General features: G+C 66.1%; 111 protein-coding genes, 2 tRNA genes and 1 riboswitch (2 of these 114 only partly in view). Of the genes, 49 read left to right on the top strand and 64 right to left on the bottom strand.

Annotated features, from left to right (window positions below; genetic code table 11):
* The 3 genes from CQW49_RS03740 to CQW49_RS03730 all read right to left on the bottom strand — a co-directional run.
* A protein-coding gene (locus CQW49_RS03740) for a beta-ketoacyl-ACP synthase III (RefSeq protein WP_003610481.1) crosses the window boundary here: on the bottom strand, positions 1-593 show its 5' portion. The gene continues 397 nt to the left of window position 1, outside the view; the window shows 593 of its 990 coding nt (coding positions 1-593); its start codon is at positions 591-593; its stop codon lies beyond the left edge, outside the window.
* A complete protein-coding gene (gene plsX / locus CQW49_RS03735) occupies positions 590-1,678 on the bottom strand; it encodes a phosphate acyltransferase PlsX (RefSeq protein WP_003610483.1) in 1,089 nt (362 codons plus the stop codon). Before plsX ends, CQW49_RS03740 begins: the two co-directional genes overlap by 4 nt.
* Before the next feature lie 197 nt (positions 1,679-1,875).
* The gene (locus tag CQW49_RS03730) at positions 1,876-2,481 is read right to left on the bottom strand and encodes a YceD family protein (RefSeq protein WP_003610484.1); all 606 of its coding nucleotides are present in this window, start codon (positions 2,479-2,481) and stop codon (positions 1,876-1,878) included.
* Positions 2,482-2,703: 222 nt separating this feature from the next.
* Here CQW49_RS03730 and CQW49_RS03725 point away from each other — a divergent pair, with 222 nt between their 5' ends.
* Positions 2,704-3,177, top strand: a complete 474-nt coding sequence (locus tag CQW49_RS03725) for an outer membrane protein assembly factor BamE (RefSeq protein ID WP_003610485.1) — start codon at positions 2,704-2,706, stop codon at positions 3,175-3,177.
* 354 nt (positions 3,178-3,531) lie between these two features.
* Positions 3,532-4,464, top strand: coding sequence for a transglycosylase SLT domain-containing protein (locus CQW49_RS03720; protein WP_244441346.1), 933 nt, complete (start codon positions 3,532-3,534; stop codon positions 4,462-4,464).
* Between the two features lie 31 nt (positions 4,465-4,495).
* Here CQW49_RS03720 and CQW49_RS03715 read toward each other — a convergent pair whose 3' ends face one another.
* The 8 genes from CQW49_RS03715 to CQW49_RS03680 form a co-directional block, all read right to left on the bottom strand.
* Positions 4,496-4,951: a molybdenum cofactor biosynthesis protein MoaE gene (locus CQW49_RS03715; protein WP_003610487.1), complete on the bottom strand. Its 456-nt coding sequence runs from the start codon at positions 4,949-4,951 to the stop codon at positions 4,496-4,498.
* Between the two features lie 50 nt (positions 4,952-5,001).
* Positions 5,002-5,253: a molybdopterin converting factor subunit 1 gene (moaD, locus tag CQW49_RS03710; RefSeq protein ID WP_003610488.1), complete on the bottom strand. Its 252-nt coding sequence runs from the start codon at positions 5,251-5,253 to the stop codon at positions 5,002-5,004.
* The gene (gene pgsA, locus CQW49_RS03705) at positions 5,253-5,867 is read right to left on the bottom strand and encodes a CDP-diacylglycerol--glycerol-3-phosphate 3-phosphatidyltransferase (protein ID WP_003610489.1); all 615 of its coding nucleotides are present in this window, start codon (positions 5,865-5,867) and stop codon (positions 5,253-5,255) included. Before pgsA ends, moaD begins: the two co-directional genes overlap by 1 nt.
* A 177-nt stretch (positions 5,868-6,044) precedes the next feature.
* Complete coding sequence (gene uvrC, locus CQW49_RS03700) at positions 6,045-8,051, bottom strand: excinuclease ABC subunit UvrC (RefSeq protein ID WP_003610490.1); 2,007 nt, start codon at positions 8,049-8,051, stop codon at positions 6,045-6,047.
* Between the two features lie 95 nt (positions 8,052-8,146).
* Positions 8,147-10,693 carry a TonB-dependent receptor gene (locus tag CQW49_RS03695; RefSeq protein ID WP_003610492.1) on the bottom strand — a complete coding sequence of 849 codons (2,547 nt, stop codon included), beginning with the start codon at positions 10,691-10,693 and terminating at the stop codon, positions 8,147-8,149.
* A 157-nt stretch (positions 10,694-10,850) separates the two neighbouring features.
* Positions 10,851-11,783 (bottom strand): FecR family protein, encoded by a 933-nt coding sequence (locus CQW49_RS03690; RefSeq protein ID WP_024750016.1) that lies wholly within the window; start codon positions 11,781-11,783, stop codon positions 10,851-10,853.
* A gap of 79 nt (positions 11,784-11,862) precedes the next feature.
* Positions 11,863-12,360, bottom strand: a complete 498-nt coding sequence (locus CQW49_RS03685; protein WP_003612151.1) for an RNA polymerase sigma factor — start codon at positions 12,358-12,360, stop codon at positions 11,863-11,865.
* An 81-nt stretch (positions 12,361-12,441) separates the two neighbouring features.
* Positions 12,442-12,834, bottom strand: a complete 393-nt coding sequence (locus tag CQW49_RS03680; protein ID WP_003612152.1) for a hypothetical protein — start codon at positions 12,832-12,834, stop codon at positions 12,442-12,444.
* Between the two features lie 248 nt (positions 12,835-13,082).
* Between CQW49_RS03680 and CQW49_RS03675 the strand changes: the two genes are divergently transcribed.
* On the top strand, positions 13,083-13,550 hold the full coding sequence (locus tag CQW49_RS03675; protein WP_003612153.1) for an Hsp20 family protein: 468 nt from the start codon (positions 13,083-13,085) through the stop codon (positions 13,548-13,550).
* 57 nt (positions 13,551-13,607) lie between these two features.
* Here the strand turns inward: CQW49_RS03675 and CQW49_RS03670 are convergent, their stop codons facing one another.
* Positions 13,608-14,234: a MarC family protein gene (locus CQW49_RS03670; RefSeq protein ID WP_003612154.1), complete on the bottom strand. Its 627-nt coding sequence runs from the start codon at positions 14,232-14,234 to the stop codon at positions 13,608-13,610.
* A 222-nt stretch (positions 14,235-14,456) separates the two neighbouring features.
* On the opposite strand from CQW49_RS03670, the gene CQW49_RS03665 reads away from it, so the two are divergent.
* Positions 14,457-14,813, top strand: coding sequence for a hypothetical protein (locus tag CQW49_RS03665; RefSeq protein ID WP_003612155.1), 357 nt, complete (start codon positions 14,457-14,459; stop codon positions 14,811-14,813).
* Positions 14,814-15,326: 513 nt separating this feature from the next.
* Here the strand turns inward: CQW49_RS03665 and CQW49_RS24320 are convergent.
* The 6 genes from CQW49_RS24320 to CQW49_RS03635 all read right to left on the bottom strand — a co-directional run bounded on the left by CQW49_RS24320 (position 15,327) and on the right by CQW49_RS03635 (position 22,796).
* The gene (locus CQW49_RS24320; RefSeq protein ID WP_003612156.1) at positions 15,327-16,340 is read right to left on the bottom strand and encodes a hypothetical protein; all 1,014 of its coding nucleotides are present in this window, start codon (positions 16,338-16,340) and stop codon (positions 15,327-15,329) included.
* A 127-nt stretch (positions 16,341-16,467) separates the two neighbouring features.
* Positions 16,468-16,544 (bottom strand) — tRNA-Arg (locus tag CQW49_RS03655).
* Positions 16,545-16,640: 96 nt separating this feature from the next.
* Complete coding sequence (locus tag CQW49_RS03650) at positions 16,641-17,627, bottom strand: glycoside hydrolase family 5 protein (RefSeq protein ID WP_003612157.1); 987 nt, start codon at positions 17,625-17,627, stop codon at positions 16,641-16,643.
* Positions 17,624-19,294, bottom strand: a complete 1,671-nt coding sequence (locus CQW49_RS03645; RefSeq protein ID WP_024750018.1) for an alpha/beta fold hydrolase — start codon at positions 19,292-19,294, stop codon at positions 17,624-17,626. The genes CQW49_RS03650 and CQW49_RS03645 overlap by 4 nt, the downstream gene beginning before the upstream one ends.
* Positions 19,295-19,422: 128 nt before the next feature.
* Positions 19,423-20,670, bottom strand: coding sequence for a hypothetical protein (locus CQW49_RS03640; protein WP_003612159.1), 1,248 nt, complete (start codon positions 20,668-20,670; stop codon positions 19,423-19,425).
* On the bottom strand, positions 20,667-22,796 hold the full coding sequence (locus tag CQW49_RS03635; RefSeq protein WP_003612160.1) for a GumC family protein: 2,130 nt from the start codon (positions 22,794-22,796) through the stop codon (positions 20,667-20,669). The genes CQW49_RS03640 and CQW49_RS03635 overlap by 4 nt, the downstream gene beginning before the upstream one ends.
* 168 nt (positions 22,797-22,964) lie before the next feature.
* Here CQW49_RS03635 and CQW49_RS03630 point away from each other — a divergent pair, with 168 nt between their 5' ends.
* Together CQW49_RS03630 and CQW49_RS26265 are read left to right on the top strand one after the other, a co-directional pair.
* The gene (locus CQW49_RS03630) at positions 22,965-23,153 is read left to right on the top strand and encodes a hypothetical protein (RefSeq protein ID WP_003612162.1); all 189 of its coding nucleotides are present in this window, start codon (positions 22,965-22,967) and stop codon (positions 23,151-23,153) included.
* A gap of 236 nt (positions 23,154-23,389) precedes the next feature.
* A complete protein-coding gene (locus tag CQW49_RS26265; RefSeq protein ID WP_003612164.1) occupies positions 23,390-24,256 on the top strand; it encodes a WecB/TagA/CpsF family glycosyltransferase in 867 nt (288 codons plus the stop codon).
* Here the strand turns inward: CQW49_RS26265 and CQW49_RS03620 are convergent.
* Positions 24,198-25,115 (bottom strand): glycosyltransferase family 2 protein, encoded by a 918-nt coding sequence (locus tag CQW49_RS03620; RefSeq protein ID WP_003612166.1) that lies wholly within the window; start codon positions 25,113-25,115, stop codon positions 24,198-24,200. The genes CQW49_RS26265 and CQW49_RS03620 overlap by 59 nt on opposite strands.
* 105 nt (positions 25,116-25,220) lie before the next feature.
* On the opposite strand from CQW49_RS03620, the gene CQW49_RS03615 reads away from it, so the two are divergent.
* The gene (locus CQW49_RS03615) at positions 25,221-26,408 is read left to right on the top strand and encodes a glycosyltransferase family 4 protein (protein WP_003612167.1); all 1,188 of its coding nucleotides are present in this window, start codon (positions 25,221-25,223) and stop codon (positions 26,406-26,408) included.
* 4 nt (positions 26,409-26,412) lie between these two features.
* Positions 26,413-27,948: a lipopolysaccharide biosynthesis protein gene (locus CQW49_RS03610; protein WP_162150820.1), complete on the top strand. Its 1,536-nt coding sequence runs from the start codon at positions 26,413-26,415 to the stop codon at positions 27,946-27,948.
* A gap of 12 nt (positions 27,949-27,960) precedes the next feature.
* Here CQW49_RS03610 and CQW49_RS03605 read toward each other — a convergent pair whose 3' ends face one another.
* The 21 genes from CQW49_RS03605 to CQW49_RS03505 form a co-directional block, all read right to left on the bottom strand.
* A complete protein-coding gene (locus CQW49_RS03605; protein WP_003612169.1) occupies positions 27,961-29,325 on the bottom strand; it encodes a sensor histidine kinase in 1,365 nt (454 codons plus the stop codon).
* The gene (locus tag CQW49_RS03600; RefSeq protein WP_003612170.1) at positions 29,312-30,811 is read right to left on the bottom strand and encodes a sigma-54-dependent transcriptional regulator; all 1,500 of its coding nucleotides are present in this window, start codon (positions 30,809-30,811) and stop codon (positions 29,312-29,314) included. The genes CQW49_RS03605 and CQW49_RS03600 overlap by 14 nt, the downstream gene beginning before the upstream one ends.
* Before the next feature lie 9 nt (positions 30,812-30,820).
* Complete coding sequence (hypE, locus tag CQW49_RS03595) at positions 30,821-31,870, bottom strand: hydrogenase expression/formation protein HypE (protein WP_003612171.1); 1,050 nt, start codon at positions 31,868-31,870, stop codon at positions 30,821-30,823.
* The gene (gene hypD / locus CQW49_RS03590; protein ID WP_003612173.1) at positions 31,867-32,994 is read right to left on the bottom strand and encodes a hydrogenase formation protein HypD; all 1,128 of its coding nucleotides are present in this window, start codon (positions 32,992-32,994) and stop codon (positions 31,867-31,869) included. The genes hypE and hypD overlap by 4 nt, the downstream gene beginning before the upstream one ends.
* Positions 32,991-33,221 (bottom strand): HypC/HybG/HupF family hydrogenase formation chaperone, encoded by a 231-nt coding sequence (locus CQW49_RS03585; RefSeq protein ID WP_003612175.1) that lies wholly within the window; start codon positions 33,219-33,221, stop codon positions 32,991-32,993. The genes hypD and CQW49_RS03585 overlap by 4 nt, the downstream gene beginning before the upstream one ends.
* Positions 33,222-33,225: 4 nt before the next feature.
* The gene (gene hypF / locus CQW49_RS03580) at positions 33,226-35,529 is read right to left on the bottom strand and encodes a carbamoyltransferase HypF (protein ID WP_003612177.1); all 2,304 of its coding nucleotides are present in this window, start codon (positions 35,527-35,529) and stop codon (positions 33,226-33,228) included.
* A gap of 13 nt (positions 35,530-35,542) precedes the next feature.
* Positions 35,543-36,511, bottom strand: a complete 969-nt coding sequence (hypB, locus tag CQW49_RS03575; protein WP_003612179.1) for a hydrogenase nickel incorporation protein HypB — start codon at positions 36,509-36,511, stop codon at positions 35,543-35,545.
* Positions 36,511-36,852: a hydrogenase maturation nickel metallochaperone HypA gene (hypA, locus tag CQW49_RS03570; RefSeq protein WP_003612181.1), complete on the bottom strand. Its 342-nt coding sequence runs from the start codon at positions 36,850-36,852 to the stop codon at positions 36,511-36,513. Before hypA ends, hypB begins: the two co-directional genes overlap by 1 nt.
* Entirely contained in the window at positions 36,845-37,879 is a 1,035-nt protein-coding gene (locus tag CQW49_RS03565) for a nickel-dependent hydrogenase large subunit (RefSeq protein ID WP_003612183.1), read from the bottom strand. Before CQW49_RS03565 ends, hypA begins: the two co-directional genes overlap by 8 nt.
* Positions 37,876-38,367, bottom strand: a complete 492-nt coding sequence (gene hybE, locus CQW49_RS03560) for a [NiFe]-hydrogenase assembly chaperone HybE (protein WP_003612185.1) — start codon at positions 38,365-38,367, stop codon at positions 37,876-37,878. The genes CQW49_RS03565 and hybE overlap by 4 nt, the downstream gene beginning before the upstream one ends.
* The gene (locus CQW49_RS03555; RefSeq protein WP_003612187.1) at positions 38,364-38,555 is read right to left on the bottom strand and encodes a rubredoxin; all 192 of its coding nucleotides are present in this window, start codon (positions 38,553-38,555) and stop codon (positions 38,364-38,366) included. Before CQW49_RS03555 ends, hybE begins: the two co-directional genes overlap by 4 nt.
* Complete coding sequence (locus CQW49_RS03550; RefSeq protein ID WP_003612188.1) at positions 38,552-39,409, bottom strand: hydrogenase expression/formation protein; 858 nt, start codon at positions 39,407-39,409, stop codon at positions 38,552-38,554. The genes CQW49_RS03555 and CQW49_RS03550 overlap by 4 nt, the downstream gene beginning before the upstream one ends.
* Positions 39,406-39,843, bottom strand: coding sequence for a thioredoxin domain-containing protein (locus tag CQW49_RS03545; protein ID WP_003612190.1), 438 nt, complete (start codon positions 39,841-39,843; stop codon positions 39,406-39,408). Before CQW49_RS03545 ends, CQW49_RS03550 begins: the two co-directional genes overlap by 4 nt.
* A gap of 152 nt (positions 39,844-39,995) precedes the next feature.
* Positions 39,996-40,301: a HypC/HybG/HupF family hydrogenase formation chaperone gene (locus tag CQW49_RS03540; RefSeq protein ID WP_003612191.1), complete on the bottom strand. Its 306-nt coding sequence runs from the start codon at positions 40,299-40,301 to the stop codon at positions 39,996-39,998.
* 7 nt (positions 40,302-40,308) lie between these two features.
* Positions 40,309-40,530 carry a hypothetical protein gene (locus tag CQW49_RS03535; protein WP_003612192.1) on the bottom strand — a complete coding sequence of 74 codons (222 nt, stop codon included), beginning with the start codon at positions 40,528-40,530 and terminating at the stop codon, positions 40,309-40,311.
* A complete protein-coding gene (locus CQW49_RS03530) occupies positions 40,527-41,102 on the bottom strand; it encodes a HyaD/HybD family hydrogenase maturation endopeptidase (protein WP_003612195.1) in 576 nt (191 codons plus the stop codon). The genes CQW49_RS03535 and CQW49_RS03530 overlap by 4 nt, the downstream gene beginning before the upstream one ends.
* Before the next feature lie 181 nt (positions 41,103-41,283).
* Positions 41,284-42,009 (bottom strand): Ni/Fe-hydrogenase, b-type cytochrome subunit, encoded by a 726-nt coding sequence (gene cybH, locus CQW49_RS03525; protein WP_003612198.1) that lies wholly within the window; start codon positions 42,007-42,009, stop codon positions 41,284-41,286.
* A 13-nt stretch (positions 42,010-42,022) separates the two neighbouring features.
* Positions 42,023-43,813, bottom strand: a complete 1,791-nt coding sequence (locus CQW49_RS03520; protein WP_003612200.1) for a nickel-dependent hydrogenase large subunit — start codon at positions 43,811-43,813, stop codon at positions 42,023-42,025.
* A 144-nt stretch (positions 43,814-43,957) separates the two neighbouring features.
* The gene (locus tag CQW49_RS03515) at positions 43,958-45,022 is read right to left on the bottom strand and encodes a hydrogenase small subunit (protein ID WP_003612202.1); all 1,065 of its coding nucleotides are present in this window, start codon (positions 45,020-45,022) and stop codon (positions 43,958-43,960) included.
* A gap of 200 nt (positions 45,023-45,222) precedes the next feature.
* Positions 45,223-46,674 carry a nickel-dependent hydrogenase large subunit gene (locus CQW49_RS03510; RefSeq protein WP_003612204.1) on the bottom strand — a complete coding sequence of 484 codons (1,452 nt, stop codon included), beginning with the start codon at positions 46,672-46,674 and terminating at the stop codon, positions 45,223-45,225.
* Entirely contained in the window at positions 46,671-47,699 is a 1,029-nt protein-coding gene (locus tag CQW49_RS03505) for an NADH-quinone oxidoreductase subunit B family protein (protein ID WP_003612206.1), read from the bottom strand. Before CQW49_RS03505 ends, CQW49_RS03510 begins: the two co-directional genes overlap by 4 nt.
* Positions 47,700-47,887: 188 nt before the next feature.
* Between CQW49_RS03505 and CQW49_RS03500 the strand changes: the two genes are divergently transcribed.
* Positions 47,888-48,145, top strand: a complete 258-nt coding sequence (locus tag CQW49_RS03500; RefSeq protein ID WP_003612208.1) for a con-10 family general stress protein — start codon at positions 47,888-47,890, stop codon at positions 48,143-48,145.
* A gap of 153 nt (positions 48,146-48,298) precedes the next feature.
* Here CQW49_RS03500 and CQW49_RS03495 read toward each other — a convergent pair whose 3' ends face one another.
* Positions 48,299-49,489, bottom strand: a complete 1,191-nt coding sequence (locus tag CQW49_RS03495) for an NADH-quinone oxidoreductase subunit D (protein ID WP_003612210.1) — start codon at positions 49,487-49,489, stop codon at positions 48,299-48,301.
* 119 nt (positions 49,490-49,608) lie between these two features.
* Here CQW49_RS03495 and CQW49_RS03490 point away from each other — a divergent pair, with 119 nt between their 5' ends.
* Positions 49,609-49,791 (top strand): DUF1328 domain-containing protein, encoded by a 183-nt coding sequence (locus CQW49_RS03490; protein ID WP_003612212.1) that lies wholly within the window; start codon positions 49,609-49,611, stop codon positions 49,789-49,791.
* Positions 49,792-49,831: 40 nt separating this feature from the next.
* Here CQW49_RS03490 and CQW49_RS03485 read toward each other — a convergent pair whose 3' ends face one another.
* Together CQW49_RS03485 and CQW49_RS24315 are read right to left on the bottom strand one after the other, a co-directional pair.
* A complete protein-coding gene (locus CQW49_RS03485; protein WP_003612216.1) occupies positions 49,832-50,320 on the bottom strand; it encodes a phage holin family protein in 489 nt (162 codons plus the stop codon).
* Positions 50,321-50,339: 19 nt separating this feature from the next.
* Positions 50,340-50,663 carry an ElaB/YgaM/YqjD family protein gene (locus tag CQW49_RS24315; protein WP_003612217.1) on the bottom strand — a complete coding sequence of 108 codons (324 nt, stop codon included), beginning with the start codon at positions 50,661-50,663 and terminating at the stop codon, positions 50,340-50,342.
* Positions 50,664-50,997: 334 nt separating this feature from the next.
* Between CQW49_RS24315 and CQW49_RS03475 the strand changes: the two genes are divergently transcribed.
* From CQW49_RS03475 to CQW49_RS03450, 7 genes are all read left to right on the top strand, one after another.
* Complete coding sequence (locus CQW49_RS03475) at positions 50,998-51,819, top strand: YihY/virulence factor BrkB family protein (protein WP_003612219.1); 822 nt, start codon at positions 50,998-51,000, stop codon at positions 51,817-51,819.
* A 26-nt stretch (positions 51,820-51,845) separates the two neighbouring features.
* On the top strand, positions 51,846-52,742 hold the full coding sequence (ku, locus tag CQW49_RS03470) for a non-homologous end joining protein Ku (RefSeq protein ID WP_003612221.1): 897 nt from the start codon (positions 51,846-51,848) through the stop codon (positions 52,740-52,742).
* Positions 52,743-52,763: 21 nt separating this feature from the next.
* The gene (gene ligD, locus CQW49_RS25385) at positions 52,764-54,299 is read left to right on the top strand and encodes a non-homologous end-joining DNA ligase (RefSeq protein WP_003612223.1); all 1,536 of its coding nucleotides are present in this window, start codon (positions 52,764-52,766) and stop codon (positions 54,297-54,299) included.
* The gene (gene ligD / locus CQW49_RS25380; RefSeq protein ID WP_003612224.1) at positions 54,296-55,183 is read left to right on the top strand and encodes a non-homologous end-joining DNA ligase; all 888 of its coding nucleotides are present in this window, start codon (positions 54,296-54,298) and stop codon (positions 55,181-55,183) included. Before ligD (CQW49_RS25385) ends, ligD (CQW49_RS25380) begins: the two co-directional genes overlap by 4 nt.
* A gap of 30 nt (positions 55,184-55,213) precedes the next feature.
* On the top strand, positions 55,214-56,482 hold the full coding sequence (locus CQW49_RS03460; protein ID WP_003612226.1) for an MgtC/SapB family protein: 1,269 nt from the start codon (positions 55,214-55,216) through the stop codon (positions 56,480-56,482).
* Between the two features lie 63 nt (positions 56,483-56,545).
* Positions 56,546-56,989, top strand: coding sequence for a CBS domain-containing protein (locus CQW49_RS03455; RefSeq protein ID WP_003612228.1), 444 nt, complete (start codon positions 56,546-56,548; stop codon positions 56,987-56,989).
* Positions 56,986-57,282 (top strand): DUF3175 domain-containing protein, encoded by a 297-nt coding sequence (locus tag CQW49_RS03450; RefSeq protein WP_003612229.1) that lies wholly within the window; start codon positions 56,986-56,988, stop codon positions 57,280-57,282. The genes CQW49_RS03455 and CQW49_RS03450 overlap by 4 nt, the downstream gene beginning before the upstream one ends.
* A gap of 112 nt (positions 57,283-57,394) precedes the next feature.
* On the opposite strand, the gene CQW49_RS03445 is transcribed toward CQW49_RS03450, so the two are convergent.
* Complete coding sequence (locus CQW49_RS03445; protein ID WP_003612230.1) at positions 57,395-57,595, bottom strand: CsbD family protein; 201 nt, start codon at positions 57,593-57,595, stop codon at positions 57,395-57,397.
* 147 nt (positions 57,596-57,742) lie between these two features.
* Between CQW49_RS03445 and CQW49_RS03440 the strand changes: the two genes are divergently transcribed.
* The 7 genes from CQW49_RS03440 (at position 57,743) to CQW49_RS03410 (ending at position 65,516) form a co-directional block, all read left to right on the top strand.
* Complete coding sequence (locus CQW49_RS03440) at positions 57,743-59,245, top strand: S10 family peptidase (RefSeq protein WP_003612231.1); 1,503 nt, start codon at positions 57,743-57,745, stop codon at positions 59,243-59,245.
* Between the two features lie 270 nt (positions 59,246-59,515).
* Entirely contained in the window at positions 59,516-62,011 is a 2,496-nt protein-coding gene (locus CQW49_RS03435; protein ID WP_024750022.1) for a TonB-dependent receptor, read from the top strand.
* A 102-nt stretch (positions 62,012-62,113) separates the two neighbouring features.
* Positions 62,114-62,794: a Fe2+-dependent dioxygenase gene (locus CQW49_RS03430; protein WP_003612233.1), complete on the top strand. Its 681-nt coding sequence runs from the start codon at positions 62,114-62,116 to the stop codon at positions 62,792-62,794.
* A gap of 13 nt (positions 62,795-62,807) precedes the next feature.
* Positions 62,808-63,491: a Fe2+-dependent dioxygenase gene (locus CQW49_RS03425; RefSeq protein ID WP_003612235.1), complete on the top strand. Its 684-nt coding sequence runs from the start codon at positions 62,808-62,810 to the stop codon at positions 63,489-63,491.
* Positions 63,488-64,291, top strand: coding sequence for a tonB-system energizer ExbB (gene exbB / locus CQW49_RS03420; protein ID WP_003612238.1), 804 nt, complete (start codon positions 63,488-63,490; stop codon positions 64,289-64,291). The genes CQW49_RS03425 and exbB overlap by 4 nt, the downstream gene beginning before the upstream one ends.
* Before the next feature lie 5 nt (positions 64,292-64,296).
* A complete protein-coding gene (gene exbD / locus CQW49_RS03415; RefSeq protein WP_003612241.1) occupies positions 64,297-64,728 on the top strand; it encodes a TonB system transport protein ExbD in 432 nt (143 codons plus the stop codon).
* Positions 64,725-65,516, top strand: coding sequence for an energy transducer TonB (locus tag CQW49_RS03410; RefSeq protein WP_003612242.1), 792 nt, complete (start codon positions 64,725-64,727; stop codon positions 65,514-65,516). The genes exbD and CQW49_RS03410 overlap by 4 nt, the downstream gene beginning before the upstream one ends.
* Positions 65,517-65,541: 25 nt before the next feature.
* Here the strand turns inward: CQW49_RS03410 and CQW49_RS03405 are convergent, their stop codons facing one another.
* Positions 65,542-65,910, bottom strand: a complete 369-nt coding sequence (locus CQW49_RS03405) for a VOC family protein (protein ID WP_003612244.1) — start codon at positions 65,908-65,910, stop codon at positions 65,542-65,544.
* Positions 65,911-66,007: 97 nt separating this feature from the next.
* On the opposite strand from CQW49_RS03405, the gene CQW49_RS03400 reads away from it, so the two are divergent.
* Positions 66,008-67,444, top strand: coding sequence for an amino acid permease (locus CQW49_RS03400; RefSeq protein ID WP_051418940.1), 1,437 nt, complete (start codon positions 66,008-66,010; stop codon positions 67,442-67,444).
* Positions 67,445-67,465: 21 nt separating this feature from the next.
* Here the strand turns inward: CQW49_RS03400 and CQW49_RS03395 are convergent, their stop codons facing one another.
* A complete protein-coding gene (locus tag CQW49_RS03395; protein ID WP_003612246.1) occupies positions 67,466-68,362 on the bottom strand; it encodes a class I SAM-dependent methyltransferase in 897 nt (298 codons plus the stop codon).
* A gap of 200 nt (positions 68,363-68,562) precedes the next feature.
* Here CQW49_RS03395 and CQW49_RS03390 point away from each other — a divergent pair, with 200 nt between their 5' ends.
* The 4 genes from CQW49_RS03390 to CQW49_RS24310 all read left to right on the top strand — a co-directional run bounded on the left by CQW49_RS03390 (position 68,563) and on the right by CQW49_RS24310 (position 72,389).
* A complete protein-coding gene (locus CQW49_RS03390; protein WP_003612247.1) occupies positions 68,563-69,204 on the top strand; it encodes a S24 family peptidase in 642 nt (213 codons plus the stop codon).
* Between the two features lie 153 nt (positions 69,205-69,357).
* A complete protein-coding gene (locus CQW49_RS03385; protein WP_003612248.1) occupies positions 69,358-70,143 on the top strand; it encodes a 3-hydroxybutyrate dehydrogenase in 786 nt (261 codons plus the stop codon).
* Positions 70,143-71,150, top strand: coding sequence for a patatin-like phospholipase family protein (locus CQW49_RS03380; RefSeq protein ID WP_003612249.1), 1,008 nt, complete (start codon positions 70,143-70,145; stop codon positions 71,148-71,150). The genes CQW49_RS03385 and CQW49_RS03380 overlap by 1 nt, the downstream gene beginning before the upstream one ends.
* Before the next feature lie 204 nt (positions 71,151-71,354).
* Positions 71,355-72,389 carry a hypothetical protein gene (locus tag CQW49_RS24310; protein WP_024750026.1) on the top strand — a complete coding sequence of 345 codons (1,035 nt, stop codon included), beginning with the start codon at positions 71,355-71,357 and terminating at the stop codon, positions 72,387-72,389.
* Between the two features lie 182 nt (positions 72,390-72,571).
* On the opposite strand, the gene pqqE is transcribed toward CQW49_RS24310, so the two are convergent.
* Genes pqqE through pqqB form a run of 3 tightly spaced genes read right to left on the bottom strand, consistent with a single transcriptional unit; the run spans position 72,572 to position 75,736 of the window.
* Positions 72,572-74,038: a pyrroloquinoline quinone biosynthesis protein PqqE gene (pqqE, locus tag CQW49_RS03365; RefSeq protein WP_003610945.1), complete on the bottom strand. Its 1,467-nt coding sequence runs from the start codon at positions 74,036-74,038 to the stop codon at positions 72,572-72,574.
* Positions 74,039-74,051: 13 nt separating this feature from the next.
* Positions 74,052-74,810: a pyrroloquinoline-quinone synthase PqqC gene (gene pqqC / locus CQW49_RS03360; RefSeq protein WP_003610946.1), complete on the bottom strand. Its 759-nt coding sequence runs from the start codon at positions 74,808-74,810 to the stop codon at positions 74,052-74,054.
* Positions 74,807-75,736, bottom strand: a complete 930-nt coding sequence (gene pqqB, locus CQW49_RS03355; protein WP_003610947.1) for a pyrroloquinoline quinone biosynthesis protein PqqB — start codon at positions 75,734-75,736, stop codon at positions 74,807-74,809. The genes pqqC and pqqB overlap by 4 nt, the downstream gene beginning before the upstream one ends.
* Positions 75,737-76,209: 473 nt before the next feature.
* On the opposite strand from pqqB, the gene otsB reads away from it, so the two are divergent.
* Entirely contained in the window at positions 76,210-76,956 is a 747-nt protein-coding gene (otsB, locus tag CQW49_RS03350; protein WP_040567723.1) for a trehalose-phosphatase, read from the top strand.
* Between the two features lie 14 nt (positions 76,957-76,970).
* Positions 76,971-79,235 (top strand): alpha,alpha-trehalose-phosphate synthase (UDP-forming), encoded by a 2,265-nt coding sequence (locus tag CQW49_RS03345; RefSeq protein ID WP_003610949.1) that lies wholly within the window; start codon positions 76,971-76,973, stop codon positions 79,233-79,235.
* Between the two features lie 19 nt (positions 79,236-79,254).
* Here the strand turns inward: CQW49_RS03345 and pssA are convergent, their stop codons facing one another.
* A complete protein-coding gene (gene pssA / locus CQW49_RS03340; RefSeq protein WP_003610951.1) occupies positions 79,255-80,085 on the bottom strand; it encodes a CDP-diacylglycerol--serine O-phosphatidyltransferase in 831 nt (276 codons plus the stop codon).
* Between the two features lie 15 nt (positions 80,086-80,100).
* Entirely contained in the window at positions 80,101-80,799 is a 699-nt protein-coding gene (locus CQW49_RS03335) for a phosphatidylserine decarboxylase (protein ID WP_003610952.1), read from the bottom strand.
* 351 nt (positions 80,800-81,150) lie between these two features.
* On the opposite strand from CQW49_RS03335, the gene CQW49_RS03330 reads away from it, so the two are divergent.
* Positions 81,151-81,978, top strand: a complete 828-nt coding sequence (locus CQW49_RS03330; RefSeq protein ID WP_003610953.1) for an outer membrane protein — start codon at positions 81,151-81,153, stop codon at positions 81,976-81,978.
* 286 nt (positions 81,979-82,264) lie between these two features.
* Positions 82,265-83,143 (top strand): outer membrane protein, encoded by an 879-nt coding sequence (locus tag CQW49_RS03325; RefSeq protein ID WP_003610954.1) that lies wholly within the window; start codon positions 82,265-82,267, stop codon positions 83,141-83,143.
* A gap of 309 nt (positions 83,144-83,452) precedes the next feature.
* On the opposite strand, the gene CQW49_RS03320 is transcribed toward CQW49_RS03325, so the two are convergent.
* Together CQW49_RS03320 and CQW49_RS03315 are read right to left on the bottom strand one after the other, a co-directional pair.
* Positions 83,453-84,709, bottom strand: coding sequence for a glycosyltransferase (locus CQW49_RS03320; protein WP_003610955.1), 1,257 nt, complete (start codon positions 84,707-84,709; stop codon positions 83,453-83,455).
* Between the two features lie 5 nt (positions 84,710-84,714).
* The gene (locus tag CQW49_RS03315; protein WP_003610956.1) at positions 84,715-86,661 is read right to left on the bottom strand and encodes a glycosyltransferase family 2 protein; all 1,947 of its coding nucleotides are present in this window, start codon (positions 86,659-86,661) and stop codon (positions 84,715-84,717) included.
* Between the two features lie 220 nt (positions 86,662-86,881).
* Here CQW49_RS03315 and CQW49_RS03310 point away from each other — a divergent pair, with 220 nt between their 5' ends.
* The 3 genes from CQW49_RS03310 to CQW49_RS03300 are packed head-to-tail and all read left to right on the top strand — an operon-like array spanning position 86,882 to position 90,910.
* A complete protein-coding gene (locus CQW49_RS03310) occupies positions 86,882-89,494 on the top strand; it encodes a plasma-membrane proton-efflux P-type ATPase (protein ID WP_003610957.1) in 2,613 nt (870 codons plus the stop codon).
* 10 nt (positions 89,495-89,504) lie between these two features.
* The gene (locus tag CQW49_RS03305) at positions 89,505-90,353 is read left to right on the top strand and encodes a polyphosphate kinase 2 family protein (protein WP_003610958.1); all 849 of its coding nucleotides are present in this window, start codon (positions 89,505-89,507) and stop codon (positions 90,351-90,353) included.
* Between the two features lie 17 nt (positions 90,354-90,370).
* Positions 90,371-90,910, top strand: a complete 540-nt coding sequence (locus CQW49_RS03300; protein ID WP_003610959.1) for an AAA family ATPase — start codon at positions 90,371-90,373, stop codon at positions 90,908-90,910.
* Between the two features lie 16 nt (positions 90,911-90,926).
* Here CQW49_RS03300 and CQW49_RS03295 read toward each other — a convergent pair whose 3' ends face one another.
* Together CQW49_RS03295 and CQW49_RS03290 are read right to left on the bottom strand one after the other, a co-directional pair.
* A complete protein-coding gene (locus CQW49_RS03295; protein ID WP_003610960.1) occupies positions 90,927-91,205 on the bottom strand; it encodes a hypothetical protein in 279 nt (92 codons plus the stop codon).
* A gap of 94 nt (positions 91,206-91,299) precedes the next feature.
* Entirely contained in the window at positions 91,300-92,034 is a 735-nt protein-coding gene (locus tag CQW49_RS03290; protein ID WP_003610961.1) for a hypothetical protein, read from the bottom strand.
* 355 nt (positions 92,035-92,389) lie between these two features.
* Here CQW49_RS03290 and CQW49_RS03285 point away from each other — a divergent pair, with 355 nt between their 5' ends.
* Entirely contained in the window at positions 92,390-92,623 is a 234-nt protein-coding gene (locus CQW49_RS03285; protein WP_003610962.1) for a hypothetical protein, read from the top strand.
* Positions 92,624-92,625: 2 nt separating this feature from the next.
* Here the strand turns inward: CQW49_RS03285 and CQW49_RS03280 are convergent, their stop codons facing one another.
* Entirely contained in the window at positions 92,626-94,014 is a 1,389-nt protein-coding gene (locus CQW49_RS03280) for a sensor histidine kinase (protein WP_003610963.1), read from the bottom strand.
* A complete protein-coding gene (locus CQW49_RS03275; RefSeq protein ID WP_003610964.1) occupies positions 94,011-94,688 on the bottom strand; it encodes a response regulator in 678 nt (225 codons plus the stop codon). The genes CQW49_RS03280 and CQW49_RS03275 overlap by 4 nt, the downstream gene beginning before the upstream one ends.
* A 249-nt stretch (positions 94,689-94,937) precedes the next feature.
* Here CQW49_RS03275 and CQW49_RS03270 point away from each other — a divergent pair, with 249 nt between their 5' ends.
* Together CQW49_RS03270 and CQW49_RS03265 are read left to right on the top strand one after the other, a co-directional pair.
* Positions 94,938-95,369, top strand: a complete 432-nt coding sequence (locus CQW49_RS03270; RefSeq protein WP_003610965.1) for a DUF2946 family protein — start codon at positions 94,938-94,940, stop codon at positions 95,367-95,369.
* Positions 95,370-95,449: 80 nt separating this feature from the next.
* Positions 95,450-97,669 carry a TonB-dependent siderophore receptor gene (locus CQW49_RS03265; protein ID WP_003610966.1) on the top strand — a complete coding sequence of 740 codons (2,220 nt, stop codon included), beginning with the start codon at positions 95,450-95,452 and terminating at the stop codon, positions 97,667-97,669.
* A 3-nt stretch (positions 97,670-97,672) separates the two neighbouring features.
* Here the strand turns inward: CQW49_RS03265 and CQW49_RS03260 are convergent, their stop codons facing one another.
* On the bottom strand, positions 97,673-98,149 hold the full coding sequence (locus CQW49_RS03260; protein ID WP_003610967.1) for a DUF1810 domain-containing protein: 477 nt from the start codon (positions 98,147-98,149) through the stop codon (positions 97,673-97,675).
* Between the two features lie 55 nt (positions 98,150-98,204).
* On the opposite strand from CQW49_RS03260, the gene CQW49_RS03255 reads away from it, so the two are divergent.
* A complete protein-coding gene (locus tag CQW49_RS03255; protein WP_003610968.1) occupies positions 98,205-98,408 on the top strand; it encodes a DUF2905 family protein in 204 nt (67 codons plus the stop codon).
* Positions 98,409-98,413: 5 nt separating this feature from the next.
* On the opposite strand, the gene CQW49_RS03250 is transcribed toward CQW49_RS03255, so the two are convergent.
* Positions 98,414-98,752, bottom strand: a complete 339-nt coding sequence (locus CQW49_RS03250) for a (2Fe-2S) ferredoxin domain-containing protein (protein ID WP_003610969.1) — start codon at positions 98,750-98,752, stop codon at positions 98,414-98,416.
* Positions 98,753-98,756: 4 nt separating this feature from the next.
* On the bottom strand, positions 98,757-99,053 hold the full coding sequence (locus tag CQW49_RS03245) for a CCDC90 family protein (protein ID WP_003610970.1): 297 nt from the start codon (positions 99,051-99,053) through the stop codon (positions 98,757-98,759).
* Between the two features lie 29 nt (positions 99,054-99,082).
* On the opposite strand from CQW49_RS03245, the gene CQW49_RS03240 reads away from it, so the two are divergent.
* The 3 genes from CQW49_RS03240 (at position 99,083) to CQW49_RS03235 (ending at position 101,057) form a co-directional block, all read left to right on the top strand.
* Positions 99,083-99,295, top strand: a complete 213-nt coding sequence (locus CQW49_RS03240; protein ID WP_003610971.1) for a hypothetical protein — start codon at positions 99,083-99,085, stop codon at positions 99,293-99,295.
* A 240-nt stretch (positions 99,296-99,535) separates the two neighbouring features.
* A complete protein-coding gene (locus CQW49_RS24305) occupies positions 99,536-100,273 on the top strand; it encodes a HipA family kinase (RefSeq protein WP_155931327.1) in 738 nt (245 codons plus the stop codon).
* Positions 100,266-101,057 (top strand): DUF3037 domain-containing protein, encoded by a 792-nt coding sequence (locus CQW49_RS03235; RefSeq protein WP_003610973.1) that lies wholly within the window; start codon positions 100,266-100,268, stop codon positions 101,055-101,057. Before CQW49_RS24305 ends, CQW49_RS03235 begins: the two co-directional genes overlap by 8 nt.
* Positions 101,058-101,500: 443 nt before the next feature.
* Here CQW49_RS03235 and CQW49_RS03230 read toward each other — a convergent pair.
* Together CQW49_RS03230 and pal are read right to left on the bottom strand one after the other, a co-directional pair.
* Positions 101,501-101,577, bottom strand: a tRNA-Trp gene (locus CQW49_RS03230).
* 80 nt (positions 101,578-101,657) lie between these two features.
* Positions 101,658-102,161 (bottom strand): peptidoglycan-associated lipoprotein Pal, encoded by a 504-nt coding sequence (gene pal, locus CQW49_RS03225; protein ID WP_003610974.1) that lies wholly within the window; start codon positions 102,159-102,161, stop codon positions 101,658-101,660.
* 307 nt (positions 102,162-102,468) lie between these two features.
* Here pal and CQW49_RS03220 point away from each other — a divergent pair, with 307 nt between their 5' ends.
* From CQW49_RS03220 to hrpB, 5 genes are all read left to right on the top strand, one after another.
* Positions 102,469-103,104 (top strand): hypothetical protein, encoded by a 636-nt coding sequence (locus CQW49_RS03220; protein ID WP_003610975.1) that lies wholly within the window; start codon positions 102,469-102,471, stop codon positions 103,102-103,104.
* A gap of 102 nt (positions 103,105-103,206) precedes the next feature.
* Positions 103,207-103,269, top strand: a riboswitch (Fluoride riboswitch).
* 61 nt (positions 103,270-103,330) lie between these two features.
* Complete coding sequence (locus tag CQW49_RS03215; protein WP_003610976.1) at positions 103,331-103,777, top strand: hypothetical protein; 447 nt, start codon at positions 103,331-103,333, stop codon at positions 103,775-103,777.
* 136 nt (positions 103,778-103,913) lie between these two features.
* Positions 103,914-104,366 (top strand): hypothetical protein, encoded by a 453-nt coding sequence (locus tag CQW49_RS03210; RefSeq protein WP_003610977.1) that lies wholly within the window; start codon positions 103,914-103,916, stop codon positions 104,364-104,366.
* 136 nt (positions 104,367-104,502) lie between these two features.
* On the top strand, positions 104,503-104,829 hold the full coding sequence (locus CQW49_RS03205) for a helix-hairpin-helix domain-containing protein (RefSeq protein ID WP_003610978.1): 327 nt from the start codon (positions 104,503-104,505) through the stop codon (positions 104,827-104,829).
* Positions 104,830-104,847: 18 nt separating this feature from the next.
* Positions 104,848-107,319: an ATP-dependent helicase HrpB gene (gene hrpB, locus CQW49_RS03200; protein ID WP_003610979.1), complete on the top strand. Its 2,472-nt coding sequence runs from the start codon at positions 104,848-104,850 to the stop codon at positions 107,317-107,319.
* A gap of 69 nt (positions 107,320-107,388) precedes the next feature.
* Here the strand turns inward: hrpB and CQW49_RS03195 are convergent, their stop codons facing one another.
* The gene (locus CQW49_RS03195) at positions 107,389-109,428 is read right to left on the bottom strand and encodes a thioredoxin domain-containing protein (RefSeq protein ID WP_003610980.1); all 2,040 of its coding nucleotides are present in this window, start codon (positions 109,426-109,428) and stop codon (positions 107,389-107,391) included.
* 164 nt (positions 109,429-109,592) lie between these two features.
* On the opposite strand from CQW49_RS03195, the gene CQW49_RS03190 reads away from it, so the two are divergent.
* Entirely contained in the window at positions 109,593-111,212 is a 1,620-nt protein-coding gene (locus CQW49_RS03190; RefSeq protein ID WP_003610981.1) for a flavin monoamine oxidase family protein, read from the top strand.
* On the opposite strand, the gene CQW49_RS03185 is transcribed toward CQW49_RS03190, so the two are convergent.
* A protein-coding gene (locus tag CQW49_RS03185; RefSeq protein WP_003610982.1) for a hypothetical protein crosses the window boundary here: on the bottom strand, positions 111,188-111,410 show its 3' portion. 62 nt of this gene lie beyond the right edge of the window; 223 of the gene's 285 nt are visible here — the last part of the coding sequence; its start codon lies off the right edge, out of view; its stop codon occupies positions 111,188-111,190. The genes CQW49_RS03190 and CQW49_RS03185 overlap by 25 nt on opposite strands.

Here is a 111,410-nt window from a genome sequence, read left to right as displayed (position 1 = left end):
TGGCGTCCGTCCGAGCGCAGATGCGTCGTGAGCACGCCGCGCTCGTCCATCGAGCCGGCGCTCTCGCGCGCTTCCAGCACCATGGCGCCGGCGCCGTCGCCGAAGAGCACGCAGGTCGTGCGGTCGGTCCAGTCGATGATGCGCGAGAAGGTCTCCGCGCCGATCACCAGCGCGCGCTTGTGCGAGCCCGAGCGCAGAAATTTGTCGGCCGTCGCCAGAGCGAAGACGAATCCCGAGCACACGGCCTGCAGATCGAAGGCGACGCCGCGATGAACGCCGAGCGCTGCTTGAATCTGCGTCGCGGTCGAAGGAAACGTATAGTCGGGCGTCGAGGTGCCGACGACGATGAGATCGATGTCCTCGGGCGCGAGGCCGGCGGCCGCGAGAGCGGCGCGCGCGGCGCGTTCGCCAAGCATGGAGGTGGTCTCGCCCGGCGCGGCGATGCGCCGTTCCTTTATGCCGGTGCGTTGGACGATCCATTCGTCGCTGGTGTCGACGAGCGTCGCGAGTTCCTCATTGGCGAGCACGCGCTCGGGCAGATAGGAGCCGACGCCGAGAACGACGGAGCGCAAGGGGGGGAAGATCGATGTCACTGAGCGGCTTCCCGAGGAGGGGAGGAGTTCGGAGCCGTATCGGGGGAGAGGGGGTCGTCGTGGGTGATGGTCGCCATCGTGTCGCGGATCTTGGTCAGCAGCCCCTGATGGGCCATCTCATAGCCGATCTCGACGGCGCGCGCGAAAGCGTGCGCGTCGGCGCCGCCATGGCTCTTGATGACGACGCCCTCGAGACCGAGGAACACGCCGCCGTTGATGTTGCGCACGTCGATTTTTTCCTTCAGCTCGCGGAAAGCGCCGCGCGCGAGCAGATAGCCGAGCTGGGCGAGCCAGGACCGGGAGATCGCCTGACGAAGATAGTCCTTGATCTGCGTCGCCGTGCCCTCGGCGGTCTTCAAGGCGATGTTGCCGGTGAAGCCCTCCACCACCACGACATCGACGACGCCTTTGCCGATCTCGTCGCCCTCGACGAAGCCGCGATAGTCGAGATCGGGAAGGTCGGCCTCCTTCAGCAGGCGCGATGCGGTCTTGACCTCCTCGACGCCCTTGATGTCCTCCTTGCCGACATTGAGCAGGCCGACGCTCGGACGCGCGAGATCGAACAGCGCCCGCGCCATCGCCGAGCCCATGACCGCGAGATCGACGAGATGACGCGCGTCGGCGCCGATCGACGCCCCCACGTCGAGGACGATCGAAAAGCCGCGCTCGGTGGCGGCGGGCCACAGGCTGGCGAGCGCCGGACGCTCGATCTTCGCCATGGTGCGCAGGCAGACTTTCGCCATGGCCATCAGCGCGCCGGTGTTGCCGGCGGAGACGGCGACGTCGGCCTCGCCCTTCTTCACCGCGTCGATCGCCTGCCACATGGAGGAGACGCGGCGGCCGGCGCGTAGCGCCTGGCTCGGCTTGTCGTCCATGCGGATCGCGACGTCGCAATGGCGAACCGTCGAGACGGCGGCGAGACGCGGATAGGCGGCGAGCTCGGCGCGGATCGCCGCCTCATTGCCGAACAGCAGGAAATGGCAGCCGGGCCGCCGCTCCAGCGTAAGGGCTGCGCCCGGCACAGTGACGGCGGGACCGAAATCGCCGCCCATGGCGTCGATCGCTATCCGAATGGGCTCCGCCATTCCTCTTCCACTCCTGGCTTGTCACGGTATGCGTGCGAGCGGCCCGCGCGAGGCGGCGCCATCGGCTTCGCTCATCGACGGAATGTCGAACGGCCGCCCGGACGCGTGCGGGGAGGCGAGCGCCGGCTCGGCGCCTGCCTCCCCGCGTCGGCGGCACGGACTTGCCATTTGCGCCGCGCCGGCGCAAGGCATTTTCCTCAATTGCCGCGGCCTTTGCGCAGCGCCTCGCCCAATCCGGCGAAAGGCGAGCGGGGCGGCGCGCCATCTTCCTCCAGCGGCGGCGCCGCAAAGCTCGCGCCGGGCTTGCGCGGATAGGGATCGACCGCGAGCGCGAGAAACTCGGCGACGATCGCGCCGAGATCGATGCGCCCGTCGATCAGTGGGTCGGGCTCGTCCCCTTCGAGATCGACGAAATGACTGCTCGACTCCGGCTCCTCCGGCTCGGCCGGCCGTCGCGTGCGGCGGCTCGGCTCGGCCGGCGGGCGCGGCGGCCGCTCGGGAGCGAAGGCCACGTCGATCGGCTCGACGAGGGTCACATCGAACTCCTCGAGCGTGACCACGCAAATCTGGCGCAGATCGGCGCGGAGCTCGCCCTCGACCCGCAAGCCGCCGGCGCCTTCGCGCCGCACGCGGAGATCGGCCTCGAGCCGCGTCAGCGCGGCGAGCCCGTCGGCCGCCGCGAGAGCGGCGCATTCGTCAGGGCGGGCGACGACATGCACATCGAGCCCTTCCTCCGGAACCTCGGCCGCCGCCACTGGCCGCGACAGCTCCGGTTCCCGGCCTTCGTCATCGTCGTCTCTCATCGGCCGCTCCTCCCTTCGTGGTCTCTACGGGGAAATATAGACGTTCGCGCGCCGCGCGCTGCAAGCTTCGCCATTTTCCGGCCATCTGACGGGCGGAAAGATCGTCGGCCCCTCCGGGGGCGCGGCTGCTTGCTTTCGTTTCGGGCGAAGGGTAGGCATCGAAACATCACATTCTTCCCGAGAGGGCACGTCTCGGCGACGGGGCGCAGGGCGGAGATCGATATGGCGTCGGAGAAATCGCGCGTCCTTTCCACTCGCGTGCGGCGCGTCGGCGGCGGCGCCGTTCTCGCCGGGCTCGCGGCGACGCTCGCCGGCTGCCTCGGCTATGACGGCGTCATCAATCGCGGCGCCGTGATCGAGGAGCGCAAGGTCGCTCAGGTCAAGGTCGGCATGCCGGCGCCGCAGGTGCTGGCGCTGCTCGGCACGCCCTCGACGACCTCCACCGTCGGCGGCGACGCTTGGTATTATGTGAGCCAGCGCCTCGAGCGCCAGCTCGCCTTCATGCCGCAAGAGGTGGCCGACCAGCACATTCTCGCCGTCTATTTCGACAAATCCAAGAATGTGCAGCGCACGGCCGACTATGGGCTGCAGGACGGCAAGGTGGTCGACTTCCTCACCCGCACGACTCCTTCGGCGAGCGCCGATTTCCAATTGCTGCGCAGCATGTTCGCCAAGATCGCGAGCATGAGCTTCTGATTCGCCGGCGCGGCCTTCGCCGCGCCGAGCCGGGGCGTGATTGTGGCGGCGCGAGCGTCGCTCTACACACGTACGTAGAAAAAACCTTGCATTTTAAGGATTCGGCGTCCAGCGGCACACGTACGGATTGTGACGTACGCATGACGCACGCGGCCGATTTTTCGCCCTTGGGCGCTGCTAGCTTTCGTTCCTGTCCCGACAACAGGAGAGGAACGAAACAGAGTGACTTACGAGGCGATTGCGCCCGCCGTTCGCGGCCGGGAAGCGTCTGCGCCGAAGCAGCCGCGCTTTATTCGAGTTCTCACCGCCCGCGCCGCGGACGGTCCGGTTCTCGGCGCGGGCCGCTCGGTCCCCATGCTCCTTCGCGCTTTGGTTGTCGCTGCGGCCTCGACATGCGCGCTGGCGGCCATTCTCCTGTCGGCGCCCGAGGTCGCGCCGACCGGAAAGACCGCGGCGGCGTCGCGCTCCGGCCGTGACGCCGCGCGTCGCAGCGCATCATCGACGCCGGTGAATATCGTCAAGGACGACACGCCGCTCGACGCCGACTTCTCCGCGAGCGACGCGGTGCGCGCCTGGTCGTCCACCCACAGGGCCGAGAATTCGGGCGTGCTGCAATTCGGCCCGGTGCGCGTCGCGCGCGCCATCGTCGAGCATGTCGTCGACGCCGCCAAGTCGACGGGCTCCGACCCGGCGCTGCTGATGGCCATCGCCGATAAGGAATCGAGCTTCTCGCCCAAGGCGAAGGCCAGCACCTCCTCGGCGAGCGGGCTGTTCCAGTTCATCGATTCGACCTGGCTCAAGGCCGTGCGCATGTTCGGCTGGCGCCATGGCCAGCAGGAGGCGGCCGAAGCGATCGAGGTGAAGGGCGGCGACCTGCGCGTCGCGCCGCAGAGACGCGCCGCGATCCTGGCCATGCGCAACGACCCTTATCTCTCCGCCGCCCTCGCCGCCGAGATGCTGAAATATGACGGCGACAAGATCGCCGAGCGCATCGGCCGGCCGCTGACCGCGGGCGAGACTTATCTCATCCACTTCCTCGGCCCGGACGACGCCGCCCGCTTCATGCAGAAGGTCGAGGAGGCGCCGCATACGCCGGCGGCCGCGCTGCTGCCGAAGCCCGCGCGCGCCAACAAGCCCATTTTTTATGCTCGCAAGGGCAAGAAGATGCAGCCGAAATCTGTCGGCGAGGTGCATGAGGCCTTCGAGGCGATGATGGGCCAGCGCGCCAGTCGCTACAAAGGCGTCGATCAGGATTTGCCGGACGGCGCCCTGGCGTTCACGCAGTGAGAAAAGGCGGCCTGCGGGCCGCCTTTATCGTTTATCCCCATCTCTCCGCCGCCGCGTCGTCCTTCGCCTTTGCCTCGACCCAGTCGCCGACCGAGCCGTCGGCGCGATGCTCCTTCTTCCAGAAGGGCGCCCTGGTCTTGAGATAGTCCATTAGGAACTCGGCCGCGGCGAAGGCTTCGCCGCGGTGACGGGCGGCGGCGATCACCAGAACGATTCGCTCTCCGGGCAGAATGCGGCCATGGCGATGAATGATGGTCAGCGCTTGCAGCGGCCAGCGTGTCAGCGCCTCTTCGGCGACGCGGGCCATCTCCGCCTCGGCCATTCCCGCATAATGCTCGAGCTCCAGCGCCGCGAGCGTCGCGTCCTCGTCTCGGCAGAGGCCGGTGAAGGAGACGATCGCGCCGATGTCGCGGCGGCCGTTCTCGATCAGCGCGGCTTCATGGGCCGGATCGAAAGGGGTGGATTGAATGCGCAGTGTGGGGGTCATGAGCGGACCGAGCGAATAGCGAGTGGCGAACAGATTATTCGCTACTCGCTCTAGCCTCCCGTCATCGGCGGAAAGAACGCGATCTCCCGCGCGCCCGCGATCGCCGCGTCATGGCGAGCGTGCGCCTTGTCGATCGCCGCGCGGATGACGGCGGCGTTCTCGAAGGCGTGGGCGTAGGTCTCGTCGCGCGACTTCAGCCAGTCGATCAGCTCGCCGACCGTGCCGACCTCCGGGGGAGGGGAGATCTCCTCCTCCGCGCGGCCGACACGCTCGCGCACCCAGGCGAAATAGAGCGCCTTCATCACTCGTCCCCGAAATGCGCCCAGCCGGCCTGCATATAGTCGAAGCCGGTGTAGAGCGTCAGCAGCGCGGCCACCCAGAGCAGCCCGCAGCCGATGTTCACGGTCCCGGGCAGCACGATCTCGCCCGCCCGCCCCGCGATGAGGAAGCCGAGCGCGATGAGCTGCAAGGTCGTCTTCCATTTGGCGATGGCGCTCACCGGCATCGGCACCTTGAGCTGCCCGAGATATTCGCGCAGGCCCGAGACCAGAATCTCGCGGCACAGGATGATGATCGCCGCCCAGATGCTCCAGCCCGATATGGTCTGATCGGCGACCACCATCAGCAGCGTCGCCGCCACCAGCAGCTTGTCGGCGATCGGGTCGAGCATGGCCCCGAGCGAGGACTGCTGCGCCCAGACGCGGGCGAGATAGCCGTCCAGAAAATCGGTGATGCCGGCGGCGGTGAAGACGCCGAGCGCCGTCCAACGCATCCACAATTCGTCGGGCCATTGCAGCAGCCCGGCGACGACCGGAACCGCGACCAGCCGTCCATAAGTGAGGATATTCGGCAGGGAGAAGGCGTGCCGCCTGCGCGGCGGGGGGATGGCCGTCGATGTCATGCCGGGAGGGAACATGGCGAGCGCCTCTCTTGTCAATAGACGAGACTGCGTCGTCTCGGCTCCTCTCGCCCCTCGAGGCGCCTCGCCGGGATCGCCCGTCATCGGGAAATCACGGCAAAATCGCGGGCTTCGCTCCGCGCGAGCCGCCCCGACCGCGCTTTTCGACCGAGCGAAATTTAGGCGCCGCAGGGCTCATTCGCCACGCTGAAAGTGATCATAGACCAGCCGCGCCGTCGCCTTGTTGATCCCCGGCGCCTTCTCGAGGTCGCAGAGCGCCGCCCCGGCGACGGCCTTGGCGGTGCCGAAGGCGAGCAGCAGAGCCCGCTTGCGGGACGGCCCTATGCCGGCGATCTCGTCGAGCGGGTTCTTGGCGAACTCCTTCTTGCGCCGCGCGCGATGCGTGCCGATGGCGAAGCGATGCGCCTCGTCGCGCAGGCGCTGGACGAAATAGAGAGCGGGATCATGGGGCGGCAAGCGGAAAGGCTCGCGCCCCTCGACGAAGAAGGTCTCGCGGCCGGCGTTGCGGTCCGCCCCCTTGGCGATGGAGGCGATGACGACGCCTTCGAGGCCGATCTCGGCCGCCACCGCCCGCGCCGCGTCGAACTGGCCGCGGCCGCCGTCGATCAGCACGAGGTCGGGCTTCGAGGGAAAGGCGTCCGACGCCTCCTCCGCCGCCGTCTCGCCGTCCTTCTTCTCGGCGTCCTTTTTTTCGTCATCCTTGGCGATGCGGGCGAAGCGGCGGCGCAGCACCTCGCGCATCATCGCATAATCGTCGCCGGGGGTGATCTCCGCGCCCTTGATGTTGAAGGTGCGATAATGCGTCTTCATGAAGCCCGTCGGGCCGGCCACGATCATGGCGCCGATCGCCTGTTGCCCGCCGGTATGCGAGTTGTCATAGACCTCGACGCGTCGCGGCGGCGTCGCCATGCCGAACATCTCGCCGAGCGCGACGAGGAGCTTCTCCTGGCTCGCATCCTCGGTGAGCTTGCGCGTCAGCGTCTGCTTGGCGTTGGTCAGGGCGTTGTCGACGAGCTCGCGCTTCTCGCCGCGCTGCGGCGTCGCCACCTCCACCTTGCGGCCGAGCTTGTCGGTCAGCGCCTCGGCCAGAATGTCGCGATCCTCGATCACATGGGAGAGCAGGACCAGCGGCGCGGGCGGATGCTCGCCATAGAATTGCGCCACGAAGGAGCCGAGCACCTCCTCCTCGCCGAGGCTCTGGTCCGCCCGCGGAAAATAGGCGCGGTCGCCCCAGTTCTGAAAGGCGCGGAAGAAGAAGGCCTCGATGCAGAAGCGCCCCGCCTCCTTGGCGATGGCGAAGACGTCCGCCTCCTCGACGCTGCGCGGATTGACGCCTTGCGTGCCCTGGATCAGCGACAGCGCCGAGATGCGGTCGCGCAGCCGCGCCGCGCGCTCGAACTCGAGGCGCTCGGCCGCCTCGGTCATCTCCTTGGCGAGGCTCTCGCGGACGGAGCGACTCTTGCCGGTCAGGAAGTCGTGCGCCTCCTGCACCAGCGCCGCATAATCGTCGATCGAAATTTCGCCGGTGCAGGGGCCGGCGCAGCGCTTGATCTGATAGAGCAGGCACGGCCGCGTGCGGTTCTCGTAGAAGGAATCGGTGCAGGAGCGCAGCAGAAACGCCCGCTGCAGCGCGTTGAGCGCCCGCCCGACGGCCCCGGCGTTGGCGAAGGGGCCGAAATAATCGCCCTTGCGCGCCCGCGCGCCGCGATGCTTGGCGATCTGCGGCGCGGCATGGTCGCGGGCGATCAGAATATAGGGAAAGCTCTTGTCGTCGCGCATCAAGACATTGAAGCGCGGCTTCATCTGCTTGATGAGATTGGTCTCGAGCAGCAGCGCCTCGGTCTCGGTGTCGACCGAGATGAACATCATCGAGGCGGTGGCCGAGATCATGCGCGCGATGCGGTTCACATGGCCGGCGAGGCGCGTGTAGCTCGCTATGCGCTTTCGGACATTCTTGGCCTTGCCGACATAGAGCACCTCGCCGTTGCCGGCGATCATGCGATAGACGCCGGGGCCGTTGGGCGCGTTCTTCCAATAGGATTTGATGACCGCGACGCCGCGCTTGACGCTCTCCGGGGCGGCGTCGTCGACCTCGCTTTCGAGCTCGGCCGGCGCGCTCTCCGGGCCGAGGTCCTCGTCCTCTTCCAGCGTGTCGGGCAGGTCGGGCTTGTCGTCGCTCATGCCCGGGAGATTTATGCGCCGCGCGCGCGAATGGGAAGCGCGAAGCGAGGGCGCCCCGCCGCTCCCGTGCAGGGGAGGGCGGGGCGCCCACGGTCTCAGAACCGCACGGTCACGCCCGCGTAGAAGGTGCGGCCGGGGCCGGGAACCGAGCCGGGCACGCTCGTCTTCATATATTGCGCGAAGTTGAAGCCGCCGAGCGGCGAGAAATAGCGCACGTCTCCGAGATTGGTGATCCCGACATCGAAGCGCACGGTTCCGAAGTCGTAGCCAGAGCGCAGATTGACGAGCGTATAGGACGGCGTTTTCCACTCTTGTCGCGCGACGCTCACATGCGTCTTGCTGTCGACGGCCTGCACCTCGGCGGCGCTGCTCCAGCCGCCGAGCCGGTGCTCCAGCGTGAAGCGCGCGTTGAGCGGCATGATGTGATAGAGCCCATCGCCGCGGTCGAGATTTTCGCCATAGACATAGCCGATGACGCCAGAAAGATCGAAGCGGCCGATCTCCAGCGCCTCGTAGACCTTGGCGCGGCCGGAGAGATCGAAGCCGTAGAGCTCCGCCTTGTGATTGCGGAATTGCAGGATCGGGAACCAGCTGCCGTTGAGATCGGTGAAGCCGCCGATACGGTCGGCGTCGATGAAGTTCTCGACATAGCTGAAATAGGGGCTCGCCTTCACTTCCCAGTCCTGCCCCGGATCGCGCCAGGCGGCGGTGAAGCTCACCGTATGCGCGACTTCCGGCTTCAGATCGACATTGCCGACATAGCCGTTGGCGTCGCCGAACCAGCCGTTCATGCTGCTCGCCATGCCGCCGACGCCGAAGGCGTAGCGCTCGTAGAGATTGGGCGAGCGCGTCTTGCGCGAATAGCCGAGCTCATAGGAGCTCTCTTCGTCCGGCTGATAGCGCACCATCGCGGTCATATCGAAATTGACGTCGGTGCGGCGGTGGTCGCGGGCGTTGAATCGCGCGGCGGCGGCGGCGTCCGGATTGGCCATCCCCATCATCATCATGCCCATCATCACCGGGATGGGATCGCGCGAATCATAAGCCTGCGCTTCGCCCGTATCCATCCACACGACGTCGTTGCGCACGCCGAGCAGCGTCGACCATTGCGGCGTCCATTTCGCTTCCCATTCCGCATGGGTTCCGACGCGGTCGCGCTGGCCGCCATTGATGTTCCAAAAAGTGTTCGGACCCATCATCATGCTGCCGGCGATGGGCGGCCACCAGTCGTTGAGATGATTGCCGTGGAATTCATTGCCGATGCGCAGCAGGTCCGTCGGCGTGAGCGGAATCTCCGCCCGGAGCGAATAGCCGTAATCTGTTCCCGATGTATTCATCGGCATCGCCGAGGGCTGCTTGTCGTAGAGGAAGCCCATCTCATGCGCGACATGGCGCCAATAGGCGTTGGCCTCGAGCTTGCCCCACTCGAACGCGCCCTTATAGCCGCCGTTCACCGAAAACGCGCGGTTTCCGGTCATATCCATGCGCTGATTGACGAAGCCCTGATAGGGGATGTTCTGATAGCCGCCCTGCAGCGTGAAGAGATGGCCATCGTTCTGATAGGCCAGCGTCGCCGAATGGTTCTCGGAGATGAAGCCGGTCGACAGCACCTTCGGGCCATTGCCGCCGGCGTGATAATCGGTGCCGCGCGTATAGCCGCCATTGTAGAGCAGGCTGAAATGATCGGTCGCGGCGTTGGCCGTTCCGGAAATGCTGATGCCGTTGTTGGTGCTGCGCCAGAAGGCCGAGATCGTTCCCGATGCGATGAGCTTGTCGCCTTTCCACGGCGAGAGGCCCTGCGGCGTCGAAACGGGTTGTCCCGCGAAGACCGGCGCTTTCGGCTCGACGATGATGGTTCCCGCGATGGAATCGCCCCCCTTGCTCACGGGCGTCACGCCCGACAGCACCTCGATCTTTCCGACATTGTTGGGATCGATGTAGGAGAGCGGCGGATTCATGTGGTTGGCGCAGGCCGATGTGACCTCGCCGCCGCCGAGCAATATCTTGATGCGATCGTCGGCGAGGCCGCGCAGCGACGGCAGCCGCGAGACGCCGCCGGCTTCATAAAGGCCGACGCCGGGCGCTTGCGTCAGCAATTGCGCCGTGTCGCTGGCCGTGGGGCGCGCCGTGTAGAGCTTTTCCTCATTCAGTTCGGAGGCGTGCAGCGGCGTCGAGATCGTCTTGCCGTCGACGCGGCGCCCGCGCTGCTCGGCGGCGATGTCGATCGGCGGAAGCGGCGTCGCGCCGGCGTCGTTGACGATCGTGTCATTCTGCGCGAGCACGATGGCGACGCTGGCGCCCTTGCGGTCGAGGCGATAGCGCAGACCAGTGCCGGCGAGCAACCGGTCGAGCGCTTCCTCCAAAGTGTAATGACCGATGACGCCTTTCGTCGCGAGATCGCGCGTGAGCCGCGCCTTGTAGACGAGCTGCGCGCCATTGGAATCGGCGAGGTGGTTGAGCGCCGCCGTCACCGAGCCCGCGGGAATTTCATAAGACTTCACCGCCGCCGCCATCTCGTCGGCGGGAATGGCGACATGCGCCGCCGCCGGCGCGTCCGCGCCGAAGAAGAAGGCGCTCAGCGCCGTTGCGAGAGCCGTCGCGCCCATGCCGCCATACTCTGGACGTGAATTGCGCCGCGCCATTCGTCAGTCTCCACTTTCGTCGCCGGGACGAAACAGTCCCTCTCCCATTCGAGACGAGCGAAGGTGGAAAACCCGCATGTGCGCGCCGAAAAAAATCGTATGCCTGCGCCGAGAAAAAATGTCGCACCTCGGCGTGCATGTGATGTGGCGTTGTGTTTCATCGGCGCAGCAGCACGAGATAATCGGTGAGATGGACGGCGTCGAGATCGAGCGAGGCTTCGATTGCGCGCAGCGCGCCGATCGGATCCTTCGCGTCGAACACGCCGGTGACGCGCAGCCGTCGCAGCGCATCGCCGGCGATGACGACGTAGCCGCGGTGATAGCGCGCCAAAATGTCGACGACCTCGCCGAGCGGCCGGTCGACGAAGATGAGCCGGCCGCGCCGCCAAGCGGTGAGATCATCGACGGGGGTCGGAGACGGGGCGCTCGCCGGCGCGCCCTCGGCGAAGGCCGTCTGCCGCCCTTCTTCGACGCGCACCGCGCGGCCGCCGCTCTCCACCGAGACGGCGTGCTCGGCGACGCTCACCTGCGCGCCCGCGGCGCCGAGCGCGACGTCGAAGGCGGTGCCGAGCGCGGTGACGCTCGCTCCGGCCGCCGAGACGACGAAGGGGCGAGCGGCGTCGGGCGCCGCCTCGAAAAAGGCCTCGCCCTCGAGCAGCGTCAGCGCGCGCCGCCGCTCGCTATAATGAAAGGCGACCGCCGAGCGGCCGGCCAAGGTGACGCGCGAGCCGTCGTCGAGCCGGATCACACGCGTCTCGCCGACGCCGGTGCGCGCATCCGCGCGCAGAACCAGCGCGAGCTGGTCGAAGGCGGCGACGCCAGCGAGCGAGGCGGCGAGCGCCGCCGCGGCGACGATGCGCCGGCGCCGGGGGGCTCGCGACGCCGCGGCGCGTGGGCGCAGCGCGCGCACCTCGCCGCAGAGGGCGACGATCTCGTCATAGGCGCTCGCATTGGCGGCGTCGGCGGCGAGCCAAGCCGCGAAGGCGCGCTCCTCCTCGCGCGAGAGCGGCGCCGCGTCGCGCCGCACCCACCAGGCGGTGGCGGCGTCATGGGCGTCCGGCTCGTCGTTCTTCTCGTCGTCTTCGTTCATTCGGCCGTTGGTCGCTACGCTTGTCACTCTACTCAGACGATCGAGCCCGCCTGGCCGGGATGTCGGCTCGGCGAAAAATTCAGCTCACCGCCTGACGGCAGCGCCGGATGGCGATGCGCAGATGACGGTCCACCATATTGCGCGAGATGCCGAGACGGCGGGCGATCTCGTCCTGCGGCAGCTCCTCGTGCATGCGCATGACGAAGACCTCCCGGCATTTGGGCGGCAGCGTCGCGATCGCCTGCGCGAGCAGCTCGGCGCGATGGCCGGCCTCGAGCGATTGCTCGACCGAGATCTCCGGCGCCGGCGTCTCTGGCGCCGAGTCCTCGGGGACGAAGAGCTTCGTCTCCAGCCGGCGGCGACGTGAGAAGTCCATCGCCAGATTGACGGCGGTGCGGCGGAGATAGGCGCTCGGGTCGACGATCGTCTCCGCCTCGCGATGCATCACGCGCAAAAACGTCTCCTGCAGGAGATCGGGCGCGTCGGAAGGGCCGACGCGACGCACGAGCAGACGCAGAAGGTCGCGATGCGAGCGCGCAAACAGCTCGCGGATCGAAAAGAATTTGGCTTCGGACATGGGGCGACATCCGTCGGGCGTCCGCCGGGCGGTCGCCCGGGCTCCTCGAGGGTGGCGTGTCTTCGCGCTCGAGGCGCGGCGTCAGGCGAGCGGCGGCGCTCGCGACGACCAGGAGCTCGCCCAGCCGATCGGCCGGCCGCGCAACCCCGTCTCGCCGTCATAGGCGAATCGGAAAAAGGGCGTCGGGGCGGGATGCGTCTTTGGGTCGCCGAGATCGGGGAGGAGTAGGGGCGGCCCGTCGCGGCCGGCGGCGCAATAGAGACAGCAGGGCGCGTGATCGTCGCGCGCGGGGGCGGGCGTCCGCTCGTCGGCGTGGGGCTCGCAGAGCTTCGAGAGAGCGGCGCCATCCGCGGCGAAGCCGGCATGACGCGTCGTCGGAGCCGCCGCCAGCAGCTGCAGCCCGAGCAGAAGGAGGCCGATCGCCGCGAGCAGCGCGCGCCGGGAGAACCATCCGCCTGACAGGGACGTCGCCATTCCGGCAAACTAGGGCCGGGGGGATTTGCTCGTCAACGCCCGCGGTTGCGCGCCGGAGCAAAATTCCCGGCGCCGTCACAAAAATGCGACAGCTGCGTCGCCGCCTCCGGCGCCCCTTGCGCGACGTGGAAAGGCCTCCCACATCAGACCCAGCGCGGGCCGATACGGACGCGCTCATCCCCGGCGCGAGCGGGGATCATGGTCCCGTTTCGCGCCTGAACATGTCGCTTCCAATGGAGGACTATGTGATGCGTCACTTCGATCTTTCGCCGCTCTACCGCTCGACCGTCGGCTTCGACCGTCTCTTTTCCCTGCTCGATCAGGCCGGGACGCAGGACGCCGCCGCCTCCGCCTATCCCCCCTATAATATCGAGCGCACCAGCGAGAACGAGTATCGCGTGACTCTGGCGGTGGCCGGCTTCGCGCGCGAGGACCTCTCGATCGAGACGCGCGAGAGCACGCTCACCATCAAGGGCGCGAAAGAGCATCCCGAGCCGGCCGGCGTCAAGCGCGAGGTCCTGCATCAGGGCATCGCCGCGCGGGCGTTCGAGCGGCGTTTCCAGCTCGCCGACCATATGGTCGTGACGGGCGCGAGCCTCGCCAACGGCCTTCTGCACGTCGACCTGCTGCGTCAGATTCCCGAGGCGCAGAAGCCCCGGCGGATCGAGATCGGCGGCGGCGTCCCGACGCAGACCGTCGAGGCGCGCGCCGCCTGATCGGCCGACCCCGGCAGTCTCGAGGCGTCCCGCATGCGGGACGCCTTTCTTTTTGACTCATTTGGCCAGCAGGGCGCCGGCGCCGTCGGCCACGAATTGCACAGCGAGAGCGGCGAGCAGCACGCCGAGCAGGCGCGTCAGCACCAGATTGGCCGCGGTGCCGAAGAATTGCGCCACGCGGCCGGCGATCAGGCAGAAGATGACGCAGATCGCCATGATCGCGGCGACGACGCCGATCAGGCTCGCCAGCAGCGCGACATTTCCGTGGGCGTCGCCGGCGAGCAGCACGGTGGCGGTGATCGCGCCGGGGCCGGCCATCAAGGGAATTGCGAGCGGATAGGCGGCGATATTGTGGACATGCTCGGCCAGCGCTTTCTCTGCGGCCCGCGAGTCGCGCTGCAGCCGCACGCCGAACACCATTTCCGAGCCGATGGAGAACAGAAGGAGGCCGCCGGCGATGCGGAAGGCGGGCAGGGAGATGCCCATGGCGGCGAGCAGCCGCTGTCCGACGAGCGCGGAGCCGGCCAGAATGGCCAGCGCATAGACCGATGCGCGAAAGGCGATGGCGCGCTGCGTCGCGGCGTCCAGACCCGAGGTCGCGGAGACGAACACCGGCGCGAGGCCGAGCGGCTCGACGACGACGAGCAAAGTGACGAAGGCTGAGACGAGATAATCGGTGTCCACACGGTCTCCGGACCTATTGGCGGCGAGGCGGCAGATAGGGCGCGAATGGTCCAGGGCCATCGACGCGAGCGGCGCGCCCGCCGACGGCGAGAGACGAAATCAAACGCTCGGTAACGTCAATCTTATCGAAATAAGCTGAACGGACCGCGCCGCTTGACAACCGCGGGCTGCCGCGTTCAAGTCTTGCTCGCTCAGTCCATAGCGACGAAAAGAGATTATGACATGGAGAAATTATTGCCGAGCTCCGCCAGTCTCGAGGTCATCGAGCTCTATCGCCTGACTCGCGCTCTTCTCTCTTTGCGCGATATGTTCGACGGGGCCTATGAGCGCGCGGTTCTCTCCATGCTGCCGGAGCCGACGCGGGCGCGTTTCGACCACATAGCGCGCAATGTCTCGGAGCAGGCGGCCTCCGCCCTGGCGCGGCCGATCATCGACGATTCCTATGTCGCGCTCGACAATCTGCTCGACGAATGCAAGCACGACGTGGCTGAGAGCCTGCTCGCCGCGGCGCTCGCGGATACGGTCGCCGGCCTGCCCGAGAAGCTGACGTCGATCGAGCAGAGCTTGCAGATCAGGTGACCACGCGGCCGGCTCCGGAGGCGTCGATTCTATCGTTCGACTCGCTCTCGCGACTGGTCGAGGGTGGACTGCGGCTGGGAAGGCGATGGTGAAGGTCGCTCCGCCGCCCGGAGATCCGTGCCGGCGATGTGGGCGCCGTGACTGTCGACGATCTCCTTGGCGATGGCGTGGCCCATCCCTGGGCGTCGCCTCGCTCGTGCGTCGTGATCTACGTCCTCGACGCGGCATCCGTGATCGCGCAAGTCTCGGCGATTAGGGTGCCGAAGCAACGGAGACGCCCCGACCTCGGATGAACAGGCGGGGCGTTTTCAGCTGGCCTTGTTCTTAAGAGGGCGTAAGCTCAGACGCCGGAAAATTCCGGGCATCATGAAATCGGCACGGTCGCGAATTAGCTTGCTCGCTTCACTTACATCTTGCGCGCTGGCATGCCCCCCCGCGAGACGGCGCATCCGATTCCCGATTTCTCGGTCAAGGGTCTCCAAGTCAGGCTTTGGCCAATTTTGGGTTAACGGCTCATTCATGACTCGATCGCCTCTGTTCGTCAGTTTGAAGATCGGTAATTTTTATGACCATAGCAAGGGCGTTTGCGAGATTTCTTAATGGCTCCACCGGATCGCGAGCTGTTTCGTCCTCTCGTTGTCGAATCCAAAATCTGCCCGCAACATCGCTTGTAGCGACGACAACACCAACGGCATCGGCGCCGGCGACTTTGATCGGAATGGATGCAATTGACCGATATCGTGCGCGGTCCTCCTCTCTTCGACTCGGGTCTGGACCATCGAATAGAGCCCTCGCCTCGGGCTCTGACGTGTCGCTGGCGACAATTTCGCGCTGCGTCTGAAAAGCTATTCCAACGTGCCCTTCGCCGGGTTTCCAAGACCGGTGGGGGGCGTCTTCTTCCGCGCGTATCGGTCTACGGCATGCGACGCATTTCAAAAGCCCATCATTCACTGAAAAAATATACACAGCGAAATTCCATCGATCGGCATTCATTCCAAATAGAATATCTTTCTCAGATGCAATGATATCCAGCATCGTTGCAAACTGAGGCCGTCGCTCATCTTCTGCCCCTGCGGCAGCAACAGAAGCTCCTTCTACCACCTCTCGCAAGGCCGAGGCTGTTGAATAGAGGTGTGTAAACCATTCAAAATCAACTCCTAATTCTGCGATCTGCTGCTCTCGTACGTCGACCAAATCGGCAAGCTCGTCAGCCCGTTTGATCGCATCCGCAGCACCTTCGTCTACCGCCTCTAACACGCATCCGCCTATGAATACTAAAACACCGCCGAAAATTTGGAAACTATACAATAGCCATTTGTGGCTAATTTCGACGAGATTTGCAGAAGCGCCTGTCACGCCGGCGATAAGTGCGCCGCCAGCTACAAGACCGATTTTGATGCCTTTGCGCCATTTCGAAAACTGCGTGAGACTACCGAGCGTATTTTCTTTGAGCCATTTTCGATGATCCGCAATGTTCGACATTTCCGCCGCTTTCAATCGAGAATCATGCGCCTCGAATTCTCCCATGAGGGTAGCGTGAACATTGCTGAACGCAAACACGCGTCGTGTTTGCGTCGCGTGCGGCTCACGCCGTGGTGATCTGCGGTCGGGCCCTAAAATCCGCAGCCTCTATGCTATAATTTATTGATTTTGCTGGCCTCCCGGAAGGGATTCGAACCCCTGACCTACGGTTTAGGAAACCGTTGCTCTATCCTGCTGAGCTACCGGGAGCTTGCCTGCGCTGTCCCGCGGAAGGCGCCGCAGGGTGAACGAAGGAATAATCCATATCCGGGTCCCGCTTCAAGAGCCACGCACGGGCCGGCGGCGTCATCTCTCCCGAAGCACGTCCAATTGCGGCCGGTCACGATGGTCCTTCGGCTCGATCGAGAACATATAATCGCCCCACCATTGTCCCGCTGCCCAATAGGCGCCGCCGATCCACACATCCGGATTCTGCTTCATGTAGCGAACGAGCGCCGCGCCCTCGGCGAGCGCCTCGCGTGTCGCCGCGAAGCCGAACTCGCCGAGAAAGGCTCTGGCGCCGTTGGCGCGGGCCCACTCGGTGAAGGCGGCGAGGCGCGACGCTCCCGCTCCAGCGACGACCTCCGGCTTGGTGCCGGAGCTGTCGCGGTCGAGATATTGATGCGCCTCATAGGCGAAATTCTTCTGCGGATCGACGATCCCTTTCATCACCGCGGCATTGTCGGTGGTGGTCCAGGAATGCGCGCCCGTCCAATAGGAGCCCGGCGCGAGAATGAGTTGCCGCGCGCCGCTCGCGCGAATGGCGGCGATCGCCGCATTGGCGCCCGTCAGCCATTCCGCCGCGCTCTGCTCATGCGGCTCGTTCATCAGCCCGAAAATCACATTGCGATGACGCTTCAAGCGTCGCGCCGTCTCGCCCCAGGCGGCGGCGAAGTCGCGCGTCGCGGCGCCGTCGCGGCCGATCAGGCCGGAGCGCATGCGGCCATATTGATGAAAATCGACGATGATCGTCGCGCCGACGTCGTTCGCATGATCGATCAGCTCTTGCAGGAGCCGCCAGTCCTCCGTCGTCGCGCCCCCCGGCGCGGCGGCGCCGAGCAGGCGATCCGCGAGAACCGGAATGCGGAACATCCGTATTCCTGCGGCGACGAAATGATCGATCTGCGCTCTCGTCGGAAACACATAGTCGAAATTGCGCTTGTCCTTGCCGGGATTGAGCTCGGCGCCGGAGATGTTGACGCCGATCTGCGGCGTCTCGCGCGTCGGCCCCTTCGCCACGGCGTTCGACGACGCGAGAACAGACGCGAAAAAGATCGCAGCGATGCGCCTCACGTCATTCCTTCCAGAGGCCGCTTAGCGCCGTAGCTCTCGGCGGCAGGCCGCGTCGGCGCGCCGCGGCTTTCCGTCGCGCGCGCCAGCAGGTGCGCCGTCAGCCATTCGACGCTCGCATCGGTGGTCAGATTGTGATCCGCATCCGGTATGCGCGACCGTGAGACATTGGGATAGGCGCGCAGTCGCGCGCCGCCACGGCCGAAATGCTTGGCGAGCTCATCCTCGCTGAGATCATTCTCACAGGTGACCAGCGAGATGCGAACATTGCGCGCTTTCAGCCGGCTGAACAGCCGATGAATTTCGCGTCTGATCGGGCCCTCGAACCAGGGAATGGCCGAGGCCAGCTGCGCTTTGATCCTGTCGAGAATGCGCTCGGCCACGACCCCCGCCAGCCGACCGACGGCGACGCGTCCCGAGAGCAGCTTCATGAGCCCGTCCGCCTCGGCGAGGCGCGAAAAATAAGTGAGATTGCTCCGCGAGAACAGCTTCACGAACTCCTCGACGCTATAGGCGTCATCCCAGACGAACGTCATCGGATTCACGATCACGAGATCGTCGACGCGCCCGTCTTCGAGCGCTGTGTGAAAGGCCTGATAGGCGCCCGAGCATACGCCGACGAGAGTGATCTCGCGCGCGCCCTGCGCCACGAGCCAATCGATCGCGGAGCGCGCTTCCTCGATCTGATGCGGCGCATAGAACTTCGTCGCCGCATCCGTCCGCCCAGCGCTGTCGCCGATGCCCGATGTGTCGATACGCAAGGAAGCGACGCCGCGCCGCGCCAGATCGCGCGCCTGCACGACGGTCATTCTGCGCCAGCCGGCGTGCGGATTGGCGCCGCAATTGAGGAACAGCAGCGCGCGTCCCCTTCGCGCCGATTTCGGCTCGCACCAAGCTCCAAATATTTGTTGTGGCCCGAAACGAAACCTCGTCTCTCGGAACCACTCGTCCTCGAGGCGCGACTCCGTGATCGTCGATGCGCGCGCCGCATCGGCATTGCTCTCGCGCGCGCCGTCGATCCTCTGCACCCAGGACGTCACCGCGTCGAAGGTCGCGAGCGCCACCTCCTTGATCGGCGGATTGGTCGTCAGCTCCTCGAAGTCGCTGTAATCCAGTCTTTCGACCGCGGCGCCGAGATGCTCGAGATGGAAGGCAAGGGCAGCGCTCGGCCGATCGCCGGGGCGGCTCACGATGAGCGTGGACGGCGCCGGCGCGCGCGCGAGCGCGAGAAAATCCACTGTCGCGAGATCCGCGACGAAGGACGCCGGCAATTTGAATCCGAGCGATACGAGCGCTCCGCTCGGCTCCGTCGACGTCGCGACTCCTGCCGCATCCGCGAGCATGGCGGCCCCGACCTTCAGCTGCTTGAGATAAGGCCCGCCCCGCGCGAATCCCGCGAGCAGCGCAAGACCCGCCACCTGCTCCAACTCTTCCGCCGCACGAATTGCGATCGCGCATCCCAGTCCATGGCCGATGATGACGAGACGCTTCGCGCGTGACAGCTCGATGAGCAACGCCGCCGCAGATTTCGTCGCCCTCACCCAATCCTCGAGCCGCCAGGGGAGATCGCTCGCGCCGAGTGAATCGCCGGTTCCCGGATAATCGAAGCGCAGCGACGCGATTCCTGCGTCCGCGAGCCTATCGGCGAGCTCGCGCAGGCTCGAACGCATGCTGAGCTCTTCGTGGCCCCATGGACTGCAGATCAGCACAGCCACGGCAGACCGACCAGAGTGATAAAATCCGGAGCAGGTTGCGAATGCGACCGGGGCGCCTCCTCGGATCGATCGATGCTCTTTCATCATGTGTATCGCGTCCGCTTTTGCATCTTCGACAGGTCGTCTTCGGCGTCGGGCGCCTCTAGGCATCCAGACAAGAACCAGACCAGCGCTCCCGTCTTGATCGAATAGACGGAGTCGCTGATGATCAGAAGCGAGGTGATGTAGAATCCGACGAACAAGCGGTAGCGCCAAGCCTGCTCATTCGCCGTCGGCGCCAGAGCGAACAGGCTCCACAGCCCGATGCAGCCGAGGAGGCCGAACTTCGCGAGCGTGTAGGTGTAGCCGGAATCGGAAACGAAGCGCGTCACCGGAATGAAGCCCATCGCCTCCCAGAAATCGAGGTGCGACAGCATCTGTCCAGAGAGGATCATTCGCCCTTGGAGACCATTGTCCCAGATCACATCCGCATTTATGAAGCCGTTCACCGCGAGCGCGACAATGACGATGAAGGGCGCCAGCAGCAGAACGATGCGGCCGATGTGGTTCGCCAGTGGATATATGATGAGGCAGGTCAAGGACACCATCAGCCCGAAACGCGCATCCGCCATGACGAAGACGGCCACCGCGGGGAGCAGCGCGACAGCGAGCCGAGCAGGACTCGAAAAATTGCGCAGCGCGATCCAGGAGAACGCCACCGCGCCGAAATTGCCCATCGACACCGGCTCGAGGAAGATAGACGACACGCGATGCGCGCCGAGAAACGGCAAGAGCGTTCGGCCTTCCGGACGGATGCCGCTCGCGAAGAGCCCTGTCCCCGTGGTGTCGATCGACGCCGGATCGACGGTGCCGCGCGCGACATAATACGCCCGAATGTCGACGATCTTCAGATATTGCGTCAGGAAGCTGTATTCGCATACGCCGACGATCAGAACAGTCCACACGCAGAGATCGACGAGACGATCGCCCATGGCCGCGGAGCCGAAGCGGCGTCCGAGAAACAGAAAGGTGATCGGAATGATCACGTCGCGGATCGCCTTCGCGTCGACCGAGGCCCGCATCGCGCTGAGAAACGCCGCATAGGACAGGAAGCCGACGAGCACGACGATCAACGCCGTCGTGTTTCTCGCCATCAATGTGAGGCTCGCGCCGATGAGGCCCATTTCCGCGAGCATCACGATCGCCGGACTAATGACGAAGATTTTGGCGTTGACGATGCAGAGCACGAAATTGAAGACGACGCCGCCGAACACGAGAGCGGCCGCGACCAGCCTCGTCGTCGCCGCTCGCTCCTCGATCGCCGCGTAGCTCGGAAGAGCGACGGCGCTCATGCGGCCGCCCTTTCGCCGACCAGCACCACTCCCGCCGAGCTCGGAATGCGCGCGCCGATCGAGCCTGCGAGCTCGGACAGAGTGCGGCGCTCCGGACGATCGCCGTCCACGAGCGCGACCAGCGCATCCGAGTCGGCGTCGGTCGCGAAGGACTGATAGTCCTGCGCATCGGCGCTGACCAGAATGAGATCGACATTGTCGAAGCCGCGAATCCGGTCTCTGAAATCGCGCCAGAAGCGTTCAGGCGGCGCTTCGCCGGGCTCGCTGTCGATCACTTCGGAAATCGACACGAACTCGGCGCCGCCTCTCGCGCCGCTGTGCAGGGCGAAGCAGGAATCGTGAGGCCAGCGCGTCACCAGCTCGTGCTCATGAGGGCCTCTGCCATTACGCAGAAAGCGCAGCGCCTCCTTGCGCCAGTGACGACATGCCGCGCCGTCCGGGCGGCCGGCGTCGAGCGCGATCACTCGCTGTCCTCGCTCGAGCGCAGCAAGCGCGATGTCGAAGGTCACTTTGGCCTTGCGGCCATCCGCGTCGAGCCCCAAAAACAGGATCGTTCGCGCGCCGTGAGGACTTTCGACCTCGAGAATCCAGCTCAGCAGCCGCGCCGACGGCGCTTCCGATTCTCGTATCGAAGAGCCTGGACTCACAGTCCCGGCGAAATGATATTCGGCCAGTATCGGCAGATCGAACAGGTTGCGTGATTCTTCTGCGGGATCGTCGGCCTTCGCTTCCATGCGGTCGCGGAAATATCCGACGGCGCCGCCGAGACCGATGCCGCAAATCAGGGCGCCGCCGAGCACGAGGGGCAGGGGAGGGCCGGCCTTCTTGTTGCTCGGCACCGCTTCGGTGATGATCCGCGACGTCGAGCTGTCGACCTCCTGCGTCTCTTCGAGCTCTTTCGCGCGCTTCAGGGACGACTGATAGAGGTTTCTCGTCGCTTCGACGCTGCGCTCGAGCGCGCGCAGACCCACCATCGTCTCATTGAGCTGGAACGAGCGACGCTTCAGCTCCTCGAGACGCTTTTCGAGATCGACCTCGGTGGCGTGCGCACGACGGTAATCGCTGAGCGCGGCGCCGGCGATCCGCGACAGCTCCGCGTCGATGAGCCTGCCGACCTCCTGGATCTGGCGCTGCACATCCATCAAGGGCGGATATTTGCGCCCGAACTGCATCTCCATGGCCGATTTCTGCTGGACCAGCGTCGCATATTGCGTGCGCAGGCCGGAGATCGTGTTGGAATGCACGGCGTCGGACAATTGCTCGACATTGGCTTTCGAGCGTTGCAGCTTCGTGACCTCGTCATAGCGCGCACGCGTTTGTGCGACCTGCGAGCGCGTGAGGCCGAGCTGATAGCTGATATCGGCGAGCTGCTGCTCCGCCGTGAGCTTTCCCGCCGTCTCGGAGAGATCGTGCTCGGATTTGTAGCGCTCGACTTTCGCTTCGGCGTCTCTCAGCTCCTGCGCCAATTGCTCGGCGCGGCCTTGTAGAGCCGCGCCCGCGCGACGTGCGGCGTCGCGCTGCGCGGCGCCGTTCTGAGAAAAGAACACGCGCGCCACGGCGTTGGCGAGACGCGCCGAAAGCTGCGGATCCGCGCTGACGACGATAATGTCGAGAATGAGCGCGCGTTCGCCTCGCATGACCTCGATCATCGCCGCGAGCTTTTCGATCGCCGCTTCTCGGCTCTCGTTCGGCTTGCCGCCGAGCAGCTTGCCCAGAAGGCCGACATGCGTGAACTGTGCATCTTCGGTGAGCTTTTCCTCGTCGACCACCGTGCCGAGCACGCTGCTCGACACGATGAGATAGCGCTGCGTCTCGAGATCGAGAAGATTGCTGTCGGCGCCGAGGCTCTGCGCCCCGAGGTCCGTCTTCGCCAGAGCGACGCCGCGCGGGTCGAGCAGAATTTCCGCGACCGAGCGATAGCGCGCCGGCATGACGAGATAGAAGCAAAAACCGAGGAGCAATGCGATCGCGGCGATCGCCGTCATCCATCTGGCGTGCCGCTTCACGAAGCGGACGAATTCCGCGAAGTCGAAATCCATCGAACCCGGCGCCTGCCGATCGCGCGCGGGCGAGCGGGACCCGCTCGGGTCCATCTGCAGCTCGCTGCCGGAGCCAATTCGGGTCATGGACGCTCTGTGCCTCAACGTCGCGCGAGGTCGCGAAGGACGAATGCGTCGGCAATATAGAGGGCGTTATCCTTAAGCTTATGTTAATATCGGCGCCAGAGGCTGCGCCGTGGTCGGGCCTCGAGATTGTCGGCGTCGCTTTCGCGGCGCGCGACGCGGGAGCGGGCGATGTGGGGGTTGGACGCTTTCATCTACACCTATCTGGCGATCGGATGCGGCGTCGCTCTCATCTCGCTCACGATGAATTGGAACGAGAGCAAGCGGCTGTCGCCGGTGCTGTTCGTGTTCGCTCATGCTCTCTGGCCGCTTTCTCTCGGCGCGATCATTCTCTACGCCTGGACCCAGTCACGACGTTAGAGCGCTCTGCGCTCGAACGGAATCGACCAGAGGAAATTGCGCTCGGACGCGGCGCGACGTCTCCCGTGGCGCCCATGCGTCGACTCGTTTCGCTAAAATTCGAATTAAATCGCATTTATTTCGCTACGCATTGAAAAACCAAGAATATATTGGACTTTAGGATGTTTAGACATCCTTGGTGATGACAGCGCTTCCTCTTCCCGTGAGATCGAAATCGTGTCTCGTGAGGTCTTGGGATGAAGCGCATATTCAAACTCGGTCCAATCCGCATCGAGCATCTGACCGTCGACGAGGCGTTGCGGCACATCGAATCCATTCTCGATGGGCAGGACCATCGACAGGTCGCATTCTGCAATGCGCATACTGCGAGCAATGCGTTCTTCGACGTGGGCTTCCGCAAAGCTCTGTCGAACATGCTGGTCCTCAACGACGGCGTCGCGCTCGACATCGCCTCGAAGCTCGCGACAGGGGCAACCTTCCCCGGCAATCTGAATGGAACGGATTTCGTTCCGAAGTTTCTGGCGACCAGCGAAAGAGGCTTGAGAATTTATCTCCTCGGCGCGAAGCCCGATGTCGTCGAGCGCGTGGCGGCCCAAATCGAGACGCTTTATCCACGGCATCGTGTCGTCGGCTTTCATCACGGCTATTTTTCGGCAGCGGAAGAAGCCGACATCGTCGCTGAAATCGCCGATCATGCGCCCGATGTGCTGCTCGTCGCCATGGGCAATCCACGCCAGGAATTGTTCATGGACACGCATCGCGATGCTCTGAACAGCAAGTTGGCGGTCGGCGTCGGCGCTTTGTTCGATTTCCTCTCCGAGACGGTGCCGCGGGCGCCCGAGTGGGTGCGACGGGCGCGAATGGAATGGCTGTTCAGGCTTTCGAGAGAGCCACGTCGGCTCGCGCGTCGCTACACGCTCGGCGCCTTCGCCTTCGCCTTTGCGATAGTCTGCTTCCAGCTGCAAAATGCCTCGGGGCTGCAATGGTTGTGGCGCAAGGCGCTGGAGCCGCGTCGAACCGTCTATCGCTATGGCGTCGGAGCGTTCACTTTCGCCCTGGCAATCGTGTTCTTTCACCTCCACAAGGCGATAAATAGCCCTTGATCGTGCCGATGCCCCACACGAGCTTGTAATGCGCCGTGCCGAGGTCGAGCGTGACCGCCGACAATGCGGCGCGCGCGAGCGTGCGTGCGAGGCGCTCTGCGAAATAGAAGGCGTCATAATGCAGCCTCAAGACTCGGCCGAAACCCGGCGCATAGGCTCTGGCGCGAGAGATGGCGGCGGAGCTGCGCTCGGGCGCCTGATCGTGAAAGACGGTGACGTCGTGATAGAACCGGCATCGGGCGCCGAGCGCGAGCGCGCGCAGCACATAGTCTGTTTCTTCTCCCGATCGGAAGGGCGACTCGGCGCCGACGCCGAGGCTTTCGTCGAAGCCGCCGATGCGCTGCGCCGTTTCTGCGCGCAGAAAAATTCCATTGGAATTGCCGGCGAACCAGACATTGCGTCGGTCGATCGGACATGTTTCGGAGAGATACAGGCCGAGAGAATCGACGCCATGCGCATCGACCGTGCGCGCCATGATGATATCGATGTGAGGCTCACGCGCGAAGCGGCGGATCACCTCCTCGATCAGCTCTGGCGCATACCAGCAGTCGTCATCGGGAAAGCAGACGAGGCTGCCTTTCGCGCGCCGCAGACCGGCGTTGCGGGCGCGAGAGAGGCCGCGCGGAGAGGTTACATGCAGAATTTTCAAGCCTTGGGCGTATTGCTCCAAGGTCGCGTCGAGGGTTCCGGGAGGATTCTGGTCGACCAGAACGATCTCGAAGTCCTCGCTCGTTTGCTGGATGAGCGAGGAGAAGAGACGCACGAGTGGATCGATTCGGCCGACCGTGCAGACGACGAGCGACAGTGTCGGAGCTTCGCTTCCGGCGAACCGCTCACCGAGATATCTCCGCTGGGTCATCGTTGGTTCCTACAGAGTAGAAGCAGCGAAGATTTAGCCTGCGCTTGGTTAACGATCCATTAATCCCGTTATGGTCGAGCGTGTGAAAGTCGAGGGGGCGATCCGATGAAGATAGTTCATATTGTTCGTCAGTTCTGGCCCTCGCGTGGCGGGCTCGAAGAATTCGTTCATCGCCTCGCCTGCGAGCAATATCGGGCCGGCGCCGAGGTGCGTGTAGTGACGTTGGATCGCCTGTTCACGGATCGGCGCGGATCTCTCCCTGAAAGCGATGTGCTCGACGGAGTCGAAATCCGTCGCATTCCGTTCAGGGGGTCGAGACGCTATCCGATCGCGCCCGCGGCGCTCGCGCATATCGAAGACGCCGACATCGTGCATGTGCATGCAGTCGACTTCTTCTTCGACTTTATCGGGCTCGCGTCGTTGGTCTCGCGTCGGCCGATCGTAGCGACGACCCATGGCGGGTTCTTTCATACATCCGCGCATGCGACCCTGAAGCGACTGTGGTTCGAAGTGGTCACGAGATTGACGGCGCGCCGCTATAGCGCGGTCGTCGCCTGCAGCGAGAGCGATTATCGATTATTCGCGACGATCACGCCGGGCAATCTCCGGCTGATCGAGAACGGCGTCGACATCGACAAATTCGCCGATGCGGCGAGCCGAACACCGAAGAAGTCGCTGGTCACGATCGGTCGATTTTCGCTCAATAAGCGCCTCGACCGTCTGCTCGAAACGATGCATGCGCTCGTCACGCAGGACCAGCAATGGCGTCTCGACATCGTCGGTTTCGAGTCCGATTGGGGAATCGAACGTTTGAAAGCGGAGATCGCGCGGCGGTCTCTGCAGAACCATGTCGAGGTTCATGTGGGTCTCGACCCGTGCGCCGTCGCGCAGGTCATCGGTCGCTCGAGCCTTTTCGTGAGCGCGTCCGATTATGAAGGATTTGGAATTGCGCTCATCGAAGCGCTCAGCGCCGGGTTGTGTCCAGTCGTGCACGCCAATGAAGCCTATCGCGCCTTCTCCGCGCGGCGCGGGTTGGTCCACCTCACCGACTTCGCCGAACCGATCGCATCGGCGAGCGCGATCCGAGAGGCTTTCGCCGAGGTCGAAGAGTCCGGCGCGCTTCGCGCCGCCGCTATCCGGCTTGCGGGGGAGTTCGCATGGCCGCGCGTGGCCGAGGCCTATTTCAAAACATATGGCGAAGCGATCGATACGCGGCTGCGGCGCCCGATTTGCTCGACGAAGATCGAGAGGACCAACCGTGTTCCAAAACGATCGGCCGGCCTTTCTTCATGATGAGATGAGTCGCACACGCGCCGGCAGGTTAGAAATGTCGCTCGATAAATTCACACGCAACACGATTTTCGGGCTCGTCGCCAGTCTGAACTCGTCGCTCGGGAGCTTTCTGGGGCTCGTCATCGTGGGGCGCATGCTCGGTCCCACCGGCGCTGGAACCGTGGCGATCGGCATCTGGCTCACCGGGATGGCGGTCACATTCGCCGATCTCGGATTGCCGCTCACGATCGCACGGTTCACGCCGGAGCTGATGGCGCAAGGCGAGATGGCCTATGCCGAAGAAATCGGTCCGTATTTCTTTCGGCCGATTTTGTTCTCGACGACGATTGTCGTCGGATTGTTCGGCGAATTGGCGCTCGGCGGTGCGCAATGGTTTCGTGAAAATCTGCGATTGAACGTGTTGAGCGAATCGCCCGACTCGATCTGGTTGGTGATCGCATTCATTTTTGCTGTGCAGGCATTGAATAATTTCGGCCTGTCGGTGCTTCGTGGTCGGCAGAGCTTCGACGTCGCAGCGAAGCTGACGGCGATCAGTCTGCCTCTGCAGCTCGTCGCCACCGGCGCCGGATGTTTTTATGCCGGCGCCGAGGGGGCGCTCGTCGGCTATGCGATGGGAAGTATCGCCTGCGCTGGACTGGCGTTGCAATATGCGCGTCGCACGACCGGGCTTCCGGAGAATCTCCGTCAGCGCGCCTGGCGCTTCGCCGTCAATAATTGGGGCGTCGGCCTCATTTCCGTGATCGTTTGGTCGCGCCTCGAAATCGGCTTTCTCGATTATTGGCGAGGAGCCAAGGAGGCCGGATTGTTCGCGGTCTCGTACACGCTTTGCAATCTTGCCGCTCAGGCGCCGTTGCTGATGACCGGAGGGCTGCTGCCGCTGTTCGCCGAGCGTCATGCGCTGCGAGATCGAAGGGGGTTGTGCGACGCCTACGCCTCGGCAATTCGGTTCGTCGCGCTGTTGCTGTTTCCGGCCTGTTTCGGAATGGCTGCGATCGCACCTTTGTTCTTGCCGGTGCTGTTCGGGGCAGAATTCGCCGAAGCGAGCGCATCGGCGACAGTGCTGATCGCGATGCAAGCCTTCGGCTCGATTTCGACCGTAAGCTCCACCCTCCTGCTCGCCTGCGAGAAGAGCTCCTTTCTCGTGCGCACGGGGTTGATCGGCGTCGTCGTATCTCTGCTCGCCGGGGTTACGGCGATCCCTGCCTTCGGCGTTATGGGCGCGGTCGCGACGCGCTCGGCGGTGCAGAGCTTTCTCACTCTCGCAAGCTTTATCTATGTGGCGAAGGCTCTCAATCTGCCATTCCCCTTGTCGAAGTTCGCGCGGATCGTGGTCGCGGCGATCGGCTGCGCCGTCTTCGCGCGAGTGATCGTCTTGGAGTGGCAGGCTCCAGCCGCTCTGGCGCTGGCGATCGGCTCCGGCGCCGTGGTCTATGGCTCGCTGATCCTCATGCTCAATGTGCTCGAGCCCAATGAGCTGCAATTGTCGAGAATGCTCGCCGGCAAGGTTCTGTTCAAGGCGGCGTTGCGCAAGGCGAGCTGATGGGCGCTGCTTTCAGTCTGTTGCGCGGGGCAGACGCAGCGTGAAGCGAGCGCCGCCCGATGGCGGCGCGTCGATCTCGATCGAGCCGCCATGTTCATGCACGATCGAATAGCTGATCCATAGTCCCAATCCGGTTCCTTCTCCGACGGTCTTTGTCGTGAAGAAGGGCTCGAAGACACGGCTGCGCAGCGCATCCGGCACGCCCTTGCCATTGTCGATCACTTCGACGACGGCCGACGAACCTTCCGCATGTGTGACGATCTCGACGAGCGGCGCGGGAGCGTCGCGCACGGCGTCGAGCGCATTGTCGATCAGATTGACCAGCACCGAGTGAATCTGGCCGCTGTGGCCGCAGGCGAGAAGATCGGGCTCGAGCCGCGTGACGATGCGCGCCTTGGCCTTTTTGCTGCGCGCAGCCCATTGCGTCGCGGTCTCGACCACCTTCGCGAGCGCGACCGGCTCGCGCGGCGTCTTGGCGCCGAAGGAGAGCCGGCGCAAATTCTTCACGATGTCGCTGATGCGCACTGCGCCTTCGAGCGTGCCTTCGATCAAGGGCTCGAGATCGGCGATGACCGCGTCTATGTCTTCGGCGCGCCGAAGCTTTTCGCGTTCCTTGACGGCGACGCCGGAATGAATGGCTGCGAGATAGCGGGCGAGCGCCTTGCGATAGCGATCGAGCGTATGAATATTGCCGTAGACGAAGCTGATCGGATTGTTGAGCTCATGCGCGACGCCGGCGACCAGGCGGCCGAGGCTCGCCATCTTCTCCTGCTCGATGAGCCGCGACTGCGCCTGCTTGAGCTCGACATGGGCGAGATGCAGAGCCTCATAGGCGCGCCTGAGCTCGCCGATCGGCCGGCCGGTGAAGACGGCGCCGGCGCGCCTGCCGGCGGCGTCGAACAGCGGCGAGCGATTGATCGCCATCAGATCGGACGGCCCGTCGCTGGTGCGAAAGCGCAGCTCGCCGCTGGTGGTCTCTCGTGTCGCTGCGGCGCAGAGCGTCTTGGCCTCGGCGCGATCCTCGGCGACGAACAGGTCGATGAGGGATGAGCCGACGAGTTCCTGCTCGTCGTGTCCCATCAGCTCGCGAAAGGCTGGATTGATCTGCAGAATCGCGCCGCTCTCGTCGCAGACGACGAGAACGTCGGAGACGGAGGCGATGACGCTCTGGATGAAGGTCTGCGCTTCCTCGAGCTCGCCGTTCTTCTTCTCGAGGTCCGACTCATAGACGATGAGATCGGCATAGACCTCGTCCATCTTGCGAATGACTTCTAGCCAGACTTGCTCGCTCCCCTCCGAGAGCGCGATGTCGGCCCCAGCGACGCGGGCGATGAGATCGCCGCGCGCGCCGTCGCGCGTCGTCTCAGGCTTCGTCATCGACGACGCGAGAAATATCGTAGCGCGCGATCTTGCTGCGCAGGCCCACGCGCGACAGGCCCAGCTCGTCGGCGACATGGCTGATGTTGCGCCCGTTGCGCTCGAGCGATTCCTTGATGAGCGCGCATTCGAGCATTTCGACCCGCTCCTTCAGCGTAAAGCGCGTCTGCCCCTCCTGCTGCGCCGCCGGGCGTCCATGGTCGAGAATTGCCGGAGACAGCAGCTCCGGCGAGAGATTGGCCTCGCCGTCGCTCAGCACGACCATGCGCTGGATTTCATTGTGCATCTCGCGCACGTTTCCCGGCCACGAATAGCGCTCCATCAAGCGCAGCGTCTCCGGCTCGAAGCCGGGAATGCGGCGGTTGAATTGCTGATTGACCGCGAGCAGAATGCGCGCGGCGATGATCGCTATGTCGCCTCTGCGCTCGTTGAGGGCGGAGAGATGAATGGGGAAGGCGGCGAGGCGGTAATAGAGATCGCGGCGAAAGCGGCCGGCCTCGACCTCCGCCTTGATGTCGCGATTGGTGGCGGCGATGACGCGCACGTCGACGCGGCGCGGGCGCTGGGCGCCGAGCGGGCGGATTTCGCCCTCCTGCAGCACGCGCAACAGCTTCACCTGAAACGAGGGCGAGGTCTCGCCGATCTCGTCGAGAAAGATCGAGCCGCCGTCCGCGACCTCGAACAGGCCGACGCGATCCTGATAGGCGCCGGTGAACGCGCCCTTCTTGCAGCCGAACAGCTCGCTCTCCAGCAGCTCGTCCGGCAGCGCGCCGCAATTTTCGAGGACGAAGGATTTCTCGCCGCGCGCCGAGCCATGATGAATGGCGCGAGCGAGCAGCTCTTTGCCCGTGCCCGAGGCGCCGGTGATCAGCACGGAAATATCATATTCGGCGGCGCGCCGCGCCAGAGCGATCGTTTGCCGCATCGGGCTGTCGGGGGCGTGGGCGATGCGCGAGAACTCGAACATGCGACGCTCGGCGCGTCGCTTGTCCTGGACGATGCGCCGCAGTCTTTCATTGGAGGGCTTGGCGTCGAGCGGCGGCGCCGCGCCGCCCTCCTTCTGCGCCGCATAGAGCCGCGCCGCCTCGCGCACGGTCTCCAGCAGGCGGTCGGGGTCCCAGGGCTTGGTCACATAGCGATAGACGCCGGCCTCATTGACGCCGGCGATGATATCCTCGGCGTCGCTATAGCCGGAGATGATCATGCGGACCGGCTCCGGCCAGCGCTCGCGCACGCGCGTCAGGAATTCCACGCCGGTCTCGCCGGGCATGCGCTGGTCGCACAGCACCACTTGCACCAGATCGCCGTCGAGAATCGCCTCCGCCTCGGCGGCGTTTTGCGCGCACAGAATCTGGAACTCGACGCCGAGCACGCGCTTCAGCGATTCCAGCGAGCGCCGCTCGTCGTCGACGATGAGCACTGTGGCTCCGGTCGCGCTTCTGCGCTTGTCGCAGTCGAGTTTCGCGGGGTCTTCGCGCTCGTTCATGGTTGACGCTCAGCAGATGCGCGGCAATTGCTCGCCGGACAGCCAGTCGACGATGCGGCCGCCGCCGAAACGGGTCGTCATTTGCACGAAGCCATGCTCATCGGCGACGATCTCACCGATGCGGGCGGAGCCTCGGCCGAGCGGATGCGCTCGCATCACGGCGAGGAGGGAGTCGGCCGCCTCCGCCGCGACGACGGCGACGAGCTTGCCTTCATTGGCGACGAACAACGGATCGAGGCCGAGCAGCTCGCAGGCCGCCGCGACTTGCGGCGCGACGGGAATGGCGGACTCCTCGACATGCGCGCCGACCTTGGATTGATGGGCGATTTCATTCAAAGTCGCGGCGAGGCCGCCGCGCGTCGGATCGCGCATCAGGCGAATCGCGGGCCCGGCGGCCTCGACCATGACCGCCACCAATTCGTGCAGCGCGGCGGTGTCGGAGAGGACCTCGGTTTCGAAAGAAAGATTCTCGCGCTTCGACATCACGGCGACGCCATGGTCGCCGATCGAGCCCGAGAGAAGGATCGTATCGCCCGGGCGCGCTTTGTCGCCCGAGAGCTCGAGCCCTGCCGGCGCGACTCCGACGCAGGCGGTCGAGACGAACACGCCATCGGCCTTGCCGCGCTCGACGACCTTCGTGTCTCCGGTGATGATGGGGACGCCCGCGGCGCGCGACGCCTCGCCCATGCTCTGGGCGATGCGGCAAAGATCGGCGAGCGGAAAGCCTTCCTCTATGATGAAGCTCGCCGACATATGCAGCGGCCTCGCGCCGGCCATGGCGATGTCGTTAATCGTGCCATGCACGGAGAGCTTGCCGATATCGCCGCCCGGAAAGAACAGAGGTGAAACGACATAGCCGTCCGTGGTCATGACCATGCGGCCGGCGGCGATGTCGAAGGCGGCTTGATCATTGCCGGCGCGCAACCAGTCATTGTCGAAAGCGGCATGGAACACATCGGCGATGAGCCGCGCCATCGCGCGGCCGCCGGAGCCGTGCGACAGGTCGACGCGGCCATTGCGCAGATCGAGCTTTCTTCCCATCGGCTCGTGCTTGTTCATGACGCCTTCCGCCGTTCGAGCTGGCGGAATCTTCCATAAGCCCAGTGGGCCGCGCAAGAGCCTTCCGACGACACCATGCAGGAGCCCATGGGGGTCTCCGGCGTGCAGGCGGTTCCGAACAGCTTGCAATCCTGTGGACGCTTGGCCCCGCGCAGGATCGCGCCGCATTCGCAGGCCGGATTGTCGCGCGCGGGCGAGGTGACGACGCCGAAGCGCTGCTCGGCGTCGAATTGCGCGTATTTTTCGCGCAGGCGCAGCGCGCTGCGCGGAATCTCGCCGAGGCCGCGCCATTCGAAGCTCTCGCGCAGCTCGAAAATCTCCGCCATCTCATCGATCGCTCTGCCATTGCCGGTCTCGGTGACGGCGCGGCGATATTGGTTCTCGATGTCGCTGCGGCCCTCGTTGATCTGCCGCACCAGCATCAGCACCGCCTGAATGACGTCGAGCGGCTCGAAGCCGGCGATGACGACGGGCTTGTGATAATCGGTGGCGAAGCGGCGATAGGGCGACATGCCGATCACTGTGGAGACATGGGCCGGGCCGACGAAGCCCTCGATCGCGACGCCTTCGTTGGTTTCGAGAATCGCCTGCATCGCCGCCGGCGTGATGACATGGTTGCAGAAGATCGAGAAATTGCGCAGCCTCTTCTTCTGCGCGAGGCGAATGGCGAGCGCGGTCGGCGGCGTCGTGGTCTCGAAGCCGATGGCGAAGAAAACGACCTCGCGATCCGGCTCCTTCTCGGCGATGGCGATGGCGTCGAGCGTCGAATAGACCATGCGGATATCGGCGCCGTCGGCCTTCGCCTTCATCAGGCTTGTTCCGCCCGAGGCCGGCACGCGCATCAGATCGGCATAGGTGCAGAGCGTCACCTCGGGGCGCGCGGCGAGTTTAATGGCGTCGTCGATGCGGCCCATCGGCAGCACGCAGACCGGGCAGCCCGGCCCGTGGATCATGCGGATGTTTTCGGGAAGCAGATCTTCGACGCCATAGCGCGAGATCGCGTGTGTATGGCCGCCGCAGAACTCCATGAAGCGATAGTCGCGCTCCGGCTGCGCCTCTGCAGTGATGCGGCGCGCAATGCCGCGCGCGAGCTCGCCGTCGCGATATTCGTCGACGTGCTTCATGACGCAGCTCCGAGCGCGGCGGCTTCGCGCAGCAGCTCCAATGTGGCGAGCGCTTCGACCTCGTCGATCTTGGTGAGCGCATAGCCGACATGAAGCACGACGTAATCGCCGATCGCTAGATCGTCGACGAGCGCGGTGGAAATGATCTTGCTGACGCCGTCGAGACTGACGCGCGCCATTTCGTCCGGAAGCAGCTCGACGACGCGCGCTGGTATGGCGAGACACATGGCGTTAAGCCTTTCTCTCTCGGGCGACGAAGGCCTGTCCGAGCGACAGGCCGCCGTCATTGGCGGGAATTTTTCGCGCGAGCAGGGGCGTGAGGCCGCGCGCGCGAAGACGCTGCTCCAGTCCTTCGGCGAGAAACTTGTTCATGAGACAGCCGCCACCGAGCGCGACGCGCTCATGGCCGCGAGCGAGCGCGGCGTCGCCGAGCCATATTGCGAGGGCCTCGATCAGCGTTCCGTGAAACAGCTCGGAGCCGCGCGTCGCGTCGAGTCCTGGCTCGAGCAAAGCCGCGAACAGCGGCGCGAGATCGAGCGCTTCGTCCTTGATGCGGAAGCCGTCGGGTAGGGCGCTCGGCGTGCGGCACAGCCCCTCCAGCTCCATCGCCGCCTGCCCCTCGTATTCCTGAACATGGCGCAGGCCGAGCAGAGCGGCGGCGGCGTCGAAAATGCGGCCGAGGCTCGTCGTGTGCGCGACGAGCGGCGAGGAGGCGAGCATGGCGACCTGTCCCGCGAGCGCAAATTGCGGGAAGCGATCGAAGGCTTCGCCGCAGCGATCCAGTTGGGCGAGGACGGCGACGCCCATGCGCCAGGGCTCGCGCGCGGCGCGGTCGCCACCGGGCAGCGGCAGCGGCGTGAGATGGCCGAGACGGCGCCACTCGCCATGTTCGACCAGCATCAGCTCGCCGCCCCAGGCGCCGCCGTCGTCGCCATAGCCATAGCCGTCGAGCGCGGCGCCGAGGATCGCGCCCTCGACCCCATGCTCGGCGGCGATCGCCGCGACATGGGCGGCGTGATGCTGCACGCGCAGAAGAGGGAGGCCCCACTCTTCAGCAAAACGCGTCGAAGCGAGATCGGGGTGGAGATCGCAGGCGATGAGTTCGGGACGGACGTCGAGAATATCGAGCATGCGTGCGATCGTCTCGCGATGGAAATCGAGGGTGGCGCGATTGTCGAGCGCGCCGATATGGGTGGAGACGAAGGCTTCGCGGCCGCGCGTGACGGTGATGGTGGTCTTCAGATGCGCACTGAGAGCGAGCACGTCCGGGCCGTCGCCTTTGAGCGCGATCGGCTCGGGAATGAAGCCGCGGGCGCGACGCAGCAACGCCGGCGCGCCGGCGATGACGGTCGCGACGCTGTCGTCGGCGCGCGCGACGATGGCGCGGTCATGACCGATGACGAGATCGGCAATTGGCGCGAGCTTCTCGCGGGCTTCCTCGTCATCGATGATCAATGGCTCGCCGCTCACATTGGCGCTGGTCGCGACAATGATGAAATCCTGCGGCGCCTCGCGCCACTCGCGGCCGGCGGGCGCGCCCGCGGCGGCGTGGAACAAGAGATGATGCAGCGGCGCATAGGGAAGCATCACGCCGATGCGCGACAGGCGCGGCGCGACGGAGGGCGCGAGCGGCTCGCGGCATTCGACGACGGTGATCGGCCGCGCGGTCGAGCGCAGCAGGCGCAGCGACTCCGCGTCGAAATCTCCGATACATCGGGCGGAGGCTTCGTTGGCGACCATCACCGCGAAAGGCTTGGCGTCGCGCTGCTTGCGCCGGCGCAGCTCGGCGACCGTGGATTCATTGCGCGCGTCACAGAGAAGATGGTAGCCGCCGACGCCTTTCAGCGCGACAATGCCGCCGTCGCGGATCGTCGCGACGATGTCGGCGATGAGCGAGGCTGAAGGCTCGCGGTCCAGACCGGGGCTTGGACCGCGAGCCTTCAGGCTCGCAGAAAGACGCTTGAGGCGCGGCCCGCAGTCGGGGCAGGCGATCGGCTGCGCATGAAAGCGCCGATCGGCGAGATCGGCATAATCGCGCGCGCAGGCGCCGCACATGGGAAAGCGCGCCATCGAGGTTTGCGCGCGGTCATAGGGCAGGTGTTTCGTCAGCGTGTAGCGCGGCCCGCAATGGGTGCAATTGACGAAAGGATAGAGGTAGAAGCGGCTCGACGGATCGAAGAGGTCGTCGAGGCAGTCCTCGCAGACGGCGGCGTCCGGCGTGATGCGCGTCTGCGTGCGTCCGTCTCTACTCTCCTCGATGCGAAATTCCGCTTCGCTGATTGGCGCGATCGTCTCGCAAGTGAGGCTGTCGATGCGCGCGAGCGGCGGCGGCTCGCGGCCGAGCGCGGCGACGAAATCCTCGACCGCTTCGCCCTCGATCTCCATCAGCACGCCGCGCGCGTCATTGCGCACGAAGCCGCCGAGCGCGTAGCGATGGGCGAGCCCATGCACGAAGGGACGAAAGCCGACGCCCTGCACGGCCCCCGTCACGCGAAGGCGCAGTCTCGATATCGTCGCCGGCTCGCAAGAGGCCATGACCAGCTCGCTCTTATCGTACCGCCGTCGCCGCTTCGCCGCGCCTTTGCGCGAGACGCGCGGCCCGCGCCTCGATCCAGGCGTAGAAGGCGGGCATGCCGTCGCCGCTGCGCGCCGAGACGACCAGGATCTGCAGATCGGGATTGACCTTCAGCGCATTGGCGAGGCAGCGGCCGACGTCGAACTCCACATGCGGCAGCAGGTCCGACTTGTTCAGCAGCATCAGATCGGACACCGCGAACATCTCCGGATATTTGAGCGGCTTGTCCTCGCCCTCGGTGACCGAGAGCACGACGACCTTGTGCGCCTCGCCGAGATCGAAAGCGGCCGGGCAGACGAGATTGCCGACATTCTCGATGAACAAGAGCCCATTCGGCGCGAGCGGCAGATCGTCGAGCGCATGTCCGACCATATGGGCGTCGAGATGGCAGCCCTTGCCGGTGTTGAGCTGGATCGCCGGCGCGCCTGTCGCGCGAATGCGCTCGGCGTCGTTGGAGGTCTGCTGATCGCCCTCGATCACGGCGATGGGGAAGCGATCCTTCATGTCGCGGATCGTGCGCACGAGCAGCTCGGTCTTGCCGGAGCCGGGGCTCGAGACAAAATTGAGCGCGAATGTTCCATTGTGCGCGAGGCGCGCGCGATTGTCGCGGGCGTTCTCATTGTTCTTGCCGAGAATGTCGCGTTCGATGCGGACGATGCGATCCTGAGTGAGCCCGGCGATATGGACGCCGGCCGGCCCCGCGCCGAAATCGATTACCGCGCCTTTGGGCTCGTCATGCGCGTGGTCGTGATCATGATCGTGCGCATGATCGTGGTCGTGATGCGCGTGAGGGTGATCATGGCCATGATGGTGATGGCCGTGCTCGCCATGCGCATGAGCATGGTCATGATCGTGGCCGTGCTCGTGCGAGTGGCCGTGCTCGTGAGAATGGGCGTCCTTGCCCTCGACGCTCGAGGTTCCGCAGCCGCAGACCGTGCACATCAGTCGACCTCCAGTTCCTTGACCCGCATATCCTCGCCGCCTGTCACCTGCACATGATAGCCGCCGCAGTCGGGACAAGGGCCGAAACGTTCGCTCACCGCGACGATCTTCCCGCAGTCGAGGCACCAGCCTTCGCCGGGCGTGGCGATGATCTCGAGCCGCGCGCCCTCGGTGACGCCGCCGCGCGCCACGGCCTCGAAGCAGAAGCGGATCGCCTCGGGCTCGACATGGCTCAAAGCGCCGATCTCCAGCCGCACCACGCGCACCTGCGTGAATCCCTGCTTGCGGCTCTCTTCCTCGATCATCTCGACGATGCTTTCGGTCAGCGCCAGCTCATGCATGGACGGCCTCCTCGAGCGTGACGTGAAAGGCGACGCAAGGATCGAACAGAGCGGCGAGCCGCGTGATCGTGTCCGCTGCACTGCTGCTCGATATGCGCGCGCCGAGCAGAGAGGCGACGAAGGGCCCGGCCGGGTGGAAGTTCCATTCGGTCGGAGCGAGGATCGCATAATCGGCGATCTTATCGTCGTCGCCGAGCCGCGCCCAGTGATATAATGCGCCGCGCGCCGTCTCGACAGCCGCGAGACCTTCTCGCCGGACCGGCGAGGAGAGGCGCGCAGGCTCCGGCGCGCCGCCCTCCGCCAAGCGGGCGAGCGTGTCGGCGAGATCGATCATGCGCGCCTGCAGCCGCGCCAGCGCCGCGCCATGGCCGAAATCCACCTCTCGCCAATGACGCGCGAAGGCGCCGGTCTCCGGCGCGCGCCCAGTGATTTGCGGCTCGCGCGAGAAGCCATCGCCGTCTCGCCGCAGGCCCGCGAGCACGGCGTCGTCGTCCATCGCGCAGAGCGCGTCGGGCGCTTGCGCGGCGAGCGCCGCATCCTCCGCGCAAGCGCGCCATAATGAGCCGAAAAAAGTGTTCGCGCATGGATGGCGCTCGAGGCCGAGCGCGCGCGCGAGCGGCTCGAGCTCCCCGGCGTCGGCGCGTTTCGGATCGAGCGCGATGGCGCGCGTCAGCGTCAGCAGCTCGCGTAGCGGCGCAGGCGGAGGCGCGCCCGCCATTGCGGCGCTCGAGCGCAGCGTCTCGGCGACGCGCTCGCTCAAAAGCCGGGTCGTCGTCGCGCGCGACGGGGTCGGCCGCTCTCCGCGCGCAGCGGCGATGGCCGAGGCGGCGGCATGACCATGCGCGACGCCGCACAGAGCGTGCAGGCGCTCGGCGAGCAGCGGCGCCTCCTCGGCGGGACGGCCGCGGAACAGACGGGCGAGTCCAACGGGGCGGCTCGAGCGCAGACGCACCGAGCAGATGCGGCCGTCCGCCGTCTCCACGGCGATGGAGATGGCGCCCGCGGCGAAGGCCCCGTCGCTGCTCATGGCGCCGCGCCGTCTTCTTCGGCGCGTCGGCGCCGGCCGAAGAAGACGGCGCGGCGGTCGAGCGTGGCGGCGGCGCGCTCCGCTCGCGGGGGATCGTGCAGATGCGCATCGAACAGCGCGTCGAGCGCCGCTTGCGCCGTGGCGCGGGCCGCGTCTTGATCCGCGAAAGCGTCCATAGGCGAGAACAGCGAGCAGGTGGCGATGCGTCCGAAGCCGTCGAGCTCGCTCACATTGAACTCGGCGTCTCCGGCGGGAAAGCGCAGACGCAAGGTCGCGGCGTCGAAGGATTGTGCGTCGTCGAGCGGCGCGGCGATGAGATTGGCGAACCAGGGCGTCACCATGACGCCGAGCGCGAGATCGCCGAAGTCGCGGAAGCCGACCGCCTCGACCGCGAGCGCGTCATTGCAGATCGGCGCGTCGCGCATGGCCCGGCGATAAATCTCGCGATAGATGGCGGCGAGCCGCTCGGCGATCGCGCCGGCGTTCATTCGCTCAGCCTCAGGAATTTCTCGCGCGCCGCGTCGCATTCGGGGCAGCGCCAGTCCTCCGGCAGATCGGCGAATGCGACGCCCGGAGGAATCTGCCACACCGGATCGCCCTCCGCCGGATCATAGACATGCCAGCATACGCCGCATTCCATGCGCGTCGCCGCGTCGGTGACATCATTGTCGCTCATGCGAAATAGGCCTCGTGGATCTCGCGCAGGCGCTCGGCGGAATCGCGAAAATCCTCGTCGGCGGCGCGCGCCGCCTCGGGCGTGTCGCCGATCTCCAGAGTGTCGAGAATGATCGTGCTCATCGCGTTGAAGAATTGCACCGACCATACATTGCGGGCGCCGGTCGCCGTCACCTTGCAATGGCCATAGCCGCGCGAGACCAGCTGCACCGGGCCCTCGCCGAGCGTGCGTTGAAGGAAGTCCATGTCGATCTCATTGACCGGCAGCAGCGAGAAATTGATCGTGTGCGAGGGGCCGCCCGGTCGATGCGCGCGCATGCGGCCGTCGATCTCGGCGAGGATCGGCATCACATTCATCGCGCCCTCCGGCGCTTCGCCGAGGCTCAGCCGCTCCGCCGTGAAGGCGGAGGCGCGCTCGACGACATGAGGGATCGAGGCGATCTCGAGATAATCGGCGACGAGCCGTCCCGCGGCGTCGGTGAAGCGCACGCGCCACAGGCCCGCCATCGCCGCCTCTGTGAGCTGGGCGACGCCGCCGTCCGGCAGAGCCGCGAGGCCGCTCACCTCGCCTTCGCCGAGCACCTGGCCGATGAGCTCGCGCTCATGCGCCTCGTAATCGGTGATGTCGAAAAGCTGGCCCGCCGCATCGGCGCGCTGCGCGTCCAGCGCCTGCGCGAGCCGCGGCAGCAGCTCCGCGGTGCGTGGACAGCGCGCGATCGATTCCTCGGCCGAAGCGGTGGCGAGAAAGGCCACGACATCCTTGCCGCGTACAACGCCCTCGCCGGCCTCGGCGAGCGGCAGCATGGTCATCGTGTCGTCGGATCCCTCCGGCGCGATCCAGAAGCCCGCCTTCATGCTGTCGTCTCCTCGCCGGAAAATGTGATGCTGACTCGCGGTCCTGTCGGACGTTCGAGCACCGGGGCGTCGGGCCGCAGCCAGCCGTTTATGCGCGCGCAATAATCGGCCCAATCCCAGACCTTCGGCAGCACGCCCACGGGGTCGGCTCCGCGCGTCACGACGAGGCTCGGATAGACGCCGACGAGAAAGCGGCGGGCGAGGGCGGTCTCCGCCGCCGGGGCCACTATGGCGGGCGCGAGCCGACCGGTGAAGGCGGCGATCAGCTGCGGCAGGATCACCGCGACATCATGGGTCTCGCTGCGCTGCGCCGGATCGCCGGCGAAGAACAGCAGCGCATGCGGCGCGTCAGCGAGAAAGGCGTCGATCGACGCCTCGTCCACCTCGGCGACGCCATGCTTGTCGCGCAAGGCGCGCAGCAGGGGCGACGGCATTGTTTCCTCCGGTCTTTTTTTTAAATGGCCGCAAGCCCTGTGCCAGCATCCGCCCCTTACGGCTGCAAAGGAGGTGACTGAAGCGAAAGGGAGTTTGCCAGCAGCGGCTATCTGTTCCGCTTCGGTCGCTGACAGCTCACTTTCCAGTCTGATCAGCGACCTTCCGGCTCGCGCAGAAAGGCCGGAAGCTCGGGCTCGCGATCGACGAGATCGGCGAAGAGATGATCGACATTCTCGCCGGCGAGCGCTTTCTCGACGGCGTCGAGGGCGTCGTCGATCTGCGCGGCCTCGAGCGGATCGAGCAGCCGCACCGCCGAGTCGATATGCACCAGCACGCGCGCGCCGGCGGGCTGAGCGCCGACCAGCGCCATGGATACATGCCGCCGCTCGCCGCGCCGCTCGCACAGCGCCTCGAAGGCGTCGCCTTCGATCACGGTCATGGGAAAGCCGATGCACATGACGCCGTCAGCGCCAAGACTCGGAGCGCCACGGCTTGAACCAATAGCCGACGGCGACGACCATCGCCGCCCAGCCGAGCCCGAAGGCGATGGTGAGCAGATGATCGGGCTGCGTGAAGATATGCGCGAGATCCCAGGCGAGATCGGCGGGATGGTCACCCGGATGGGCGAGCGCCGCGGCGGGAACCAGCGAGACGGCGGCCGTCACAGCGTTGCGAATTGCGTTCATGGACTCGTCTCCTCCTCGGCGCCGCACGGGCGCCGCTCATAATGGCGATGGTCGAGGTCATGCGCGAGCAGCCGCTCGTCCGAGGCGTCGTCGCGCCTGCGAAGGTCGACGCCCCATTCGGTGAGAATCTGCTCGGCGGCGGCGAGCGCCGGCTCGATCGCCGCCGCTGCGGGAGCGGTCAGCGGGCCGCCCCAATCTTCGAGATCCTGCGGCTGGCAGCCGATCAGCGCGAGGCGCGTCGGATAGCGTCCGAGCAGATCGGCGGCGGCCAGCACTTCCTGAAAGCCGGTCTGGTGCAGGCTCATCTTCTTCGCGCCCATGAAGTGGGGCACATCGGCGTCGCGCATGACGCGCAGGGTCCCCGGCTCGAGGCCGTAGTCTATGGCGTCGAGCACCAGTAGTTGGTCGCAGGTCTCGACGAACTGCACCAGATAGAGCCCCTGCGTGCCGCCGTCGAGAATGGTCACGTCATTCCCGGTCTCGAACCGCGCATGGAACGCCTCGACCGCGCGCACGCCGAAGCCTTCGTCGGCCCAGAGAATATTGCCGATGCCCAGAATCAGGGTGCGCATGGCTGCTCCCCTTGCGCCGTTATCGTGAGCGCAGCGAAACGATCCAGTAATCGCCCCGCGGCTCTGGATTGCTTCGTCGCTGCGCTCCTCGCAATGACGGTGGCTTCGCCGTCATTGCGAGCGCAGCGAAGCAATCCAGCGCCGCTGCGCGGCGTCTCCGAACATTCCTTCGCTGTCGACATCACTTGTCGGCCTCGTCGCGGAACACGCGCTCGCCCGATATCATCGACGAGATCAGGCTCTGGCGCGACATGATGTCCTCCCGCACCGCGGTGTAGACATGGATGATGATGAACAGCACGACGCCCCACATGGCGAGATGGTGCCATGTATGGACATCCTGGCTGTTGGGCCAGATCGAGAACACCCAGCCGAACAGCGCATATTGCCAGCTGTCGCGGCCGGCGCCCTCGGAATAGAGCGCGAAGCCGGTGACGACGAGGAAGGCCAGGTTCAGCATGAACAGATGCATGACCAGATGGCCGAGCGGATTATGGCCGAGGTATTTCTTCGGCGCCTTCGCGAGAAAAGCGTACCAGCGCATTTCATGCAGCACGCCCCACAGCCATTTGCGATCCCAGATCGGCAGATAGAAAATCTGCCGCGCATGCTCATTGCCGACGAAGGCCCAATAGATCCGCATCAGCAGCGCCACGGCGAGGACATAGCCGGCCGAGAAATGGGCGAAGCGGATATAGCCCATCAGGAATTGAGAGCTCGCTTCGCCGGGCGTCGAAGGCGGCGGCGAGGCGATGAAATAGCCCGTCGTCGCCAGCACCACGATCGCCGCGGCATTGATCCAATGCCACAGCCGCACCGGCGCCTCATAGACATAGACGCTCTCGAGCCGCGCGGCTTTCTCGCCGTGGCTGTCGAGCACGCCATGGACTTGCGTCGCCTCGGTCATGATCATCCTCCGTTCAGCGAACCGTGACTTTCGTCATCTCTTGCCCGTCCTCGCTCATCACATGAGTGGAGCAGGCGAGGCAGGGGTCGAAGGAATGAATGGTGCGCAGGATCTCGAGCGGCTTCTGCGGATCGGCGAGCGGCGTGTCCATCAGCGAGGCCTCGAAGGCGCCGATATTGCCTTTGGGGTCGCGCGGGCTGCCGTTCCAGGTGGTCGGCACGACGCACTGATAATTGTCGATCTTGCCGTCCTTGACCCGGATCCAATGGGCGAGCGCGCCGCGCGGCGCCTCGGTGAAGCCGAAGCCCTTGGCCTCCTTCGGCCAGCTCTCGGGCTTCCATTTGTCGATATTGGCGGTCGAGGAATCGCCGGCCTTGATGTTGGCGATCAGCTTCTGGTGGAAATACTCCATCTTGCGCGCCGCCCATTGCGCCTCGAGCGCGCGCGCCGCGGTGCGGCCGAGCGTCGAGAACAAAGCGGTGACCGGCACGCCGAGCTTCTTCAAGAATTCGTCGGTCGGCTCTTTGAACTCGGCTCTGCCCTGGGCATAGCCGACGATATAACGCGCGAGCGGCCCGACCTCGACGGCGTGGCCGCGCCAGCGCGGCGATTTGATCCAGGAGTATTTGCCGGCTTCGTCGAGCTCCACGATATTGGTCGGCGTGCCCTTGGCCGCCGGGCCCAGCTTATAGTTCGGCTCGGTGACGCCGTCCCAGGGATGCAGGCCCTTGGTCTCGTCCGGATATTTGTACCAGGAATGGGTGACGAACTCCTGGATCTGCTCCGGATCGGTGTGGTCGACGGGGAAGACCTCGTTCAGATTGCCGTTGAGGATCACGCCGCGCGGCAGGCCGAGATTGGCGGGAGAAAAATCATTGGCGTGCTCGGGAATGTCGCCATAGCCCATGACGTTCTTGCCCGAGAGGCCGCCGCCATAGAGCCAGTCCTTGTAGAAGGAGCCGATGGCGAGAATGTCCGGCACATAGACCTTCTCGACGAATTCGATCGACTGTTGAATGATGGTGCTGACCTCGTTGAGGCGCTCCATGTTGATGGCGCCCACGGCGCCTGTTCCATCGACATTGATGGCGCAGGGAACGCCGCCGACGAGCCAGTTCGGATGCGGATTCTTGCCGCCGAAAATCGTCTGGACCTTGACGATCTCCTTCTGGAAATCGAGCGCCTCGAGATAATGAGCGACCGCCATCAGATTGGCTTCCGGCGGCAGTTTATAGGCGGCGTGGCCCCAATAGCCGTTCTTGAACGGCCCGAGCTGTCCCGACTCGACGAATTTCTTCAGCCGAATCTGCAGATCCTTGAAATAGCCCGGCGAGGAGAGCGGCCAGTCGGAGATCGATTGCGCCAGCGCCGAGGTGGCCTTGGGATCGGCCGAGAGCGCCGAGACGACATCGACCCAGTCGAGCGCATGCAGATGGTAGAAATGCACGAGATGATCGTGAATCTGCAACGCCAGCTGCATCATATTGCGGATGGAGTTGGCGTTCTCGGGGATGGTGATGCCGAGCGCGTTCTCCACCGCACGCACCGAGGTCAGCGCATGCGTGCCGGTGCAGACGCCGCAGATGCGCTGCGTGAACGCCCAGGCGTCGCGCGGATCGCGGCCCTTCAGAATAACCTCGATGCCGCGCCACATTGTCCCGGTCGACACCGCATTGCGGATGACATTGTCCTTGTCGACATTGACCTCGACGCGCAGATGCCCCTCGATGCGGGTCACCGGATCGACGACGATGCGCTTGCCGGAATTGTCGAGATTGAAGCCGTTCGGCGTCAGAATGCCCATGATCGCGTTTCCTCGGCGGCGTTTGCATTATGTTGAGGATGGTAGAGTCGTCACGCGCGCCCTCTGGAGCCGCGTCCTCGTGGTTCGAGACGGCTCCGGCGGAGCCTCTTCGGCATGAGAGCGAGCGGGAGCGCGCTTTGCTCCTCACCCGTCGTGCTTGCTCGTGATGCGCTTGATCGCGGTGACGCCCGCATGAGCGGCGACGGCGCCGCCGACCACCGCCGCGGCGGCGAGGCCCACTTCATCGGCGTTGCTCTCTATGCCGAATTGCTTGATCGTGGTCAGGCGATCATAGAAGGAGCCCTTGTCCCAGAAATCCTCTTCCGAGCAGCCGATGCAGCCATGGCCGGATTGGATCGGGAAGGAGACGCCGCCATTCCAGCGCACGGTGGAGCAGGCGTTGTAGGTGGTCGGGCCCTTGCAGCCCATCTTGTAGAGGCAGTGGCCCTTGCGCGCCGCCTCGTCGTCCCATTCCTCGACGAATTGGCCGGCGTCGAAATGCGGGCGGCGATAGCATTTGTCGTGGATGCGCTGCGAGTAGAACATTTTCGGCCGACCTTGCCGATCGAGCTCGGGCAGCTTGCCGAAAGTGGTGACATAAGTGATGACGCCGGTCATCACTTCGGCGATCGGCGGGCAGCCGGGCACCTTGATGATCGGCTTGTTCTTGATCACCTTGTCGATCGGCGTCGCCTGCGTCGGATTGGGCTTGGCCGCCTGCACGCAGCCCCAGGAGGCGCAGGCGCCCCAGGCGATCAGCGCCATCGCGTCCTCGGCCATCCATTTCAGCTTCTCGACGAAGGGCTTGCCGCCGTCGATGCAGAACATGCCGCCCTCGTTGAGCGGCGGATTGCCTTCGACCGCGAGAATATATTTGCCTTTGTATTTTTCTTTCGTCTCCTCGAGGATCGCCTCGGCCTGGTGGCCGGCGGCGGCCATGAGCGTGTCGTCGTAATCGAGCGAGATCATCGACAGCACGACATCCTTCGCCAGCGGATGCGCCGAGCGAATGAAGCTCTCCGAGCAGCAGGTGCATTCGAGCCCGTGCATCCAGATGACGGGGATGCGCGGATTGGTCTCCAGCGCATGGGCCATGCGCGCGGCGGCGGTCGATCCGAGGCCGAGGCTCGCCGCGGTGAGCGAGCAGAATTTGGTGAAGCTGCGGCGCGTGACGCCCTGACGACGAATGACGTCGTAGAAGGTTTCCATGGCGGCTGTTTCCTTCCCACCCGTTGTGCATTGCGGCATTCGCGCGACGACGCCGCTTGCGGAAATGGGCGCAAGTTGTGGGCCAGCGACAATGGAACGAGAAGATTTCCAACTTCTCAGGCAATTGAACAAAATTCGCGGGCCCGCCGCGGCGGCCGAATTGAAAGTCGTTCTTCCAGCCGCGGAAAGCTGCTCACCACTCAATGCGCCGTGCAGACCATGCAGGGGTCGAATGAGCGCACGATATGCTGCAGCGCAACGCTCGAGGCGCCTTCGGCGCCGACGTCGAGCCCCTGCAGCGCGAATTCGAGCGGCCCGGGCCGGCCCGAGGCGTCGCGCGGCGAGAAATTCCATGTCGTCGGCGCGATGATCTGATAGCGCGCGATCTCGCCATTCGCATAGCTCGCCCAATGGCCGAGCGCGCCGCGCGCCGCCTCGACGAAGCCGGCGAAGGCGCCATCGCGCAGCGGCGTATCGGGCGTGCAGAAGGGTTCGGATCTGCGCAGGTCGCGCGTCCATCCGTCCATCGCCTGCGTCAGCAGCGCGATCTCGAGGAGGCGCGCGACGATGCGGGCGAAGACATTGGAGGCGCCCTGGGGCGCGAGGAGATCACGGATCAGCGGATGGCCGGCGACCGCCTGCCGGGCGAGGGCGCCGACCTCGACCGCGCGCCCCTCGAGCCGCGGCGCCTTGGCGAAGCTGTAAGCGCCGGGCCGATGAATGTCCGGCACGGTCTCGGCGCGCGCGGGATCGCCCGCCGTGTCGCGCATGAAGCTATGGGAGACGTCCTCCTCGATCGCATGCAGAGGCGGCGCCCGCAGCGCGCCGGTCGCCGCGTCGAGCAGCCCGGCGGGAAAGTGATGGCCGTCCGAGCCGAGATAGGCGCCCGCCGACATCAGCAGGCCGGGGCCGCGCCCGATCTGCTCGAGACGAAGATCGCGCGCGATGCGGACGAAGGCGGCGAAATCGCCAGCGGCGCCGGCGCCATGCGCGAAGCGGTCGAGAGCGTCGCCGGACGCGAGTTCGATCACGGCCTCGATCGGCGCCGCGAACAGCGTCCGCTCGATGAAGCCGCGGAAATCGGCGAGCAGAGCGACGAGCCGCATTTCGTCGCCGAGCGCGAGCGCCCGCGTCACGCCGCCGGGGCGGAAGGCGAGGCTGTGCGGCCATTTGCCGGCGATGAGGCCCATTGTCTCCAAGAGACGCGCGCGCGCCGGCAGCGCCTCCCGCAGCGCCGCGCCGGAGACGGCTCTGAAACGCGTCTGCGCCGTTTCATGCCAGCTCCGCGCGGCATAAGCGGCGCGCGCGAAATCGGGCATGAAGAACACGTAGAAATGTGTGAGGTGATCGGCGATGTTCTCGGCCGCATGGGCGAGATTGGTGGCGATCAGGCCGTTGCGCGCCGGCGCTGCGTTCTGCGCGCCGCGCAGCACGGCCGCCGCGGCGAGCGATTGCGACACCGAGCAGATGCCGCAGACGCGCGGCGCGATGACGAGCGCGTCCTCGGCGGGACGGCCGAGCAGCAATTGCTCGAAGCCGCGATAGAGCGAGGCGGCGACGCGCGCCTCGCGCACCACGCCGTCGTCGATGTCGAGCGTCAGCTCGAGATCGCCCTCGACGCGATTGAACGGGCCGACGACGATGCGCGTCATTTCTTCTTCTCGGCGCCGGCTCGTTTTTCCGCCCCCGGCGCCGGTCCGCGCGCGACGCGGTCGCTGCGCGCATTCTCGCGCACGCGCGCCGGCGTCGCCGATTTGGAGAGCGCGGCGAGCGCCACGAACCAGGCCTTGGGCATGTCGAGCGGCAGGCCGACGGGAATGCCGCCGATCTTCGGCGTATGATGGAAGCCGCGCGTCGCCTCGAAGCCGGGCGAGGTGCAGGCGATGCAGGTCGAGCCCGCCTGCGTGCAGGAGCCGCCGCCGTTCCAGGCGCGTTGATTGCAGTCGCCGACCGCCTGCGTCGCCTTGCAGCCGAGATGCTCCATCAGGCAGCCGCGCTCGAACACGTCTTCGGCCGAGGCTTTGAACTCATAGAATTCATTGCGGCTGCAGCCGTGATGAGCGAGATGATCGGCAAAGAGCCGCGGGCGGCCGAAGGCGTCGATGTCGGCTGCGGTGAAGCAGCGAAGCGCCAGCGCCGCCACGGTTTCCATGATCCAGCCCGGATGCGGCGCGCAGCCGGAAATATTGACCACGGGCAGGCCCGAGCGCGAGCGAAAATCGGCGCCGAGCGCGCCGCCGATCTCGGTCGCGGAGAATTGCAGGCCGCAGGCGTCGGTTGGATCGGGCGCGCCCGCCGGCACGCCGCCGAAGGCCGCGCAGCTGCCGACAGCGACGCAATAATCTGCTCGCGGCGCGAGCGCGCGCACCCAGTCGAACATGCTGCGGCCGGTGCCGGCCAGCATGTCGAAGCGGCCGGTGCCTTCCGGACCGCGCAGCACGGAGCCCTCGATCAGCAGAGCGTCGAGCCGCTCCTCGCCGCGCTCGACGCGTCCGAGAATGGCGCGCGCCTCCTCGCCGGTCTCCTCGCTGAGGCTCGGATGCCAGAGCAGGCGCACGCCGAAACGGCGCAGCTCCTCGAGCCAGCCGGCGCCGCCGCGCTCTAGCACCGACATGGTGCAGCCGCCGCAGCTTCCGGCCTGCAGCCAGAGAAGCGTGAAGTCATTGCCTGTCGTCATTGCCGCGGTCGTCTCCCGTCATTCGGGCGACGATTGTAGTGCATTGCTTCCCGCCGCGCATCTCATTGCTCGCCGCCGGCGGCGGCGGCGAACCGGATTCGGCGCGAGAGGAAATTTCGAAATATTCGGAACCTTGCATACGCGCTGTTGTTGTATCGATCCCTGACGAAGAAAGGGAGGAGGCACAGATGCCGAGAACCCAGACACATGACACGTCACGGCGAGGTTTCGCCTCTATGGACGAGGAGAAGCAGCGCGAGATCGCTCGCAAGGGCGGCGAGAGCGTTCCCGCGGAAGAGCGCAGCTTCTCGAAGGATCGGGAGCTCGCGGCCACAGCGGGGCGCAAGGGCGGCAAGAGCGTTCCGGCGGAAGAGCGCAGCTTCTCGAAGGACAAGGAGCTGGCGTCCGAGGCCGGGCGCAAGGGCGGCTCGACGAAACATTCGTGAACTTTCGTGAGCACCCTCTCCGCGGCCTACGCGCGGAGAGGGATTACGAGGAGCGAAGCGAGAAGCAATCCAGGGGCCGCCCAATGACTCTGGGATTGCTTCGCTTCGCTCGCAATGACGGCTTCTCGAGCATCAGGCTCGCTCATCCAGCAACTACCTATCGATCTCGCCGAACACGATGTCGAGCGAGCCGATAATGGCGGCGACGTCGGCGAGCATGTGGCCGCGCGAGAGCAGCTCGGTCGCCGCGAGATGGGCGTAGGAGGGCGGCCTGATCTTGCAACGATAGGGCTTGTCGCCGCCGCGCGACACGAGATAGACGCCGAACTCGCCCTTCGGCGCCTCCACCGCCACATAGACTTCGCCGGCCGGCACATGGACGCCCTCGGTGTAGAGCTTGAAATGCTCGATCGTCGCCTCCATCGAGCGCTTCATCACCTCGCGCGGTGGCGGCGTGATTTTCGGATGTTGGGCTGCGACCGGACCCTTGCCGTCGCCGGCGCGAAGCTTCGTCACGCTCTGCTTCATGATGCGGGTCGACTGACGCAGCTCCTCCACGCGCACGCAATAGCGGTCGTAGCAATCGCCGTGACGGCCCACCGGAATATCGAAATCCATCTCCTCGTAGCATTCATAGGGCTGCGCCTTGCGCAAGTCCCAGGCGGCGCCGCAGGCGCGCAGGAACACGCCGGAGAAACCGAGGCCCCAGGCCTCCTCGAGGGTGACGGCGCCGATATCGACATTGCGCGCCTTGAAGATACGGTTGTCGGTGAGCAGCGCTTCGATATCGTCCAGCACATGCGGAAAGCGGTCGCAGAAGTCGTCGATGTCGTCGATGAGCGCCTCCGGCAAATCCTGATGCACGCCGCCGACTCGAAAGTAATTGGCGTGCATGCGCGCGCCAGAGGCGCGCTCATAAAAGCCCATCAGCTTCTCGCGCTCCTCGAAGCCCCAGAGATTGGGCGTGAGCGCGCCGCAATCGGAGGCCCAGGTGGTGATGTTGAGCAGATGCGAGAGCAGCCGGCCGATCTCGAGATAGAGCACGCGGATCAATTGCGCGCGTCGCGGAATCTCGAGCTCGAGCAGGCGCTCGGCGGCGAGGCAGAAGCCGTGCTCCTGATTCATCGGCGCGACGTAGTCGAGCCGGTCGAAATAGGGAAGACCCTGCAGATAGGTCTTGTCCTCGAGCAGCTTCTCGGTGCCGCGATGCAGAAAGCCGACATGCGGATCGGCATGGCGCACGATCTCGCCGTCGAGCTCCAGAACGAGGCGCAGAACGCCATGGGCGGCCGGATGCACCGGGCCGAAATTGAGCGTGAAGCTGCGCGCTGGCTGCAGGCTCATGGCTGCAGGCTCATGGCGTCGGCGTCGCGGGCGGCGGCGGAGATTCGCAGCGCCGGAGCGAAACCGCTTCGCGGCTCCGGCGTTTAACGGCCGGGCCGGGATCACATCGGGAGGCGTTCGTGAGCGGTCTTCTGTATTGGGCCATCGTGTTCCTCGTGATCGGCATCATTGCGGCGCTGTTCGGGTTCGGCGGCGTCGCAGGCACTGCGGTCGAGGGGGCGCGCATTCTCTTCTGGGTGGCGATCGCGCTGTTCGTGATCGCTCTGATCGGCGGCATCTTCAGGCGCGGAAGAAGCGTGTAGGCCGCCCGCCGGCGCGGCGGCGCAACGCCGCCGCGCCGGCTCATGCGCTCTTTTGATCGTCCTTCTTTGCGCCGCCGTTCGGCCGCATCGTCGCCCGCGCCGCCGCCACCGCCACAGCGCTCAGCGCGAAGGCGGGAATGAGCCGTTGGGCGCCGATGCGCCGCAATGCTTCAATTCCGGCAGCGATGAACACAGGCGCGACGAGCCACTCCTGGCGTTTGTCGGCAGTCGCCGCCGCAGAGAGCAGATATCGTCCCGCATCGTCGCCGCGCGGGGCGACCGCGCGATGCGCCAATCGTCTCGACCACAGATAGAGCGCCGCGGCGAACGTCAGATAGACGCCGCCGAGCGCGAGGCTCGCCGTGAGGGTCCCCCATTCGCCCTGCGCGTAGACGAACGCCGCGAAGGTGAAAAAGCACAATGCGACGGCGACGCAGACGATCGCCGCCGCATCGATCGCGACGCCGAGGCCGAACCGCTTGGCGCGCCTTTCGATTGCATGTCTGGCGGCTTCGACGAATTGCGGCACGGCGATGACCTCGCTCGCTCTAACGGCGCAGCTGACTTCCGACCAGCGCGCCGACGCCGATGGCGATGGCGAGGCTCGTGAACGGATGCTCGCGAATGGCGCCTTCGACCGTGTCGCCGACCCCTTCGAGGCCGGCTTGGCGCACCATGTCGCGTCCTGTCGATTTCGCCTGCGACAGCGCGCCGTCGATGTCGTCGCCGAGCTTCTGCATGCGCATCTTGATCTCGTCGGCCATATCGCTGCTCGCGTCGCTTCCCATATTGCTCATTCGGCTCGCCAGATCGCTCAGATCGTCGCGCAGCTGGCTCAGTTCTTCCTGAAGTCCGTCGCCTTTCGACCCCATTGCCGACCTCCCGCTTCGAGCACTCTCGGCCCGTCTCGACAACGCCCCTCGGGGGGAGAAGGTTTCCCGCGCGCAGCGATTGGAGCCTCCCTCCCGAGCCGCCGCCATTGCGAGCCCGCGAAGCAATCCGTCAGCGGCAGGGCGGCATCGTCTACGGCTCGTCCCATGGCTCTAGATGGCTTCGCAAGCTCGCAATGACGATGCGGACGCGCTACTTTTCTCCGCAACTACGTCTCGTCGGCCGAAAGGATCGGCTCTGGAAAAGATCGGCGACGGCATTTTTCAGCGCGCTCTCGGGCGGCTCGCGCCGTGGGCCGAGCGATTGCCCGCGCCCTTGCGCATTCCGCTCGACGCTTTTCTGCATTTCAACGAAGGCGACGGCTTCGCGATCGCCAGCCATATCGCGCTCACGACATTGATGTCGCTGTTTCCGTTCCTCATCGTCGTCACCGCGCTCGCCGCGACATTCGGCTCGACGCGGCTCGCCGACGAAGCCGGGCGCCTGCTGCTCGACGTCTGGCCGTCACAGGTCGCGGCGCCGATCGCCGGCGAGATCCGCCGTGTCGCGACGACGCCGCAAGGAAGCGCGCTGACCGCCGGCGCGCTGTTCTCGGTCTATTTCGCGTCGAGCGGAATCGAGAGCCTGCGCATCGGCCTCAACCGCGCCTACGAAGCGCAGGAGACGCGGCCCTGGTGGCTGCTGCGTCTCGAATCGATCTTCTATGTGCTCGGCAGCGCCGTCGCATTGCTGATCCTGTCGGTGCTCGTCGTGCTCTGGCCCATCGTCACGGATGTGGCTGCGCGCTGGTTCGATTGGCTCCCGTCCTTCTGGACCTTCGTCACGCTGGCCCGCTTCGCCATCGCGACACTCGTTCTCGCCGCGGCCTTGTTCGCCATCCACAACTGGCTTCCCGCCGGCCGCCGCAGAATTTCCGAGACGCTCCCCGGCGTCGTCGTGACCCTGGCGCTGTGGCTCATCGCCGGTTCCGCCTTCGGCGCTTATCTCTCGGCCTTCGCCGAGCGATATGTGCTCACTTACGCGGGCCTCGCCTCGGCGATGATCGCGCTCGTCTTCCTCTATTTCACCGCCGTCATCTTCATCTATGGCGGCGAGCTCAACGCCGCCATCGCCCGCGCGCGTCGCGGCGCTAGATGAAGCACGAGCAAAGAAGGAACTCGTCCATGGCTCCCCGCGCGCGCGCCTATTGGAAAGGCTATCTTCGCCTGTCGCTCGTCTCCATCGGCGTCGAGCTCTACGCCGCCTCCGTGAGTGGCGACAAGACGGCGCTGCATCAGATCCACAAGCCCTCGGGCAAGCGCGTGCGCTATGAGAAGGTCGCGCCCGGAGTCGGTCCGGTCGATGCGAGCGACATCGTCAAGGGCTTCGAGATCGGCGACGACGCCTATGTCGTGCTGGAGCCAGAGGATCTCGACGAGATCAAGCTCGAGAGCGGCCGCGCCATCGAGCTGGTGCAATTCGTCGATCGCGATGCGATCGATCCGCGCTATTTCGAGAAGCCATATTATCTGACGCCCGAAGGCGATGTCTCGACCGAAGGCTATGTGGTGATCCGCGAGGCGTTGCAGTCGACCGGCCGCATCGGTCTCGGCCGCCTCACCATGCGCGGCCGCGAGAGTCTCGTCGCCGTGGTTCCGCTGGGAAAGGGGCTGGTGGTCGAGACGCTGCGCTACGCCAATGAGCTGCGCGCGGCCGAGCCCTATTTCTCCGATATCGGCGATGCAGCCGGGGACGAGGAGATGATCGCGCTCGCCAAGGAGCTGATCGAACGCAAGACGCGGCCGTTCGACGCTGCGGCGTTCAAGGATTCCTACGCCGAGGCGCTGCGCGCGCTGGTCGAGAGCAAGCGCGAGGGCCATGCGATCGTGTCGACCGGCGAGGAGGAGCGGCGCGGTCCCGGCAAGGTCATCGATCTGATCGAGGCGTTGAAACGCAGCGTCGGCGAAGCCGAGGCGCCGGCTCCGCGCCGCGCCGGCCAGAAGCCGGCGCCGGCGCGCGACGCCGGCCGCGCCAAGCCGGCCGCGGGCGGGAAGAAGACGGCCGCGAAAAAGCGCGCGTAGCAAAGGTGAGGAGACGCCGGGATGATCGCGCGCGCCGCGGCCTCGCTGGAAGCCTATCGGGCCAAGCGCGATTTCTCCCGCACGCGCGAGCCGCGCGGCGACGAGGCGCGGGATGCGGCGGAGCAGGGCGCCTATGTCGTGCAGAAGCATCGCGCCCGCCGCACGCATTTCGATTTGCGTCTCGAGCTCGACGGCGTGTTGAAGAGCTGGGCGGTGACGCGCGGGCCGAGCCTCGACCCGAGCGAGAAGCGCCTCGCGGTGCGCACCGAGGATCATCCGCTCGAATATGGACGCTTCGAGGGGAACATCGCCGCCGGCGAATATGGCGCGGGCGAGGTGATGCTGTGGGATCGCGGTCATTGGTCGCCGCAGGGCGACGTCCGTCGCGGCATCGAAGAGGGTCATTTCAAATTCACGCTCGCGGGCGAGCGCTTGCGCGGCGGCTTCGCGCTGACGCGTCTGCCGCGGCGCGGCAAGGAGCGGCGCGAGAATTGGCTGCTGGTCAAGGAGAAGGACCGCTTCGCCGATCGCGCCTGCGATCCCGTCCATGAATGGACGAAGAGCGTCGCCAGCGGACGCGGCTTCGCCGAGATCGCCGCGGAAGACGAGCGGCCGGCGCATTTGCCGAAGTTTCGCGCGCCGCAGCTGGCGACGCTGGCGGCGGCGCCGCCGACCGGCCGCGACTGGCTGCACGAGATCAAATTCGACGGCTATCGCGCCATCGTCGCTGCGGCGGGCGGAACGGCGCGGGTCTACACGCGCTCGGGCCTGGATTGGACCGACAAGTTTCGTCGCATTGCCGAGGCGGTCGCGCAATTGCCGATGCGCAGCGCGCTCGTCGACGGCGAGATCGTCGCCACCGACGAATGCGGACGCAGCGATTTCGGACGATTGCAGAAGGCGCTGGAGACGCATGCCGACAGCCTCGTCTTCTATGTGTTCGATCTGCTCGAGATCGATGGCGAGGACATTGCGAAGGCGCCGCTCGAGCAGCGCAAGGCGCGGCTCGCCGAGCTGACGCGCGAGGCGCCGGCGGCGATCCGCTACAGCGATCATGTGCGCGGCGAGGGGCCGCGCTTTCTCGAGGAGTGCTGCCGCATGCGCCTCGAAGGCGTCGTGTCGAAGCGCGCCGACCGGCCTTATGTCTCCGGCCGCCGGCTCTCCTGGATCAAGACGAAATGCATCGGACGCGACGAGTTCGTGGTCGGCGGCTATCGGCCCTCGGCCAAGAAGGGGCGGCCTTTCGCCTCGCTGCTGCTCGGCGAATATGAGGACGGCGTCCTGCGCTACCGCGGCCGCGTCGGCGCCGGCTTCTCCGACGCCGATCTCGGGCAAGTGGCGGAGCGGCTCGAGGCGCGCAAGAATTCGCCTTTCGCAGAGCTTCCGAGGGACATCGCCCGCGCTGCGCGCTATGTCGAGCCACGCCTCGTCGTCGAGATCGCTTATGCGGAACGGACGAGCGAGGGCGTGCTGCGTCATCCGCGCTTCGTGGCGTTGCGCGAGGACAAGCCCGCGAAAGAAGTGCGCGCGGCGCCGCGGCGGGGAGGGAAGCGGTGATCCGCCTCACCCATCCCGACAAGCCCCTCTATGCGGACTCTATCCATGTCACGAAGCGGCGGCTGCTCGACTATTGGCGCCGCGTCGCGCCTTTCGCGCTTCCGCATCTCGCCGGCCGCCCGCTGTCGCTCGTGCGCTGTCCGAAAGGCGGCGGACGGCCCTGCTTCTTTCAGCGTCATCACGCGCGCGGCATGCCGCCGGGCCTGCGCGCCGCGCCGATTTCCCGCGATGGGAAGACCGAGGAGTTTCTCACTCTCGTCGACGGCGCCGGACTCGACGGCGCGGTGCAGATGGACGCGCTGGAGCTGCATATCTGGGGCGCGCATGTGGATAGCGTCGAGCGGCCGGACCGGCTGACCTTCGATCTCGATCCGGACGAGTCGCTGAGCTTCGAGGAGGTCAAGCGCGCCGCGCGCGACTTTCGCGCTCTGCTCGAGGCTGCGGGGCTGACGAGCTTCGTGATGCTCACCGGCGGCAAGGGCGCGCATGTGGTCGCGCCGCTCGAGCCTTCGCTCGATTGGACGACGCTGACCGCTTTCGCGAGAGGCGTGGCGATGCGCCTCGCCGCCGAGGAGCCCGCGCGCTTCACGGCCATCATGACGAAATCGCGCCGCATCGGCCGCATCTATGTCGATTATCGCCGCAATGAACGCGGCGCGAGCGCCATCGCGCCTTTTTCGCCGCGCGCGCGCGTGACGCCGAGCGTCGCCGCGCCGATCGCCTGGGGCGAGCTCACACGCATCGAGCGCGCCGACGCTTATACGATCGATTCGATGGAGCGGCGCCTCGCCTCCTTGCGCGGCGATCCCTGGGACGGCTATTTCGACCTGCGGCAAAGCATCACGCCGGCTGCGCTGCGCATGTTCGCCGCCGAAGGTTTATAAGGGCGCCGTCGCTGCTTTCGAAGGGCCGCCATGGAGACGCTCGAATTGTTTCGCCGCCTGTCGGTGGCGCTCGGCATCGGTCTGCTGATCGGCCTCGAGCGCGGATGGCAGGCGCGCGCGGACGAGGAGGGCGAGCGCGCCGCCGGGTTGCGCACTCATGCGCTGGCGGCGCTGCTCGGCGCCGTCTGGGGCGCGATCGGCGATCAGACCGGCATAGGCGGCGCTGTCTCGCTCGGCCTCGCCTTTGTCGTTTATTCCGCGGCGATGGCGCTGTTCCGCTATCGCGAGACGGAGCGCGACGAGACATTCGGCGCCACCACCGTCGTCGGCGCCATGCTCGCTTTCGCGCTCGGCGCCTATGCCATGATCGGCGACATACAGGTCGCGGGCGCGGCCGGCGTCGCGACCGCCTCGCTGCTGGCGCTGAAACGCGCGACGCATGGCTGGCTGCGGCGCATCACCTGGGACGAATTGCGCTCAGGGCTGATCCTTCTCGCCATGACCGTCGTTCTGCTGCCGCTGCTGCCCGATCGCGCTCTCGATCCATGGGGAGCGGTCAATCCGTTTCGCATCTGGCTGCTGACGGTGATGATCGCCTGTCTCTCCTTCTTCGGCTATGTGGTCATCAAGGCGACCGGGGGCGCGAGCGGCGTCGCGATGACGGGAATCGCCGGCGGTCTCGCCTCGTCCACAGCGGCCACCGTCACATTGGCGAAGCTCGCGCGCGAGCACGTCGAGCATCGGCCGCTGTTCGTCGGCGGCGCGCTGCTCTCCGGCGCGACGATGACGTTGCGCGTGCTGGCGATTGTCGCGTTGGTCGATCGTTCGATGCTGTCGACGCTCGCGCCTCCCTTCGCCTGCGCCGCCGTGGTGATGATCGCCGCGGCGCTGTTGTTCATGCGGCGGGCGATGACGGCGCCGGCGCAGGACGAGAGCTTCGCGCCGCATAATCCGCTCGACATGGGCGTCGTCGTGAAATTCGGGCTGCTGCTCACCGCGATCTCGGCGCTGTCGCGACTGGCGACTCATTTCGCCGGCGCCGCCGGCGCTTATGTCCTCGCGGCGATCTCGGGCCTCGCCGACGTCGACGCGATCACCTTGTCGATGGCCGATCTCGATCGCAGCGCAATTCCGATGGAGACGGCGGCGAAAGCGATCGGTCTCGCCGTGGCGGTCAACACGCTCGCCAAATGCGCGCTCACCTTCTGGATTGGCGGCGCGCGAGCCGGATGGCGCATGACCATCGTCTCGGTTCTCGCGATTCTCTGCGCCATTCTCTCGCTGCTCCTGCGCGGCTGAGCCGCCGGGAACCATGGCGCGCCACGAGGGTTTCCTTCCGGCGGCGAGAGAAGGAGTCGAAAGATGAAGGTCAAGGACATCATGACCAGCGACGTCTGCGTCGTCGATCCGAACCAGTCGATCGCCGAGGCGGCCAAGCGCATGGTCGAGCTCGATGTGGGGCTTCTGCCCGTGGGTGAGAACGACCGGCTCGTCGGCATGATCAGCGATCGCGACATCGCGCTCCGCGCTGTGGCGGTCGGCAAAGGCGCCGAGACAAAGGTGCGCGACGTGATGACCCGCGACGTGAAATATGTCTATGAGGATCGCGAGGTCGAGGAGGCGGCGGAGAGCTTGGCGCAGCAGCAATTGCGTCGCATGCCGGTGCTCGATCGCAGCAAGCGCCTCGTCGGCATCATCTCGCTCGCCGATATTGCGATGGATCGGGACGTGGGGCTGTCGGGCGCAGCGCTGCGCGGAATCTCGCAGCCCGGCGGCGCGCATTGTCAGAGCGACCGCGCCGCGTGAGCCGGCCGGCCGCGGACGAGAAGCGATGTTGGTCGGGCGATGTGACGCGCCGCAGCAATGCGCTCGATCTCGAGGAGAATGTCTTCACGCTCGACGATCCCGGCGCCATCGCCCGCTCGCTGAAGCGTTCCGCCGAAGCGAGCTCGCGGCGCAAGAGCGATCCGTTCCGCTCGGCGATGTCGATGCTGACATTCTACATCAATCGGGCCGGCAAAGGTCTTCCGGATGCGCGCAAGCGGGTGCTCGAGCGCGCGAAGGTCGAGCTGCGTAGAGCCTATGGCCGTGACGTCTGATTTGACGCGACCGCAGCGAAGCAATCCCGCCGCGCCTATCGCGTCGCGATTGCTTCGCCATTTCGGGTGAGAACTCCCGAGGCGGACCGCCTCGGGAAGGGCCGGGACGCGCTCAGTGCAGCGTCTTCAGCCAGTCGTCGATTTCCTTGCGGGCCGCTTCCTTGCTCTGGCCATAGCGGCTCTGCAGAGCTCCCTCGAATTGCTCGCGGTTGCCCTCGATCTTGGTCAGGTCGTCATCGGTGAGATCGCCCCATTTTTCTTTGATCTTGCCTTTGACCTGCTTCCAGTTGCCCTGGACCTGGTTCCATTCCATTGTGCAACTCCATTCCTCGCGGCGCGCTCTCGCGTCAGACCGCGTTTGGTTCGGAATCAATTCTTCGAGGGCGCGTTGGTTCCAAAAACTTCGTCGCGCTCGAGCGCTGCGCTATCTATCGCTCGACATTGGATGAGAGGCCCGATCATGCTTTCCAAGCTCTGCATTGCTTTCGCGTTGGCGGCGGCGCTCGCCGCATCTTCGGCCGCGGCGGCTCCGCCGTCCGCGCCGCCGAAGAAGGAGACGGAAGAGCCCGCCGACGCCGCCAAAGGCCTGCCGGCGGAGGTCGCGACCGCCCACACGATGACGATGCGCGGGGAGAAGGTGAGCTTCGTCGCGCGCGCCGGCGCCGTGCGGCTGCGCGACGGCAAGACCGGCGCGCCGCGCGTGGATGTGGCCTTCGTCTCTTACGAGCGCGCCGACGCCGATGCGGCGACGCGGCCCATCGCTTTCGTCTTCAATGGCGGTCCGGGCGCTTCCTCCGCCTGGCTCTCCCTCGGCGGGATCTCGCCCTGGCGTCTGGCGCTCGGGTCGCTGCCGCCGTCGCCCTCGGCGCCGCCGGTCGTCGTCGACAATGCGGAGAGCTGGCTGCCCTTCGTCGATCTCGTCTTCGTCGATCCGCCCGGCACGGGCTTCAGCAAATTCCTCACCGAGGACGAGGAGGCGCGCAAATCCTTCTTCTCGACCAAGGGGGACGCCGACGCGCTCGCCGTCGTCCTGCGCAAATGGCTCGCCGCGCATCGGCGCATCGCTTCGCCCAAATTCCTCGTCGGAGAGAGCTACGGCGGCTTTCGCGCGGTCGAGGTGCTGCATGCGCTGCGCGAGCGCGAGAGCGTCGGCGTCGAGGGGCTGGTGCTGATCTCGCCGGCGCTCGATTTCGGCTGGCTCGACGGAGAACATAATATTCTCGCGCTCGCCGGACGCCTGCCGTCCTATGCGGCGGTCACGCGCGAGGCGCGCCGGCGCGCCGATCTCGCCGATGTCGAAGCCTATGCCTCCGGCGAGTTCGTCGTCGATCTTCTGAAAGGCGTGCGCGACGAGGAGGCGATGCGGCGGCTCGAGACCAATGTCGCGCGCTTCACGGGGCTCGATCCGCGCGTCGTCGCGGAGGAGGGCGGGCGCATCGAGCTGAAGACCTTTCTGCGTGATCGCAAGCGCGCGCAGCGGGAGGTGGCGAGCGCCTATGACGGCGAGGTCGTCGGCTTCGATCCGCGCCCGTTCTCGCGCGAAAGCCGCTGGCCCGATCCGGTGCTCGACGGCCTGCGCGCGCCGCTCGGCGCCGCGATGGCCCGCGTGACGCTCGACAAGCTGCAATGGCCGGTCGGCGACGCGCGCTATGAAATCCTCAACGACCGTGTCGCGCATGATTGGGACTTCGGCCAGGGCGGCCGCGCCGAGGCGGAGGCCGTCTCCACGCTTCGCGATGAGCTCGCGCTCGACCGGCGGCTCGAGGTGACGATCGCGCATGGTCTCGCCGATCTGGTGACGCCTTATTTCGTCAGCCAGCTGCTCATCGATCAGCTGCCGGTCTTCGGCGCGACATCGCGGGTGAAGCTGGTCACGACGCCCGGCGGACATATGGCCTATCTGCGCGACGACGCGCGCAAGCTGCTGCGTGACGCCGCACGCGCGGCGATCGAGCGAAAGTGAGGCGTCGGCGAGTCGCGAGCGCGGCGGGAGTGGTGCAACGGCGCCACACGCAAGCAGTATCTGATGAAAAACAGTGGAATATTTCCAAGGAGACGTTTTCATACAATGTTTGAAAGCAGACAGCTTGTTACGAGCAATTATTCTGAAGAATAATTCTTTGCAACATTTCCAGTCTGCGCGCCTGTTCATTGACGCTGCCCCTATGAAAAATACTCATGGTGAAATCGCTTAGGCCCGTACGCGGGGCTGACGTTTCACGGGGCAGAAAAAATGAGCAAGATCAAAGCGCCGTTTTCCCTTCGCAGTCTTCGACGCGGAGCAGCGGCGCACATCGACGGGCCTTCGGCAACGGTTTTGGGCGCCGCCGCGATGATTGCGGCCGGAGTCGGAATGGCGACGGCGCAGGAGGCGAGCCAGCCGCTGCCGGCGGTGCGGGTCGATGCTCCGAAGGAGAAGCCGCGGCCGGTCGTCCATGCGGCGCCGGCGGTCCATCACGCCGCCAAGCCGCGCCGCGCGGTCCGCGCCCCGTCGACGCATGCTGGCGACCGTCAGAGCGCGCCGGGCGCCGTGAGCGCACAGGCGGGCGTGGGCGGCGGCGGCGCGGCTCCGGCCGACGCCAATCCTTATGCCGATCCCATGGCTCCCTATAAGGTCGACCGTCTGTCGTCCAACAAGTTCAGCGAGCCGATCGTGAACACGCCGCGCACGATCACCGTCCTCACCAAGGAGGTGCTGCAGGACAAGAACGCCACGACGTTGCGCGAGATCGGGCGCAGCACGGCGGGCATCACGCTCGGCACGGGCGAGGGCGGCAACGCGTTCGGCGACCGCTTCTTCATCCGCGGCTTCGACGCGCGCAATGACATCTTCATCGATGGCGTGCGCGATCCCGGCGTCAGCATTCGCGAGAATTTCTATACCGAGCAGGTGGAGATCCTGCGCGGGCCCGGGTCGAGCTTCTCGGGGCGCGGCACCGCCGGCGGCGCGGTCAACATCGTCACCAAGCAGGCCGGCGACAAGGATTTCTACGATTTCACCTTTTCGGGCGGCCCATCGGATAATTCGAAGCGCCTGACCATCGACGTCAACAAGGCGATCAGCCCCGTCCTCGACGTGCGCCTCAACGGTCTGTGGCAGGCCGCCAATGTGGCCGGCCGCAATTATGTCGTCGACGACCGCAACGGCGTGTCCGGGTCGTTGGTGTTCAAGCCGCTCGAAAATCTGAAGCTCACCGCCTCCTATACGCATGTGCGTCTCGACGGTCTGCCGGACTTCGGCGTGCCCTACAATCGCGCCGCCAATCGGCCGTTCACCGAGGGCTACGTCTCGCGCTATACCTATTACGGTCTGGTGAACCGCGACTTCCAGAAGTCGCAGCAGGATTTCGGCACCTTCACCGGCGAATATCGCATCGACGAGCACGTCACACTGAGCAGCAAGCTGCGTCAGGAACGCTCGATCCTCGATTACGTCGGCACGCTCGCGGAGCAGCCGAACCTCACCAATCTGACGGTCAGCCTCAATCCGCAGAGCCGCTATCAGGTCACCAATACGATCTCGAATCAGACTCAGGCGGAGGTGAAATTCGACACCGGCCCGATCAAGCACACCGCGATCATCGGCACGGAGTTCTCTCGGGAGTTCGTCACTCGCGACACCTATGCCGGCCTGACGTCGGAGAATTCGGGCCTTACGTTCACGGGCCGCGGGGGGCTTACGGGCGTCAGCGTGTTTGCTCCGCCCAATCTCTTGCCGTTCTCCACGACGCCATTTCGCTCCGGAAATCCGACCTATATCGGCGTCGACACCAAGGCGGGCTATTTGATCGAGACCGCCAATTATCAGGACTTCGTCATCCTCAACGGCGGCGTGCGCTACGACGATTACAACATCACCTCGCGTTCGGCGACGACCTGGGCGCAGAATCACTCGGGGCTGGTGAATTACAATTTCGGCGCTGTCGTGAAGCCGCTGCCCTATGCCAGCGTCTACGCCGCCTATGCGACTTCGGCCAATCCCATCGGCGCGGAGCTCGATGGCGCGGCCGCCAATTACGGCGGAATCAACGCCGCTTCTCAGATCTTCTCGCCCCAGCTCAACAAGGCGTGGGAGGTCGGCACGAAATGGGAGCTGTTCGACCGTCACCTTCTGGCGACCCTGTCCTATTTCGACACTTACGTCACCAACGCCCGCGAGGTCAATTCGGGGGTGACCACCGCTGGCGCATCCTACGAGGTCAACGGCGTCGATCTAGAGGTCGCGGGCAAAATCACCGACAAATGGAGCGTCATCGGCGGCCTCGTCCTGATGGATTCGCGGGTCCGGAGTTCCTATGTGCCGACCAATGTCGGGTTGCAGCTCGCGAATATCGCGCATGAGTCCTTCAGCCTGCTCTCCAAATACGAGATCGGCGACCTGTTCGGCTGGGCGGCCGACCGGCTGGAGATCGGCGGTCAAGCGGTCTATAAATCGAAAGTCTATGGCGGCAACAATCTCGTCGCCAACGGTTCGACGGCCGTCAACGCCGCCGGCCTGCCGGCGCCGACCGCGGCCAATCCTTACGTGAACGTGCCGAATGTCTTGCCGTCCGCTTGGCGCTTCGACGCCTTCGCCGAGGCCAAGATCACGGAGAATCTCACTTTCAAGGTCTCGGTCGTCAATATGTTCGACCGCACCTATTACGACGCTTTCTATCAGAGCGCCGCGCCTTTCGTGCAGGTGGCGCCCGGGCGCACCGTTCTCTTCCAGGCCAACGCCAAATTCTGAGACCGGGTCCTCGGCCCCTTGGAATCGTTTCAAACAAGGAGCCGTCATCTTCCCATGCTTCCCTGAAGCATGGGAAGATACGGGGGACCGAGGACCTCTTCCATGCTGGTTTCAATTCCCGACGTGCTGAGCAAGGACGCCGTCGCCGCATTGCGCAGCGCTCTCGACGCTGCGCAATGGGAGGACGGCGCATCGACCGGCGGCGCGGCGGCCGCCTTCAAGAGCAATGAGCAGCTGCCGCCCAATGGCGAATTGTCGCGCCGGCTCGGCGAGCGGCTGCTCTCCGCGGTGGTCTCCAATCCCGGCTTCGTGTCGGCGGCGATTCCGCTGCGCGTCTATCCGCCGATGTTCAATCGCTACGGCGTCGGCCATTATTTCGACGTGCATGTCGACAACGCCGTACGCGGCGACCCGATGACCGGCCTGCGCATCCGCGCCGATCTCGCCGTCACCGTCTTCCTGTCGGAGCCCGATGAATATGACGGCGGCGAGCTCGTCGTCGACGACGCCTATGATTCGCACAGCGTGAAGCTCTCGGCTGGATCGGTCGCCGTCTATCCTGCGAGCAATCTGCACATGGTGACGCCGGTGACGCGCGGTGTGCGTCACGCCTCCTTCTTCTGGGTGCAGAGCATGATCCGCCAAGAGGGCGTGCGCGATCTCATCTATGATCTCGACCTCGCCATGCAGGATCTCACGCCGCGTCTCGGCGCCCGCGACGAGGATATGGTGAAGCTCGGCGGCGTCTATCACAATCTCATTCGCCATTGGAGCGAGGTATGAGGACCTTGCGCCGATGCTGATCTGCATTCCGGATGTGCTCGCCAAGCAGCAGGTCGCCCATTTCCGCGACGTGATGTCGCAATCCCCTTGGGAGGACGGGCGCGCGACGGCGGGCGTCCAATCCTCGCAGGTGAAGAATAATCTGCAGCTGCCGCAGGACAGCGCCGCGGCGCGCGATCTCGGCGACATGGTGCTCGACGCGCTCGCCGCCTCTCCCTTGTTCGTTTCCGCGGCGCTGCCGCATCGCATCTTTCCGCCGCTGTTCAATCGTTATGGCGTCGGGCAGAGCTTCGGCCTGCATGTCGACAACGCCATTCGCGGCGTGCCGCGCACGCCGCTGCGCATTCGCACCGATCTCTCCGTCACTTTGTTCCTCTCTGATCCGGAGGAATATGAAGGCGGCGAGCTCGTCATCGAGGATCATTTCGGCGCGCAGGAGATCAAGCTGCCGGCCGGCCATCTCGTGCTCTATCCGTCGACGAGCCTGCATCTCGTGCGCGAAGTGACGCAGGGCGAACGCGTCGCGTCCTTCTTCTGGCTGCAGAGCATGATTCGCGACAATATGGTACGGTCGTTGCTTTTCGATTTGGACCAGACGATCCAAAGCCTCACGGCGCGGCTCGGAGCAGGCGACGAAGCCTGCGTCAGACTGACCGGCGTCTATCACAATCTCATTCGCACATGGGCGGAAGCATGAAACGTTCAATTCTGACGGCGTCGGTCGCGGTCTCGGTCTTTCTCCTGCTCCCCGATCTTTCGCTCGCCGAGGCGGCGCGCGCGGACATCGTCAATCGCCCGCATGATCTGTCCGTGTGGAGCATGTTCGTCAACGCCGACATCGTCGTGAAAGTGGTGATGCTCGGACTGCTCGCCGCGTCGATCGGCACATGGACGGTGCTGATCGCCAAGACCGTCGAGCTCAGTCGCTCGCGGCGCCGCGTGCGCGCTTCGATCGAGCGTCTGCAGGAGGCGCGCGGCCTCGCCGAGGCGCGCGTCGCGCTCGGCTCCGACGATGCGCTCGCGAGCGCGCTGATCGCCGAGGCGTTGCGCGAGTTCCGCCTCTCCTCCGACCTCTCCGCCTCGGGCGGCTTGAAGGAGCGCGTCGCGTCGAGCTTCGCCGAGCTCGAGCGCGCCGAGGGGCTGTCGATCCGCCGCGGCACGGGCCTGCTCGCCTCGGTCGGCTCCACGGGCCCCTTCGTCGGCCTGTTCGGCACGGTGTGGGGCATTATGAACAGCTTCATCGGCATCTCGAAGGCGCAGACCACCAATCTCGCCGTCGTCGCGCCCGGCATCGCCGAAGCATTGCTCGCCACCGCCATCGGCCTCTTCGCCGCCATTCCCGCGGTGCTGATCTATAATCATCTCGCCCGCCAGATCGGCGCCTATCAGGAGCTCGTTTCCAATCTCTCGGGCGAATTGCTGCGCGTCGTCTCGCGCGACATCGATCGCGGCGCGCAGCATCCGTCGCATCATGCGGCGCTGCGGGCGGCGGAGTAAGCGTCATGGCCGGCAATATCGGCGGCTCGCCGCGCGGCGCGCTCGAGGAGACGCACGACATCAACGTCACGCCCTTCATCGACGTGATGCTGGTCCTGCTCATCATCTTCATGGTGGCGGCGCCGCTCGCCACCGTCGATTTGCCGGTCGATCTGCCGGCGGCCAATTCCGCGCCGCATGAGAAGCCCGACAAGCCGATCTATCTCACTGTCCAGGCCGATCTCGCGCTCGCGCTCGGCGAGACGCCGGTCAAGCGCAATGATCTCGTCTCCTCGCTCGATGCGCTCGTTAATGGCGACAAGGGCAAGCGCGTCTTCCTGCGCGCCGACAGCGCCGTGCCCTATGGCGAGCTGATGGCGATCCTGGAGCGCCTGCGCGCCGGCGGTTATCTCAAGGTTTCGCTGGTGGCGCTCGACGCCGGCGGAGCGCAGAAATGAGCGTCTCCGCGCTATGGGGCGCCTCCGGCGGCGACCGCCGCGTTTGGAGCGTCGCGGGCGTCGTCGCGCTCGCGCTGCATGTCACGGCGATCGGCGCGGCGCTGTTCGTCGCCGGAGCCGAGCCGGAGGACGAGGATACGGGCGCCCCGGCGATCGAGATTTCGCTCGCGCCCGCGGCGCCCCATGTCGAGGATGCGCCCGACGCGCCGCCCGGTCCGCAGGCCGACGAGGCGGCCGCAGCGGCGCCGGCTGTCGCCTCCTCGCAGACCAAGGACAGCGACGATCCCAAGATCGCCCGCACCGAGGCCGAGGAGGCCGACTACACCCACGCCGAAAAGCACGAGAAGCCGGTCGAGGAGCCGACCAAGCACGAGGCGACGCCCGTGGTCTCGGCCGAATCGGCGGCCTCCGTGGCGGCGGCTCCGCCCAAGTCCGATGTGGCGCAGGAGGCGCCCCATGCCGTCGCGCCCGCTCCCGGTGTGGACAAAGCGGCGCGCGCGGCCAAGCTCACCTGGCAGAAGATGCTGATAGCGCATCTCAACCGCCACAAGCGCTATCCGAGCGGAGCGGGCCGGCGCTCGGCCGAGGTGGCGGTCGCCTTCACGCTCGACCGGCTCGGCCATGTGGTCGCCTCTGGCGTGCGGCGCTCTTCGGGCGACCACGCCTTCGACGAGGCGGCGTTGGCGATGATGAAGCGCGCCGATCCCTTGCCGCCGCCGCCGGCGGCGGTCGCAGACGAGGGCCTCTCGTTCGAGGTGCCAGTGATGTTCCGGGCGGAAAAGCATTAACGGATTTCAAAGAGCGAGCGCCGGGTCACTGCGGGACGGTCATCAGCTCCATCAAATGGCCGTCGGGCGTCTCGAAATAGACGCCTTTTCCGCCGTTCCAATCATTGAGACTCCCATCTGTGCGGCTCCAGGGCGCGCTGCCGAATGGCCGCCCAGAGGCGCGCACGCGCGCCAGTATGGCGTCGAACTCGGGCTCGGAGACATGAAAGGCGTAATGGGCGGCCGAGAAGCGATCGGCGTCGGCGAAGAGAAAGGTCAGCGCGTCATTGACGAAGACCGGGGCGAAATGATCGTCCGACTGCTCGCGCGGCAGCGCGAACACATCGGCGAACCAGCTCGCCGCGGCGGCCTTGTCATGGGCGGGCACGATCGTATGGTTGAGCGTGACGGTCATCGGCGCATCGCGGAGACGGTTGCGGCAGGATAACGATCTCGATAACGATTTCGCCGAGGGCGCGGTTCCAGCGTGAGCCGGGCCGATGGGGAATCGCATGATCCGACGAGACATCGGCTGGCGCGCGCTGACGCGGGTGAAGCCGATCGAGACGCTCTTCGATGAGAGCGGGGCCAAGAGCGGGCTGCGCCGCGTGCTGGGCCTGTGGCAGCTCACGGCGATCGGCCTCGGCGGGCTGATCGGCGTCGGCATTTTCGTGCTGACGGGCGTCGTGGCGGCGACGCAGGCGGGGCCGGCGGTTTCGCTCTCCTTCGTCATCGCCGGAGTCGCCAGCGCGGCGGCGGCGCTCTGCTACGCCGAATTCGCCGGCATGATTCCCGCCGCCGGCAGCGCCTATACTTACGCCTATGCGGTGCTCGGCGAGCTCGCCGCCTGGATCATCGGCTGGGATTTGCTGCTCGAATACGCCCTCGTCGTCGCTGTCGTCTCGATCGGCTGGTCCGGCTATCTGCAGGCGCTGCTCGGCCAGCTCGGCCTCGCTCTGCCGCTCTGGGCCTCGGGCGCGGCGGGAACGGGCGAGGGCCACATCATCGATCTCGCCGCCATTCTCGGCGCGCTCGGCGTCGCGTTGCTTTTGGTGCAGCGCATAGAATGGGGCGCGCGCTTCAACGCCGTGATGGTGCTGATCAAGATCGCCGCGGTCGTGCTGGTGGTGGCGGCGGGCCTGCCGCATGTGCGGGTGGAGAATTGGACGCCCTTCATGCCCTTCGGCTTCGGCGGCGTCGTCGAGGGCGCGGCGGTCGTGTTCTTCGCCGTGTTCGGCTATGACACGCTGACCACCGCGGCGGAGGAGGCGGAAGACCCGCAGCGCCAGCTGCCGCGCGCGGTGCTGCTGTCGCTGGCCGTCGCCTTGACGCTCTATATCGCCATGTCCTTCGTGCTCACCGGCATCGCCCGCTATGACACGCTGAACAATCCAGCGCCTGTCGCCTCCGCCTTCGCCGCTCTCGGCATGCGCTGGACGACGCTGCTCGTCTCCATCGCGGCGGTCGCCGGCATCATCAGTGTGATGCTCGCCTTCCTGCTCGGCTGCGCGCGCATCTGCTTCGCCATGAGCCGCGACGGCCTGCTGCCGGCGTGGTTCTCGCAGGCGCATCCGCGCTACCACACGCCGCATCGTCCGACGCTGGTCATCGGCGCGCTGACGGCGGTCGTCGCCGGCCTGTTTCCGATTCGCGAGGTGGCCGAGCTCGTCAATATCGGCACGCTGTCGGCCTTTGTGGTGATCTGTCTGTCGGTGATCGTCATGCGCCACACGCGGCCGGAGGTTCCGCGCAGCTTCCGCACACCCTTCTCGCCGGCGACGCCGCTCGTCGGCGTCGGCTTCTCGCTATGGCTGCTGTCGAAGCTTCCGCTGATCGCCTGGGAGCGCTTCGGCTTGTGGATGGGGCTCGGGCTCCTCCTCTATTTTTCCTATGGGCGCAGACACAGCCGGCTCGCCATGCGCGGGCGGTGCGGTGACGCCGCGGGATGAGCCGCGGCGCCGGTGAGTGCGTCATTCTCGTTTTCGTCCGGCGACGACATAGAGCAGGACGCCGCCGGCGGCGCTGGCGTCGGCCGGCGGAGTTTCGTCCAGAAACGCGCCCCATGCGGCGTCGAAGAAGGTCTCCGACCCGCCGCCGGCCAGCACATTCGCGCGCGTTTCCTCGCGGTCGTAAGGGCCGACGCCCTCGTTTCGCCAGCGCTCCCATGCCGCGGCGTGGGCGATCTCGCCCGGGCTCGAAAATGGCGGGACGCTCGGATGAGCCTTGTCCGAGAGCCAGACTTTCACCTCTTCGAGGCCGAGGCGGGCGAAGAGCCCCGGCAGCATCTCGCCCACATATTCCGCGCCTTTGCCGAGTCGGGCGCGGCCGAGGACTTGCCGAAAGGCGAACTCCGCCAGCAGGACGAGCCGTTCCGGCGAATCGCTGTGCATCCCGCCGCCGAACGGAAGGCGCGCGACGAGATTGTTCGGCTCGGCGCAGAGCACGAGGCCGCCCGGCGCGGTGACGCGGATCATCTCGGCGAGCGCCGCCTCCGGGTCGGGCAGATGCAAGAGCAGAGTCTGGCAGGCGCAAAGATCGAATGCGCCATCTGGCAAGGGAAGGCGGCGCGCATCCGCCGTCACCGCTGTCACGCGCTCGGCGGCGCCGAGGGCTTCGAAGCGTTCGAGATAGCCGGCGATGTGGCGAGGCTCGCTGTCCACTCCGACGAGCGTGGCCCCGTGCGCGAGACGCGGCAGCAGCAAAGCGCTCCAATGGCCGACGCCGCAGCCGATGTCGGCGGCCCGGCGGACGCGGCTGAGCGCAAGACGCGCGGCCATCAGGTCGAGAAAGTCTGCGTTCCAGAAAAAATTCCGCTCCTCGCCGAAATATTCGGACGAATGCGGTCGGGTCGAGTCGTGCTCGGACATGCCAATCCCCATGACGAAACAGTCGCCCGCGAGCGGGCGTCGATGCGGTTTCGGATGGGGACGGCTCACATGCGCCCGACGATAGCATGCGCCGGCGCGAAGATCGAGCTTGCGCCGCGGCGCCTCGTCGCGGCGGCAAAACTCGAATTGCGGAGGCCGCTCGACTGTTCTATTCCTAGCTCTAGGAACGAGGTCCGCCAATGGCAGAAATCCTGACCCATGCGCAGATCTGGGCGGCGCTCGACGCGCTCGGCGAGCGCTATGGCCTTACGCCGTCCGGCCTCGCGCGCAAGGCCGGGCTCGATCCCACCACCTTCAACCGCTCCAAGCGGCAGACGGCCGACGGCCATTTGCGCTGGCCTTCGACCGAATCAATCGCCAAGGTGCTGCAGGCCACGGGCGCAGGACTCGATGAGTTCATGACCCTCGTCTCCTCCAAGGGCGCGCGGCCGAGTCGCAGCGCGCGGCCGTTGATCGGCCTCGCCCAGGCCGGGGTCGGCGGCTTCTTCGACGACGCCGGCTTCGCCATCGGCGCCGGCTGGGAAGAGATCGATGTGCTCGCCGACACCGACGAGCATTCCTACGCGCTGGAAATCTCAGGCGATTCGATGGCTCCGCTCTATCGCGACGGCGATATCGTCATCGTCTCGCCCTCGGCGCCGGTGCGGCGCGGCGACCGTGTGGTGGTGAAGACCATCGCCGGCGAGATTCTCGCCAAGGAGCTGAAGCGCCAGACCGCCAAGACCGTCGAGCTCAAATCCTTGAATCCCGCCTTCCCGGACCGCGTGCTGCCGAAGGAGGAGGTGAGCTGGATGGCGCGCATCCTGTGGGCGAGCCAGTGAGAAAAGAGCGGGCCTGAAGGCTCGCGGTCCCGGGGCCGGGTTTGGACCCGCGAGCCTTCAGGCTCGCTCTTCGAGGCTTCGGATCGATCGAATGGTTCCGTTCGATAGGAAACCGCTCTAGATTGCGTGCCGGCACGTCATCAAGGAGCGTTCATGTCTCTCGCCAAACGCAACGCCGTCGTCACCGGCTCGACCAGCGGCATAGGCCTCGCCTGCGCCCGCGCGCTCGCCAAAGAGGGAGCCAATGTCGTCATCAACGGTTTCGGCGATCCGGCCGGGATCGAGAAGGAGCGGGCGGGAATCGCCGAGGAGTTCGGCGTCACCGCGATCTATGACGCCGCCGACATGTCGCAGCCCGACGAGATCGCCGCGATGATCGCCAAGGCGGAGGCGACTCTCGGTTCGGTCGATATTCTCGTCAACAACGCCGGCGTTCAATTCGTCTCGCCGATCGAGGAATTCCCGATCGAGAAGTGGAATCAGATTCTGGCGATCAATCTTTCCGCCTCCTTCCATACGATTCGCGCCGCGACGCCGGGCATGAAGGCGCGGCGCTGGGGCCGCATCGTCAATATGGCCTCGGCGCATTCGCTGGTCGCCTCGCCCTTCAAGGCGGCCTATGTCGCCGCCAAGCACGGGCTCGCCGGCCTCAACAAGGTGGTGGCGCTGGAGCTCGCGACCTTCGGCGTCACCGCCAATTGCATCTCGCCCGGCTATGTGTGGACGCCGCTGGTCGAGCGGCAGATCCCCGATACGATGAAGGCGCGCAATCTGACGCGCGATCAGGTGATCAACGATGTGCTGTTGCAGGCGCAGCCGACCAAAGAATTCGTGACGGTCGAGCAGGTCGCGGCGCTCGTGCTGTTCCTGTGCTCGGACAGCGCCGCGCAGATCACCGGCTCCAATATTTCCATCGACGGCGGCTGGACGGCGGCGTGATGCGCAAGAAGGTCACGCTCGCGCTGCAGGGTGGCGGCGCGCATGGCGCCTTCACCTGGGGCGTGCTCGATTCCTTTCTCGAGGATGGGCGACTCGAGGTGATGGGAATCAGCGGCGCCAGCGCCGGCGCGATGAACGCCGTCGTCTATGCCGACGGCTTGCGGGAGGGCGGGCCGGAGCGGGCCCGCGCGCAGCTCGCCGAGTTCTGGCGCACGATCAGCATCGACGGCGACATGAGCCAAGCGCAGCGCGATCTCGCCGATATCGTGTTCGGCTTCATCGATCCCTTCAAGCTGCGCGGAAAGCTGACGCAGAGCGCTGCCGCTTATTTCTCTCCATACGAGTTCAACCCGCTCGATATAAATCCGCTGCGCGACGTCATCGCGCGGCTCGTCGATTTCGACGCGCTGCGCGCGACCGACGATCTGAAGCTGTTCATCTCGGCGACCAATGTGCGCACCGGCAAGGTGCGCATCTTTCGTCGCCCCGAGCTCACCATCGACATGCTGATGGCTTCGGCCTGCCTGCCGACCTTGTTCAAGGCGGTGCAGGTGGGCGACGAGGCCTATTGGGACGGCGGCTATATGGGCAATCCGGCGTTGTTCCCGCTCTACACCGAGACGCCGTGCCGCGACATTATTCTGGTGCAGATCAATCCGATCGAGCGGGACGAAGTGCCGCGCCGCTCGGGCGACATCATGGACCGCCTCAACGAGATCACCTTCAACGCGTCGCTGCTGCACGAATTTCGCGCCATCGACTTCGTCGCGCGGTTGATCGACGCCGGTCGCCTGAAGGGCACGCATTACAAGAAGGTGCTGCTGCATCTCGTCGAAGGCGGTGCGGATCTGATGCGTTACGGCGCCGACACCAAGCTCGACGCCGATTATGATTTTCTGCTCTCCCTGTTCGAGATCGGGAGAAAGGCCGGACGTCAATTCCTCGACGAGCATTTCGATGCGATCGGCGTCGAAGGCACGTTGCAGTTGAAAGAGGAGCTGGTCTGACGGCGGCGCGAGGCAGGCGGCGGCAAAGAACGGCCACATTTCTCGATTTTGTGATAGCGCGTCCGGAGGAGTCTCCGTCCGCGTGCGGGAATTTGCGTCCCGACCGTTGTTTATCGGATGTTCCGACGCGTCGTCGTCGGTCTATATCGGAACGGCTTTCGATAACGTCGTCGGCCTTTCGAACGCGAACCGGAGGTAGCAACCATGAACGCGCCCAGCGAAAAGAAGCTCTTGGACGAGTTCGAGGAGTTGAAGAAGATGCTGCGCCACTCGGGCTCCGCGCCGAATGGCGACGCGCCTCCGGTCGCTCCTGTCGCCGAATCCAAGCCGGAGCGCCCCGCGCCCTCCGTCTCCACGCCCCCGCGCGAGGCGCCGCCGCGCCGGCCCAAGGCCGCGCCGCTTCCGCCGCAGAAGGAGCCGCTCGCGACCAAGGCGGCGCCGCGCGCCGCCGCCGCGCGCGGAGGCGGCGCGCGCCGTCTCGTTTATCTCGTCGCCGCTTTCCTCGTCCTGGCGGCCGGAGCCGTCGCCACCACCATGCTAGTGCTGCGCGAGTCGGATGACGCCGGAGACGCCGCCGTCGTCGAGACCGAGGCTCCCTCGGAAGGCGTCGCCGCCGAGCGTCGCGACGCGGCCGATCCCCTCGGCGACGCCGCCGCGGTCGAGCCGCCCGTCGACCTCCCGGTCACGGCGCCGACCGACGCCGCTCCCGCTGCGGCCGATACGGAACTGGGATCGCCGGCTGCGCCGAGCGAGGCCGAGGCCGCGCCTGCGGCCCCGCCGCCGTCGATGGCCTCGCCCGCCGAAGCGGTCGAAGAACCCGCGCCGGTCGTCGCGCCGGTTCAGGCCGCCCCGCCGCCCGTGGAGGCGCCCAAGGCCGTGGCTCCCGCGCCCGCTCACAAGCCGCCGCCGGCCGCAAAGGCGAAGCCCGCCGCCAAGCCTGCCGCCGTCAAGCCTGCGGCGACGAATCCCGCGGCCGCGAATCCGGGCGATCCCGATCATCCGCGCGCGGCCAAGCCGGCGAAGCCCGCCAAACACAAGGTGGACGAACACAGCGCTGCGCCGCCGGCGGCGCAGCCTCCCGCGGCGGCGCCGGCCGCCGCCGCGGCGGTCGAGCCGCCGCCGGCTCCTCCACCTGCTCCGCCCGCCCCGGCGGAGCAGCCCAATATCGTCGAAAGGGCGGTGAATTCTGTTACCGGCGCCGTCGGCGACATCGGCCGGGCGACCGGCGTCATCCCGTGAGCGGCGCGGTCGCAGCAGGCCTATGCGAGCGAAGCGAAGCAATCCATCCGTCATGGGGCGACGACCGGATCGCTTCGCTCGCGACGGCGGGATATCCTATAGCGCTATAATGGATCGACGGCGCCGGCAGCTTGCTCTCCCCGCTTGCAAGGAGAGGTGAGGGGCCCGAGAGAGCGCGCGGTTCAGGCCGGCTCGTCGGCCAGCGCTGGCTCCCGCCGTTCGGCGCCGCCGAGCCGGCGATAGACGAAAGGCGGAGCGGGCAGGCGCGAATCGTCTTCGCCCAGCGCCGTGAATTGCGCGTGATGGTCGGAGAGATGGCAGGCCGGATCGGTCGCCGTCGCGTCGCCGGTGATGGCGAGCGCCTGGCAGCGGCAGCCGCCATGGTCGATCTCGCGCCGCTCGCAGCTGCGGCACGGCTCCTTCATCCATTCCTCGCCGCGGAAGGCCTCGAACGCCGCGCCATTGCGCCAAATGTCGGCGAGCGGGCGCTCGCGCACATTGTCGAAAACGAGTCCTGGAATCGTCTGCGCCGCATGGCAGGGCAGCGCCTTGCCCGAAGGCGTCACCACCATGATGCTGCGTCCCCAGCCGCCCGTGCAGGGTTTTGGACGCGAGGCGTAGTGATCGTGGATCACGAAATCGAAATTCAAGACGCCCTGCAGGCGCTTCTTCGCTTCGTCGACGATTCCCACCGTCTCCAAAAACTTCTCACGAGTCGGAATCAACGCCGCGCGGTTCAGCGCCGCCCAGGCGTAATATTGAATATGCGCCACCTCGAGCCGCTGCGCGCCCACCTCGACGGCGAAGTCGATGATCTGCGGCAGATGATCGATGTTCTGCCGATGGATCGGCGCATTGATGGTGAGGCCGAGGCCGAATTCGCGCGCCCAGCGCGCGACGTCGCGCTTCTTCTCGACCCCGCCTTCGAACGCGGAAATGCGATCGGAGCTTTCGGCCACGACATCCTGCACCGACACTTGCACATGATCGAGCCCGATCTCGGCGAGACGCTGCAGCCGCTCGCGGGTCAGCAGAACGGCGGAGGTCACGAGATTGGAATAGAGCCCGGCCTCGACCGCATAGCCGAGAATCTCTTCGAGGTCGCGACGAATGGTCGGCTCGCCGCCCGAGAGATGCAATTGCAGCGCGCCGATGGAGGCGGCTTGACGAAATGTCTCGCCCCATTGCGCCGCGGTCAGCTCCGCATTCGAGCGCTCGAGCTCGAGCGGATTGGAGCAATAGGGGCATTGCAGCGGGCAGCGATGCGTGAGCTCGGCGAGCAGGCCTGCGGGGCCGCGTTCGAAGGGCGCATAGGAGCGCGCCGTGTCGGAGAGGGCAGGGGGCGCGAAAGCATCGGGGCCGTCGCGCAGTAACCGCTTATCGGCGAGGCCCTGCAGCATGGCGATCACATCGCGCTCTATCACCTCGACCGGCGCCGCATAGGCCGCGGCGAGACGCTGGGAAATCTCGGCGACGCTGGCGATGCCGTCGAGCAGCGACAGCACGGCGACGCCGATGGCGTCGAGCTCATAGGCGCGCTCGGGCGCGAGGACGACCTTGCGCCGCCGCACGATATCCTCGTGCAGGCGCGAATAGCGCGTGAAGGCCGGCCTACACTCGGGCGTCACCACGAAACGCGCGTCGCTCATTGCTTCGGCTTCCTCAACTCTCCGGCGTGAACGCCCCCGGCGGGACGAGGCCGGTCACATAGGCCTGATGCAGCGCGTCGAGCTGCGCCCACAGCACATTGCATTTGAAGCGTACGGCGTCGACGCAGGCCTCCTGCTCGGCCCGCGTATAGGCGTGCGCCTTGATATATGACAATGCGAAATCGGAATCGCGAGGGGCCTGCGCCAGCCGACGCTTGAAATAGGCCATCACGCTCTCGTCGACGAAATCATAATTCTCCAGCATTCCGGCGATGCGCTCGCGGTGAATGGCCGGCGCGAACAGCTCCGTCAGCGAGGACGCGACCGCAATGACCAGCGGCTGCTCGACGACGAAGCGCACATAGGCCTCGACCGCGAATTTGGTCGCCGGCAGCGCGCCCTTGCGCGAGGTCACATAATCGCGCGAGAGGCCGAGCCCGTCCGTCAGCACCAGCCAGCGCTCGATGCCGCCGCCTTCCTCGCCGAGGCCGTCGTGATCATGGATGCGGTGAATCCATTCGCGGCGCAGCTCGCGATCATGCACGCGGCTCATGAAGGCGGCGTCCTTGCGCGGCACCGCCTCCTGATAGCAATAGCGGTTGAGCGCCCAGGCCTGCACCTGGCCCTTGTTCAGCTTGCCGCCGTGCAGCATCTTATGGAACGGATGCTTGTCGTGATAGCGCTCCTCGCCGACGGCGCGGATCGCCGCCTCGAACGCCTCCTTCGACAGAGGCGGCGCGTCATGCCATTCGGCGGTCGAGAACTCGTTCATAGCGTGACCTCCATGCCGTCCTCGCCGATCTCCCATCCGGCGGCGTTCACGATTCTGCGCTCCTTCGACGAAGCGTCGAGCGTCGGATTGGAGTTGTTGATGTGCACATAGATTTTGCGCGCGACATCGAGATTCTCGAAGGCCGCCATCGAGCCGTTCTCGCCGCTCATGTTCACATGGCCCATGCGCGAGCCGGTCTTGCCGAGCAGACCCTGCTCGATCATCTCGTTCTCGTGGAACAAAGTGCCGTCGAAGAAGACGAGGCTCGCGCCTTTCAACCTGGCCTTCAGCGCGTCGTCGATCTCGGCGCAGCCGGGAATATAAAAGCAGCTCTTGCCTGTCGCCGTCTCGATGATCTCGACGCCGAGCGTGTCGCCGATCCTCGTGCCGAGATCGGCGGCGCTCTTGTCCTCGAGCCAGAGCGCGATTTTTCCATGCACGGGAAACGCGCGTACGGCGAGGCCGAGATCGACGCCGGCGCCCTGCAGCGGAACCGCTTCGTCGAAGGGGAATTCGACGCGCGTCACCAATTCGGGAACGAGAATGTCGAAGATGCGATTGCCCGCGAGCACGTTCAGAATGCGTCCCGACGAATAGATCGAGAAGGCCTGCGCCTCGCGCAGATTGAGCAGCCCCGCGACATGATCGACGTCGCCATTGGTCAGAACCACGGATTTGATCGGGCTCGCGCGCAATCCGTCGCCCGGTCCGGGCGAGAGCTGCGGTGATTGCGCGATCTGCTGGCGCAAATCCGGCGAGGCGTTGAGCAGCGCGAAAGTGACGCCGTCGGCGCTGACCGCGAGCGAGGATTGCGTGCGCGGCGAGAAGCCGGGCTTGCCTTCGCGCACGGCGCGGCAATTGGCGCAATTGCAGTTCCACTGCGGAAAGCCGCCGCCGGCGCCCGCTCCGAGTATTTTGATGAACATGCGCTTTGTCGGCGGCGCCGTGTGACGAGGCGCAGCCTCTCCCTCTCGAACAGACGTTCTAGAACGAAACCGGCGCCGATCGAAGCGCCCCCTCGTCCGCTCCCTTTGTTTTTTCCGCTTTTTCCCGAGCCCTATGCGGGCTCGGGCCGCGTCATGGCCGCACTATGTCGGCGCCTCGCGCGCAAGGCAAGCGCCACATGGCCGCAGCCGGAGCTGGCGGTCCGCGGCCGAGGGCGCATTCTCGTCGCTTTTTCGCCCTATGCCGGTATCCGATGCTTGAAATCGATTGTGTCGCTCGAACCCATCCGTTCGAGCCGAAAGCGCATTTGAACGTTGAAGACTCTCGACGCGGCTGGTCCGCGGGGCGGGCGCTCAGCTGTCGAGGGCTGATCGAGATCACGGGGGGCAAGATGAATATCCCAGCGCAGCGCGCCAATTTGCAAGCGGCCGCGGCCGAAGTCGCGGAGCGGATCATGTGCGCGCCTCATGCCTATGCCTTGTTCCTCGATCTCGACGGAACTCTGCTCGACATCGCCGAGCGTCCCGATGCGGTTCGCGTCGAGCCGGGGCTCGCGAGCGATCTCGATCGTCTGCGCGACAGTCTCGCCGGCGCGCTGGCGATCGTCTCGGGCCGCACACTCGACGACATCGATGGCTTTCTCCATCCGCTGCGCTTCGACGCCGCCGCCGAGCACGGCTCCACGCTGCGTCTCGCCGATGGCGACAGCGCGACGCTCGCCGCGACGATCGATCCCGACGTCGTCGCCGCGGTCGAGTCCGCGGCCGGGACATTCGCGGGCGTGACGGTCGAGCGCAAGCGATCGGCGCTCGCAGTGCATTATCGCGCGGCGCCGCATGCGGCGGAGACGCTCGCGGCGGCGATGCGCGACATTGTCGCGCGCTCCGGCGCCGAGCTGCGGCTGATCGCAGGCCGCTGCGTGTATGAGCTGACTCCGGCGCTCGCTTCCAAGGCGCGCGCGGTCGAGAGTCTCTCCTCCTTCTTCCCCTTCGCCGGCCGTCGGCCCATTTTCATCGGCGACGACGCGTCGGACGAGGAGGCCTGCGCGCTGGTCGAGAGATGTGGCGGCGCCGCGCTCGCGGTCGCCGGCGAATATTTCGCTCCCGAGCGTTCGGCCTTCGCCGGGCCCGCGCAGGTTCGTCGCTGGATCGCGACGCTCGCCGCCGATCTTCGCGCCGCTTGCGGGGATCGTGGGCGATGAGGCGCGCCGCCGCAATGCTCGTCGCCGGGCGCCCGGAGGGAAAGCTGCTGTCATCGCAAATGAAGGAGGCGCTGAGATATGGCGCCCTCAGCCTCGCCGTGATCGTCGGCTTGACGCTCGCTATTGTTCCCTTCGCGCATTCGCTGATCGAGCAATGGTCGCGCCATGACGTGGAGCAGCGCTCGCGTCTCGTCTATAATTCGATCCAAGGCTCCGTCGTGCGCGCCATGGCGGATGACGCCTGGGAGCGGCTCGGCTCGATCTTCGAGGGCGTCGCGCAGGACGATCGCATCCTCGCCGTCGGCCTCTGCGACGAGAAGGGCGGTCTCATCGAGCCGACGCGGCTGATGCCGCGCACCTTTTCCTGCGAGAAGGTCGCGCGCTCGGAGGCGGAGAGCTTCTCGAATATCTCGAGCGACGGACGGCGCGTGCTGGTCGGCGCCTTTCCGATCGTCGACCGCGCGCACAAGGCCTATCTGATCGTTCTTCACGATCTCAGCTTCATCGACGCGCGATCGGGCGAGGCGCAGACCTTCTTCGTCGCGGCGCTCGCCGGCGTCGCCTTGACGATCATGGGCGTCTCGGCTGTCTTCGCGGCGTTTCTGCTGCGCGGATGGATGGGCGCGCTGCGCCTCGCCGTCGAGGAAGCGCGGTTCGGCGGCCCGGCTCTGTCGAGCCGGCGCGAGCGCTCGGCCCTCGACAAGGAGATTGTAAAGCTGCTGCGCGAGGCCGAGGTCGGCCGCGTGCCGATCGAGACCGGGCAGATCGAATGGTCGCCGGCGACGCTGCAAAATCTCCTGCGCGAGGCTTTGCCCGGCGCCGAGGTGCTGATCGTCTCCAATCGCGAGCCTTACATCCACAATCGTTCCGATGGCGGCGTCGTCGTGCAGACGCCGGCGAGCGGGCTGGTCTCGGCGCTGGAGCCGGTGATCCGCGCCTGCGGCGGCACATGGATCGCGCATGGCAGCGGCGACGCCGATCGCGAGACCGTCGACGAGCGCGACCGCATCGCCGTGCCGCCCGAGGCGCCGGCCTATTCGCTGCGCCGCATCTGGATCAGCGAGGAGGAGCAGGACGGCTATTATTACGGCCTCGCCAACGAAGGGCTGTGGCCGCTCTGCCATATCGCTTTCGTGCGGCCGGTGTTCCGCGAGGCGGATTGGCGCGCCTATGAGAAGATCAACGAGCGCTTCGCCGAAGCGGTGGCGCGCGAGGCGCAGACCGATGATCCGATCGTGCTGGTGCAGGATTATCATTTCGCGCTCGCCCCACGCATGATCCGCGAGCGGCTGCCCAAGGCGACCATCATCGCTTTCTGGCACATTCCCTGGCCCAACGCCGAGACCTTCGGCATTTGTCCGTGGAAGGAGCGCATCATCGAGGGTCTGCTCGGCTGCACGATTCTCGGTTTTCACACGCGCTTTCACTGCAACAACTTCTTCGAGACGGTCGATCGCTTCGTCGAGAGCCGCATCGACCGCGAGCATGGGACGGTGACTCTCGGAGGCCATGAGACCTTCGTGCGCGCCTATCCGATCTCGATCGACTGGCCGCCGAAGGCGCTCGCGGCGCAGCCGAGCGTCGAGGAGTGCCGGTTGCAGACGCGCCGCTCCCTCGGGCTCGCGAGCGATGTGATGCTCGCGGTCGGCATCGAGCGTTTCGATTACACCAAGGGCATTCTCGACCGCATGAAGGCGGTGGATCTGCTGCTGACGCTCGATCCCTCGCTGAAAGGGCGTTTCGTCTTCGTGCAGGCCGCAGCGCCGACGCGCAGCCGCTTGCCGACCTACAGCCGGCTGCAGAGCGAGGCGCAAGAACTGGCGCGCGAGATCAACGCCCGCCACGGCGACGAGTCCTACCGGCCGATCCGGCTCGTCATCCGCCATCACGAGCCGGCGGAAGTGTTCGGTTTATTTCGCGCGGCGGATCTCTGCATCGTCAGCAGCCTGCATGACGGGATGAATCTCGTCGCCAAGGAGTTCGTCGCCTCGCGCGACGACGAGCAGGGCGTGCTGGTGCTGTCGAGCTTCACCGGCGCCTCGCGCGAGATGGCCGAGGCGCTGATCGTCAATCCATACAACATCCAGGAGATGGCCGAGGCGATCGGCATGGCGCTGCGCATTCCCGCCAATGAGCAGCGCGAGCGCATGCGGCTGATGCGCCAGCGCGTGCGCGAGCGCAATGTCTATCGCTGGGCGGGGCAGATGCTGATCGACGCGGCGCGCAGCCGCCAGCAGCGACGCATCCTCGACATCGCGGAGAAGAATCAGCGGCGCTGACTCTCGGTGGCGGCGCGCATCATGCGCTCGCCGTCTTCTCCGCCTCCGCCTTCGCCAGCTCGTTGTAGCGCTTCACGCCGAAGGGAATGGCGGCGAGATAGGCGAGGCTCGCGAGGATCAGGCTCTCCATCGGGTAGATGGCGAGCAGCAGCGCCGAGACGCCGACGCCGAACAGGACCAGGATCACCGAATCGCGCGGAATGCGGCCGATGCGCTTGCCCGAGAAATGAGGGATGCGGCTCGCCATCAGCAAAGCGATGGCCAGCACATAGACGATGTAGAAGGCGACGAAGGGCTTCGAGCCGGGCAGCTCGGCGACCGAGAGATGCAGATAGAGGGGCAGCAGCACGGTGACGGCGCCGGCCGGCGCCGGCATGCCGACGAAAAAGTCCGAATGCCAGACCGGGCGGCCGGGCTGATCCACCGTCACATTGAAGCGTGCGAGGCGCAAAGCGCAGGCGATGGCGAAGGCGAGCGCCGCGAACCAGCCGAGCCCCTTGATCTCATGCAGCGACCACAGCCACAGCAGCAGCGCCGGGGCGACGCCGAAATCAACGAAATCGGCGAGCGAATCGAGCTCGGCGCCGAAGCGCGACGTTCCCTTCAGCGCGCGCGCGAGGCGGCCGTCGAGACCGTCGAGCACGGCGGCGGCGATCACAGCGGTCACGGCGGTGTCGAACTTGCCCTCGGTCGCATAGCGAATGGCGGTGAGGCCCATCGACAGCGCCAGCAGCGTGACGAGATTGGGCAGAACGATGCGAAGAGGTATCGCGCGAAAGCGCAGACGCCGCCGCTCGGAGGGCGTGAGTTCGTTTCGGTCGTCGGGCCTGTCGCCTAGAGACGCGTTCATCGGTCGTCCGCTGGTTCAGCCGGCCTTGAAGCTCATCGGCGCGGCGGTGGAGGTCACGTCGGCGAGAATTGTCTCGCCGGCGATGGCGCGCGAGCCGACGGCGACGCGCGGCTTCACGGTCACCGGCATATAGACGTCGACGCGCGAGCCGAAACGGATGAGGCCGAAACGATCGCCGACGCCGATCGGCTCGCCCTCCTGCACGAAGCAGACGATGCGGCGCGCGACGAGCCCGGCGATCTGCACGACGCCATAGCGGCCCGACGGCGCCTCGATGATGATGCCGTTGCGCTCATTGTCCTCGCTCGCCTTGTCGAGATCGGCGTTGAGGAAGATGCCCGGCTTATATGCGACTTTCACGACGCGGCCGGTGATCGGCGCGCGATTCACATGCACGTCGAAAACGCTCATGAAGATGGAGACGCGCTGCAGCGGCTCGGCACCGAGGCCGAGCTCGGGCGGCGGCAGGAAGAAGCCGATGGAGCAGACGACGCCATCCGCCGGCGCGACCACGAGCCCCTCGCGCAGCGGCGTCAGGCGCTGCGGGTCGCGGAAGAAATAGACGCACCAGCCGGTGGCGATGAAGCCGATCCAGCCGAGCGTGGCCGAGATCCAATGCAGCAGCAGCGCGGCGATGGCGAAGGCGGCAATGAAAATATAGCCTTCGGGATGAACCGGGACGAGCGATTTGCGGACCGATTCGAAGATCGACATGGAAAGAGGCTCCGATCGCTCGGCAGGATCCCGCGCTCCCGCGAGTGATTCTGCGTCTTCATGGAGGCCCGAGCGGCGTTCCGCTGCGAGCTCCGGCGTCGCCGGCGGGGGAGACTATTGCCATTTCGCCGCGTGAAAGTCACGGGGCGGGGTCGATCGGCCCCCTGTTGCAGATTTGACACAGTGGCCGGCAAAGTGCCTGCGGAGCGTTTGGGCCGGGCGAGGGGCTGTTGACGCGTCTGGTAATTCTCCGTACGTCTTTTGCGAAATATGGCGCTTCCTTGATGCGGGAGCGATGAAATCTTTCCGATCCCGTAAGGGCTCGGGCGGCGGATCGAATGAGGCCTTGTCATGAGAATTTTTCTGACTGCTGCAATGCTCGCGCTGACCGCGGCCGGCTCGGCGCTCGCCGCCGACCTTCCGTCGAAGAAGATGGCGCCGATGCTGCCCCCTCCGCCGCCGCCGCCGCTCTGGAGCGGGTTCTACGTGGGCCTCAACGCAGGCTACACATGGGACGAGCGCGGCAATGTTCTCGTCAATTCCCCGGCCAATATCTGGGCGGTCGGCGCCAGCGGCAGCGGCGCGCTCGCGACCAGCAACGACGGCTTCATCGGCGGCGGCCAGATCGGCTATAATTATCAGTTCGGCCAGACCTTCGTCGTGGGCGTCGAGGCCGACATCCAGGGCGTCGGCGGCAGCAACAGCTCGGCGACGGTCGGCAATTTCGTCACGCCGGTCAGCTCCGCGATCACGGCCTCCAAGCAGCTAGACTATCTCGGCACGGTGCGCGGCCGGGCCGGCTATCTCATCTCGCCGACGCTGCTGCTGTATGGCACGGGCGGCGTCGCCTATGGCCAGGCCAATCTGAACGCCACCGTCACGCAGACGGGGCTCAACGGCGCGACCGGCTCGGCGACTGTCGGCTTCTCCGACACGCGAGTGGGCTGGACCGCCGGCGGCGGCGTCGAATGGCTGTTCATGCCGCAGTGGAGCGCGAAGGCCGAATATCTCTATTACGACCTCGGCCGGGCCAGCGCCTCCAACACGCTCGCCTTCCAGGGCGTCAATGTCGGCGCGACGACCGTCTCCAGCAGCTTCAAGGGCCATGTGGTCCGCGCCGGCGTGAACTATCACTTCAACCTGTTCACGCCCCCGGCGCCGGTGGTTGCGAAGTTCTGATCCGACGTCGAGGCGTTCGACAAGGATTATCGAGGATCGATCCAAAAAAAGCCCGGCCGAGAGGCCGGGCTTTTTGCGTTTCGACGCGCGTCGAATCGGCGTTCATCGACGTCGCCGCAGCGCCTTAACCTGCAATTTACCCTGATATTGTAAAGCTCGTCCTGTGAGCGCGGCGTGCAATGTAGCGAGTCGGCGGCGCTTTTCCTGATTATGCGTAATCCGAATCGACGCTCTGCGCTGAGACGCGGCGGCGCGCGCGTCGATTCTTGTCGAAAGGGCGATCTTTATGAAGACCTCACTCCTTCCCGCCGCCGCATTTGCCGCCGCCTTGACCGTCGGCTCCGCCGTTGCGGCCGATCTGCCGTCGCGCGGACTGCCCATGGCTCCTCCGCCGCCTCCGCCGCCGCTGTGGAACGGCTTCTATGTCGGCATCAACGCCGGCGCGACCTTCGGCGGCGACGCGACCAAGACCAACGCCATTCCCGGCTTCGCCGTCCCAGGCCTCGGCCCGAATCTCGCGACCTCCGCGGCGCTGGCGACCGGAAGCTATCCGTCCGATGACGCCCGCTTCCTCGGCGGCGGCCAGATCGGCTATAATTTCCAGGCCTCGCCTTCCTTCGTGCTCGGCCTCGAAGCCGATATCCAAGGCGTCGCCGGCTCGCGCAGCACGGCGAAGAACTCCGGCCTCGGCATCCCGGCCGGCTTCCTCGGAGTCGTCGCCTCCGATACGACAACCACCAAGCGTCTCGACTATCTCGGCACGATGCGCGGCCGGGTCGGCTTCCTCGCCGCTCCGACCTTGCTGCTCTACGCCACGGGCGGTCTCGCTTACGGCGAGGTCGGCTCGACGGTCACGATCGGCCAGGCCAATCTGCCTTTCGCTCCGTCCTTCGGCTCTTTCGGCGGCTATTCGGATCTGCGCGTCGGCTGGACCGCTGGCGGCGGTCTCGAGTGGCTGCTCGCGCCGAAGTGGAGCGTGAAGCTCGAATATCTCTATTACGACCTCGGCAGCGTGACCTATCAGGGGTCTGCCCTGTCCTTCGCCGGTCTCTATGCGAGCACGCCGGTGGTGAAGACGCGCTTCGACGGACATGTCGCGCGCATGGGCCTCAACTATCATTTCGACTTGTGCGAGCCATCGGCGCCGCTCATGGCGAAATACTGAGCCCTCGTCGCGAACGACTTTCGAGGCCCGGCCCTTGCGGCCGGGCTTTTTCGTTTGGTGGCGCCTGGATCGCGAGCCTTCGGGCTCGCTCTTCAAAGCCCATCAAATTCGAAGAAGCAGACCCGTGGTTCTACTGTTTTTGACGCATCCCAACGAAAATGTGGCTCGTCATTGCGAGCGAAACGAAGCAATCCAGAGCCGTCGAGCGGCATCTTCCGATATTTCGTGGCGGCTCTGGATAGCTTCGTCGCTTCGCTCCTCGCAATGACGCTCCTCGGATGATCGCGTGCTTGTTGTGACACAGTAGAATCAGAGGCTGTCCAGAAACGCCTCTATGCCGGCGAAATAGCTCGCTGCTCGCGGCGGGACGAAAGTGCGCGCCGCCGCGACCGCGGCGAGACGGCGCGGCCCGCGTCGATCGGCGACGGCGAGAATCGCCTCCTTCCAGCCCTTGCCGTCGATCGGCGACAGATACACGGCGCGCCCCTGCGCGACCTCGCGAAAAACCGGGATGTCGGAGACGATCGCGGGCGTGTGCAGCGACAGCGCCTCGACGACCGGCAGGCCATAGCCTTCGGCGAAGCTCGGCATCAAGAGTGCGTCGGCGTTGGCGACGAGGCGGCGCAGGCTCTGCGGGGACAGCCCATGGACGTGGCGGACATGGCGTCGCAGCGCGTCGCAGCGGCGCAGCATGTCGAGCGTCTGCTCATTCTCCCAGCCCTGGCCGCCGACCAGCGCGAGCTTGGGGCAGGGTGCGCCAGAAGCGGCGAGCGCGCGCCAGACATTGAGCAGCAGCAGGTGATTCTTGCGCGGCTCCAGCGTCGACACGGCGACGCAATAGGCGCTTTCGGCGAGCGCATCGTCGTGATCGTCGGCGGCGTCCGCGAGCCCGAGCGAGGAGGCGAGAGGCTGCACGTGAATGGGCGGAGGCCGAGTGTCGCGCGCCGAGAACTCGCGGCGCAGCCGTTCGGCGACGACATGGGTCGTCGTGATCAGCGCGCAAGCGTGGCGCAGGATCGTGTCGAGCCGCCGGCGAAACAGGCGCTCATAGCCGGGACGGAAGAATTCCGGACGATCGAGCGGCAGCAGATCGTGGACGAAGAACACGGACCGCACATCGGGCCGCCGCGCCAGCCAGTCGAACAGCAGCGGGAACTCGCAGGCGTGCTGGGCGATGTTGAGATAGATCGCCGACGGTGGAACGACATGCGGCTCGTCATTGGCGAGACGCCGGCGCGTCTGTCGCCACAGATCGCCGAATCGCGAGCCTCGCGCGGCCGCTCTCGGCGCGATCGGCGTCTCCTCATTCCCGAGGAGCCACTCCCGCAGCGCCGGCCAGCCATCTTCGGCGTCTTCGGCCGGAGCGATCTCGGCGAGCAGAGCCGCGACACGCTCGCGCGAGAAAACATGTGGCCGCGGATAGCCGTAATGCACGCCGCAGGCGAAGCGCTCATGCGCGGCGAAATGGCGGGCGTAGGAGAGATCGACGCCGCCGATGCCGGCCGCGCCGATGGCGCGCCCGCGCGAGACGAGATGGGTCGCGTCATAGACGATCGGCCGCTGCATCTGCGTCACCAGAGCGCGACATGCCGCGCATAGAGCGACAGGCCGGGGTGATGGAAGGGATCGTCGCGAATGACCTTGCGCCAGCGCGCGCGGAAATACTCGCGTGAGCGCGCATAGACGCTCATCGGCCGGAACATCGCCGAGCCGCGCGAGGCGGATTCGAGGTGAATGAGACACGCCGCGGGGACATAGAGATTGGTCCAGCCGCGCTCGGCGAGACGCAGGCAGAGATCGGCGTCGTTGAACTCGATCGGCAGATTGGCGGCGTCGAAGCCGCCGACCGCCTCGAACTTGCGGCGCTCCACCGCCATGCAGGCGGCGGTCACCGCCGTCGTCTCGTGGGGATGGCGGGTGCGGTCGAGCCAGCAGGGCGCCTCGGGCGCGACCAGCGCGCCGAAATGGCCCGCGTCCTGCCCGATGCCGATCACCACGCCGGCATGCTGCACGCGGCCATCCGGGAAGGTGAGCAAGGCGCCCACCGCGCCCGTCGCCGGCGCGAGGGCGGGGCGCGTCAGCTGCTCGAGCCAATCGGGCGAGAGCACGATGGTGTCATTGTTGAGGAAGACCAGGACCTCGCCCTTCGTCTGCGCCGCCGCCTCATTGTTGAAGGCGGCGAAATCGAAAGGTCCGGGCCGTTTCAGCACGCGCACGCGCGCGTCCTGCTCGGCCTTCGCCAAAATCGCCAGCGTATCGGCGCGACGGCTGCCATTGTCGACGACGACGAGCTCGAAATCGGGGTGGGTGGAGAGGCTCAGCACGCTGTCGAGACAGGGGCCGAGCAGTTCCGGTCGATCGCGCGTCAGCAGAATGATCGAGGCCGAGGGCGTCGGCGTGACGAGCGAGCCTGAAGGCTCGCGGTCCGGGCGTGGCTCAGAAGCCTTCGGGCTCGCTCCCTCGGCGTCGTGGGTCAGCAGCCAGCGACGCAGCTGGACGACCTGCCGCGGCTCGAGCCCGAGCGCGGCGCCGCGCATCGCCTCGGCGAGCGCATCCTCGTTGGGCCATTCGCGCGCGGCGAGCGACGCCGCGGCGACGAAGAGGCCGCGGCCGAGCCAGGGCCGGGCGCGTTCGAACTCCGGACTCCAGCCCGGCTTGAAGCTCGGCCGTCGACCCTCGGGCGTGCGGATGATCTCATCCACATAGAACAGCCGCGCCTGCGGCGCGCGCGCGGCGGCCTCGGCGAGGCAGGCGAGCGCATGGGGCGCGAGCGTGTCGCCCGCGCGCAGGCGGCAGACGAAATCGGCGTCTGCGGGGAGGGCGAGCGTCTTTGCCTCTCGCGTCACGGCGACGAGCCGCAGGCGCGGGTAGAGCTGCGCGGCGATCGAGTCGAGCGTGCGCGTCAACTCCTCCGGCGTGTGGCCTTCGGCGAGAACGAATATTGCGAAGACCGGGCCGCGGCTCCAGTCGCAGCGCGGCGCATCGATCGCCGCCGGCTCGAAGGCGCGCTCGCGGCGCGCCAGAAAGGCCTCGAATTGCTCGACCGGCTCGGAATTGGTCGCCCAGTCGAGCGCGTTCTCCGCTTCGGCCGCATAGCCGAACAGGGTCGGCAGGAAGAAGGACCAGAGCTTGCCCGGCTTGCGCCGCCAGACGCGGGCCAGCATCTCGCCGAGCGACACGGCGCGAATCGTCTCGATCTCGAAGGCGAATGGCCCTGTGCGGGTCGTCGGCGAGATGGAGACGGCGTGCGTTCCCTTCGGCAGCGCGCCGCGCCAGACGCCGGCGCCCGCCACCGGCCCGGGAAGAATTCGCTCGATCGCGCCGGAAGGCGTGGAAAAGCGCAGGACCGGGCGCACGGGGTCGTCGACGAGGCTCGCGCGGAACACGATCTCGACGAAGGGGCTGCGGGGGAATTCGGCCTCGATCCGCAGCCAGGGCTCGTCGGATTGCGCTTCGAAGCGGCCGTCGCGGCGGATGACCCCCGATTCGGGAACGAGCTCGATCGCCGCACGCGTCACCCGACACTCCTCCACTCTCGCATTCTTCGCTGGAGCGCGTTCCGTTCGGAATGCTCCGGCGATTCGTCCCTGCGATGGTAAACGAGCCGCGACGCGCGTTCACCATTTCGCGAAGGCTATTTTGTGGCGTCGGCCGCGCTATTTCTGATCGACGCCAACCAACGAACGGCGCGGCCCGGCCGATCGCCGCAATGCGCTTCGCGCGCGAGGGAGAGCGTCCATGCTTTCGCCGAACCGACCGCCTCGACAGGACGTCAATCATCGGCAGATTCGCGGTCCCGAGCTCGAGAAGATGCCGATCGACGAGCTGCTGACGACGCTCGGCGTCGAGGCGGCCGAGGGTCTTTCCGCGGCCGAGGCGCGCAAGCGCCTCGCGATCTTCGGGCCCAATGCGCTCACCGAGAAGCGTGTCTCGCTGCTGCGCAAGCTCATGCGCTATTTCGCCGGCCCCATGGCCTATATGATCGAGGCGGCCGCGATCGTCTCCGCCATCATCGGCCATTGGGGCGATTTCTCCATCATCATCGCGCTGCTGCTGTTCAACGCCGCGCTGGAGGCCTGGCAGGACCGCAAGGCCTCCAATGCGCTGGCGGCGCTGAAGAAGGGCCTCGCGCCCGAGGCGACGCTGCTGCGCGAGGGCGCGTGGCGCACGGCGCCGGCGTCGGGGCTCGTGCCCGGCGACATCGTGAAGATCAGGCTCGGCGTCGTCGTGCCCGCCGATATTCGGCTCGTCGGCGGCGATTATGTCTCGATCGATCAGGCGGCGCTGACCGGCGAATCCCTTCCCGTCGCCAAGAAGGGCGGCGACCTCGCTTATTCCGGCAGCATCGTCAAGCAGGGCGAGATGACCGGCGTCGTCATCGCCACCGGCGCGCGCACCTTCTTCGGCCGCACGGCGAGCCTCGTCGAAGGCGCGGGCGCGGTGAGCCATGCGCAGAAGGCGATGTTCGAGATCGGCGATTTTCTGATGGTGATCGCCGTCGCTCTCGCGCTGATCATGGTGATCGTGCGCGTCTATCGCGACCTCGTCGTCGTGGACGATTGGGGACTGTCCGACGCGCTCTCCATCCTGCAATTCGTGCTGGTGCTGATGGTCGCCTCCATTCCGGTGGCGATGCCGGCGGTGTTTTCGATCACCATGGCGCTCGGCGCGCTGGCGCTGTCGAAACAAAAGGCCATCGTGTCGAAGCTCTCGGCGATCGAGGAGATGGCTGGCGTCGATGTGCTGTGCTCCGACAAGACCGGCACGCTCACGAAGAACCAGCTTTCGGTGAGCGAGCCGATCTTGGTGCAGGGACAGGACGCGCAGGACTGCATTCTCGCCGCGGCGCTCGCCTCGCGCGCCGAGGATCGCGACGCCATCGACATGGCGGTGATCGACGCGCTCGCCGACAAGCATGCGACCAACGGATACAGGCTCGAGAAATACACGCCCTTCGATCCGGTGACGAAGCGCACCGAGGCGCGCCTCGTCGCGCCCGACGGCAAGACGCTCATCGTCGCCAAGGGCGCGCCGCAGGCGATCGTTCAGCTCGCTTCGGCTTCGCCCCATGTCGCCGCCGCAGTCGCGGCGATCGTCGCCGACCTCGCCGCCAAGGGCTCGCGTGCGCTCGCCGTCGCGCGGTCGCAGGACGGCGGCCGGAGCTTCGATGTGCTCGGCGTGCTGCCGATGTTCGATCCGCCGCGCGATGATTCCAAGGCGACGATCGCAGCCGCGCGCGCAAAAGGATTACGGGTCGAGATGGTGACCGGAGACGACACCGCCATCGCCAAGGAGACCGCGCGGCAGCTCGGCCTCGGCGACAATATCATCTCCGCCGCCGACATATTCCCGAAGGATTTCGATCCGAACAATCTGCCGCCCGACGTCGCCGAGGCGGTGGAGCGCGCCGACGGTTTCGCCCGGGTGTTTCCCGAGCACAAATATGCGATCGTCAAGGCGCTGCAGAAGCGCGGCCATCTCGTCGCCATGACCGGCGACGGCGTCAATGATGCGCCGGCGCTGAAGCAGGCCGATTGCGGCGTCGCCGTCTCCGGCGCGACCGACGCCGCGCGTGGCGCCGCGGCGCTGATCCTCACCGCGCCGGGCCTTTCGGTGATCGATAGCGCGATCGACGAGGCGCGGCGCATCTTCGGCCGCATCGAGAGCTACACGCTCTATCGCGTCGCGCTCACCATCGACATCATGTTCGTCGTGGTGCTTTCGACCATATTTCTCGACTTCACGCCGCTGACGACGGCGATGATCGTCGTGCTGTCGCTGCTCGACGACGGGCCGATCATGACCATCGCCTATGACAACACGCCGGTGAGCCGCACGCCGATCCGCTGGCGCATGCCGCGCCTGCTCGGCGTGTCCAGCGTGCTCGGCATGTTCTGCGTGCTCGAATCCTTCGGCCTGCTGCTGATCGGCGTGCGCGCGCTCTCGCATCCGTCGGCGCAGGCGCTGCTCGGCATCTCGACGCCGCAGCAATTGCAGACGATGATGTTCCTGCAACTCGTCGTCGGCGGCCATCTGCTGCTGCTGGTGACGCGCACCGAGCGCTGGTTCTTCCTGCCGCCGTTCCCGGCCGCCAAGCTGTTCTTCGCCATTGTGATCACGCAGATCCTCGCCGTGGCGCTGTGCTGGTTCGGCTGGCTCGTGCCGGCGATTCCGTTGCGGCTCATCGGCCTCGTCTGGCTATATTGCCTCGCCTTCATGTTCGTTCTCGGCTTCGTGCGCCGCATCTGCGAGCGCTTCGCCGACGGGCGCACGACGCGCGAGGCCAAGAGCGTCGAGATCGTGCATCGGCCGCTGGCGCCGCATCCGGTCGCCGCGCCCGTCAGATCCTGAGGAGGGGACAATGGATTGGAGTCGATATCAGATCGCGCCAGGCGCGAAAGTCCGTCTCGCCGATTTCGATCCGTCCGACACCGGCAAGCACAAATCGCATCACGAGGCGCTGCCCAAGATCGAGGAGCATGTCGCGCGCATGGCGAAAGCGCAATATCTGCTCTACGCCGATGGCGCGCAGGCGCTGCTCATCGTGCTGCAGGCGCTCGACGCCGGCGGCAAGGACGGCACGATCCGGCATTTGTTCTCGGGGATGAATCCGCAAGGCGTCACCGTCGCCTGCTTCAAGCAGCCGACGCCGCTCGAGCAATCGCATGACTTCCTCTGGCGCGTGCATGCGCAGGCGCCGCCGCGCGGCCATGTGACCATCTTCAACCGCTCGCATTACGAGGATGTGCTCGTCGTGCGCGTGCATGGTCTCGTTCCGCGCGACGTCTGGTCGAAACGCTATGACGAGATCAACGCCTTCGAGCATCTGCTCGGCCGTGACGGCGATGTGCGCATCTTGAAATTCTATCTACACATCAGCCCGCAGGAGCAGCTCGCGCGCTTCAAGCAGCGGCTCGACGATCCGGCGCGCAATTGGAAGATCAGCGAGAGCGACTATACGGAGCGCGGATTTTGGCCGCAATATGTGAAGGCCTATGAGGAGACCTTGGAGGCGACCAGCACGAAGCATGCGCCCTGGTTCGTGATTCCATCGAATCACAAATGGTATCGCGATCTCGTGATCTCGCGCATCGTCGTCGACACGCTCGAGGAGATGAAGCTGAAGCTGCCGCCGACGCGCGTCGATCTGAAAGAGATCGCCGCCAAATATCACGCGGCCGAGGAGCGGGAGAAGAACGGCGGCGACTGACCGCGGCGGGGAGGGGAATGGATCGATTTGTCGTGATTTCCGGCTGCTCCGGCGGCGGAAAGTCGACGCTGCTCCTGGAGCTGGCCCGACGCGGCTATGCCGTCGTCGAGGAGCCGGGGCGCAGAATTGTCGAGCAGGAGCTCGCCGGCGACGGCGCGGCGCTGCCTTGGACGAACGGCGCGGCGTTCGCGCGCCGCGCCATCGATATGGCGCTGGCCGACCGTTCCTCCGCGGCTTCTCGGGACTCTCGGGACGGGTGGGTGTTTTTCGATCGGGGGCTGATCGACGCTGCGGCGGCGCTGGAGCATTTCGCGGGAACTCCAGCGCTGACCTCTCTGGGGGCCGCGCATCGCTATCATCGCCGCGTGTTCATGACGCCGCCATGGCCCGAGATCTATGCGAGCGACAGCGAACGGCGGCACGGATTCGAGGAGGCGGTTGCCGAATTCCAACGGTTGACGCAGGTCTATCCAGCGCTCGGCTACGAAATGGTGATCATTCCGAAATCGACTGTCGAATTGCGCGCGGACTGCGTCCTGCGCCACCTGCAGACATGAGCGTCCGATCGGCCCGTCAGTCCGCCTTGCGCTGCGGCGCGCCGTCGATCTCGTCGCGGCGGCGGAAGCGCAGCACCGCGCCGGGCGTTCGGTTGCGCGCTGTGATGCGCGTGCGGCCGGTGCCGGTCAGCACATAGCGGCCACGACTGTCGTCCCAGCGCATCAGATCGTTCTGAATGGCGCGCTGACGCAGAGCCATGGTCATAGGGTCCTGCACATGGGGGGGCGCGATGTCCCCATGGGCGTCGACCTTTTTCAAGGCCTCGATGAGCTTGGCTTCCTGAGAGTCTGTCATCGCACGCAGTATATGACGCCGATCGTGGCGATGGGCAAGAAGTTTGCGCAGCCGAGGTCGAGCCGAAGATCGGTCGCGGCGACGCCGGGCGGGGTCACCGCAGTCGAGACGAAGTCGGCAGGCGGCGCTTCCACCGCTCTCCCGCCATCAGCTCCGTCCGCCGCACCCATCGCGCCTGAATGCGGCTGACGCGGCGCGGCGTCTCGGCCGTCGGCTCTTCGTCCTCGTCCAGATCGATCACGATCTCGTCGTCGAGCTCGGCTTCGAGGTCCAGCTCCTCGATCGCGGCGAAGGTCGGGCGCGGCGCGGGCGCGGAGGCCGGGCGGCGCGGCTTGCGTGGGGCCGGCGTGATGGCGACGGCGATAGCGATCTCCGCCTCCTGCTCGGCGGCTGGCGCCGGCGCGGGCGTCTTGCGCGGACGTCCGCGCTTGCGCGGCGGCGGCTCGGGCTCGTGCGGCGGCGCGACCTCCACCTCGATGAGGCTGGGCAGAATGCGGCCGGTGGGCCGAGGGGCGGGAGCTTCGACCGGAGCGGGCTGGGCGACGAAGAGCGCCACGGCTTCCGCCAGGATCGGCTCGGGATCGGGCGCAATCTCCGGCTGCGGGGCGAGCGGCGGAACGACGACCTTCTTGCCGAAGACGAGGTCCGCGGCGCGCATCGCCGCCTCATAGCTGTCCTCGGACTCGCGGAGGCGCGGCGGCGGCGGAGGGGGCGCCTCGAGGAAGCGCGGCGTCGGCTCGGGGGCGGCGTCCTCGGCGGCGCCGCGCGACGCGGGCTTGGCCGAACGCGTTTTATATTCCGTGACGAAGGGGCGAATCGGGCGGCGCATGGGTCTCCGGCGCGGGTGCAGAATGGGGAAGATCGGGCGGCGACAGCGTTCGTCGGGCGAATCGAGCTCACGAATGGAGCCCGCGTCAGGATGAACGGAATCACTGAACCCCGCTAGAGTGCGCGACTACTTAGTGATTGTCGAGAAGATTCGCTCGACATGAGGATATTGATCGCGTGCGGCGCGCGCGTCGCTGGTCTCGACTCGGCGAATTCTACTTTTCGGCGCGCTACTCGGGCCCGGCGCGAGTCGCTGCTCGAGCCTCGCCGTCGAAATCTCCCGTCGCTGCGCGCGAGGATTGAAGTCCGGTCGGCTCCGCCTAGCTAAATCCGCAAGGCGAAAAGGGAACGAGACGATGGATCCGTGCGATCAGCCGCTCGCCGAGATGGCGTTCTGCGAAGCGACGAGCTGTGTCTGGAAGAAGGGCGTCGGAGCGGTGCAGTCGGTGATTCAGTCACCGGGCTCGGCCAATATCGGAGATTGGGCGCTGGCCATACTGGCCGCGCTCTGCGCTCTCGCCGTGCTCGCCCTCCTCGTCCGCGCGCTCGCGCCGCGCACTCGCGTCATCGAGCGCCCCTCGTCCTTCTGATCTCAGGCGATGGGGCCGGCGCGTTTCGGCGTTGCGGGGAACGACAGCCTGAAGGTGGCGCCGCCGCCCGGCGTCGTGTCGACGAAAATGCGTCCGCTCATCTTGTCCATCAGCTCCTTGGCGACCGCGAGGCCGAGGCCGGTTCCGGGCGTGGCTTCGCTCTTGCGCCAGAACGGCTCGAAGATCGCCTCGCGATCCGTCGGCGCCACCCCGTCTCCGTGATCGATGATCTCGACCGTCGCGTCGGCCACGCGCGCGAGGACGACGCCGCCCTCCGGCTCGGCGCGCAGCGCATTGTCGACGAGATTGCCGATGACGGAGGCGATGGCGCGCGCATTGCCGCGGACGAAAGAGGGCGCGCCTATGGTCTCGAATTCGATCTGACGTCCACAGCGGATCGCGAGCGGCGCGCGGCCGGCGACGACGCTCCACACGGTTTCGGCGAGATCGACCTCCTCCTCGAGCGAGACCTGCCCTTCGCCGAGCCGGGCGGCGATCAGCATCTGCTCGACGATCGCCTGCAGCTGCCGCGTGTCCTGCTCGAGATCGGCCTTGAAGCTCGGCTCCTCCTCGTTCTGAAGCCGCGCGCGCAGAATGGCGAGCGGCGTGCGCAGCTCGTGAGCGGCGTTGGCCGTGTAACGACGCATGCGCATGACGCTCGCGTCGAGCCGCGCCAGCGCCTCGTTCATCGCGTCGATGACCGGCCGCACCTCCGCAGGGGCTCCGGTCGGATCGACGCCCTGGCCGAGCGAGGACATGTCGATGCCGCGGGCGTCGGCGGCGATGCGGCGCAAGGGCGCCAGCGCGTCTCTCACGCCGCGCCAGGTCGCCGCCGCGGAGGCGAGCGCGACGACGAGGACGAAGGCGCCGGTGAAGCCGATGTCGTCGCTCAGCAGATAGAACCAGTCGGACCATTCGATGTCATAGCCGCTGGCGGCGACGAGCAGGCGGCCGTGGGGCGTCTCGTCGACGATCAGATAGCCTCTGCCGTCGCGTCCTGGCCTGGCGGCGATGGCGAAGCGCTGGCCGCGGCTCTTCAGCGCCCCGTCGTGCTTCAGCAGCGCCGAGAGCTCGGCCGAGGAGCCGGGCAGGGCCGGGCGATCCAGCGCCTCGAACACGGCGAATTGCAGGCTCGGCGTGCGCGAAAGGCGCGAGCGCAGCGCCGCCGTCGGCGCGACGCCGAGCGCGCCCGTCTCGTCCCGTGTCAGCGAGTCGACGACGAGGCGGTGAACATGGTTGATCGCATAATCCGAGATCAGCATGTCCCGATTGCCGACCAGTCCCAAGAGCTCGAGGGAGTAGGAGGTCGACAAGGCGACGAAGGCGCCGACGAATTCGACGAGCAGGATGATGAAGGTGAGACGACCCGTCAGCGAGGGAGCGCGGCTCATTTTCCTCTCGCGGCGATCATATAGCCGACGCCGCGCGCCGAGTGGATCTGCGCGCCCGCCTCCATCTCGTCCAGATGGACCCGCAGGCGGCCGACGAGCATCGTCAGAGCGTGGGGGTGGACATCGTCGTCGAATCCCCAGATTTCCGACATCAGCGTGTCTCGGCGCACGATGACTCCGGCGCGCCGCATCAAGGACTCGAGCAAGGCCAGCTCGCGATTGTGAAACAGCGCCGGACGTCCGGCGACCGAGACCATGCGCGTCGACAGATCGAAGGTCAGCGCGCCGACCGTGACCGGCGGCGCGCCGTCGTCGACCGCGCGCCGCAGATTGGCGCGGATGCGGGCCATCAGCTCCTCGAGATCGAAGGGCTTGACCAGATAATCGTCCGCCCCGGCGTCGAGACCGGCGATGCGGTCGTCGACCGTGTCGAGCGCAGTCAGGATGAGCACGCGGCTCGCCGGATGCCGGTGGCGGACCTCGGCCACCATGGCGAGACCATCGCCGTCCGGCAACCGGCGGTCGAGCACCACGATCGGATAGGGGTGGTCGGCGAGCGCCGCCGACGCGAGCTCGAGCGTTTCGGCGAGGTCGACGGCGAAGCCCGCGCTCCGCATGCGCTTCGCCACCTGGTCGGCGAGGCGCCGATTGTCCTCGACCAGCAGAATTCGCATGGACGCCGCTCCCTGCGCGAGATGCTCTCGATCGACCGCGAAGGCCGCAGCCGAGCCTGCGTCCGACTATTGTCTCTCGCATTTTCAATGGCAAGCGCCGGCTCGTCTGTTGCAGCGAAGCCACAGTCCCGCGGAATTCGTGGCGGCGCCGCGCCGCGAGATTCCGATGTGACCATCCGCGTGCGACGTCCGACCAGGGACGTCTTCTCCGACGCGGTCGGGAAGCTTCGATCCGGCCACAGGCGAGGCATGATGAGCGGACTGACGGGAATGGACGCGGAGGGCAGGGGAATTGCGCGCGCGTCGCGCTTTTCGGCCTGCGTCGCCGCACTGTCCTTCCTGGTGCAGATTCTCGCCTTCGTCCTGTCGCCCGATGGGCGCGTCGCCTTCGCCTCGGGGGCCGCGGGCGCGGCTCTCGCCATGTCCGGCGAGTTCTGCCGAGCGGAGGATGGCCATGGCGGCGGACGGCCGGAGCGCCCCTCCGCACATCATCATTGCGCCTTCTGCCCGATCTCCCACAGCGATCCCGCCCTGGACGGCGTCGTCCCCGGGCCGGCTCTTCCGGCGCCGCGCACGGCGCCGGAAGAGAGCGCCGAGGCCCGCGTCGCCGAGCCGCCGGCGCGTCCGCCGACGGGCTGGACCAGTTCCTGGTCGTCGCGCGCGCCTCCACGCCTCTCCTGAACCGAGCGAGCGCGGCTTTTCGGCCGCAAATCCATCCTTCGGTCCCGGGCGGCGCTGCGCGTCGCATCGAGGAGATCATCATGCAATTCGGACAATTGTCGCGCGGCGTCTGCCTCGGCGCCCTCACCCTTTCCCTCTCTTGCGCGGCGGCGCGCGCCCAGGAAGCTCTGCCGACGATCGATATCGCCGGCGCCGGTTCCGCGAATGGCGCGGGCGGCTCGGGCCGCCAGGAGCCCGGCAAGGAGACCGGCTATCGCCGCTCCAGCACTGTCGCCGCCACCAGGACCGACACGCCGCTCCTGAAGACGCCCGTCGCCGTGCAGATCGTCCCGCGCGAGGTGATCGAGGACAAGCAGATCCTCAACACGATGGAGGCGGTGAAGAATGTGTCGGGCGTGCAGGCGCAGCCGGGCACCTTCTACGACCAATATCGAATTCGCGGCTTCAACAGCGGCAATGGCGTCACTTATAGGAACGGCTTGCAGATGCGCGGCATCCTCGGGTCCGAGGAGATCGCCTTCACCGACCGCGTGGAGATCGTCAAAGGGCCGAGTTCCGTTCTCTATGGGCGCATGGAGCCGGGCGGCTTCGTCAATGTGGTGACCAAGAAGCCTCAGGAGAAATTCCACGCGTCGGTGCAGCAGCAGGTCGGCAATTTCGGCCTCGCGCGCACGACCTTCGACATCGGCGGGCCGGTCGACGAGGCGAAGACGGTGCTCTACCGCGTCATGGGCGCCTATGACCGCGCCGACTCCTTCACCGATTTCGACCATCGCGACAATGGCGCCGTGGCGCTGTTCCTCACCTTCCGACCGACCGAGAATTTCGAGTTCAACGCGCAGTTCGAGCATTACGAGAAAAAGCAGACGACTCCCGCCGGCTCCGGCCAGATCCCGGTGATCGGCGATCGGCCGCTCGATCTGCCGCGCAATTTCAGCGTCAGCGATCCGATCATGTGGTCGGATTTCCCCTATACGGTTCATCGCAGCGTCTTCGCCTATGACTGGACCTATCGCTTCGACGACAAATGGAAGATCACGAATAATTTCCATTATGTCGACAGTCGTGAAACGCAGGCGATGCTCGCGACAGCCTTCCTCGGCGACGAGAGAACGATCCGCCGTCGGTTCATCTTCAACCCACTCGAGCGCAACATTCTCTCGACCAATCTCAATCTGATCGGCGACGTGGAGATCGGGCCGACGCGGCACAAGCTGCTCGCCGGCGTGGACTGGTTCTCCTATGTCGACAATTGGGGGCCGCAGAACTACATCGGCGGCGTGCCATTCATCGCGCCGCTCGACATCTACACGCCGACGCGCGGCAATCTGACCACCACTTTGTACAATCTCAAATATCAAGCGGCGCAAAATTATACGTGGCGTGAGCGCGACCGCGACTTCGGCGTCTATGCGCAGGATCAGATCTCGCTCTTCGACGACAAGCTGCATATTCTGCTCGGCGGACGCTGGGACAAGTCGGAGGTCGATCAGGCCGAGACCTACGGCTTCTTTCTCGCGCGCTGCTATCCGACCTGCACCGGCTATCCGCTCCTGCATCTTCCCGATTCGCCGAAGCTGTCGCCGCGCGCGGCCGTTCTCTACCAGCTGATGGACAATGTCTCGGTCTATGGCGGCTATGTCCGCTCCTTCGGCCAGAGCAATGGCGCCAATCTCGGCACCGGCGCGACGCCGGTCCCGGAGGCGGCTGTGCAATGGGAAGGCGGCTTGAAGTCGCAATGGCTCGACGGGCGCGTCACCGCCTCGGCCACCTATTTCAATCTGCGCCGCAAGAATATTCTGGAGAACGACCCGGCCAACCCCGGCTTCATGATCGCGGTCGGTGAGGTCGAGAGCGAGGGCCTGGAGCTCGATTTCGCCGGACAGGTGACGGAAAATCTGAGCCTCATCGGCAGCTACACCTATGACGTGGCGACGGTGACACGGGACGACAATGGCAACCGCGGCCACGGCTTCAACGGCGTCGCGCCGCATGTCGGCAATCTCTGGGCGAAATGGGACACGGCGCCGGGCCTCCGCGAGGGCTTCGAGCTCGGCGGCGGGCTCTATGCGATGAGCTGGCGCTGGGGCGACGACGCCAATAGCTGGATCCTGCCCGGCTATGTCCGCTTCGACGCCATGGCCGCCTATCGCACCGAGGTGCTCGGCCACAAGGTCACGGCGCGGCTCAATGTGAAGAACCTCAGCGACACGAAATATTTCGAATATTCCGACGCCGGAACGAACGCTTATTACGGCGCGCCGCGCAGCTTCGTCGGTTCGCTGGGCTTCGAGTTCTGATTATCACGAGCGTGGCTCGGGCGCCGGTTCGGCGCCCGAGTCGTCGAGCAGGGCGAGCCGCGCCAGCGTCGCCGGATCCGCCGCGCCGTGGCAGAGCCGGCGCAACGCCTCCGTGAACAGCGCCTCCTGTGGCGCGGCGGCGGCGAACAAGGTCATGCAGGAGCGGAATTTCACATCGTCCGGCGCGCCGAAAATCGCGGCGAGCGGACGCTCGGCGGCGAGAACCAGGCGCACGCAGTCGCGCAGCCTGTCGCCGAGCAGGGGATGCGCCAGAAAGGCGCGCGCCTCGGCGGCCGAGTGAATCGCATAAGTCTGCGCCATGGCGCTGCGGCCCAGCCCTTCGATCTGCGGAAACACGAACCACATCCAATGGCTGCGCTTGCGGCCGGCGCGCAGCTCGGCGAGAACGCGCTCCATCACCGGAGCCTGAGCCTCGACGAAGCGGCGAAGGTCGAAGGGATCGTCGGCGGGGCGCGTCATGCTCTCCTCATCTGCGGAAGAACCCTTATCTGCGAGAGAGACTGCGGAGGTCGTCATGCCGAAGCTGCTGATCGGCGCCGGAGCCGTGCTGATCCTCGTCGGGCTGCTGTGGCTCCTCGGAGAGCGGCTGGGGCTCGGACGCCTGCCCGGCGACATTGTCGTCGACCGCGGCAATTTCAAAATCTACATCCCGCTGGCGAGCTCGCTGCTGGTGAGCGTCCTCCTCAGTCTCGCCTTCTGGCTGTTCGGCCGCGGGTAGGGGGATCAATCCTCCAGCAGCAGCGCCAGCTCGGCGACGGGCCGATGATTCAGCACATGCTGCACGAAAATGCGCAGCAGGTTTTCCGCGGTGAGCTCATGGTACCAGATATCGTCCGGCGCCACATGGGCGAGCGGCTCGCTGCAGCATTGGCCGAGGCAATTGCGGCGCACGCAAGAGGCGACGCCGATCGTCTCGGCTCCGAGACCGGTCTGGATCAGCAGTCCGCGCAGCGCTTCCAGATTCGCCGTCGCCCGTCCGTCCCGGTCGCAGCACGGCCCGGTGCAAATGACGAGACGCCGGTCCTCGACCGGACGCCCGAATATGTCGAGCGGCTCCCCCACGAAGTCAGTGCCCGGCCGGAAGATATCGGATGGCCGCGAGGATGACGCCGACGGCGACGACCATGACCGAGCCGAACCAGATTTTGAGGTCGCGCTTCGCCAGCTCGACCTCTGCTCGGACGGTGGCGATATCTGCTTTCAACTCGGCCTTGACGGCTGCGAGGTCCGCCTTCGTCGCCAATTCCTGGCTCGTCGCCTCGGCGAATGCTTCCGCCGTCGCCTTGGCCTGCGCATGCGGGACGCCTGCGGCCTCGAGCTTTTCGACGAATTTCAGCGTATCGAAGGCGACGGCGGAACTCATGCGCTGTCCTTGCGTGGAGCGCTCGCAATATGGCGCGGCTGCGCTTCCGCGTCCAGAGCGCCGGCCTTCCGCAGCTGCGCCTGACTTCGCCGCTCGACGACAGCAGAGCGAATATTGGCGCGACTTCGATAAAAGCGGGTGATCCGAACCAATGCAAAATTGTCGGCGAGTGGCAGGAGTGGATATTCGGTTTAATTCAATCTGTTAAAAGACAGCAGCGGCCTTTTTCCGTGGCGGAATAATCTAATTATAACAATAGCGCGGCAATCATTTTTGTCCCACTCTCAGGGGAGAGCGGGCGACGAGCTGCGATAGAAGTCCAGCGTTGCACTGGCATCCATTGACTTTCAAGGCTTACCCGCCCGATAACGGTAGGGCGTTGGGGAACGAGATTCTTGATGTTGATGTGTGGGACGGTTTGTCGGCCGCGAACGATTACGAGAGAGATTGAACGGCATACGGCCGCAAGCCAAGTCATATTGGTGGATACCGACGCGGGCCTCGGCTATCTCAAGAGCCCAAATAATCCGATGGGTCCCGCATCCGTCATCGCGGAGCTTGTCTGCGCGGAGCTGGGAACATGGTTCGGATTAAATATCCCACCATTTTCTATAATCGCTGACAGTCAAATCGAATTAGTGATGAGTGGTCTCAGAAGAGTTGAATATCCATCTTTTTTTTCAAAGCATATTGAAAGCGTGATGCCGTTCGATGGAACAGATTTATTTTTGCATAAGCTACGGAATAGCGATGATATTGCAAAACTTATTATTTTCGATACGTGGGTCAGAAATTTTGACAGGTGTGCCCCCGGAATGCGCAATTTTGATAATCTACTGATTTGTAAGCCGAGTCGAAAAAAGCTATATGACTTGGTACCAATTGACCACGGACAGTGTTTTGTTGAGGATGGAGATTTCATTATTAGCAGGTATGATGCAATAGTCGTGCGCGATGAGACTATATTCGGCGTATTCCCGCCTTTTAGGGGATTTTTAACTCACGATTCTGTACGAAGGGCGGTCACTAAGCTGCAATCGCTAGACAGGTCCTTTGTCGAGGACGTTGTAGCATCTGTGCCGGCGGCTTGGGGCCTCGGACCCAATGCGTCAGCATCGCTTACCGATTTAATTTGCGACAGGGCGGCGTTTGTGGTGGAAACCATCGCTGGAAAGATCGTAACGAGCCCTAGGTTGCCTGGAGTGGACGAGAATGATTGATGCGCAAGCATATTTCTCGCTCGTTCAATACGGCGAGATGCCGGAGCGAGCTGAGTATGTGAACGTAGGCGTGGTCCTATTTGCTCGCGCCGCTCCATACGTGTTGTCCAAATTTGTTGCGTCATCTCGACAGGCGGACAGCAATATCCACAGGCCATCCTTTTTCAAGGACATGGTTGAATCGCTGCGCTGCCGCATCTCGGCTGAATTCCAGAAGGACTGGACGCTTGAGTCAGTGAGTCGATTCGTCGAAACTAGAACGGGCAATCTTCGACTCCTTCAACCACGCTCTGTGCTAGCTGAAAATCCAATTGACGTGATCGAGGACTTATACGCCAAGCTCGTATGTTCGCGCTCGTCCGCGGTCAAAAAGCTTCGTATTGGTCAAAAGCTAAAACACGAACTCGTTGAGCGCGGCGTTGAGGCGTTGCTTGAGAAGCCAGAGCCGGTTGAATTACCGCAAGGTATAACACTGAAGGCTCCCTATGCATATCAAAATGGCAGATACAACCTAATTTCCGGGCTATCGCTTATTAGCGACCCAAATCATGCCATTGAAGCGGCTAGCGCACAGGCAATTAAAGGAGATTGGTTGTACAAAGATACACAAATAATCCGCCCCGCGAAGCTCGTTGTTGTTGCGGACGTTGAGGGGCAATCAGACAATTTTGTTCACGATATAGCCGGGTTGATGGAAGAGCACAATGTCGGGTTTTATCGCCTCGATAATATTGAAGGCCTCACGCTCGACATTCGAAGAAATGTGCTTAACCACCGTCATTAAAACGTGAAAAGCGCCGGCGCGGACCGGCAGGGCACTTGCTCAGACGATATTTTCGAGGTCGCGACGATCGTCATACAGCGGCGACCAAGGTAGAGCCGGTTGTGGTCCGGCGGCGGTGACGCCCAGCCATGCTACGTCTATGCGCCGGACAGCAGGGGGAAGAGGGCGGCGCGTGTTCGAGCAGTGCGTCCAGCGCAGATCTGCCCACGCAGTTCGCTCATTGTGTGCCCCCTTGCTCGCACTGGCATGAGTGAGCACCAGCTCATGGTGCTCTATGCCTGAACGACGCTCGGATAGGACCGAATGGCGAACTCGAAGCAGATGGCTGGGGCGACAGCGAGGCTGATTGCGGAAACGCCAAGCGAACAAAGCGCCCCACCGGGTGGGACGGGTGTTGCCACACCAGACAAAAACAATTGATTTCGTTGAGATTTTTTTAGCTTTGGCAGGAGTGGAGGGACTCGAACCCCCAACCCCCGGTTTTGGAGACCGGTGCTCTAGCCGATTGAGCTACACTCCTGCGGGACGACGCGGCGTCGGCTTCTCAATGCCGCATCGTCGGGCGCGATGCAAGCGCCCGAAGGCGCGCCCGGCGCGAATTTATGAATTGCCTCCGCCGAGAACGGTCACGGCGCGACGATTCTGCGACCAGCAGGAGATGTCGTCGCAGACCGCGACCGGGCGCTCCTTGCCATAGCTGATCGTGCGGATGCGCGCCGCCGAGAGGCCGCGCGAGACGAGATAGTTCTTCGCCACCTCGGCGCGGCGGGCGCCGAGCGCGAAATTATACTCGCGCGTGCCGCGCTCATCGGCGTGGCCCTCGACCGTGAAGGAATAGCGGCCGTAGCGTTGCAGCCAGTCGACCTGCTTGTCGAGCGTCGTCTGAGCGGTCGACGTCAGCTCGCTCGAATCGGTCTCGAAATAGATGCGGTCGCCGACATTGACGACGAAATCCTGCGGGCTGCCCGGAGCGGCGTAGCCGCCGCGACCCGCGAGGGCGGCGTTCTCGTCCTCCGAGGCGTTCTTGGCGCAGGCCGCGATCGACAAGGCCGCAGTCAAGGCGGCGACGACGCGCAGCGTGCGCAAGGCGGAGGTGATGTCCATAACCTTGAAAACTCCTCTGACGCGGTCTTTCCCGGGCAGTCCTAGCGGGGCAGGGTTAAGCGAAGGTTCCGTAAACCTTGACGCCAGCTTTTCGCGCGCCGCCATCCGCGGCGACCCGATATTAAGGTTAACGAAAGGTGGATGGTCGGGAGGCTTGATGGCGGCATTGAGGCGCGCGCGCTGTTTTTCAGTGGGATAGGCGGTGGGCGACTCTGCGGATGCGCAAGACTCCGGGGCTGGACCGGCCCCCGGATCATTGTTAGCAATTCGTCAACCATGCGGCGGACCGACACCCGGGGAGGAGAAGATGCGACAGCCGAAGACGGGCGGGCGGCGGCTCGCGACGATCTGCGCCTTGGCGGCGGCGGCCGCCGCGCTCGCCGGATGTGTCGACACGGCGGTCGAGGTCGGGGCGCGGCGCCCGGGCCCGACGGCGGCGCGCCACAAGCCGGTCCCGCGCCCGGGCGTCAGCCCGCATGGCGCGAGCGTCGCCCTCGCCAGCCTCGAAGGCGCGCCGGAAGAGATATTGACCCGTTTTCGTCCGCTGTTCGTCCGCACGGCCGAGGTCCGCGACATCGCCACGGCCGGCGAGGCCGACGCCGCCTATAAGCTGCGCGGCTATCTCACCGCTTATGCGGGGCCGGAGGGCGCGACGCGCCTCGGCTATGTGTTCGACGTGTTCGATCACGACGGCCGGCGGGCGCAGCGCCTCGCCGACGAGGTCGTGGCGAGAGGCGCCGGTGACCCGTGGAGCGCGCTCGGCGACCAGGAACTCGCCGAGTTCGCAGCCCGCGGAGCCGACGATCTCGCCGCCTTTCTCTCCAACACTCCCGAGGCGCTGGCCGCGGCCGGCGGCGAGCCGGGCGTGACCGTCGCGACGGCGACCCATTCAGAGCCATTGGCTGCGGCGAGCAAGCCGCTGGGGTTCGCGGAGGCGAAGTAGACAGCGCGCGCCCGCTTCGCCCGCGCATATCGACGCCGACATTGACGCAACGTCCCCGCTTCTGTATCGAATTTGTCATACGAGGTCGCGGACGCCGAGCGCTCCGCGCCAGGGGATGGGGTGCCCCCTCTAACCGCCGAAGAGGCTGATGACTCCTGTCGGATTTCGGCGATCGATCCGGTCGCCGGACGAGGGCGCGCGCGCTCTCTGAGCACAGGAGAACAAAATGAATCAGGATCTCTCGGTCTTCGTCACGCCTTTCGCGCTCATTATCGGCTGCGCGCTCGTCGCCGGCGGCATTCTCTATTTCATCGACATTCGTTTCCTGCGCTCGCAGACGCAGGCGATCGTCGCGCTGGTCGCGGGCTTCGCGGTGCTCGGCGCGCTCGAGGTCGTGCTGGCCGGCTCCAGCGTCTCCTTCTTCAAAGCTCAGCAGGTGCAGACCTCCGCCTGCGAGCTCGAGGGCGAGTCGGCCCATCCCGAGGCCCGGCTCGGCGCCGGAGCCGAGGTCATTCAAAATCACATCCGCACCTGCATGCAGGAGGCCGGTTATGAATGGGCTCCGGGCCACCATAATTGCTCGGACGCGCCGCTCGCCACCAACCCCTATTGCTATCTGCCGGCCGGCGGCTTCGATCGCGCCGTTACCGCGCTGCAGCTGAAATTCGAATAGCGCGACGGCGGCGGCCTGCGATAAGCTCGGTTTTTGGGCGCCTCGCGCTTGCCGAGCCTTCGGCCTCGCTCCACTTTATGACGAGACGAAGAGGGAATGCGGCGCCCTGTCGTAACGAAGACGGAGAAAGGCGCCGATGAACGAGGATATCGCGGCTTTTGTCGCGCCGCTCACCCTGCTTCTGGGCGGCGGCTTGCTGGCGCTCGGCGCATTGTCCTTCATCGGCGTCGATTATTTCGACAGCAAGCTCAAGTCTCGCGTCGCCTTCGCCATCGGCCTCGCCTTCATGGTCGCGACCGAGCTCATCTTCGTCACTTCGAGCAGCTCCGGCCGCTATTTCGCCGGCCTCAAGACCGATGTGACCGATTGCGAGCTCGACGTCGAGACCAAGCTGCCCGACGAGCGGACCAAGAACCATAGCCCTGTGTTGCATGACGCCATGGTCGCCTGCATGGAGCGGCTCGGCTATGAATGGAACGCCGATCACAATCATTGCAAGGAGGCGAAGATCGCCACCAATTCCTTCTGCTATCTGCCGACTCGCCCGATGGCGCGGGCGATCGTGCGCTTCCAGACGAGCTTCGAATAGAGCGCTTTCCGATCGAACGTTCGACCGATCAGAATTCGCTCGAGCGTTCCAGGCCGCACGAACAAGACGCAATTGACCGGCCGGGGCCGACGCGCGGATTCTCCGATTCGTCATTGGTGACGAGAGAGGATTCCCCATGCGCCTTTTCCTTCGCTTCGCTATGGTCGCTCTCGCGCTCGGCTGGGGCGCCGGCGTGCTCGCGCAGGCTCTCCAGCCTTCGGCGCCCGCTCCCTCCGTCGCGCCGGCGCCGGCGAAGCCCGCCGCTCCCGCCGAGGAGTTGCTGGACATTAATTCGGCGACGGTCGAGGAGCTGGATGTGCTGCCGGGCGTCGGTCCGGCGCGCGCCGCGGCGATCGTGAAGGGTCGCCCTTATCGAGGCAAGGACGAGCTTCACCGCAAGAAGATCATTCCCAAGGCCGTCTATGACAAGATCAAGGACAAGATCATCGCCCGCCAGAAGTGAGCGTCCGCGGGGGCGCGTGTGAGCTTCCGCGAAACATTGCCGATCGACGACGTCCTGCCGCAAATCCGCACGGCGGCCGCGTCGTCGAGCAATCTCGTGATCGTCGCGCCGCCCGGCGCCGGCAAGACGACGCGCGTGCCGCTCGCTCTGCTGGATGCGCAATGGGCGGCCGGCGGCAAGCTCGTGCTGCTGGAGCCGCGTCGCCTCGCGGCGCGGGCGGCGGCGACGCGCATGGCGGCGACGCTCGGCGAGGCGGTCGGCGAGACCATCGGCCTGCGCATGCGGCTGGAATCCAAAATTTCGTCGCGCACGCGCGTGGAGGTCGTCACCGAGGGCGTGTTCGCGCGCATGATCCTCGATGACCCGATGCTCGAGGGCGTCGCGGCGGTGATCTTCGACGAGTTTCACGAGCGCTCGCTCGACGCCGATGTCGGCCTCGCTTTGGCGCTCGACGCGCAGGCCGGGCTGCGCGAGGATCTGCGCATCCTCGCAATGTCGGCGACGCTAGACGGCGCGCGCGTGGCCTCGGTCATGCGCGGCGCGACGATCGTCGAGAGCGAGGGCCGCACCTTCGCGGTCGAGACGCGTTATCTCGGCCGCGCCGCCGAGGAGCGCGTCGAGGAGGCGGTGGCGCGCGCCGTGCGGCGCGGACTGGCCGAGGAGCATGGCTCGCTGCTGGCGTTCCTGCCTGGACAGGCGGAGATCCAGCGCGTAGCGTCCCTGCTCGCCGAGCGCGGCCTGCCGCCCGATGTCGATGTCGCGCCGCTCTATGGCGCGATGGAGCGCAAGGACCAGGATCTCGCCGTCGCTCCCGCCGCGGCGGGCCGGCGCAAGGTCACGCTCGCCACCTCCATCGCCGAGACCTCGCTGACCATCGAGGGCGTGCGCGTCGTCGTGGATTGCGGGCTGTCGCGCGTCGCGGCGTTCGAGCCCGATCTCGGCCTCACGCGGCTGGAGACCGTTCGCGCCTCGCGCGCCTCGGTCGACCAGCGGCGGGGCAGGGCGGGACGCACCGAGCCCGGCGTCTGCTATCGCCTGTGGGACGAGGCCGCGACCGCTTCTCTGCCCGCTTTCGCGGCGCCGGAAATCCTCGCCGCCGATCTCTCCGGCCTCGCGCTCGATCTGCGCGCCTGGGGCGTCGACGATCCGCGAAAGCTTCCCTTTCTCGACGCCCCGCCGCGGCCGGCCTACGCCGAGGCGGTCGAGCTCCTTCGCTCGCTCGGGGCGCTGGACGAGGGCGGCGCGCTGACGCCTCTGGGGCAAGCGATGCGGGCGCTGCCGATCGCGCCGCGGCTCGCACGCATGGCCCTCGAGGCGGCGCGCCATGGCGAGGCCGAGCGCGCCGCCGATCTCGCTCTGCTGCTGTCCGAGCGCGGCCTCGGCGGCAATTCCGCCGATCTCTCCGAGCGCCTCGAGCGCTTCCGCTCGGACGGCTCGCGCCGCGCCCGCGACGCGCGGCGCTTGTCGGGCGTCTGGGCGAAGCAGGCGCGCGCGGCGATCGCCTGCGACGCGCCCGCCGATCTTTCTGACGGCGCGCTGATCGCCATGGCCTTTCCCGACCGGATCGCCAAGGCGCGCGGCTCCACGGGGGAGTTTCTGATGGCGAGCGGCCGCGCGGCCTCCGTCCCGCCGCACGAGCCGCTCGCCGCCGCGCCGTTTCTGGCGGTCGCCGAGGTGACGGGCCGCGCCGCGCAAGCCCGCGTGCTCGCCGCCTGCGCGCTTTCGGCCGAGGAGGTCGAGCGGATCGGCGCCGGGCGGATCGAGACGCGCGACGAGACGATGTTCGATCCGGCGAGCGGGGCCCTGCGCCGCCGCCGGTTCCGCCGGCTCGGCGCCATTCGCCTCACCGAGCAGAATCTTCCCGCCGAGCCCAATGACGAGAGCGCTGCTATTCTCGCGCGCGGCGCCGCGACAGTCGGCGTCGGTCGGCTGCCCTGGAGCAAGGCGCAGATGCAGCTGCGCGACCGGCTCGCTTTCCTGCGCCGCGCGGAAGGCGATGCCTGGCCGGATGTGTCGGACGAGGGGCTCGCCCAACGGGGCGAGGACTGGCTCGCGCCTTTCATCATCGGCCGCGCCAGTCTTGCGGCGATCACGGCGGAGGATCTCGACGCCGCGCTCGCCGTTCTCACGCCTTTTGAGCTGACGCGGCGGCTCGAGCGCGAGGCGCCGCCCTTTTTCGAGACGCCGGCCGGCTCGCGCCATGCGCTCGACTATGCCGCGGCGAATGGGCCGCTGCTCTCGGTGCGGGTGCAGGAGCTGTTCGGCCTCGCCGTTCATCCGACGCTGGCCGGCGGCCGCGCGCCGCTGACGCTCGAGCTCTTGTCGCCAGCGTATCGCCCGATCCAGACGACACGCGATCTGCCCGGTTTTTGGGCCGGGTCTTGGGCCGAGGTGAAGCGCGAGATGAAGGGCCGCTATCCGCGCCATCCCTGGCCGGACGATCCCGCCAAAGCGGCGCCGACGACGCGGGCGAAGCCACGGGGGACGTGAGGGCAGGGCCGATTAAGGGAGACCGCGAGCGGGGAGAGGAGGCGGCAGGCGCGTCGCCAATCGCGCTCGTCACGCCGACGGCGTCTGCGGCTCCCCACGCAGCGCCAGCGCTAGTGAGGCCGGCTCGACGATCGGCAGTGAGCAGGTCGTCCCCCGGCACATATAAGCGGCGGCCCGGCCGTCGACCTGCGTCTTGCCGGCGGCGGGATGGTCCGGCGGCAGGGCGGCGCCGGGCGCCGCCACCAGCAGCGATCGGCCTGGCAGGGATGTTTCGTGCAGGACCCGCAGCAGCGCCGCCGTATCCTCCGCCGCGCGGGCGCCGATGATCACGATCTGCAGCCCGTCGCGCAAAATCTCGGCGCCCGAGAGCAGCGTCGAATAGCCCAGCAGGCCGCGCCGCACGGTTCCGGCGAAGGCCGTGAGCGTCGCCTCGGCGCGCTCGCGATAAGCCGTCTCGCCGGTCAGATGATAGAGCCGGGCCAGCACTTGCGTCATGGCGCCATTGCCGGACGGCAAAGGCGCGTCCTCGGCGATCTTGGCGCGTCGGATCAGCGCCTCGGCGTCGTCGGCGGTGAAGAAATAGCCGCCCGCCGGATCGCGATAATGCGTCTCGACGATCTCCGCCCATTCGCGGCAGCGTGTGAGATAGGCGTCGTCGCCGGTCGCCTCGTGGAGGGTCAGCGCGGCGCGGCAAAGATCCGCGTAATCGTCGAGCACCGCCATATGCTTGGCGCGGCCGGCGCGATAGGAGTGCAGCAGCCGGCCGTCGGCCGTCGTCATGCTGGTCGCGATGAAATCGAAGGCCGCCGTCGCGACGGCGAGCCAGTCCGGCCGCGCGAAGGCTTGCGCCGCCGCGGCGAGGGCGGCGATCATCAGCCCGTTCCAATCGGCGAGCGCCTTGTCGTCGCGGCCGGGTCTGACGCGCGTCTCGCGCAGCGCCAGCAGCGCGGCGCGATCGGCGGCGAGCGCCGCCTCCGCCTCGGCCGAGCCGAGCGCCATCTCGAGCAGGCGATTGGGAATGTTCTTTTCTTCCCAATTCCCCGCTTCGGTCACGTCATAGGCGGCGCGGAAGGCGCCCGCCCGCTCGCCCAGCGCCGCATCGATCTCGGCGGCGGACCAGACATAGAACTTGCCTTCCTCATGCTCGCTGTCGGCGTCGAGGCTGCTGGCGAAGACGCCCTCGGGCAGACGCATCTCGCGCAGCGCCCAATCGATCGTCTCCTCGACGCGCGCGGCGTAGAGCGGCTTGCGTTCGTCCTGCCAGACCAGGGTCAGCAGCTCGACGAGCTGGCCATTGTCGTAGAGCATCTTCTCGAAATGCGGCGCGAGCCAGCGCTCGTCGGTGGAATAGCGCGCGAAGCCGCCGCCGATATGGTCGTAAATGCCGCCCTGGCAGATATGGTCGAGCGTCGTCAGCACGGCTTCGCGCAGCGAGGCGCGGCCGGTCCGCTTCCACGCCCGCCAAAGGAATTCGAGGCTCGGCGGCTGGGGAAATTTCGGCGCCCCTCTGATGCCGCCATGCTCGCGGTCGATCAGCTCTTCCAGCCGCTCCGTGATCGTCTCGAGAAGGACGGGCGAGATCGGCTCGGCCGGCGCGCTCTCGGCGAGCCGGTCGAGGCCATTGGCGATGGCTCCGACATTGCGCGTCACCACGGCCGGCTTCTCGCGCCAGAGCTCGGCGACCGCCTGCAGAATATCGGCGAATCCGGGCATGCCGTGGCGCGGCTCGGGCGGAAAATAGGTGCCGCCCCAGAAGGGCTCGCCGTCCGGCGTCAGGAACATCGTCAGCGGCCAGCCGCCGCGGCGGCCGAGCATCTGCAGCGCCTGCTGATAGAGGTGGTCGATGTCCGGCCGCTCCTCGCGATCGACCTTCACATTGATGAAGTTGGCGTTCATCAGCGCGGCGATGCGATCGTTCTCGAAGCTCTCGGCCGCCATCACATGGCACCAATGGCAGGCGGCGTAGCCGCTGGAGAGGAGAATGGGCTTGCCCTGCGCCTTGGCGAGCGCCAAGGTCTCGGCCGACCACGCCCGCCAATGGACGGGATTGTCCTTGTGCTGGAGCAGATAGGGGCTCGTCTCCTCGGAGAGGCGATTGCTGTCGGTCACTGTCGTCTCTCCAGGCTCGCGTCCCTTCTCCCGCTGGGCAGGAGAAGGAGACGCCTCATCCTGCACGCCGGGCGCCAAAAGCCGAGACACAAAAGCGACAAAATGCGCGGCACGTCCTTTGCGTTCCTTTTCGGTCAAATTTCTTTCGGCCGTGGAGCGGATCGATGCTGGATGTCGTGATTGTCGGAGGCGGAGCATGCGGCCTGGGGCTGGCGCGCGACCTCGCCAAGGCGGGCGTGAGCTTCGCGCTTTATGAGGCTCGCACGCGCCTCGGCGGGCGGGTGCTGTCGGTCGAGGATCACAGCTCGGGACTGCGCGTGGACCTCGGCCCGACCTGGTTCTGGCCGGACACGCAGCCGACGATCACCGGGCTGGTCGCCGAGCTCGGCCTCGCTCATTTCCCGCAGCATGATCCGGGCACGGCGATGCTGCTCGCCGAGGGCGACAAGAAGCCCGAGACGCGCATGACGCCCAATCTCCATTCCGGCGCGCGCCGGATCGAGGGCGGCATGGCCACGTTGATCGAGGCGCTGGCCAAGGATGTTCCGCCGGAGTGTATTCATCTCGGCGCCGTGCTGCGCGACGCCGCCGAGCGCGGCGACCACGTCGAGCTGCGCTTCGACATCGCCGGCGAGCCGGTGATCGTCGAGGCGCGCCGGGCCGTGCTGGCGATGCCGCCGCGCCTCATCGAGGAGAAGGTCGCCTTCGATCCGCCGCTCGACGCGCTGACCCGCAACGCCATGCGCGGCGCCGCGACCTGGATGGCCTCGCAGGCCAAGGCCGTGGTCGGCTTCGAGGGCAAGCCCGCCTGGCGCGCCGACGGCCATTCCGGCAATGCTTTCGCCACCCATGAGCAGGCCGTGCTCGGCGAGATTTTCGACGCCTGCGACGCTTCCGGCGAGCGCGCCGCGATCGGCGGCTTCTTCGCGCTCTCCATCGAATGGCGCGAAGCCTTCGAAGGCGGCATGCCGATGCTGCTCGCCAGTCAGCTCGTCCAATTATACGGCAAGCCGCTCGAGGGCGTGGGCGAGCAGCATGTGCAGGATTGGGTGCGCGAGCCCTTCACCTGCGCCACTCTCGACAAGACGCCGCCGGCGGAGCATCCCGAATATGGCGATCCGATGCTGCGCCAGTCCTTTTGGGAGGGCAAGCTGCTGCTCGGCGGCGCAGAGACCGCGCGCGAGGGCGGCGGCTATGTCGAGGGCGCGCTCAATGCGGCCAAACGCATCGCTCTGCGGATTCTCGACAAGAAGGAGGCGCCGATCATGATCCCGGGAACGAGTGAGACGACGACGCCGGAGGCGCTCAACGAGTCGAGCGTCGCGCGCTTCCGCGAGTGGGTGCAGTCGAAGCGCGAGCCGGCCTTCGCCAGCTATCGCCAGCGCCTGAATTTCGGGCTCTCCAATGGCCAGCGCGAACAGGTGACTCAGCGCGCGATGCTCGGCGCGATGGAGGCGGTTCTGAAAGAGGCGACAGCGGTTCTGGAAACCCTGCCCTTCGATCATTCAATCGTCGCCGTGGAGAAGGGCCGCTCCGATCTGACGCCGCTGGTGCAGGCCGCCTTCGACGGCTTCATCCAGGAGCTGCTCGACAGCGTCATCGACTTCAACCGCACGTCCTGCGCGCTCTCCAATTTCCCCGACGAGCACAAGCCGTCCAAGGACTATCTGAGCGCGACGCTGCGCGACATCGCCGCCGCTTGGCGCGAATTCTCGCTCGACGCCAATCAGATCCTGCTCGACAAATGCGCTTCGGCCGATCAGCAGGCGACGCGCAGCCTCTGATAGCCGCGGAATATGCCCCAGTCGTCGAACATCGCGGCGTCCACCAGACAGCCGCGCGGGGCATAGACGTAAGGATAGGGCTCCGGATAGCGGTAGTAATAGGAGTATGGCGCCGCGGTCGGAGCCCCGAGCAGGAGATGCGAGGTTCGCGTCTCCGCTCGCTTCGTCCAATCCGGAACCAGAAAGCCGTCCCACTGC

The organism is Methylosinus trichosporium OB3b (assembly GCF_002752655.1).
Taxonomy (GTDB): domain Bacteria; phylum Pseudomonadota; class Alphaproteobacteria; order Rhizobiales; family Beijerinckiaceae; genus Methylosinus; species Methylosinus trichosporium.
Note: the sequence above shows the minus strand (reverse complement) of the source record. Positions and strands in the feature narration are given on the sequence as shown.

Coding starts and splice junctions, on each gene's coding strand:
- plsX (WP_003610483.1), bottom strand. CDS start 1,678: ATGGCGGAGCCCATTCGGATAGCGATCGACGCCATGGGCGGCGATTTC.
- CQW49_RS03730 (WP_003610484.1), bottom strand. CDS start 2,481: ATGAGAGACGACGATGACGAAGGCCGGGAACCGGAGCTGTCGCGGCCA.
- CQW49_RS03725 (WP_003610485.1), top strand. CDS start 2,704: ATGGCGTCGGAGAAATCGCGCGTCCTTTCCACTCGCGTGCGGCGCGTC.
- CQW49_RS03720 (WP_244441346.1), top strand. CDS start 3,532: ATGCTCCTTCGCGCTTTGGTTGTCGCTGCGGCCTCGACATGCGCGCTG.
- CQW49_RS03715 (WP_003610487.1), bottom strand. CDS start 4,951: ATGACCCCCACACTGCGCATTCAATCCACCCCTTTCGATCCGGCCCAT.
- moaD (WP_003610488.1), bottom strand. CDS start 5,253: ATGAAGGCGCTCTATTTCGCCTGGGTGCGCGAGCGTGTCGGCCGCGCG.
- pgsA (WP_003610489.1), bottom strand. CDS start 5,867: ATGTTCCCTCCCGGCATGACATCGACGGCCATCCCCCCGCCGCGCAGG.
- uvrC (WP_003610490.1), bottom strand. CDS start 8,051: ATGAGCGACGACAAGCCCGACCTGCCCGACACGCTGGAAGAGGACGAG.
- CQW49_RS03695 (WP_003610492.1), bottom strand. CDS start 10,693: ATGGCGCGGCGCAATTCACGTCCAGAGTATGGCGGCATGGGCGCGACG.
- CQW49_RS03690 (WP_024750016.1), bottom strand. CDS start 11,783: ATGAACGAAGACGACGAGAAGAACGACGAGCCGGACGCCCATGACGCC.
- CQW49_RS03685 (WP_003612151.1), bottom strand. CDS start 12,360: ATGTCCGAAGCCAAATTCTTTTCGATCCGCGAGCTGTTTGCGCGCTCG.
- CQW49_RS03680 (WP_003612152.1), bottom strand. CDS start 12,834: ATGGCGACGTCCCTGTCAGGCGGATGGTTCTCCCGGCGCGCGCTGCTC.
- CQW49_RS03675 (WP_003612153.1), top strand. CDS start 13,083: ATGCGTCACTTCGATCTTTCGCCGCTCTACCGCTCGACCGTCGGCTTC.
- CQW49_RS03665 (WP_003612155.1), top strand. CDS start 14,457: ATGGAGAAATTATTGCCGAGCTCCGCCAGTCTCGAGGTCATCGAGCTC.
- CQW49_RS24320 (WP_003612156.1), bottom strand. CDS start 16,340: ATGGGAGAATTCGAGGCGCATGATTCTCGATTGAAAGCGGCGGAAATG.
- CQW49_RS03645 (WP_024750018.1), bottom strand. CDS start 19,294: ATGCGTTCGAGCCTGCGCGAGCTCGCCGATAGGCTCGCGGACGCAGGA.
- CQW49_RS03640 (WP_003612159.1), bottom strand. CDS start 20,670: ATGAGCGCCGTCGCTCTTCCGAGCTACGCGGCGATCGAGGAGCGAGCG.
- CQW49_RS03635 (WP_003612160.1), bottom strand. CDS start 22,796: ATGACCCGAATTGGCTCCGGCAGCGAGCTGCAGATGGACCCGAGCGGG.
- CQW49_RS03630 (WP_003612162.1), top strand. CDS start 22,965: ATGTGGGGGTTGGACGCTTTCATCTACACCTATCTGGCGATCGGATGC.
- CQW49_RS26265 (WP_003612164.1), top strand. CDS start 23,390: ATGAAGCGCATATTCAAACTCGGTCCAATCCGCATCGAGCATCTGACC.
- CQW49_RS03620 (WP_003612166.1), bottom strand. CDS start 25,115: ATGACCCAGCGGAGATATCTCGGTGAGCGGTTCGCCGGAAGCGAAGCT.
- CQW49_RS03615 (WP_003612167.1), top strand. CDS start 25,221: ATGAAGATAGTTCATATTGTTCGTCAGTTCTGGCCCTCGCGTGGCGGG.
- CQW49_RS03610 (WP_162150820.1), top strand. CDS start 26,413: ATGAGTCGCACACGCGCCGGCAGGTTAGAAATGTCGCTCGATAAATTC.
- CQW49_RS03605 (WP_003612169.1), bottom strand. CDS start 29,325: ATGACGAAGCCTGAGACGACGCGCGACGGCGCGCGCGGCGATCTCATC.
- CQW49_RS03600 (WP_003612170.1), bottom strand. CDS start 30,811: ATGAACGAGCGCGAAGACCCCGCGAAACTCGACTGCGACAAGCGCAGA.
- hypE (WP_003612171.1), bottom strand. CDS start 31,870: ATGAACAAGCACGAGCCGATGGGAAGAAAGCTCGATCTGCGCAATGGC.
- hypD (WP_003612173.1), bottom strand. CDS start 32,994: ATGAAGCACGTCGACGAATATCGCGACGGCGAGCTCGCGCGCGGCATT.
- CQW49_RS03585 (WP_003612175.1), bottom strand. CDS start 33,221: ATGTGTCTCGCCATACCAGCGCGCGTCGTCGAGCTGCTTCCGGACGAA.
- hypF (WP_003612177.1), bottom strand. CDS start 35,529: ATGGCCTCTTGCGAGCCGGCGACGATATCGAGACTGCGCCTTCGCGTG.
- hypB (WP_003612179.1), bottom strand. CDS start 36,511: ATGTGCACGGTCTGCGGCTGCGGAACCTCGAGCGTCGAGGGCAAGGAC.
- hypA (WP_003612181.1), bottom strand. CDS start 36,852: ATGCATGAGCTGGCGCTGACCGAAAGCATCGTCGAGATGATCGAGGAA.
- CQW49_RS03565 (WP_003612183.1), bottom strand. CDS start 37,879: ATGAGCAGCGACGGGGCCTTCGCCGCGGGCGCCATCTCCATCGCCGTG.
- hybE (WP_003612185.1), bottom strand. CDS start 38,367: ATGAACGCCGGCGCGATCGCCGAGCGGCTCGCCGCCATCTATCGCGAG.
- CQW49_RS03555 (WP_003612187.1), bottom strand. CDS start 38,555: ATGAGCGACAATGATGTCACCGACGCGGCGACGCGCATGGAATGCGGC.
- CQW49_RS03550 (WP_003612188.1), bottom strand. CDS start 39,409: ATGAAGGCGGGCTTCTGGATCGCGCCGGAGGGATCCGACGACACGATG.
- CQW49_RS03545 (WP_003612190.1), bottom strand. CDS start 39,843: ATGCCGTCGCCCCTGCTGCGCGCCTTGCGCGACAAGCATGGCGTCGCC.
- CQW49_RS03540 (WP_003612191.1), bottom strand. CDS start 40,301: ATGTGCATCGGCTTTCCCATGACCGTGATCGAAGGCGACGCCTTCGAG.
- CQW49_RS03535 (WP_003612192.1), bottom strand. CDS start 40,530: ATGAACGCAATTCGCAACGCTGTGACGGCCGCCGTCTCGCTGGTTCCC.
- CQW49_RS03530 (WP_003612195.1), bottom strand. CDS start 41,102: ATGCGCACCCTGATTCTGGGCATCGGCAATATTCTCTGGGCCGACGAA.
- cybH (WP_003612198.1), bottom strand. CDS start 42,009: ATGACCGAGGCGACGCAAGTCCATGGCGTGCTCGACAGCCACGGCGAG.
- CQW49_RS03520 (WP_003612200.1), bottom strand. CDS start 43,813: ATGGGCATTCTGACGCCGAACGGCTTCAATCTCGACAATTCCGGCAAG.
- CQW49_RS03515 (WP_003612202.1), bottom strand. CDS start 45,022: ATGGAAACCTTCTACGACGTCATTCGTCGTCAGGGCGTCACGCGCCGC.
- CQW49_RS03510 (WP_003612204.1), bottom strand. CDS start 46,674: ATGACGCGCATCGTCGTCGGCCCGTTCAATCGCGTCGAGGGCGATCTC.
- CQW49_RS03505 (WP_003612206.1), bottom strand. CDS start 47,699: ATGACGACAGGCAATGACTTCACGCTTCTCTGGCTGCAGGCCGGAAGC.
- CQW49_RS03500 (WP_003612208.1), top strand. CDS start 47,888: ATGCCGAGAACCCAGACACATGACACGTCACGGCGAGGTTTCGCCTCT.
- CQW49_RS03495 (WP_003612210.1), bottom strand. CDS start 49,489: ATGAGCCTGCAGCCAGCGCGCAGCTTCACGCTCAATTTCGGCCCGGTG.
- CQW49_RS24315 (WP_003612217.1), bottom strand. CDS start 50,663: ATGGGGTCGAAAGGCGACGGACTTCAGGAAGAACTGAGCCAGCTGCGC.
- ku (WP_003612221.1), top strand. CDS start 51,846: ATGGCTCCCCGCGCGCGCGCCTATTGGAAAGGCTATCTTCGCCTGTCG.
- ligD (WP_003612223.1), top strand. CDS start 52,764: ATGATCGCGCGCGCCGCGGCCTCGCTGGAAGCCTATCGGGCCAAGCGC.
- CQW49_RS03460 (WP_003612226.1), top strand. CDS start 55,214: ATGGAGACGCTCGAATTGTTTCGCCGCCTGTCGGTGGCGCTCGGCATC.
- CQW49_RS03455 (WP_003612228.1), top strand. CDS start 56,546: ATGAAGGTCAAGGACATCATGACCAGCGACGTCTGCGTCGTCGATCCG.
- CQW49_RS03445 (WP_003612230.1), bottom strand. CDS start 57,595: ATGGAATGGAACCAGGTCCAGGGCAACTGGAAGCAGGTCAAAGGCAAG.
- CQW49_RS03440 (WP_003612231.1), top strand. CDS start 57,743: ATGCTTTCCAAGCTCTGCATTGCTTTCGCGTTGGCGGCGGCGCTCGCC.
- CQW49_RS03435 (WP_024750022.1), top strand. CDS start 59,516: ATGAGCAAGATCAAAGCGCCGTTTTCCCTTCGCAGTCTTCGACGCGGA.
- CQW49_RS03430 (WP_003612233.1), top strand. CDS start 62,114: ATGCTGGTTTCAATTCCCGACGTGCTGAGCAAGGACGCCGTCGCCGCA.
- CQW49_RS03425 (WP_003612235.1), top strand. CDS start 62,808: ATGCTGATCTGCATTCCGGATGTGCTCGCCAAGCAGCAGGTCGCCCAT.
- exbB (WP_003612238.1), top strand. CDS start 63,488: ATGAAACGTTCAATTCTGACGGCGTCGGTCGCGGTCTCGGTCTTTCTC.
- exbD (WP_003612241.1), top strand. CDS start 64,297: ATGGCCGGCAATATCGGCGGCTCGCCGCGCGGCGCGCTCGAGGAGACG.
- CQW49_RS03410 (WP_003612242.1), top strand. CDS start 64,725: ATGAGCGTCTCCGCGCTATGGGGCGCCTCCGGCGGCGACCGCCGCGTT.
- CQW49_RS03405 (WP_003612244.1), bottom strand. CDS start 65,910: ATGACCGTCACGCTCAACCATACGATCGTGCCCGCCCATGACAAGGCC.
- CQW49_RS03400 (WP_051418940.1), top strand. CDS start 66,008: ATGATCCGACGAGACATCGGCTGGCGCGCGCTGACGCGGGTGAAGCCG.
- CQW49_RS03395 (WP_003612246.1), bottom strand. CDS start 68,362: ATGTCCGAGCACGACTCGACCCGACCGCATTCGTCCGAATATTTCGGC.
- CQW49_RS03390 (WP_003612247.1), top strand. CDS start 68,563: ATGGCAGAAATCCTGACCCATGCGCAGATCTGGGCGGCGCTCGACGCG.
- CQW49_RS03385 (WP_003612248.1), top strand. CDS start 69,358: ATGTCTCTCGCCAAACGCAACGCCGTCGTCACCGGCTCGACCAGCGGC.
- CQW49_RS03380 (WP_003612249.1), top strand. CDS start 70,143: ATGCGCAAGAAGGTCACGCTCGCGCTGCAGGGTGGCGGCGCGCATGGC.
- CQW49_RS24310 (WP_024750026.1), top strand. CDS start 71,355: ATGAACGCGCCCAGCGAAAAGAAGCTCTTGGACGAGTTCGAGGAGTTG.
- pqqE (WP_003610945.1), bottom strand. CDS start 74,038: ATGAGCGACGCGCGTTTCGTGGTGACGCCCGAGTGTAGGCCGGCCTTC.
- pqqC (WP_003610946.1), bottom strand. CDS start 74,810: ATGAACGAGTTCTCGACCGCCGAATGGCATGACGCGCCGCCTCTGTCG.
- pqqB (WP_003610947.1), bottom strand. CDS start 75,736: ATGTTCATCAAAATACTCGGAGCGGGCGCCGGCGGCGGCTTTCCGCAG.
- otsB (WP_040567723.1), top strand. CDS start 76,210: ATGTGCGCGCCTCATGCCTATGCCTTGTTCCTCGATCTCGACGGAACT.
- CQW49_RS03345 (WP_003610949.1), top strand. CDS start 76,971: ATGCTCGTCGCCGGGCGCCCGGAGGGAAAGCTGCTGTCATCGCAAATG.
- pssA (WP_003610951.1), bottom strand. CDS start 80,085: ATGAACGCGTCTCTAGGCGACAGGCCCGACGACCGAAACGAACTCACG.
- CQW49_RS03335 (WP_003610952.1), bottom strand. CDS start 80,799: ATGTCGATCTTCGAATCGGTCCGCAAATCGCTCGTCCCGGTTCATCCC.
- CQW49_RS03330 (WP_003610953.1), top strand. CDS start 81,151: ATGAGAATTTTTCTGACTGCTGCAATGCTCGCGCTGACCGCGGCCGGC.
- CQW49_RS03325 (WP_003610954.1), top strand. CDS start 82,265: ATGAAGACCTCACTCCTTCCCGCCGCCGCATTTGCCGCCGCCTTGACC.
- CQW49_RS03320 (WP_003610955.1), bottom strand. CDS start 84,709: ATGCAGCGGCCGATCGTCTATGACGCGACCCATCTCGTCTCGCGCGGG.
- CQW49_RS03310 (WP_003610957.1), top strand. CDS start 86,882: ATGCTTTCGCCGAACCGACCGCCTCGACAGGACGTCAATCATCGGCAG.
- CQW49_RS03305 (WP_003610958.1), top strand. CDS start 89,505: ATGGATTGGAGTCGATATCAGATCGCGCCAGGCGCGAAAGTCCGTCTC.
- CQW49_RS03300 (WP_003610959.1), top strand. CDS start 90,371: ATGGATCGATTTGTCGTGATTTCCGGCTGCTCCGGCGGCGGAAAGTCG.
- CQW49_RS03295 (WP_003610960.1), bottom strand. CDS start 91,205: ATGACAGACTCTCAGGAAGCCAAGCTCATCGAGGCCTTGAAAAAGGTC.
- CQW49_RS03290 (WP_003610961.1), bottom strand. CDS start 92,034: ATGCGCCGCCCGATTCGCCCCTTCGTCACGGAATATAAAACGCGTTCG.
- CQW49_RS03285 (WP_003610962.1), top strand. CDS start 92,390: ATGGATCCGTGCGATCAGCCGCTCGCCGAGATGGCGTTCTGCGAAGCG.
- CQW49_RS03280 (WP_003610963.1), bottom strand. CDS start 94,014: ATGAGCCGCGCTCCCTCGCTGACGGGTCGTCTCACCTTCATCATCCTG.
- CQW49_RS03275 (WP_003610964.1), bottom strand. CDS start 94,688: ATGCGAATTCTGCTGGTCGAGGACAATCGGCGCCTCGCCGACCAGGTG.
- CQW49_RS03270 (WP_003610965.1), top strand. CDS start 94,938: ATGATGAGCGGACTGACGGGAATGGACGCGGAGGGCAGGGGAATTGCG.
- CQW49_RS03265 (WP_003610966.1), top strand. CDS start 95,450: ATGCAATTCGGACAATTGTCGCGCGGCGTCTGCCTCGGCGCCCTCACC.
- CQW49_RS03260 (WP_003610967.1), bottom strand. CDS start 98,149: ATGACGCGCCCCGCCGACGATCCCTTCGACCTTCGCCGCTTCGTCGAG.
- CQW49_RS03255 (WP_003610968.1), top strand. CDS start 98,205: ATGCCGAAGCTGCTGATCGGCGCCGGAGCCGTGCTGATCCTCGTCGGG.
- CQW49_RS03245 (WP_003610970.1), bottom strand. CDS start 99,053: ATGAGTTCCGCCGTCGCCTTCGATACGCTGAAATTCGTCGAAAAGCTC.
- CQW49_RS03240 (WP_003610971.1), top strand. CDS start 99,083: ATGGCGCGGCTGCGCTTCCGCGTCCAGAGCGCCGGCCTTCCGCAGCTG.
- CQW49_RS03235 (WP_003610973.1), top strand. CDS start 100,266: ATGATTGATGCGCAAGCATATTTCTCGCTCGTTCAATACGGCGAGATG.
- pal (WP_003610974.1), bottom strand. CDS start 102,161: ATGGACATCACCTCCGCCTTGCGCACGCTGCGCGTCGTCGCCGCCTTG.
- CQW49_RS03220 (WP_003610975.1), top strand. CDS start 102,469: ATGCGACAGCCGAAGACGGGCGGGCGGCGGCTCGCGACGATCTGCGCC.
- CQW49_RS03215 (WP_003610976.1), top strand. CDS start 103,331: ATGAATCAGGATCTCTCGGTCTTCGTCACGCCTTTCGCGCTCATTATC.
- CQW49_RS03210 (WP_003610977.1), top strand. CDS start 103,914: ATGAACGAGGATATCGCGGCTTTTGTCGCGCCGCTCACCCTGCTTCTG.
- CQW49_RS03205 (WP_003610978.1), top strand. CDS start 104,503: ATGCGCCTTTTCCTTCGCTTCGCTATGGTCGCTCTCGCGCTCGGCTGG.
- CQW49_RS03190 (WP_003610981.1), top strand. CDS start 109,593: ATGCTGGATGTCGTGATTGTCGGAGGCGGAGCATGCGGCCTGGGGCTG.